Source organism: Micromonospora tulbaghiae (genome assembly GCF_900091605.1).
Lineage (GTDB): Bacteria > Actinomycetota > Actinomycetes > Mycobacteriales > Micromonosporaceae > Micromonospora > Micromonospora tulbaghiae.
Genome location: NZ_FMCQ01000002.1, coordinates 744342 through 856515, shown reverse-complemented (window position 1 = coordinate 856515; position 112174 = coordinate 744342). Strand labels below are relative to the sequence as shown.

General features: G+C 74.4%; 106 protein-coding genes and 1 riboswitch (2 of these 107 only partly in view). Of the genes, 55 read left to right on the top strand and 51 right to left on the bottom strand.

Annotated elements, in window-relative coordinates; translation table 11 throughout:
* Positions 1-863: the 5' portion of an ABC transporter substrate-binding protein gene (locus GA0070562_RS08955; protein ID WP_091418344.1), read on the bottom strand. It extends 883 nt beyond the left edge of the window; the window shows 863 of its 1746 coding nt (coding positions 1-863); it begins with the start codon at positions 861-863; the stop codon falls past the left edge of the window.
* 58 nt (positions 864-921) lie between these two features.
* Positions 922-1929 (bottom strand): ABC transporter permease, encoded by a 1008-nt coding sequence (locus GA0070562_RS08950; protein WP_091418342.1) that lies wholly within the window; start codon positions 1927-1929, stop codon positions 922-924.
* 408 nt (positions 1930-2337) lie between these two features.
* Here GA0070562_RS08950 and GA0070562_RS08945 point away from each other — a divergent pair, with 408 nt between their 5' ends.
* From GA0070562_RS08945 to GA0070562_RS08930, 4 genes are all read left to right on the top strand, one after another.
* Positions 2338-2739, top strand: a complete 402-nt coding sequence (locus GA0070562_RS08945; RefSeq protein WP_091418340.1) for an SSI family serine proteinase inhibitor — start codon at positions 2338-2340, stop codon at positions 2737-2739.
* 171 nt (positions 2740-2910) lie between these two features.
* Complete coding sequence (locus tag GA0070562_RS08940; RefSeq protein WP_091418502.1) at positions 2911-3771, top strand: pentapeptide repeat-containing protein; 861 nt, start codon at positions 2911-2913, stop codon at positions 3769-3771.
* Between the two features lie 229 nt (positions 3772-4000).
* The gene (locus GA0070562_RS08935) at positions 4001-4255 is read left to right on the top strand and encodes a preprotein translocase YidC (protein WP_091418337.1); all 255 of its coding nucleotides are present in this window, start codon (positions 4001-4003) and stop codon (positions 4253-4255) included.
* A 161-nt stretch (positions 4256-4416) separates the two neighbouring features.
* A complete protein-coding gene (locus GA0070562_RS08930) occupies positions 4417-4677 on the top strand; it encodes a hypothetical protein (protein WP_091418334.1) in 261 nt (86 codons plus the stop codon).
* Here GA0070562_RS08930 and rnhA read toward each other — a convergent pair.
* Positions 4596-5159 carry a ribonuclease HI gene (gene rnhA, locus GA0070562_RS08925; protein WP_091418332.1) on the bottom strand — a complete coding sequence of 188 codons (564 nt, stop codon included), beginning with the start codon at positions 5157-5159 and terminating at the stop codon, positions 4596-4598. The genes GA0070562_RS08930 and rnhA overlap by 82 nt on opposite strands.
* Before the next feature lie 70 nt (positions 5160-5229).
* Between rnhA and GA0070562_RS08920 the strand changes: the two genes are divergently transcribed.
* On the top strand, positions 5230-6015 hold the full coding sequence (locus GA0070562_RS08920) for a tyrosine-protein phosphatase (protein WP_091418329.1): 786 nt from the start codon (positions 5230-5232) through the stop codon (positions 6013-6015).
* 48 nt (positions 6016-6063) lie between these two features.
* Entirely contained in the window at positions 6064-7179 is a 1116-nt protein-coding gene (locus GA0070562_RS08915) for a serine hydrolase domain-containing protein (protein ID WP_175438673.1), read from the top strand.
* Between the two features lie 21 nt (positions 7180-7200).
* Here GA0070562_RS08915 and GA0070562_RS08910 read toward each other — a convergent pair whose 3' ends face one another.
* The 5 genes from GA0070562_RS08910 to GA0070562_RS08890 all read right to left on the bottom strand — a co-directional run bounded on the left by GA0070562_RS08910 (position 7201) and on the right by GA0070562_RS08890 (position 11901).
* The gene (locus GA0070562_RS08910) at positions 7201-8385 is read right to left on the bottom strand and encodes a lycopene cyclase family protein (RefSeq protein WP_091418324.1); all 1185 of its coding nucleotides are present in this window, start codon (positions 8383-8385) and stop codon (positions 7201-7203) included.
* Positions 8386-8433: 48 nt separating this feature from the next.
* Positions 8434-9681 (bottom strand): MFS transporter, encoded by a 1248-nt coding sequence (locus tag GA0070562_RS08905; RefSeq protein WP_091418321.1) that lies wholly within the window; start codon positions 9679-9681, stop codon positions 8434-8436.
* Positions 9682-9723: 42 nt separating this feature from the next.
* On the bottom strand, positions 9724-10869 hold the full coding sequence (locus tag GA0070562_RS08900) for an RNA polymerase sigma factor (RefSeq protein ID WP_091418500.1): 1146 nt from the start codon (positions 10867-10869) through the stop codon (positions 9724-9726).
* Positions 10870-10877: 8 nt separating this feature from the next.
* Positions 10878-11285, bottom strand: coding sequence for a YciI family protein (locus GA0070562_RS08895; RefSeq protein WP_091418318.1), 408 nt, complete (start codon positions 11283-11285; stop codon positions 10878-10880).
* 199 nt (positions 11286-11484) lie between these two features.
* Positions 11485-11901 carry a DUF6069 family protein gene (locus GA0070562_RS08890; protein ID WP_091418315.1) on the bottom strand — a complete coding sequence of 139 codons (417 nt, stop codon included), beginning with the start codon at positions 11899-11901 and terminating at the stop codon, positions 11485-11487.
* A 169-nt stretch (positions 11902-12070) separates the two neighbouring features.
* Here GA0070562_RS08890 and GA0070562_RS08885 point away from each other — a divergent pair, with 169 nt between their 5' ends.
* The 4 genes from GA0070562_RS08885 (at position 12071) to GA0070562_RS08870 (ending at position 15282) form a co-directional block, all read left to right on the top strand.
* Positions 12071-13174, top strand: a complete 1104-nt coding sequence (locus tag GA0070562_RS08885) for a sensor histidine kinase (RefSeq protein ID WP_091418313.1) — start codon at positions 12071-12073, stop codon at positions 13172-13174.
* Positions 13171-13842, top strand: a complete 672-nt coding sequence (locus GA0070562_RS08880; protein ID WP_091418311.1) for a response regulator — start codon at positions 13171-13173, stop codon at positions 13840-13842. Before GA0070562_RS08885 ends, GA0070562_RS08880 begins: the two co-directional genes overlap by 4 nt.
* Positions 13843-14084: 242 nt before the next feature.
* Positions 14085-14567: a hypothetical protein gene (locus tag GA0070562_RS08875; protein ID WP_091418309.1), complete on the top strand. Its 483-nt coding sequence runs from the start codon at positions 14085-14087 to the stop codon at positions 14565-14567.
* A gap of 73 nt (positions 14568-14640) precedes the next feature.
* Positions 14641-15282 carry a class F sortase gene (locus GA0070562_RS08870; RefSeq protein WP_091418498.1) on the top strand — a complete coding sequence of 214 codons (642 nt, stop codon included), beginning with the start codon at positions 14641-14643 and terminating at the stop codon, positions 15280-15282.
* 3 nt (positions 15283-15285) lie between these two features.
* Here GA0070562_RS08870 and GA0070562_RS08865 read toward each other — a convergent pair whose 3' ends face one another.
* A complete protein-coding gene (locus GA0070562_RS08865; protein WP_091418307.1) occupies positions 15286-16287 on the bottom strand; it encodes a phosphotransferase family protein in 1002 nt (333 codons plus the stop codon).
* An 85-nt stretch (positions 16288-16372) separates the two neighbouring features.
* The gene (locus GA0070562_RS08860; protein WP_091418304.1) at positions 16373-17053 is read right to left on the bottom strand and encodes a tyrosine-protein phosphatase; all 681 of its coding nucleotides are present in this window, start codon (positions 17051-17053) and stop codon (positions 16373-16375) included.
* 85 nt (positions 17054-17138) lie between these two features.
* Here GA0070562_RS08860 and GA0070562_RS08855 point away from each other — a divergent pair, with 85 nt between their 5' ends.
* Positions 17139-17555: a YchJ family protein gene (locus GA0070562_RS08855; RefSeq protein WP_091418302.1), complete on the top strand. Its 417-nt coding sequence runs from the start codon at positions 17139-17141 to the stop codon at positions 17553-17555.
* Between the two features lie 43 nt (positions 17556-17598).
* Here the strand turns inward: GA0070562_RS08855 and GA0070562_RS08850 are convergent, their stop codons facing one another.
* From GA0070562_RS08850 to GA0070562_RS08810, 9 genes are all read right to left on the bottom strand, one after another.
* A complete protein-coding gene (locus tag GA0070562_RS08850; RefSeq protein ID WP_091418301.1) occupies positions 17599-17988 on the bottom strand; it encodes a DUF2267 domain-containing protein in 390 nt (129 codons plus the stop codon).
* Positions 17989-18077: 89 nt separating this feature from the next.
* Positions 18078-19940, bottom strand: a complete 1863-nt coding sequence (locus GA0070562_RS08845) for a transketolase (RefSeq protein ID WP_091418299.1) — start codon at positions 19938-19940, stop codon at positions 18078-18080.
* Between the two features lie 79 nt (positions 19941-20019).
* Entirely contained in the window at positions 20020-21261 is a 1242-nt protein-coding gene (locus GA0070562_RS08840) for an MFS transporter (protein WP_091418297.1), read from the bottom strand.
* A 204-nt stretch (positions 21262-21465) separates the two neighbouring features.
* Positions 21466-22482 carry a mechanosensitive ion channel family protein gene (locus tag GA0070562_RS08835; protein WP_091418295.1) on the bottom strand — a complete coding sequence of 339 codons (1017 nt, stop codon included), beginning with the start codon at positions 22480-22482 and terminating at the stop codon, positions 21466-21468.
* 73 nt (positions 22483-22555) lie between these two features.
* Positions 22556-23671 (bottom strand): hypothetical protein, encoded by a 1116-nt coding sequence (locus tag GA0070562_RS08830; RefSeq protein ID WP_091418293.1) that lies wholly within the window; start codon positions 23669-23671, stop codon positions 22556-22558.
* A 54-nt stretch (positions 23672-23725) separates the two neighbouring features.
* Entirely contained in the window at positions 23726-25357 is a 1632-nt protein-coding gene (locus GA0070562_RS08825) for a serine/threonine-protein kinase (protein ID WP_091418291.1), read from the bottom strand.
* Between the two features lie 276 nt (positions 25358-25633).
* On the bottom strand, positions 25634-27421 hold the full coding sequence (locus tag GA0070562_RS08820; protein ID WP_091418289.1) for a CehA/McbA family metallohydrolase domain-containing protein: 1788 nt from the start codon (positions 27419-27421) through the stop codon (positions 25634-25636).
* 42 nt (positions 27422-27463) lie between these two features.
* Positions 27464-27904 carry a DUF4395 domain-containing protein gene (locus GA0070562_RS08815; RefSeq protein WP_091418287.1) on the bottom strand — a complete coding sequence of 147 codons (441 nt, stop codon included), beginning with the start codon at positions 27902-27904 and terminating at the stop codon, positions 27464-27466.
* Positions 27905-28018: 114 nt separating this feature from the next.
* Positions 28019-28465 (bottom strand): TlpA family protein disulfide reductase, encoded by a 447-nt coding sequence (locus GA0070562_RS08810; RefSeq protein ID WP_225853269.1) that lies wholly within the window; start codon positions 28463-28465, stop codon positions 28019-28021.
* A gap of 211 nt (positions 28466-28676) precedes the next feature.
* On the opposite strand from GA0070562_RS08810, the gene GA0070562_RS08805 reads away from it, so the two are divergent.
* From GA0070562_RS08805 to GA0070562_RS08780, 6 genes are all read left to right on the top strand, one after another.
* Positions 28677-29810, top strand: a complete 1134-nt coding sequence (locus GA0070562_RS08805) for a peptidoglycan recognition protein family protein (RefSeq protein WP_091418282.1) — start codon at positions 28677-28679, stop codon at positions 29808-29810.
* A 258-nt stretch (positions 29811-30068) separates the two neighbouring features.
* Positions 30069-33254, top strand: a complete 3186-nt coding sequence (locus tag GA0070562_RS08800) for a penicillin acylase family protein (RefSeq protein ID WP_091418279.1) — start codon at positions 30069-30071, stop codon at positions 33252-33254.
* Positions 33255-33351: 97 nt separating this feature from the next.
* On the top strand, positions 33352-34539 hold the full coding sequence (dinB, locus tag GA0070562_RS08795; RefSeq protein ID WP_091418277.1) for a DNA polymerase IV: 1188 nt from the start codon (positions 33352-33354) through the stop codon (positions 34537-34539).
* A gap of 105 nt (positions 34540-34644) precedes the next feature.
* Complete coding sequence (locus GA0070562_RS08790) at positions 34645-35577, top strand: hypothetical protein (RefSeq protein WP_091418274.1); 933 nt, start codon at positions 34645-34647, stop codon at positions 35575-35577.
* A 114-nt stretch (positions 35578-35691) separates the two neighbouring features.
* Entirely contained in the window at positions 35692-36909 is a 1218-nt protein-coding gene (locus GA0070562_RS08785; protein ID WP_091418272.1) for a sensor histidine kinase, read from the top strand.
* Entirely contained in the window at positions 36906-37532 is a 627-nt protein-coding gene (locus tag GA0070562_RS08780) for a response regulator (RefSeq protein ID WP_091418269.1), read from the top strand. Before GA0070562_RS08785 ends, GA0070562_RS08780 begins: the two co-directional genes overlap by 4 nt.
* Before the next feature lie 5 nt (positions 37533-37537).
* Here GA0070562_RS08780 and GA0070562_RS08775 read toward each other — a convergent pair whose 3' ends face one another.
* From GA0070562_RS08775 to GA0070562_RS08765, 3 genes are all read right to left on the bottom strand, one after another.
* Entirely contained in the window at positions 37538-38251 is a 714-nt protein-coding gene (locus GA0070562_RS08775) for an RraA family protein (protein ID WP_091418267.1), read from the bottom strand.
* A 125-nt stretch (positions 38252-38376) separates the two neighbouring features.
* Positions 38377-39669 (bottom strand): FUSC family protein, encoded by a 1293-nt coding sequence (locus tag GA0070562_RS08770; protein ID WP_091418264.1) that lies wholly within the window; start codon positions 39667-39669, stop codon positions 38377-38379.
* A gap of 64 nt (positions 39670-39733) precedes the next feature.
* A complete protein-coding gene (locus tag GA0070562_RS08765) occupies positions 39734-40486 on the bottom strand; it encodes a dienelactone hydrolase family protein (protein ID WP_091418262.1) in 753 nt (250 codons plus the stop codon).
* 136 nt (positions 40487-40622) lie between these two features.
* On the opposite strand from GA0070562_RS08765, the gene GA0070562_RS08760 reads away from it, so the two are divergent.
* Positions 40623-41021, top strand: a complete 399-nt coding sequence (locus GA0070562_RS08760) for a DUF2267 domain-containing protein (RefSeq protein ID WP_091418260.1) — start codon at positions 40623-40625, stop codon at positions 41019-41021.
* A gap of 10 nt (positions 41022-41031) precedes the next feature.
* Positions 41032-41292 carry a hypothetical protein gene (locus GA0070562_RS08755; RefSeq protein WP_091418258.1) on the top strand — a complete coding sequence of 87 codons (261 nt, stop codon included), beginning with the start codon at positions 41032-41034 and terminating at the stop codon, positions 41290-41292.
* Between the two features lie 4 nt (positions 41293-41296).
* Here the strand turns inward: GA0070562_RS08755 and GA0070562_RS08750 are convergent, their stop codons facing one another.
* Positions 41297-42226, bottom strand: a complete 930-nt coding sequence (locus GA0070562_RS08750) for a diacylglycerol/lipid kinase family protein (protein ID WP_091418256.1) — start codon at positions 42224-42226, stop codon at positions 41297-41299.
* Between the two features lie 113 nt (positions 42227-42339).
* Here GA0070562_RS08750 and GA0070562_RS08745 point away from each other — a divergent pair, with 113 nt between their 5' ends.
* Genes GA0070562_RS08745 through GA0070562_RS08725 form a run of 5 tightly spaced genes read left to right on the top strand, consistent with a single transcriptional unit; the run spans position 42340 to position 49427 of the window.
* Positions 42340-44046, top strand: a complete 1707-nt coding sequence (locus tag GA0070562_RS08745; RefSeq protein WP_091418253.1) for a sugar ABC transporter permease — start codon at positions 42340-42342, stop codon at positions 44044-44046.
* Between the two features lie 46 nt (positions 44047-44092).
* Complete coding sequence (locus GA0070562_RS08740; RefSeq protein ID WP_091418251.1) at positions 44093-44650, top strand: hypothetical protein; 558 nt, start codon at positions 44093-44095, stop codon at positions 44648-44650.
* A gap of 11 nt (positions 44651-44661) precedes the next feature.
* Entirely contained in the window at positions 44662-45204 is a 543-nt protein-coding gene (locus GA0070562_RS08735) for a hypothetical protein (RefSeq protein WP_091418249.1), read from the top strand.
* 8 nt (positions 45205-45212) lie between these two features.
* A complete protein-coding gene (locus GA0070562_RS08730) occupies positions 45213-46634 on the top strand; it encodes a hypothetical protein (RefSeq protein ID WP_091418246.1) in 1422 nt (473 codons plus the stop codon).
* 48 nt (positions 46635-46682) lie between these two features.
* Entirely contained in the window at positions 46683-49427 is a 2745-nt protein-coding gene (locus tag GA0070562_RS08725; RefSeq protein WP_091418244.1) for an ATP-binding protein, read from the top strand.
* Positions 49428-49452: 25 nt separating this feature from the next.
* Here the strand turns inward: GA0070562_RS08725 and GA0070562_RS08720 are convergent, their stop codons facing one another.
* Positions 49453-50031, bottom strand: coding sequence for a TetR/AcrR family transcriptional regulator (locus GA0070562_RS08720; protein ID WP_091418241.1), 579 nt, complete (start codon positions 50029-50031; stop codon positions 49453-49455).
* 70 nt (positions 50032-50101) lie between these two features.
* Between GA0070562_RS08720 and GA0070562_RS08715 the strand changes: the two genes are divergently transcribed.
* Positions 50102-50647, top strand: a complete 546-nt coding sequence (locus tag GA0070562_RS08715; protein WP_091418239.1) for a hypothetical protein — start codon at positions 50102-50104, stop codon at positions 50645-50647.
* Between the two features lie 3 nt (positions 50648-50650).
* Here the strand turns inward: GA0070562_RS08715 and GA0070562_RS08710 are convergent, their stop codons facing one another.
* The 7 genes from GA0070562_RS08710 to GA0070562_RS08680 form a co-directional block, all read right to left on the bottom strand.
* A complete protein-coding gene (locus tag GA0070562_RS08710) occupies positions 50651-51568 on the bottom strand; it encodes a carbohydrate ABC transporter permease (RefSeq protein WP_208576705.1) in 918 nt (305 codons plus the stop codon).
* Positions 51565-52518, bottom strand: a complete 954-nt coding sequence (locus tag GA0070562_RS08705) for a carbohydrate ABC transporter permease (protein WP_091418236.1) — start codon at positions 52516-52518, stop codon at positions 51565-51567. The genes GA0070562_RS08710 and GA0070562_RS08705 overlap by 4 nt, the downstream gene beginning before the upstream one ends.
* 6 nt (positions 52519-52524) lie before the next feature.
* The gene (locus tag GA0070562_RS08700) at positions 52525-53877 is read right to left on the bottom strand and encodes an extracellular solute-binding protein (RefSeq protein ID WP_091418233.1); all 1353 of its coding nucleotides are present in this window, start codon (positions 53875-53877) and stop codon (positions 52525-52527) included.
* A gap of 68 nt (positions 53878-53945) precedes the next feature.
* Entirely contained in the window at positions 53946-55172 is a 1227-nt protein-coding gene (locus GA0070562_RS08695; protein WP_091418231.1) for a low temperature requirement protein A, read from the bottom strand.
* A 160-nt stretch (positions 55173-55332) separates the two neighbouring features.
* A complete protein-coding gene (locus GA0070562_RS08690) occupies positions 55333-56157 on the bottom strand; it encodes an SIR2 family NAD-dependent protein deacylase (protein ID WP_091418228.1) in 825 nt (274 codons plus the stop codon).
* Complete coding sequence (locus tag GA0070562_RS08685; RefSeq protein WP_091418225.1) at positions 56154-56441, bottom strand: DUF1905 domain-containing protein; 288 nt, start codon at positions 56439-56441, stop codon at positions 56154-56156. Before GA0070562_RS08685 ends, GA0070562_RS08690 begins: the two co-directional genes overlap by 4 nt.
* A 4-nt stretch (positions 56442-56445) precedes the next feature.
* Positions 56446-57090: a DUF998 domain-containing protein gene (locus GA0070562_RS08680; protein WP_091418222.1), complete on the bottom strand. Its 645-nt coding sequence runs from the start codon at positions 57088-57090 to the stop codon at positions 56446-56448.
* Between the two features lie 133 nt (positions 57091-57223).
* Here GA0070562_RS08680 and GA0070562_RS08675 point away from each other — a divergent pair, with 133 nt between their 5' ends.
* Both GA0070562_RS08675 and GA0070562_RS08670 read left to right on the top strand, forming a co-directional pair.
* Positions 57224-58507, top strand: a complete 1284-nt coding sequence (locus tag GA0070562_RS08675; protein WP_091418220.1) for a sensor histidine kinase — start codon at positions 57224-57226, stop codon at positions 58505-58507.
* Positions 58495-59154 (top strand): response regulator transcription factor, encoded by a 660-nt coding sequence (locus GA0070562_RS08670; protein WP_091418218.1) that lies wholly within the window; start codon positions 58495-58497, stop codon positions 59152-59154. Before GA0070562_RS08675 ends, GA0070562_RS08670 begins: the two co-directional genes overlap by 13 nt.
* 7 nt (positions 59155-59161) lie before the next feature.
* On the opposite strand, the gene GA0070562_RS08665 is transcribed toward GA0070562_RS08670, so the two are convergent.
* The gene (locus GA0070562_RS08665) at positions 59162-59584 is read right to left on the bottom strand and encodes an acyl-CoA thioesterase (RefSeq protein ID WP_091418216.1); all 423 of its coding nucleotides are present in this window, start codon (positions 59582-59584) and stop codon (positions 59162-59164) included.
* A 71-nt stretch (positions 59585-59655) separates the two neighbouring features.
* Here GA0070562_RS08665 and GA0070562_RS08660 point away from each other — a divergent pair, with 71 nt between their 5' ends.
* Positions 59656-60399: an N-acetyltransferase gene (locus tag GA0070562_RS08660; protein WP_225853271.1), complete on the top strand. Its 744-nt coding sequence runs from the start codon at positions 59656-59658 to the stop codon at positions 60397-60399.
* A gap of 4 nt (positions 60400-60403) precedes the next feature.
* Here GA0070562_RS08660 and GA0070562_RS08655 read toward each other — a convergent pair whose 3' ends face one another.
* Positions 60404-60709, bottom strand: a complete 306-nt coding sequence (locus GA0070562_RS08655) for a DUF1330 domain-containing protein (protein WP_091418211.1) — start codon at positions 60707-60709, stop codon at positions 60404-60406.
* 165 nt (positions 60710-60874) lie between these two features.
* Between GA0070562_RS08655 and GA0070562_RS08650 the strand changes: the two genes are divergently transcribed.
* The 3 genes from GA0070562_RS08650 (at position 60875) to GA0070562_RS08640 (ending at position 62672) form a co-directional block, all read left to right on the top strand.
* On the top strand, positions 60875-61837 hold the full coding sequence (locus GA0070562_RS08650; protein WP_091418209.1) for a hypothetical protein: 963 nt from the start codon (positions 60875-60877) through the stop codon (positions 61835-61837).
* Between the two features lie 39 nt (positions 61838-61876).
* On the top strand, positions 61877-62215 hold the full coding sequence (locus tag GA0070562_RS08645) for a putative quinol monooxygenase (protein WP_091418206.1): 339 nt from the start codon (positions 61877-61879) through the stop codon (positions 62213-62215).
* A 97-nt stretch (positions 62216-62312) separates the two neighbouring features.
* Positions 62313-62672: a hypothetical protein gene (locus GA0070562_RS08640; protein ID WP_091418203.1), complete on the top strand. Its 360-nt coding sequence runs from the start codon at positions 62313-62315 to the stop codon at positions 62670-62672.
* Positions 62673-62716: 44 nt separating this feature from the next.
* Here GA0070562_RS08640 and GA0070562_RS08635 read toward each other — a convergent pair whose 3' ends face one another.
* Positions 62717-63562, bottom strand: coding sequence for a S1 family peptidase (locus GA0070562_RS08635; protein ID WP_091418201.1), 846 nt, complete (start codon positions 63560-63562; stop codon positions 62717-62719).
* Between the two features lie 384 nt (positions 63563-63946).
* Here GA0070562_RS08635 and GA0070562_RS08630 point away from each other — a divergent pair, with 384 nt between their 5' ends.
* Together GA0070562_RS08630 and GA0070562_RS08625 are read left to right on the top strand one after the other, a co-directional pair.
* Positions 63947-65392, top strand: a complete 1446-nt coding sequence (locus tag GA0070562_RS08630; protein WP_091418198.1) for a glycoside hydrolase family 10 protein — start codon at positions 63947-63949, stop codon at positions 65390-65392.
* A 115-nt stretch (positions 65393-65507) separates the two neighbouring features.
* On the top strand, positions 65508-66440 hold the full coding sequence (locus tag GA0070562_RS08625) for an NHL repeat-containing protein (protein ID WP_091418195.1): 933 nt from the start codon (positions 65508-65510) through the stop codon (positions 66438-66440).
* A gap of 41 nt (positions 66441-66481) precedes the next feature.
* Here GA0070562_RS08625 and GA0070562_RS08620 read toward each other — a convergent pair whose 3' ends face one another.
* Both GA0070562_RS08620 and GA0070562_RS08615 read right to left on the bottom strand, forming a co-directional pair.
* Positions 66482-68056, bottom strand: a complete 1575-nt coding sequence (locus GA0070562_RS08620) for a Na+/H+ antiporter (protein WP_175438672.1) — start codon at positions 68054-68056, stop codon at positions 66482-66484.
* A gap of 75 nt (positions 68057-68131) precedes the next feature.
* Positions 68132-68752, bottom strand: coding sequence for an L-threonylcarbamoyladenylate synthase (locus GA0070562_RS08615; RefSeq protein WP_091418190.1), 621 nt, complete (start codon positions 68750-68752; stop codon positions 68132-68134).
* A 96-nt stretch (positions 68753-68848) separates the two neighbouring features.
* On the opposite strand from GA0070562_RS08615, the gene GA0070562_RS08610 reads away from it, so the two are divergent.
* Positions 68849-69250 carry a hypothetical protein gene (locus GA0070562_RS08610; RefSeq protein ID WP_091418188.1) on the top strand — a complete coding sequence of 134 codons (402 nt, stop codon included), beginning with the start codon at positions 68849-68851 and terminating at the stop codon, positions 69248-69250.
* A 261-nt stretch (positions 69251-69511) separates the two neighbouring features.
* Positions 69512-72496 (top strand): glycosyl hydrolase, encoded by a 2985-nt coding sequence (locus GA0070562_RS30885; protein ID WP_091418186.1) that lies wholly within the window; start codon positions 69512-69514, stop codon positions 72494-72496.
* Positions 72497-72550: 54 nt separating this feature from the next.
* Here GA0070562_RS30885 and GA0070562_RS08600 read toward each other — a convergent pair whose 3' ends face one another.
* From GA0070562_RS08600 to GA0070562_RS08575, 6 genes are all read right to left on the bottom strand, one after another.
* Complete coding sequence (locus GA0070562_RS08600; protein WP_091418183.1) at positions 72551-72931, bottom strand: VOC family protein; 381 nt, start codon at positions 72929-72931, stop codon at positions 72551-72553.
* Between the two features lie 45 nt (positions 72932-72976).
* Positions 72977-73843, bottom strand: coding sequence for an SDR family NAD(P)-dependent oxidoreductase (locus GA0070562_RS08595; protein WP_091418180.1), 867 nt, complete (start codon positions 73841-73843; stop codon positions 72977-72979).
* Positions 73844-73952: 109 nt separating this feature from the next.
* The gene (locus tag GA0070562_RS08590) at positions 73953-74372 is read right to left on the bottom strand and encodes a glutaredoxin domain-containing protein (protein ID WP_091418177.1); all 420 of its coding nucleotides are present in this window, start codon (positions 74370-74372) and stop codon (positions 73953-73955) included.
* Complete coding sequence (locus tag GA0070562_RS08585; protein WP_091418494.1) at positions 74372-77164, bottom strand: FAD-binding and (Fe-S)-binding domain-containing protein; 2793 nt, start codon at positions 77162-77164, stop codon at positions 74372-74374. Before GA0070562_RS08585 ends, GA0070562_RS08590 begins: the two co-directional genes overlap by 1 nt.
* A gap of 46 nt (positions 77165-77210) precedes the next feature.
* Positions 77211-77981: a nucleotidyltransferase gene (locus GA0070562_RS08580; RefSeq protein WP_091418175.1), complete on the bottom strand. Its 771-nt coding sequence runs from the start codon at positions 77979-77981 to the stop codon at positions 77211-77213.
* Between the two features lie 29 nt (positions 77982-78010).
* Positions 78011-78952, bottom strand: a complete 942-nt coding sequence (locus tag GA0070562_RS08575) for a diacylglycerol/lipid kinase family protein (RefSeq protein ID WP_091418172.1) — start codon at positions 78950-78952, stop codon at positions 78011-78013.
* Between the two features lie 154 nt (positions 78953-79106).
* Between GA0070562_RS08575 and GA0070562_RS08570 the strand changes: the two genes are divergently transcribed.
* The 4 genes from GA0070562_RS08570 (at position 79107) to GA0070562_RS08555 (ending at position 85852) form a co-directional block, all read left to right on the top strand.
* On the top strand, positions 79107-80114 hold the full coding sequence (locus tag GA0070562_RS08570; protein WP_225853323.1) for a hypothetical protein: 1008 nt from the start codon (positions 79107-79109) through the stop codon (positions 80112-80114).
* 135 nt (positions 80115-80249) lie between these two features.
* Positions 80250-80912 (top strand): hypothetical protein, encoded by a 663-nt coding sequence (locus GA0070562_RS08565; RefSeq protein WP_091418166.1) that lies wholly within the window; start codon positions 80250-80252, stop codon positions 80910-80912.
* Positions 80913-81060: 148 nt separating this feature from the next.
* Positions 81061-83376, top strand: a complete 2316-nt coding sequence (locus GA0070562_RS08560; protein WP_091418164.1) for a transglycosylase domain-containing protein — start codon at positions 81061-81063, stop codon at positions 83374-83376.
* A gap of 412 nt (positions 83377-83788) precedes the next feature.
* Positions 83789-85852, top strand: coding sequence for a M4 family metallopeptidase (locus GA0070562_RS08555; protein WP_091418161.1), 2064 nt, complete (start codon positions 83789-83791; stop codon positions 85850-85852).
* Between the two features lie 97 nt (positions 85853-85949).
* Here GA0070562_RS08555 and GA0070562_RS08550 read toward each other — a convergent pair whose 3' ends face one another.
* Positions 85950-86399, bottom strand: a complete 450-nt coding sequence (locus tag GA0070562_RS08550) for a YbaB/EbfC family nucleoid-associated protein (protein WP_091418158.1) — start codon at positions 86397-86399, stop codon at positions 85950-85952.
* A gap of 184 nt (positions 86400-86583) precedes the next feature.
* The gene (locus GA0070562_RS08545) at positions 86584-87234 is read right to left on the bottom strand and encodes a LysM peptidoglycan-binding domain-containing protein (protein WP_091418155.1); all 651 of its coding nucleotides are present in this window, start codon (positions 87232-87234) and stop codon (positions 86584-86586) included.
* Positions 87233-87378: riboswitch (cyclic di-AMP (ydaO/yuaA leader) on the bottom strand. (Overlaps the previous gene by 2 nt.)
* 172 nt (positions 87379-87550) lie before the next feature.
* Here GA0070562_RS08545 and GA0070562_RS08540 point away from each other — a divergent pair.
* The 3 genes from GA0070562_RS08540 to GA0070562_RS08530 are packed head-to-tail and all read left to right on the top strand — an operon-like array spanning position 87551 to position 90368.
* Entirely contained in the window at positions 87551-89113 is a 1563-nt protein-coding gene (locus tag GA0070562_RS08540) for an LLM class flavin-dependent oxidoreductase (RefSeq protein ID WP_091418152.1), read from the top strand.
* 47 nt (positions 89114-89160) lie between these two features.
* Positions 89161-89637 carry a winged helix-turn-helix transcriptional regulator gene (locus GA0070562_RS08535; RefSeq protein ID WP_091418149.1) on the top strand — a complete coding sequence of 159 codons (477 nt, stop codon included), beginning with the start codon at positions 89161-89163 and terminating at the stop codon, positions 89635-89637.
* A 32-nt stretch (positions 89638-89669) separates the two neighbouring features.
* Positions 89670-90368, top strand: coding sequence for an SDR family oxidoreductase (locus tag GA0070562_RS08530; protein ID WP_091418147.1), 699 nt, complete (start codon positions 89670-89672; stop codon positions 90366-90368).
* 67 nt (positions 90369-90435) lie between these two features.
* Here GA0070562_RS08530 and htpG read toward each other — a convergent pair whose 3' ends face one another.
* Complete coding sequence (gene htpG, locus GA0070562_RS08525; RefSeq protein WP_091418144.1) at positions 90436-92328, bottom strand: molecular chaperone HtpG; 1893 nt, start codon at positions 92326-92328, stop codon at positions 90436-90438.
* 135 nt (positions 92329-92463) lie between these two features.
* Here htpG and GA0070562_RS08520 point away from each other — a divergent pair, with 135 nt between their 5' ends.
* The 9 genes from GA0070562_RS08520 to GA0070562_RS08480 all read left to right on the top strand — a co-directional run bounded on the left by GA0070562_RS08520 (position 92464) and on the right by GA0070562_RS08480 (position 99845).
* Positions 92464-93192 carry a FadR/GntR family transcriptional regulator gene (locus GA0070562_RS08520; protein WP_091418491.1) on the top strand — a complete coding sequence of 243 codons (729 nt, stop codon included), beginning with the start codon at positions 92464-92466 and terminating at the stop codon, positions 93190-93192.
* Positions 93189-94016 carry a sterol desaturase family protein gene (locus GA0070562_RS08515; protein WP_091418142.1) on the top strand — a complete coding sequence of 276 codons (828 nt, stop codon included), beginning with the start codon at positions 93189-93191 and terminating at the stop codon, positions 94014-94016. Before GA0070562_RS08520 ends, GA0070562_RS08515 begins: the two co-directional genes overlap by 4 nt.
* Positions 94013-94687 (top strand): lysoplasmalogenase, encoded by a 675-nt coding sequence (locus GA0070562_RS08510; RefSeq protein WP_091418139.1) that lies wholly within the window; start codon positions 94013-94015, stop codon positions 94685-94687. Before GA0070562_RS08515 ends, GA0070562_RS08510 begins: the two co-directional genes overlap by 4 nt.
* Complete coding sequence (gene smpB / locus GA0070562_RS08505; RefSeq protein WP_030500009.1) at positions 94660-95151, top strand: SsrA-binding protein SmpB; 492 nt, start codon at positions 94660-94662, stop codon at positions 95149-95151. The genes GA0070562_RS08510 and smpB overlap by 28 nt, the downstream gene beginning before the upstream one ends.
* A 109-nt stretch (positions 95152-95260) precedes the next feature.
* Positions 95261-95698: a VOC family protein gene (locus GA0070562_RS08500; protein ID WP_091418135.1), complete on the top strand. Its 438-nt coding sequence runs from the start codon at positions 95261-95263 to the stop codon at positions 95696-95698.
* A gap of 59 nt (positions 95699-95757) precedes the next feature.
* Entirely contained in the window at positions 95758-96333 is a 576-nt protein-coding gene (locus GA0070562_RS08495; protein WP_091418131.1) for a helix-turn-helix domain-containing protein, read from the top strand.
* Positions 96330-97610, top strand: a complete 1281-nt coding sequence (locus GA0070562_RS08490) for an MFS transporter (RefSeq protein WP_091418128.1) — start codon at positions 96330-96332, stop codon at positions 97608-97610. The genes GA0070562_RS08495 and GA0070562_RS08490 overlap by 4 nt, the downstream gene beginning before the upstream one ends.
* 115 nt (positions 97611-97725) lie before the next feature.
* On the top strand, positions 97726-98961 hold the full coding sequence (locus GA0070562_RS08485; protein ID WP_091418125.1) for a glycoside hydrolase family 16 protein: 1236 nt from the start codon (positions 97726-97728) through the stop codon (positions 98959-98961).
* A gap of 263 nt (positions 98962-99224) precedes the next feature.
* Positions 99225-99845 carry a GNAT family N-acetyltransferase gene (locus tag GA0070562_RS08480; protein ID WP_091418122.1) on the top strand — a complete coding sequence of 207 codons (621 nt, stop codon included), beginning with the start codon at positions 99225-99227 and terminating at the stop codon, positions 99843-99845.
* Positions 99846-99866: 21 nt separating this feature from the next.
* On the opposite strand, the gene GA0070562_RS08475 is transcribed toward GA0070562_RS08480, so the two are convergent.
* Positions 99867-105641 (bottom strand): WD40 domain-containing protein, encoded by a 5775-nt coding sequence (locus GA0070562_RS08475; protein WP_091418117.1) that lies wholly within the window; start codon positions 105639-105641, stop codon positions 99867-99869.
* Positions 105642-105748: 107 nt separating this feature from the next.
* Here GA0070562_RS08475 and GA0070562_RS08470 point away from each other — a divergent pair, with 107 nt between their 5' ends.
* Genes GA0070562_RS08470 through GA0070562_RS08460 form a run of 3 tightly spaced genes read left to right on the top strand, consistent with a single transcriptional unit; the run spans position 105749 to position 108268 of the window.
* Complete coding sequence (locus GA0070562_RS08470; protein WP_091418113.1) at positions 105749-106978, top strand: ArsB/NhaD family transporter; 1230 nt, start codon at positions 105749-105751, stop codon at positions 106976-106978.
* A gap of 10 nt (positions 106979-106988) precedes the next feature.
* Positions 106989-107312 carry a nuclear transport factor 2 family protein gene (locus tag GA0070562_RS08465; protein ID WP_091418109.1) on the top strand — a complete coding sequence of 108 codons (324 nt, stop codon included), beginning with the start codon at positions 106989-106991 and terminating at the stop codon, positions 107310-107312.
* Between the two features lie 56 nt (positions 107313-107368).
* Positions 107369-108268, top strand: coding sequence for a GNAT family N-acetyltransferase (locus GA0070562_RS08460; protein WP_091418105.1), 900 nt, complete (start codon positions 107369-107371; stop codon positions 108266-108268).
* Positions 108269-108287: 19 nt separating this feature from the next.
* Here the strand turns inward: GA0070562_RS08460 and sigJ are convergent, their stop codons facing one another.
* Complete coding sequence (gene sigJ, locus GA0070562_RS08455; RefSeq protein WP_091418102.1) at positions 108288-109154, bottom strand: RNA polymerase sigma factor SigJ; 867 nt, start codon at positions 109152-109154, stop codon at positions 108288-108290.
* A 137-nt stretch (positions 109155-109291) separates the two neighbouring features.
* Between sigJ and GA0070562_RS08450 the strand changes: the two genes are divergently transcribed.
* Positions 109292-110068, top strand: a complete 777-nt coding sequence (locus GA0070562_RS08450; RefSeq protein WP_091418099.1) for an SDR family oxidoreductase — start codon at positions 109292-109294, stop codon at positions 110066-110068.
* A gap of 26 nt (positions 110069-110094) precedes the next feature.
* On the opposite strand, the gene GA0070562_RS08445 is transcribed toward GA0070562_RS08450, so the two are convergent.
* The 4 genes in view from GA0070562_RS08445 to GA0070562_RS08430 are tightly spaced (at most 25 nt apart) and all read right to left on the bottom strand, a layout consistent with a single transcriptional unit that may run on beyond the window.
* A complete protein-coding gene (locus GA0070562_RS08445; RefSeq protein ID WP_091418095.1) occupies positions 110095-110502 on the bottom strand; it encodes a VOC family protein in 408 nt (135 codons plus the stop codon).
* A 25-nt stretch (positions 110503-110527) separates the two neighbouring features.
* Entirely contained in the window at positions 110528-111430 is a 903-nt protein-coding gene (locus GA0070562_RS08440; RefSeq protein ID WP_091418091.1) for an inositol monophosphatase family protein, read from the bottom strand.
* Between the two features lie 15 nt (positions 111431-111445).
* Positions 111446-112099: a sulfurtransferase TusA family protein gene (locus tag GA0070562_RS08435; RefSeq protein WP_091418087.1), complete on the bottom strand. Its 654-nt coding sequence runs from the start codon at positions 112097-112099 to the stop codon at positions 111446-111448.
* Positions 112096-112174 carry the end of a hypothetical protein gene (locus tag GA0070562_RS08430; RefSeq protein ID WP_091418084.1) on the bottom strand. 923 nt of this gene lie beyond the right edge of the window, so 79 of the gene's 1002 nt are visible here — the last part of the coding sequence; the start codon falls outside the window, past its right edge; it ends in the stop codon at positions 112096-112098. Before GA0070562_RS08430 ends, GA0070562_RS08435 begins: the two co-directional genes overlap by 4 nt.

The following is a 112174-nucleotide window of genomic DNA, read 5'->3' as shown; positions in this document are numbered from 1 at the left end:
CCGAACGTCATCCGGATCGCGTCCGGGTACGCGTTGCGGATCGGGTCGGTCGCCGGATCCCAGTTCGGGTTGCGCTCCAGCTCCAGCGACACGTCGCGCTGGTAGGACTTCACCCGGTACGGCCCGGACGAGAACGGCCGCAGGTCGTAGTTGGCGCGGGTGTCCTTGGCGGCGGGCACGGGCGCGCTGGTGGGCAGCGCCGCGGCGTACGGCAGGTCGCAGTGCGGCTGCGGGAAGGTGAACCGGATGGTCCGGTCGTCGGGGGTGGCGACGCCGTCGGGCACCGGCTTGCCACCGTCGTACGGGCCCTTGTAGGTGGCGTTGTACGCCCCGCCCGGGTAGAGCCACTGCTGGATGTAGTGCGGGCCCTCGTTGAGGTTCGCCGCGAACGACCGGGCGATGCCGTGGGCGACGTCCTTGCTGGACACGGGCGTGCCGTCCTCGTACTTCACGCCCTCGCGCAGGGTGAACTCCCAGACCTTGCAGTCGCCGTTCACGTCCTTGCCGGGGTTGGTGGCCAGGTCGCCGACGAGCAGCAGCTTGCCGGTGCCGTCCTCCTTGTAGCCGTTGAGCGCGCGGTAGAGCAGCCCGCCGGCGACCTGCTGCACGTTGACGTAGTTGCGGGCCGGGTCGAGGTGCTCGAAGTCGGCCGGCTGCATGACGGTGAGGGTGCCGCCGCGGGTCGCCCCGTCGACGTCCTTCGCCGGGCCCTGGTTGTCGGCGGCCTCGTACGAGATCGAGCCGCTCTGGGTCTTGGTCTTCTGGTCGTCGCCGCCGCCACCGTCGGTGGTGGGGCTGCAGCCGGCGGCGGCCAGCGCCGCCGCGGCGAGGACACCTGTCAGTGTCCGGGTTCGTGCGCGCACGGTGTGCTCCTTCCTGCCCGGCGGCCCCCGCCGGCCGGGCACTGATGGCCGTGGGGGACTACCGGGTGGAGCGGGGGTCCAGCGAGTCGCGCAGCGCGTCACCGAGCAGGTTGAACGCCAGGACCAGCAGGAAGACCGTCAACCCGGGGAACAGGGTGTACCAGGGGTCGCTCGCGACGTAGCCGATGCTGTTGAAGATCATGCGGCCCAGGTCGGGCGTGGGTTCGGTGACGCCGATGTTGACGAACGCCAGTGCCGCCTCGATGGCGATGAACTGCGGCACCATCAGCGAGACGGTGACCAGGATCGGCGCCCAGATGTTCGGCAGGAGCTGCCGCAGCAGGATGTGCGCGGTGCCGGCGCCGGCGGCCCGGGCCGCGTCGACGAACTCCCGCTCCCGCAGCGAGATCACCTGCCCGCGGACCAGCCGCGCCGTGTACGTCCAGCTGAACAGCCCGAAGGTGGCGACGATCAGGGCCACCCGGAAGGCCGGCGAGGGCGCCTCCCGGTCGGAGTAGAAGCGGTCCTGAAGGATCGGGATGACCGCGAGCGCGAAGATGAGGAACGGGAACGCCAGGGTCAGGTCGATCAGCCAGTTGACGGCGCTGTCCAGCCAGCCTCTTGCCCACCCGGCCAGCACACCCACCGCGACACCGATTCCGGTTGCCACCAGCGCCGAGGTGAACGCGATGAACAGGGACGTCCGCAGGCCGTAGACCAGTTGCATCAGGATGTCCCGGCCACTGCCGGGTTCGAGCCCCAGCCAATGGTCGGCGCTGATTCCGCCGGCGTACCCGATCGGCATTCCGAAATCGTTGAGCCGGTCGGCGAACTTGTCGGTCGGGTCGATTCCGGTGAGGCGTCCCAGCAGTGGCGCGCCGAGCGCGACCAGGGCGGCGACGGCGAGCGTGACGGCGCTGGCGCGGGCCGTGCGGTCGCGTTTGAGCCGCAGCCAGGCGAGCTGGCCGGGTGACCGGCCGACGAATTCTGCGGGCCGGCCGGCGGGGCCGGGGACGGCCTCGATGTCGGGGCCGGGAGCGGCCGGCGGGTGCGACAGTTCGCTCATGAGCAGTCCTCCCGATGGGGACGAAAACGCCCTGCCACCCGACGGTAATGCGCTTCCGGGCACCGAAAGGAATCGGTCCGGTAACGGCCGATCCGGTTGTCGCTCATTGACAACGATCCGGCGTACGGAATGCATCGGCGCAATAACGGCGCGATTCGGTTGTCAGCCTTTCAGGTAGCCGTTCGGCAAATTCGGAATGTGTTGCCGCAAGGCATTCAGGCGGTTGTCAGCCGTTCGGGCATTCCCGTACGCCGATGTCACACCGAGCGGACCGTGCGGCTGGTCTGTGTAACACTTCGTGACTCTTCGCGTTCACACCGTCCACCTAGGGTTCTCGGCGGTCCGGTTCGCACGACGTGCCGGGCCGTCCACCGGCCCTCACCCGGGGCCCCGACGGAAGGACCACCCATGCCCTTCGCCCGACGTACCGCCGCTCTGGCCCTGGCCGCCGCGCTCGGCGGCCTAGCCGCGCCGGCCTCCCCGGCGGACGCCGCGCCGCGCCCCGGCCCCGAGACCCCCTCGGTGCTGCTGCTGACCGTCGACGACGGCGCCGGCGTGCGCGCCACGGTGCTGACCTGCGGGCCCACCGGCGGCCTGCACCCCGACCCGATCACCGCCTGCCGGCTCGTCGCCCGCGTCGACGGCGACCTGGACGCGCTCGACGTGGACGGCGCGCCGTGCACCTCCCAGTACGCCCCGGTCGTCGCCCGTGCCGTGGGCTTCTGGCAGGACCGCCCGGTCTCCTACACCCGGACGTTCGCCAACCCCTGCCTGATGCAGCGCACCACCGCCACCCTCTTCACCTTCTGACCCCTCCCCCTCCCCCACCCCCCTTCTGGTTGATCATGAGGTTGGCGGTGTTTCCGGCCCGATTTGTCCCCGTCAACCTCATGATCGACGGGGTGGGGTGGGTGTGGGTGGGGTGGGTGCGGAGAATGGGGTGCAGTGTTCGGAGCGGAGACTGTGGGGGTGGACGGGCCGGTGGCGGGCGAGGGCGGGCGGGAGTTGCGGGCGGACTGTTCGCGCTGCGCCGGGGTGTGCTGCGTCGCGCCGGCGTTCACCGCGTCGTCCGACTTCGCCGTCGACAAGCCCGCCGGGCGGCCCTGCCCGAACCTGCGCGCCGACTTCCGCTGCGGCATCCACACCGAGCTGCGGCAACGCGGCTTCCCCGGGTGCACCGTCTTCGACTGCTTCGGCGCCGGTCAGCACCTCACCCAGCACACGTTCGCCGGCCGCGACTGGCGCGCCGACCCGGCCACCGCGCAGCGGATGTTCGGCACGTTCGCGGTGCTGCGACCGCTGCACGAGTTGCTGTGGTACCTGACCGAGGCGGTACGCCTGACCCCGCCCGGGCCGCTGCGCGACGAGCTGACCTCCGCGCTCGACGAGACCGGCCGGCTCACCGACGGCACCCCTGACGAACTGCTCGCCCTCGACGTCGACGCGCACCGGGAGCGCGCCAACCGCCTGCTGTCCCGCGCCGCCGAACAGGCCCGCGCCGGGCGGGCCGGCCCGGACCGCCGGGGCGCGATGCTGATCGGGGTGGACCTGCGCCGCACCCCGCTGACCGGGGCGAACCTGCGCGGCGCGTGCCTGATCGGCGCCGACCTTCGGGGCGTACGCCTCGGCGCCGCCGACCTGACCGGCGCGGACCTGCGCGGGGCCGACCTGCGCGGCGCGGACCTGGGCGAGTGCCTGTTCACGCACCAGTCGCAGCTCGACGCCGCACGCGGCGACCACCGCACGGTGCTGCCGCCAGGGCTACGTCACCCGGCCCACTGGTCCCTGACGCTGACCCCGGCCGGCCCTCCCTCCCGCCCGCGCCGTCGCCGCCCCAGCTGACGCCGCCCCAGCTCGGCGACCTGTCTCCGCACCCGGCACAGCGTTGATCAAGGAGTTTGTGTCCCGATCCAGCCCTGAACCTGACACAAACTCCTTGATCAACCACGAGGCCGGGCCCGAGGACGAGGGGCGGCGCGGGAGGGCGGGCGGATGCGGGACGGCGTGGGTTTGGTGGGGGTGGGGTCGGGTAGGCGGCGCGGACGACTGATGACCGACGGGAGGACCACCGGTGGGGTATCGGGCACGCGACGGTGAGGAGCCGGTCGACCCGGCGCACGCCGAGGACGAGGCCGGGCAGGTTCCGCTGGTGCAGACGGCCGCGGACACCGACGTGCCGGCGCCCGCTCCCGGCGCGCCGAAGCCGGACGAGGTGACCGAGGACGACGGATCCGGCATGGCGGGCGGGGCGTCCGGCAGCAGTTCGGGCGGCTCCTCGATGCCGACCCACCCGGACGCGGCCCGTGGACCGGACGCGGCCCGCTGAACGGGCGCGAGCCACGGAACGGACGCGAGCCACGGAACGGACGCGAGCACGGAACGGGCGCGAGCCACGGAACGGGCACAGGCCACCGAACCGACGCAGGTCACTGATCGGGCACAGGCCACCGAACGTTTGCCGTCACCCGCTGCGGGCAGGAGTGCGACATGACCAGTGAACAGTCCTTCGGCCGCGCGGCCGGCGACGAACCCGACGGCGCGACCGCGTACGAGGCGTCCCTGCGCCCGCCGGGCGAATCCCTGCACACCACCGACGACACCGGCGACGACTTCGCCGACCTGCCCGCCGAGGACCGGCGGTCGGCACGGGAGGTCAGCCGCGCCGGTTACGACGTGGCGGCCGTCTCCGGCACCGGTGACCCGTCAGAGGAGCCGGAGGAGATCGAGGAGGGCCGGCCGCTGCGCTGAGCCGTGCGCGGGGCGGCGGCTGCGCCGCTCCGCGCCTCGGTCATGCCCCGGTTCGCCAGCGCGTCGGCGCGCTCGTTCTCCGGGTGACCGTTGTGGCCCTTCACCCACAGCCACGTCACGTCGTGCCGGGCGCACGCCGCCTCCAGCGTCTGCCACAGGTCGGCGTTCTTCACCGGCTGCTTCGCGGCGGTCAGCCAGCCGTTGCGCTTCCACGCGTTCAGCCAGCCGGTGATGCCGTTGCGCACGTACGTGCTGTCGGTGTGCAGCCGTACCGTGACCGGGCGGGTCAGGCTCTCCAGCGCCCGGATCGCCGCGGTCAGCTCCATCCGGTTGTTGGTGGTCGGGGTGGCCTCGCCGCCGCACAATTCCCGCTCGTGCCCGCCCCAGCGCAGCACCGCGCCCCAGCCGCCGGGCCCGGGATTGCCGCTGCACGCGCCGTCGGTCCAGATCTCCACGACCCGGCCGGTCTCCGCCTCCACCATGCCCGGCAACCTACCGGGTACGCGAGCACGCGGGAGCACCCGACCCGCCGCGCCCGGCTAGCGTGCCGGCATGACCACTCCCCCGGACTTCGCCACGCTCTGCAACTTCCGTGACCTCGGCGGCTGGCGGACCGGCGACGGCCGCACCGTCGCCCGGGGCCGGCTCTACCGCTCCGACTCGCTGGCCAAGCTCGCCGGTGATGATCTGGAACGGTTCGCGGCGCTCGGCGTCCGCACCGTGATCGACCTGCGGTACCCGTGGGAGATCGCCGACCGCGGCCGGGCCCCGGAGAGTCTCGGCGTCACCTGGCACAACCTGAGCATCGAGCACCGCCCGTACGTGCAGGCCGACATCGACCCCGACGTGGACCCGTGGCGCCACCTGGCCGACCGGTACGCCGAGGTGGCCGAGGACGGCGTCGCCGAGCTGCGCCGGGCGCTCGAGGTGATCGCGGACGGCGAGCACCCGCTGGTGTTCCACTGCGCGTCCGGCAAGGACCGCACCGGGCTGCTCGCCGCGCTGGTGCTGTCCCTGCTCGGCGTGGACGACGACCAGATCGCGGCGGACTTCGCGCTCACCGAGCACGCCACCGACCGGCTGGTGGCCGAGTGGCGGGACCGCAACGGCGGGGCGACGCCGGGCTGGCCGGCGTACGGGCGGGCGCCGGCCGAGATCATCCGGCTGGTGCTGGCCGACCTGCGGGCCGCACACGGTTCCGTGCGCGGCTACGTGACCGGCCGGCTCGGCGTCGGCGAGGAGACGATCGACGCGCTGCGCGCCCGGCTGCTCACCGGCACGAACCCGCTGCCCACCCAGGGCACCACCGGCAGTACGCCGACGACACTCACCCGCTGAGCGAAAAGCGGACGACGGCGGCCCGGCGGTCTGGCACGCTGCGGGATCGTGGACACACGGTGGGACGGCCTGCGGGCCGAGGTGCGGGCGACGGTCGACGAGCTGGTCTCCTCCGGCCGGGAGGCCGGTGTGCAGGTGGCCGCGTACCTGGACGGAACCGCGATCGTCACCGAGCACGCCGGGCTGGCCGACACCGTCACCGGCCGGCCGATGACCGCCGACACGCCCGTGCACGCCGTCTCCACCGGCAAGGGCCTCACCGCCACCGTGGTGCACGTGCTGGCCGAGCGGGGACGGCTCGACTACGACCTGCCGCTCGCCGCGGTGTGGCCCGAGTTCGGCCGGCACGGCAAGGGCGGCATCACGCTGCGGCACGTGCTCACCCACACCGCCGGCCTGCCCGCGCTGCCGGCCGACGTGACGCCCGAGGACTTCACCGACTGGGCGCGCATGTGCGAGCTGCTCGCCGACGCGCGACCGCTGTGGGCACCGGGCGAGCGGCTGGCGTACCACGCCTGGACGTGGGGCTGGCTGCTCGGCGAGGTGGTCCGGCGGGTCACCGGGGAGCCGGTGTCGCGGGTGCTCGCCGAGGAGGTGGCCGGGCCGCTCGGCGTGGACCGGGAGCTGTTCCTCGGCGTACCGGAGGCGGACCTGCCCCGGCTGGCGCGGCTGGAGGACGCCGGCCTGTCCGCGCTGATGACCTGGGCCGGGGCCAACCTGCCGCACTTCGACGCGGTCGCCCCGCCCGCGGTGCGCCCGGACACTGTCATCGGTTCCCGCCCCGACGTGCTGCGCGCCGACGTGCCGTCGGTCGGCACGATGAGCGCCCGCGCGGTGGCCCGGATGTACGCGGCGCTGATCGGCCCGGTCGACGGGGTGCGACTGATCTCCGCCGAGCGGATGCGCGCGGTGTCCGCCCCGGCGGTACGCGCCCAGGAGTGGGTGTTCGGGCAGGAGAGCACGTTCGGGCTCGGGTACGCGGTCGAGGACGACGGGTCGTTCGGCACCGCCGGCAGCGGCGGCAGCCTCGCGTTCGCGTACCCGGAAATGGGGTTGACGGTGGCGGCGGTGCGCAACCGGCTCGGCGCCGGTGACGGCGACCCGATGGAGCAACTGCGGACGCTCGTACGCGACCGCGTCACCGAGGCGACCGGCCGCCGATAGCCACCGGACCGGCCGCGACAGCTAGCGGCGCAGGCGGGCGCGCAACCGGCCGGCCGCGTCGCCGAGCACCGCGCCGGTCATCGGCAGCAGCGGGCTGGACCGCATCACCGCCAGGTCCTCCGCCGGGCTGGTCACGCCGTCGAGGAACCGCAGCACCCGCTCCGGCGGGTTGCGGTCGAACAGCCGCTCGAAGAACTCCACCCCGCCGACGTGGCCCCGGTCCAGCGCGCGCAGCGCCACCGCGTCCATCCACAGGTGCCGGCCCGGATACGCGGGCGCCGGCGCCGGCGGGCGGCCCTCGGCGAGCGCCCGGGCCACCTGGTCGGCCTGGCGCAGCATCGCGGAGAACGTGAAGCCGGTGGACGGGCGGGTCGCCCCACCGGCGGTGCCCAGCCGCACCACACGCGGGCTCGGGCGGGACTCGAACGGGCCGTCGGTCATCGGGATCACGCCGTCCTCGACCTCCCGCACCCGCAGCGCGGCCAGGTCCAGCCCGAGCAGGTCGGCGTAGGCGCACAGCGCCGCGTCGTAGCCCGCGTCGTCGAGCAGCTCCGGCCCGAACTCGGTGTACTCGACGAGCGCGAACCGGTCGTCGACCGGCAGCACGTACCCGAAGGACACGCCGCGCTCCGGCTGCGGCGTGCGGAAGTCCATCAGCACCGCCCGCTGCCTGTCGAACGTCGGCCGGTCGGCGGCCAGCCACCAGCCCCGGAAGTGCTGCAACCAGCTGGTCCGTCCCGGCCGCTTCGGCCGCCGGGGCCGCGAGTCGAGCACCCAGCCGGCCCGCACCAGGTCCCGGCCGTCCGGGTCGCGGACGACGACCCGCTCACCGTCGTCGCGCAGCTCCCCCGCCGGGGCGCTGATCCGGACCGCGTCCAGCCGCCGCTCGGCCTCGGCAGCCCGGTCGTAGACCGGGGCGGAGCGCAGCATGCCGTACCGCAGGGGGTCGAGCGTGAGGACGCGGCGCCCGGCGGGCGTGACCACGTCGACCTGCGACCAGCTCGCGCTCAGCAGCGGGTCCAGGTCGTCGCCGGGCAGACCCCAGAACGCCCAGGTGCGGTCCTGGCCGCGTTTGTGCACCGGGTCGACCACCGCGACCCGCAGCCCGGTCACGCCGTGCCGGTCCAGCGCGGCCAGGACCAGGGACGCGGCGCCGCCGCCGCCGACCAGCGCGAGGTCGACGTCGACCGGGAAGGATGCGTGCATCCGGCCACGCTGTCACATCGGCGGGCGCGGTCCCCGGCCGACCCGCGCTCAGGCCACCGGGGCGGGCTCCTGCGGGGCCTGCTGGGCGTAGGCGGCGGCCACCGTCGCCCGGTCGAAGACCCGCCACGTCGCGGCGATCACCGCGACCGCCACGACGAAACCGGCCCAGTACGGGGCGGTGATGCCGAACCGGGCCGCCACCGCGCCACCGAGCAGCGCGCCGACGCAGTTGCCGCCCGCGGCGACGAACAACGTGGTGCTGCCGACCCGGCCCATCAACGCCGGTGGGGTGAGCCGCTGCCGCAGCGAGTTCACCACGATGTTCCACAGCGCGCTGTGCGCCCCGAACGCGAACAGCGCGAACCCGACCACGACCGCGCTGCGGGACGCGGCGAGCGCCAGGTGCAGTCCCGCCTCGACCAGCAGCCCGGTCCGCACCGTCCAGGTGGGCGTGATCGCGGCGATCAGCCGGTCCCCCACCACCGAGCCGAGCACCCCGCCGACCGCCATGCAGGTGAACAACGCGCCGTAGCCGACCGAGCCGAGACCCAGCCGTTCGGTGGCCAGCAGCACCAGCACCGCCACCGCCGCGGTGAGCGTGACGTTGAGCAGGCCGATCAGCATCGTCATGGTGCGCAGCAGCCGCTGACTCCACAGCCAGCGGAACCCCTCCGCGACCTCCGCCCGCACCGACCGCCGCTCCGGAAGCGCGGGCCCGGCACGGTACGTCCCGGCGAGCAACCCGACCAGCACGGCGCTCAGCGCGTACGTGCCGGCGTTGAGCGCGAACGGCAGCGACGCCGCCACCACGAACAGGAACCCGCCGAGCGGGCCGGCGATCATGTTCTGCATCACCTGGGTGCCGCCGCCGAGCCACCCGTTGGCGCGTTCCAGCATCGAGCGCGGCACCACCGCGGGCAGCACCGCCTGCGCGGCGGTACGGAACACCACCTCGCCGGTGTTCACCACGAACAGCACCGCGTAGAGCAGCGCGATCCCGGCCCGGTCGGCGAGCATCGCCACCGCCAGCGCGGCGAGCGCGACGACGCGTACCCAGTCGATGAGCACCATCAGCCGCCGCCGGTCGACCCGGTCCGCGAGCACGCCGCCGGGTAGCGCGAAGAGCAGCCACGGCAGCCACGACACCGCCGCCCCGGCCGACACCACCAGCGGATCGTCGGTGATCGACGCCACGTACAGCGGCGCGGCGACTGTCGCCGTCCCGCTGCCCAGCGCGGACAGCGTGCTCGCCGTCCACAGTCGGGCGAAGCGCCCGCCGAGCCGTTCCCCCGTCACGGCGAGGCAACCTACCAGCGGCGATGAACGCTGCCGACCGGTTTATCCGGGGCGGCGGGTGTTGAGGCGGGCGGCCTGCCGGTTCAGGTGGTCGCGTTCGGCCAGGCTGGACGCGCGGCGGGCCGCCTCCGCATAGAGCCGCGCCGCCCGGTCCGGGTCGCCGTCGCGTTCGTGCAGGTACGCGGCCACCGCCGCGTACCTGGGCAGCTTGTCGTCGAGCGCCGCGAGCGCCGCCAGCCCGGCGCGCGGGCCGTCCGCCTCGCCGACCGCGACCGCCCGGTTGAGCCGGGCGATCGGGCTGCCGGTCAGGCGGACGAGTTCGTCGTACCACTCGACGATCTGCACCCAGTCGGTCTCCGCAGCGGTACGCGCGTCCGCGTGCAGGGCCGCGACGGCGGCCTGGGTCTGGAACTCGCCCAGCCGGTCCCGGGACAGGGCGGTCTGCAGGATGCCCACACCCTCGGCGATCAGCGTGGTGTCCCACCGGCTGCGGTCCTGCTCGGCCAGCGGCACCAGGCTGCCGTCCGGCGCGGTCCGACCGGCCCGGCGGGCGTGGTGCAGCAGCATGAGCGCGAGCAGCCCGGCCACCTCGGGGTGGTCGATCGCGGCGGCGAGCTGCCGGGTGAGCCGGATCGCCTCGGCCGCCAGGTCCACGTCGCCGGAGTAGCCCTCGTTGAACACCAGGTACAGCACCCGCAGCACGGTGGCCACGTCGCCGGGCTGGTCGAAACGCACCCCGGACACGGTGCGCTTGGCCCGGCTGATCCGCTGCGCCATGGTGGCCTCCGGCACCAGGTACGCCTGCGCGATCTGCCGGGTGGTGAGCCCGCCGACGGCGCGCAGCGTCAACGCGACAGCCGACGACGGGCTCAGCGACGGATGCGCGCAGAGGAAGTAGAGCCGCAGCGTGTCGTCCACGGCGGACACCGGGCCGGTCGGCGGCTCCTCGTCCACGAGGTCCTCGCGCCGGCGCCGGGCGGCCTCGGCACGAGCCACGTCGAGGAACCGTCGCCACGCCACTGTCACCAGCCAGCCGCGCGGGTCGCGGGGCATGTCGTCCGGCCAGACACGCAGCGCCTCGATCAGCGCGTCCTGCACGGCGTCCTCGGCCGCCGCGAAGTCGGCTCCGCGGCGGACGAGGACACCGAGCACACCCGGGATGAGGCTGCGGAGCGCGACCTCGTCCATCGGACGGGTCACTCCGTGATGGTGGGCGGCTCGGTCAGGAACGGGCGCAGCTCCAGCCACTCGTGGATCGGCTTGCCGCCCTGCCCCGGCGCGGCCGACAGTTCGGCGGCCAGTTCGAGCGCGCGCTCGTAGCTGTCCACGTCGATCACCATCCAGCCGGCGATCAGGTCCTTCGTCTCGGCGAACGGGCCGTCGGTGACCGGCGGGCGTCCCTCGCCGTCGTAGCGGACGAAGGTGCCCTCCGGGGCGAGCGCCTGACCGTCGACGTACTCGCCGCTCTCCTGCAGCCGCGCCGCGAACTCCTGCATGTATCGGATGTGCGCGGAGATCTCCTCCGGCGTCCACTTGTCGATCATCGGCATGTCGGACACCGGGGTCGGGCCGCCGCGGTAGTGCTTCAGGAGCAGGTACTTCATCTGTGTCTCCTCGTGGAGGGTGCGACCCATTCTGGCCGCGTTCACTTCGGGGACGAAGCCGCCCTGGCGTTCTCGACATCGGTGGCGGAGGAATTTCGGGCGTCACGTCGCGTAAGGCATCCTAGGAGGCTAGTTCTAATGGTCCGGGCCGCCTGCCCCCGTCGCGGCGGCCCGGACCCGTCAGCGGATCGTCCGGCCGTCAGCGGGCGGCGGTCCGGCGCAGGCCGGTGATCAGCACCGCGCCCGCGACCAGGTGCAACGCCACGAGCGTCAGCGTCGCCGCACTCCCCACTCCCCCGCCCAGCGGCCCGAGCAGCGACACCAGCAGCACCAGCACCGCGACCACCGTCCAGGCCGTCCGGGCGCGGGCGGTGAGCCGTTCCAGCAGGGCCAGCAGCGCCCAGCCGGCCAGTCCGGCGAGCAACGTGCTCACCACCACTGCCACCGGCGTCACCCGCTGCTCGGTGGAGCCGCTCCGCGCGATCAGCTCCACCCCGACCAGTGGCGCTGCGACCAGCCAGCCCAGCAGCGCGACGGCGGTCGCCGCGAACACCGTCAGCAGGCGGTCCCGGCGGCGGTTCGGGCGGACGGCGACTGTCTGCAGCGTGTTCTCCATCGGTGACTCCTCCACATCGGGACGACTGCCGGAAACGCTAGGTCCGGCGGGCCGTCGCGCGGATCGGGCCGTGGAGCGGCTAGCGACTCCGTCGCCGGGACGACCACCGGCTCGGATCTCCGTCTGGCGACCGATGAGAAGCGGCGGCTCGGCGGCCTAGCATCCGGACATGAGGTGCGCGTCCCGGTCCCGGTTCCTGCTGCTGCTCGACGGCGGCATCGCCACCGTGAGCCTCGCCGTCTGCCTGCTCGCGCTACTGGCCTCCGACGCCCGCCCGGCCACGACCGGCGCGACCGCCGTCGCGGTCGGGCTCGCCGCGGCGCAGGCGAGCTGTCTGCTGTGGATCAGGCGCCACCCGGGGTACGCCCTCACCGTCGCCGCGCTGGCCGGCGTCGGCCTGGAGGCGCTCTGCCCGCAGCTCGGCTGGCTCGGCCTGGTCGCGGTGCCGATGGCGTACGTGGCCCGGCTGCGCCCGCCCCGGTACTCGCTCGTCGCGCTCGGGCTGCTGCTCGCGCCCACGCCGTGGAAGCTGGTCACCGGCGGCTGGCGGGACCTGCTGCTGGCGGTGACCGCGCTGGGCCTGAGCTGGACGCTGGGCGAGTTGCAGCGGGGCCAGGCGCAACGGCGCTGCGCCTGGGAACGGCACGTACTCGCGACCGAACGGGAACGCATCTCCCGGGAACTGCACGACGTGGTGGCGCACCACGTCGCGGTCATCGCCGTACAGGCCGCCGCGGCCGAGGACGTGTTCGACGAGCAGCCCGCGCAGGCCCGCGCCGCGCTCGCCGCGATCGACACCGCGGCCCGGTCGGCGCTCACCGAACTGCGGGCCATGCTGCACGCGCTCGCCGCCGACGACGGGTCCGATGCGGACGGGCCGCAGCCGGGACTGGCGCAGCTCGACGCGCTCGCCGACGCGGTACGGGCGGTCGGCCTGCCGGTGACGCTGCGGCGCGACGGCGACGGCGACGCGCTACCGGGCGGGGTGCAGCTGTCGGCGTACCGGATCGTGCAGGAGTCGCTGACCAACGCGCTGCGCCACGGGCACGCCACCCACGCCGACGTCGACGTGCGCTACCGCGACGGGGTGCTGCGGCTGGAGGTGGTCAACGACGGCCCGGCGCCCGCCCGCCGGCCCGGTACGAGCACCGGGCGCGGCATCGTCGGCATGCGGGAGCGGGCCCGGCTGCTCGGCGGCACGCTCGACGCCGGCCCACTGCCGGCCGGCGGGTTCCGGGTCCACGCACGACTGCCGGTCGGAGCGAGCCGGTGACCGTACGGGTGGTGGTCGCCGACGACCAGGAGCTGATCCGCGCCGGGCTGCGCACAGTCCTCGACGCGCGACCCGACCTGAGCGTGGTCGGCGAGGCCGGCGACGGCGTCGAGGCGGTCGCGGTGGCGACGCGTACGAGGCCGGACGTGGTGCTGATGGACGTGCGGATGCCCCGGCGCGACGGCATCGCCGCCACCCGCGACCTGGTGGCCGCCGGCAACCCGGCCCGGGTGGTCATGCTGACCACGTTCGACCTGGACGAGCACGTCTACGCCGCGCTACGCGCCGGGGCGAGCGCGTTCCTGCTCAAGGACACCCGCCCGGCCGACCTCGCCGAGGCGGTACGCGTGGTGGCCCGGGGCGAGGCCCTGCTCGCGCCCACTGTGACCCGGCGGCTGCTGGACCGGTACGCCGACCGGCTGCCCGCGCCCGCGCCCACCGGCGGCGACGCGCTCGCCGTGCTGACCGCCCGCGAGCGGGAGGTGCTGACGCTCACCGCACGGGCACTGTCCAATGCGGAGATCGCCGCCCGGCTGCACCTGAGCACCGCCACCGTGAAGACCCACGTCTCGGCGATCCTCACCAAGCTGGGCCTGCGCGACCGGATCCAGGCCGTGGTACTCGCGTACGACACCGGCCTGGTCCGGCCGGAGCCGCCGGTCCGGTAGGCGCCGAACCGGACACCGGACCCAGACGTGCCGAAGCTGGACGGTTCGCCGTCCGGCCTGGCCCGGCATGTCCGTCGTCTCGTGGCGGCAGGGAGCACACCGGACGGCAACGAAGATTTCTCAATTACCCCCAGTGACCGCCGCAACCCTCCTAGTGTTGGCCACACCGGTGCTCGTCACGGAGTTGGCCACCCGAACGACGTCCCACGCCTACAGCGGACGAAAAGTGAGGGAAGACGCGGATGAAGGCACAGTCATTTCTCGGATCGGCGGCGTTCGGCGTGGGCCTCGGCGCACTGCTGCTCCCGGCCGCCGCGCTGGCGGACACCAGAGTCTCACCCGCCACCACCCCGGTCGGCGGCACCGTCGTGCTGACCACCACGTGCAACCCGAACGCCGGTGACGCGATCTTCCGGGTCACCGGCCCGGACCGGGACCAGAACGTCCGGTCCACCACGGCCGCCGCGGGCGGCGGTCTGAGCGCCGAACTGTTCACCGCCGGGTTCACGCTCGGCACGTACACGGTGGCCACCACCTGCGGCGACGGCAGCGACGGCGGTAGCGCCACGTTCACCGTCACCCCGATCGGCGGCGCGCAGGCCGGTGGCGGCGGGCGGGACGGCGACACCGGGGTGCTGATCGCCGGTGGCGTGCTGGCCGCCGGGGCGCTCGCCGGTGGCGCGTACGCGGTCATCCGCCGGCGTCGCGCGGGCGCCGCCGCCTGACCGGCTCGTCGAGCGGTCCGCCCGCGCCGGTTGTTCCGGCGCGGGCGCCGCGTCCCTGTCGGACGGAGGCGGGATGCTGTCGGAGTCGCAGCGGCGGGCGCGCCTGCACGCCGTCGTCGTGGTCACCGCCGTCACCGTGGCCGCCGCCACGGGCGCCGGGCTGGTCTCGGCCGGGCTCGGCACCACGTCGGCGTCACCACCGCAGCCCGGCGCCTCCGCCGCGCCGGCGACCGAACGACCGGGTACGGCCGGCCCGGCACTCCCCCGCGCCACGCCGGTGCGGGTCACCATCCCCCGCATCGGCGTCGACGCCGAGATCGTCCCGGTCGCCACCGACGCCGACGGCGCGCTGGAGGTGCCGCCGCTGGAGCGCCCGGAGGTCACCGGCTGGTACCACCCCGGCCCCGCCCCTGGCCAGGCCGGGAATGCGGTGCTGGTCGGGCACGTCGACTCGCAGCACGGCCCGGCGGTCTTCTTCGACCTCGGGCGGCTGCGCAGCGGCGACACGATCCGGGTGCTGCGGGCCGACGGCCGGACCGCGACGTTCACGGTGGACGGCGTCGGGGCGTACCCGAAGGAGCGCTTCCCCACGGCGCGGGTCTACGGCGGCGACGCGGCGTCGCGCCTGCGGTTGATCACGTGTGGAGGGCGGTTCGACCCGCGTACCGGCAGCTACCCGGACAACATCGTCGTCTTCGCCACCGCGACCCGGTGACGCTCACCCGGCCAGGTCGGCCAGTTCCGCGTCGAGCAGCTCGGCCAGCAGCGCCACCCGGCCCGGGTCGTTGTCGGCGGTGATGTTCCGGCTGGGCATCTCGACAGTCATCAGCAGGTAGAGGTACAGCCGGTACAGCCCGAGCCGCCGCCGCGCCCCGGCGTCCAGCGGGAACGGCGCCGCCGCCCGGTAGGCGCGCACCAGCGGGTCGTCCGGCTCGTCCTCGGCTCGGCGGAACAGCAGCGGCGACACCAGGTCCATCAGCGGGTCGCCCCACAGGTACCGCTCGCCGTCGACCAGACCGGTGAGCCGGGGTGTGCCGTCCGGCCCGTCGACGGCCAGCACGTTCCCGGCCCAGCCGTCGAAGTGCAGCAGCGCCGGACGGCGTACCGCGTCGAGCACCGCCGCGTGCCGGGCCACCAGCTCCCGGATCCGCGACGCGGGCACCGGCAGCGGCACCGACCAGTCCGCAGCGTCGGCGAGCATGTCGTCCACCATGGCCGTGTAGGCGCCCCGCCAGGTCGCGCCGGAGGCCCGGTCGCCGTCGTAGCCGTACCGCTCGCCGGTGACCGTGTGCAGCGCGGCGAGCGCGCGGCCGAACTCCGCGCGCAGCGGCCCGACGTCCGCGCCGGCCTGGGTCAGGTCCCAGAGGGTACGACCTGGTAGCCGCGCCATCAGCAGCCAGTCACCGAGGCCGGGGTCGGCGCCGTGGTGCAGCAGCGCGGGCGTGGGCACCCCCGGTGCGCGGTCGGCCACCAGGCGCAGGTAGTGCGCCTCCGCGCCGATCATGTCGCGTTCGTAGCGCAGCAGCGGCACGTGCGGCGGCGGACCGACCTTGAGCACCACCTCGCGGCCGTCGGTGAGGCGTACCCACCAGACGGCGGCGAACCCGCCACCGGTCAGCGGGCCGCAGGCGGCCACCTCGGCGCCGGGTCCGAGCGAGGCGGTCAGGTAGCGGCGGACCTGATCCGGGTCGAGGACACGCTGAGTCGGACTCACGCTCATGGTGCGGGGATCGTACTGGCTGCGGCTGCGCTTGTGGGCGCACCGATTGCGAAGACGCGCGGCACCGGCCGGCGGCGCGACCGCTTCAGGCAAGAACCTCCCGCAGGGCCTCCAGCTCGGCCTCGGTGGCGCCGGCAGCCTGGAGATAGGCGGAGACCGAGCCGTGGTGGCTGCGGATCCAGACCATGGCATGAAGCAGGTGCGCTGCGGTCACCGGGCGGGTGCCGTGTCCGATCGTCGCGTCGGCCGGCGATCCGGTGAGGTCCAGCGCGGCGTTCGAACGCAGGAAGTCCTGGGTGACCTCCGCATCGGAGGCGTTCAGGAGGGTCTGGATGACGGCGACGACGACTCCGGTGCGGTCCTTGCCGGAGGCGCAGTGGACCAGGGCAGGTAGTGCGCCGGGGGTGACGAGCTGCCGGATGATCGCGACGGTGGCACGACCGGCCTGCTCAGCCATGTACGGGTACAGCGCCACCTGGTCGTCCGGCCAGCTCTGCTCGGTGAACACCGGAAAGTGCCGGTGCTCGACGTCGAGACCCGCACACCGGTCCGGCCGGTCGGCCACCTCTCGGATGCTGCGGAGGTCGATGACCGTGCGTAGCCCGAGATCCTCCAGCTCCCGGGCACCCTCGGGCGTCAGGAGATGCAGGGCGCCAGAGCGATACAGGACCCCACGGCGCAACGATCCGACGCCGCCTGCGTCGCGGAGGTTCCGGACGCCGGAACCGCCGGTGGTGGCGTCGGCCGTGGCCCCACGAGTGATCATGGAGGCGACTATACGACTGTCCCGTCCGGGATTCCCCCGGCCTACCGGCGGCGAGGGCGGTCGTGGTGTGGGAGAGAATCGCCGGGTGGCGAGACGGAAGGCGCGCGAGGGCGCGGGTGAACGTCCGGCGGCCTGCCCGTGCGGCACCGGCCGGCCGTACGCGGACTGCTGCGCCCCGGTACACCGGGGCGAGGCGACGGCGGCGACCGCGGAGGCGCTGATGCGGTCCCGGTTCAGCGCGTTCGCGCTCGGCGACGCCGCCTACCTGCGGCACAGCTGGCACTCCACCACCCGCCCGGAGCGGCTGGAGCTGGAACCGGGCACCCGCTGGACCCGGCTGGAGATCGTGGAGACCGCGCAGGGCGGCCTGTTCGACAGCGCCGGCACGGTCCGGTTCCGGGCGCACTACCGCGAGGACGGCCGGGCGGGCGTGCTGGCCGAGCACAGCCGCTTCGCCCGCGAGGACGGCCGCTGGGTCTACCTCGACGCGCTGCCCGAGTGACGGTCAGGCAGCGCGGCGCGGGCACGGTCAGGGCGGGCGTGGGTCAGGCCGGGCGCGGGGTGGGCTGGGCCAGCTCGGCGATCTCGCGCGGCAGCTGGGACAGCGCCCGGTTGAACTGGGCCGGCCCGACCACCCGGTGCAGCGCCTGCAACACCGCCCGGGCGCCGCGCTCGGCGTCGGACGGTGTCGCGCCGGAGCGCTCGGCGACCCGGCGCAGGAACTCGTCGTACCCGAAGACCTCGGGATCTTCGACCCGGGCGCGGGCCAGCAGCGGGCGCAACTCGTGCGCGACGTGCGCGGACAGGTCGTCGGCCTCGCCGCCGCTGACGCGTTCGGCGAGCGTGCGCAGCGTCGCCTCGGTCAGCGCGCGGGCCGTCTCCACCGGCACGCCGGCGCGGGCGGAGACCCGCGCGTAGAACTCCGGTTCGGCCATCGTCGGTCCTCCCGTCGCAACGGCAGCGTGGCTACCCGCCGCCGGCCGCGGCAAACACCGCCGCGCCACCGGCCCCGGCGGGTACGGGCTCAGGCCAGGGCCCGCGCCGCCGAGACGATCGCGCCCACACCGATGCCGGCCCGGTCGAGCTGCTGGGCGGGGGTGCCGGAGCCGGGCAGCCCGCGTACCGCCAGGTGGTTGACCCGGGCCGGTTCACCCAGGTCGGCGAGCGCCTCCAGCACGGCCGAGCCCAGCCCGCCCTCCGGGTAGTGGTCCTCTACCACGACCAGCCGCCCGCCGGTCTCCACGACGGCCTCGGCCAGGCGCTGCCGGTCCACCGGCTTGATCGAGTACAGGTCGATCACGCGGGCGTCGATGCCCTCGCGGGTCAGCTCCTCGGCGGCGGCGAGGCACAGGTGCACCGTCACGCCGGTGCCCAGCAGCGCCACGTCCCCGCCGTCGCGCACCATCCGGCTGCCGCCGATCGGGAACGGCTCGGCGTCGTCGTAGAGCACCGGGTACTTGCCGCGCGTGGTGCGCAGGTAGCTCACCCCCGGGTGGTCGGGCATCTGGGCGACGAGGGCCGCGCAGGAGACCGCGTCGGCCGGGCAGAGCACCGTGGAGCCGGGCACCGCGCGCAGCGCGGCGATGTCCTCCAGCCCCATCTGGGACGGACCGTCCGGGCCGATCTCCACCCCGGCGTGCGAGCCGACGAGCGCGATGTCGGCGCGCGACACGCCCGCCATCCGGATGAAGTCGTACGCACGGGACCAGAACGCGGCGAACGTCGCCGCGAAGGGCCGGTAACCGCGTACCGCCATGCCCACCGCCGCGGCGGCGAGCTGCTGCTCGGCGATGAACATCTGGAAGAACCGATCCGGGTACGCGGCGGCGAAGCGCTCCGCGCGGGTGGAGTCGCTGACTTCGCCGTCGAGCGCGACCACGTCGGGCCGGGCCGCGCCGAGGGCGTGCAGCGCGTCGCCGTACGCGTCCCGGGTGGCGACCTTCGCGCCGCGGGAGTACGTCGGCAGTTCCGGTTGCCGGATCTGCGGCGCGGGGGCCCGGGGCGCGGGTGGTGGTTTCGGTCCGGCGACCCGGATGCGCCGGGGGCCGCCGAGCGCCCGCACGGCGCGTTCGGCCAGCTCCGGGTCGAACGGCTTGCCGTGCCAGGCCGGGTCGTTCTCCACCTCGGGCACGCCCTTGCCCTTGACCGTGCGGGCCAGCACCACAGTGGGCCCGGTCGCCTCCCGCGCCTGCCCGTACGCCTCGTCGATCGCGCCCAGATCGTGGCCGTCGACGAGGATCGCGTGGCAGCCGAACGCCTCGACGCGCCGCCGGTAGGTGTCCAGGTCCCACTCCAGCTCGGTGGGGCCGCGCTGGCCGAACCGGTTGACGTCGACGATCGTGGTGAGGTTGCGCAGCCCGTAGTGGCCGGCCTTGTCCAGCGCCTCCCACACCGATCCCTCGGCGGTCTCGCTGTCGCCGCAGAGCACCCAGACGTGCGCGGGCGACCGGTCGAGGTACTGGGCGGCCAGCGCCACGCCGACGCCGACCGGCAGCCCCTGCCCGAGCGAGCCGGTGGCCACGTCCACCCAGGGAAGGACCGGCGTCGGGTGGCCCTGCAGCCGCGACCCGGACCGCCGGTACGTCTCCAGCAGCTCCTGCTCGCTGATCGCGCCGGTGGACCGGAACACCGCGTACAGCAGCGGGGAGGCGTGCCCCTTGGAGAAGATCAGGTGGTCGTTGCCCGGGTTGCCCGGGTAGGACCAGTCGTAGCGCAGGTGCCGGGCGACGAGCACGGCGAGCAGGTCGGCGGCGGAGAGGCTGGACGTGGGGTGCCCGGAGCCGGCCGCCGTGCTGCACCGGATCGCGTCCACACGCAGTTGGGCGGCCAGCTCCGCCAGCCCGGACAGCTCCTCGTCGCGCAGCGTGCGCTCTGCTTCCAACGTCACCGCGATCGTCTCCCGGGGTAGCCGATTTCCGGACCCACGCTAGGCGGCGAACGCGACCATTGGTCCCTTTTCTGCTGATTCACGCTCGACCGGTGAGCAGCCAGAGCGCCACCAGCAGGTACGGCAGCACCGCGACCGCGAAGGCCGCCGGATTGCCGACCGCCCCGGCGAGCAGCCCGTACCCGCCGTAGAAGGCGACGACGGTCAGGTCGGTGGCCATCCCGGCCATCGACGTGACGGTGGCCCGGGCCGACCCGGCGATCCGGGCCTGGAGCCGCACATCGGCGAGCACGGTGGCCAGCTGGAACGCCGCGAACGCCGCCGCCAGCAGCAGAAACCCGGCCGGGTGCCGCAGCAGCGCCCCGGCCGCCGTCGCTCCCGCCGCGAACACCAGCAGACCGGCGTACCCCCGGTGGGACAGCCGCTCGCCCAGCGGCGCGAGCAGCCCGCCCACAGTCATCCCGACCCACACCAGCAGGAGCAGCAGCGGTACGCCCGCCTCGGCCATGCCGGTGTCGGCGGCCAGCAGCCCGGTGTACTCGTCCAGCCCACCCCAGATCGCGGTCACGGCCGCGACCAGCAGCACGGCGGCGCGGACGCGGCGGTCGGCGCGCACCTCGCCGAGGCCCCGGCGCAGACTGTCCAGCCAGCCGGGCTCGTCGTCGTCCGGCCCCTCCCCCGGCGCGGCACCCGCGCGCGGCCCCTCCGGCGCGGCGCCCGGGAGCGGCGCGACCGGCGATGGGCGGTGTTCCGGGAAGCGGGCCGCGACGGCCGCCGCCAGCAGGCACGTCGCCACGCTCGCCGCGCCGACAGCGAGGTAGCCGCCGAGCGCGAACACCGGCCCGGCGAGCACCCCGGACCCGACCGCGCCGAGCACCTCGGCAGTGCGGGCCCGGCCGATCAGCCGGGCGTACCGGTCAGTCGCGTCGAGGCGTTCCAGCTCGGTGAAGACGAGCGCCTCCAGCGCGCCGGAGCGCAGCGCGCCACCGGCGCCCCAGAGCAGGAACCCCACGGCGAAAGCCGCGTACGACGGCAGCAGCACCCAGAGCGCGAACCCGCCCGCGGCCAGCAGCGGCGCCAGGCACAGCAGCAGGCGACGCGACACCGCGTCGGCCCACACGCCGGAGGGCACCTCCAGCACGATGCCGGCGACCGCCCAGAGCACGAACAGCGAGGAGATCTGCCCGACCGACAACCCCGTGTCGGCGAACAGCAGCACGTAGAGCGGGTAGAGCAGGACGAGGTCGGTGAGGAACGCGTACCCGTAGAGCGTCGCCGCCAGACGGCGGGTCGCGGGCACGCGGGCAGGAGCGACGAGCATGGAACCTTCCCACGGGACGTGACGGACACCGGTCGGTATGCACGGCGTCCGCGGCGGCCCGCGGCCTCGTCGTTCAGGAAGGCATCAACATCGCCAGGTCATGCCGGGATCCTATCCGCCGCGAGGCACCCGGATGGTCCCCCGGCGGGCACGCGATCGGGGCGGGACCGTGCGGTCCCGCCCCGATCCGTCACCGCTGTCGGGTCAGCGGCGGAGCTTGTCCACGTCGGCCTGCGGAATGACCATGGTGGCCTCGCTGTCCGCGGCCTGCTCGGCCGTCGGCTGGCGCGGCGTGGTCGGCTGCGTGCGCTCGGAGTCCGCGTACGCCGGGATGTGCTGCGTGGCCTCCACGCTCGCCTGCGACGGCACCGGCTCGGTGGCGTCCGCACCGGCGGCCGGCTGGGTGCCCGGGTACGCCGGGACCGGCTGCGTACGGTCCGCCTCAGCGTGGCGGCTCACCGGCTGGGTCAGCTCGGAATCCGCGTACGGGCCGCCGGCGGCCAGGCGGGCCTCGACGTCACGCCGGCCGGCCTGGTACGCGCGGGCGTGCGTGGCGATGGTGCGCGACTCCTCCTCGGCCCGGGTCAGCCAGTTCTCCCAGCGGCTCTGCATCGGCCGGACCAGCCCGCCGCCGACACCGACGACCAGGATGCCGCCGACGGTGGCGAGCACCGCGATCAGCACCGGGGTGGTGACGGTGGTGGCGACGCCGATCTGGTTGAGCGCAGCGATGACACCGAGGCCCAGGATGAACACCGAGGCGAGGTTGGCCAGCACCCGGCCGTACGAGAGGCCGCCGAGCGCGCTGGAGATGATGTCCTTCACCGCGCGGGCGATGGCTGCGGCGACCACCACGATGACGATGGCGACGAACGCCCGGGGCAGCCAGGCGATCACGCCGGCGATCAGGTCGGAGATGGGGTTCGGGCCCCAGATGCCGAACGCGAGCTGCAGCGTGACCAGCAGCACGCCGTAGTAGGCCAGCTTCGCGACGATGTCGCTGGCGTCGTACTTCGAGCGGGCCAGCGCGGTCTTGATCCCGCCGCGCTCGACGGCCCGGTCGAAGTGGACCCGCTCCAGGACCTTGTCCACGAGCTTCAGCACGGCCTTGGCGATCAGCCAGCCGACGATCAGGATCGCGACGAACGCGACAGCCTTGGGCAGGAACAGCATCACCGAACGGAACGCGTCGCCCACCGCGTCCCCGAAGTTGTCTCTCATCGAAGGGCCTCCACGTACGTGGTCCAGGTCTGTTCGGGTGGGGCTACCCGGACCCGCGCGCGGGGAAACGCGGTCAGCCGCCGGGGCAGCGGTAGACGACGCGCGTGCTGGCCTGCGCCGTCGACGGTTCGACGATGTTGACGGTGGCGATCCCGGTGGTCGTCCCGACCCCGGTGAACGTCCACTTCAGGGTGAGCGCCGCCGTGTGCTGCCCGCTGCCGACCCGCTCGGTGAGCACGGCGCCGGGCGGCGCGTCGGAGCGGAACCACTGGTATCTGATCGTCCCGCCGCGCCCGTTGGTGCGCACGGTGGCCACCACATCGACTGTCACGTCGCAGGCCACACCGGCCGGCCGGGGCACCGCCACGGCGACCCCCTCGACCTCCAGCGGACGCAGCCGCTGCCACAGGTAGAGGCCGACCGCCAGCAGCAGCACCACGGTGAGCAGCGTGGACAGCACCGAGACGACGCGACGCCAGACCGGACGCGGACGGATCGGCGGTGCGGTGGGCCAGGGCGGTGCGGGCGGCGGCGTGGCCGGCACGCCCGGCCCGAAGCGCAGCTCGCCCCCGGGGGCCGGCACGCCACTCACCGCCCGCGCGTCAGCGGTCCGATCCGGGTACGCCCCGGCGCCCGTCGCCGCCGTACCGGTGGCGTGGCCCCGAGGCGGTACGCCGGTGGGCTGCCACGACGCGGTGGGCTGCCATGATGCGGTCGGTTCCGCGCCGGGGCGCTGGGTCGGCCCCGCCGTCGGACGCGGGTAGACGGTGGCCTGCCCGGTCGTGTTTCCCGGGCGCAGGTGAACCGTCGCCTCATCCATCGGATTCGCCGGAGCCGGACGCAGACTCACAGTCGGCTCGCCGGCCGCGCTGTCCGGGGTCGCGCGAAAGTGAACCGTCGCCTCACCCGCGCCGTCGCCCGGGGCCGGACGCAGGCTCACGGTCGGCTCCGCGCGGTCGATGATCAGTGCCGTCGTCGGCTCGGTGCTCTCCGCAGCCGGTTCCGCCCGCGCGACGGCCAGCGGGACCGTCGGCTCCGCGCGCTCGACCGCAAGCGGCATCGTCGCGTCGGCGTCGGCGTCGGCTCGGGGCCGGGCGAGGTGGACCGTGGGGTCGGCGGCGTCCGCGTCCCGGGAGATCGGCAGGGCGCGGGTGGGCAGCGCCTCGGTGGGCTCGTCGGGGCGGGTCACGCCGACCGTCCCCGGGACGGGCTGCGGTGCGGGGCAGCGGGCACTGTCGTACTCCTAGCCGGGGGTGCAGTCGTGGTAGAGCGTCACGTACACCGGTGACGCCGAGATGGTCGCGTTGCCGGCGGCGTCGGCGGCGGTGACCCGGACGGGGATGCGGGCGCTGCGCCTGGGCGTGGACAGCGGGCCGAGCGTGCCGGTGAACACGCCGCGCCCGGCGGCGGACATCCGGATCGTGCCGGTGGCGCCGTCGAGGGTGTAGCCGAACGTGACAGTCAGCGCGGCGGGGCCGCTGCGGTCGTCGGTGACGGTGGCGATGACGGTGCTGCTCTTGGCGCCGTAGGGGCAGCCCTTCGGGTCCAGCTCGCCCGGGTCGGCGCGGACGCCGTCCACGACCGGCGCTGTCACGTCCGGTGGCGGCGGGCTGGTGGTCCGCGACGCGCTGGGGGTGGGCGTGTCGGTGCGGGTCGGCGTCCCTGTCGGATCGGGGGTGGCCGACGGCGCCGGAGGCGGCGGCGCGGCGGACGCGGTGGACGGGCCGGGCGTCGGCGACGGGCTCGGCGACTCGGCGCCGGTCGGATCCGGTGTGGGTGCGCCGGTGGTGGCGGGACCGGCGCTCGCCGGGCCGGCCGGGCCCGCGGCGGGCGTGCCGTCGTGGGCGGCGTAGCTGTAGCCGGCGCCCCCGGCCAGGACGGCGGCGACCAGGGCACCGGCGGCGAGCGCGGTACGGGTGCGGCCACCGCGGAACCGTCCGCCCCGGCCGGTGGTGGTGCCCAGCGCGGTCTGTGCCACCGCGGTGGCGCCCTCGGCCCGGTCCGGGAACGGCCACAGCGCGGCGAGCAGCACCGCACGCCGGGCCAGCTCACGCAGCCCTCGTTCCTCCCAGTCGCTGTCGTAGCCGCTACCGGCGACACGTTCCAGCAGATCCAGGAACGCCTCGGCGGACGGCGGGCGGTCGTCGGGGCGTTTGGCCATGCCGTGGCGCAGCAGCTCGTGCACCGGCGGGGGCGCCGCCTCGGTGGGGATCGGCGCGCTGGCATGCTGGTCGCGCAGGGAGAGCAGGTCCGGTCCCTGGTACGGTGGCCGGCCGGTGAGGCACTCGAAGAACGTGGCGGTGGCGGCGTAGACGTCGCACGCCGGGCTGGCCGGGGCGCCGGTCCACTGCTCGGGGGCCATGTAGCGGGGTGTGCCGGACACCGTGGTGTCGGAGCCCTGGCCGATCGGCATGGCAATGCCGAAGTCGGCGAGCTTGCTCAGCCCGGTGCCAGTGACCAGCACGTTCTCCGGTTTGTAGTCGCGGTGCACGACGCCGTGGGCATGCGCGGCGGCCAGGCCGGCGAGTGAGCCCTTGAGGACGCAGAGCGCGGCCTCGGGGGTGGTCGGGCCGTGCGCGCGCAGCATCTGGCGCAGCGAGACGCCGTCGACCAGTTCCATCACGATGGCCGCGCCGTCCGGGCTCTCCACGTACTCGTAGAGGCGGCTGACGTGCGGGTCGTCGATCTCGCCGAGCAGCCGGGCCTCGGTGCGGAACGCGGTCCGGAACGCCGAGTCCTCGCCCAGGTCGCGGACCAGGTACTTGATCGCGACCGGGGTGCCGGTCGGGTCGTGGGTGGCGAGCACGACGCTGCCCGACGCGCCCGCGCCGAGCCGGCGGACCGGCGTGTATCCGGACAGTTCCCAGCCGCTCATGCGACAGACTCCACGGCGTCCCACGGGCGGGTGTCGGACGCCGCCTCGCTCGTCATTCTGACCGTGGCGCAGCCGCCGGCCATCGCCGCAACGGCTGCTTCCGGACGCCGGTCGGCGCCCGGCAGGTGGTCGGTATCGGACACACCGCCACGAGTACCAGACCCCGGCAACCTCCTCCGTCCCGTCGATCATGAAGTTGACGGGGACAAAAGGGACTGATATTGCCGCCAACTTCATGATCGAGAAGGCGGAGGAGGGCGGGGAGAGGGCGCGGCGTCAGCGGCGGCGGGGTGGGGGGATTCCTGCCGGTGGAGGGGTGCGGAGCAGCCAGAGGGGGTTGCTCGCGCCTACTATCTCGCCGTCGCGGTCGCGGATCTGGGTGCGCACGTACGTGCCGGCGCCGACGCGCACCGGCAGGTCGTGCCAGCCCTGCCGCAACTGCCGCCACGGAACCTGCCCGACCCGGACCGCCGGTGTCGGGTCCGCGACACCGGCCCGGTCGACCTCGCCGGTGACCGTCTCCAGGGTGGCCCCGGCGGGCAGGTCGGTGGCGCGCAGCCGCACCGTGACGGTGTCCTCGGCGAGCACGGCGAGCGCGCCCATGGCGCTGCGCCCGCCGAGTTCCAGGTCCAGCGCGCCCCGGTAACCGGCCAGGTCGGCGAACCACGCCTGCCCGGCGCGCAGCGCCGCGACCAGGTCGGCCCGGCCGGTCGAGGCCGCCCACACGGAGGTGATGTTCCGGTCCCGGCCCGCGCGCCAGTCGGTGCCGTCGTGGTCGTCGGTGACCCCGACGGCGGTGAGCGGGATCGCGTTGCGGGCCGCCACGTCGTACGCCCAGAGGTGGTCCTCGACCGGCCGTCGTCCGATCTCGATCAGGTCGACGCCGAGCGCGTTGCGGCTCACCAGCAGGCGGGCCAGTGATTCGCGGCGTTCCACATCCAGCGGGTGGTTCCAGCACACCACCCCACCGTGCGAGTGCAGGAACCGCACCATCTCCTCGGTGGCGTCGACGCCGTTGTCCCGGTGCGGCGGGGACGGAAAGCGCGGCAGCGTGCCGTCGCCGCCGAACCAGTTGAGGTGCCGCACCATCGACACCTCGTACGCGCGGTGGTGGGTGACGCCCTCGTACGCCCCGGCGTAGCCGCGCAGCACCTCGGCGCGCAACTCCTCGCCCGCCTGGCCGGCTCGGCGGGCGCGGTCGAAGACGAGCCGGTCCACCAGGTACGCGCCGCGCGCGCCACCGGACACGGTCACGCCGAGGCGCAGCCCGCGCAGCGAGTTGTCCCCGGCGACCAGGCCGGGCCAGAGCCGCCGTACGTCGGCGAGCAGGTCGAACGTGTGCCGCCGCCAGACCCCGGCCGGGGCGGGCATCTCGACGGTGCCGTGACGGCCGTCCACTGTGTGCCGGACCGCGTCCACGCCGCCGAGGCGGTAGCGCAGCACGAGCTGTCCGGCGGGCCGGCCGGGCCCGGCCGGGTGGTGCGACAGCGCGACCTCAACGGTGAGCGTGGCGTCCCGGCCCGCCGCTTCGGGGCGTACGTCGAGGTGCAGTTTCGTGTCGGAGATGTTGGAGGTGTGCGTCCAGTTCCACGCCTTGCCCGCGTACCAGTGGGTGCCGGAACCGGTGGCGGTGAGACGCAGCGCGCGGCCCGGGCCGTCGAGGGCGTCCGGCGCTTGCACGAAGTCGGCGGCCGAGGCGCGCAGGCGCCCCTCGGTGGCCGGCTGCCAGGTCCAGGCCAGGCCACCCTCGCGTTCCTCCGGGCCGTCGAAGTGGACGACCCGGCGGTGGTCGTGTGCGGCGACCCGGAAGTCGTGGTCGGTCCACCAGAGCACGTCGACGCCGTTGCGGCGGGCCTGGTCGAGGTGGGCGGCGTAGCTGGCCACGCCCTCGCTGAACGAGGCGTGCAGGTGCATGGCCATGCTGACCGGCCGGCGGCCGCGCGGCGGGGGCGGCGGCCGGTCGTTCGTGGCGGCCAGCCCGACCGGCACGCCGATCCCCGCCACCGCCAGCCCGCCCGCGGCGACGAGCACGCTGCGCCGGTCCAGCCGCCCGCGACCCGCCATGCCACTCCCCCCGTCCGCCGGGGCCAGCGTACGGGCGGAACCTCAGCGCGGGGGCACCGCCACCCGGGCAGCGAGCGGGCGCCCGGCCAGCCGCCGGATCGTCAGGTACGCCTCGCAGCCGAGGCAGAGCCCGAACGCGGCGTTTCCGAAGGCGGCGGCGAGCGCGGCGCCGGTGGCGGCCAGGCCGAGCGCGGGTAGCCCGGCGAACCAGCCGGCCGCGCCGACGGCGCTGAAGGCCAGGCCGACGACCTGGGCGAAGCGCACCGGCGCGACCGGCTCCAGCTCCGCAGGCGGGTCCAGCCGGGGCGCCACCAGGGCGCGGAACAGCAGGCCGTACGGGCCGAGGCGCGGGTTGACGGCGGTGAGCGCGAACACCACGGCCTGGGCGAGCAGGAGCAGCCCGGAGCCGGTGACGAGGACGATCGCGAGGACGACTGTGGTGAGGACGGCGGCGAAGCGCGGTCCCCGGGGGTCGAGCAGCATGGGGTGGGTCCGTTCGTGCGGGGGCGGTCGGTCAGGCGGGACGCGCCGCCGCACAGAGGCTCGTGGCGAGCCGGCCGTGGTCCACCACCCGGCGGCGGGTCAGCCGTACGCCGCTCATCGCCCCGCCCCGGCCGTGAGCGCGGCGATGAGGTCGTCGCGGTCGGGCACGCCCGCGGCCCGGCGCACCACGCGGCCCGCCGCGTCCACCACCAGCACCGTCGGGGTACGCCACACGTCCAGTTCCCGGGCCGCGTCGAGGTGTTCGTCCACGCCCACCTCCCGCACCGCGACGCCGTCGAGGCGGGCGGCGACGTCGGCGAGCACCCGGCGGGCGGCCCGGCAGGGCGCACAGACCGGGGCGGAGAACTGCACCAGCGTGACCTCGCCGGGGCGTACCCCGAGGGCGGTGAGGGTGGCCCGGTGCGGCGCGTCGGCGGCCGATGGGCGCTTCCGGACGGCGCGCAGCCGCCCGTCGTGGCGGCGGCGCCACCAGCCGAACGCGGTGGCGGCCGCGAGCACCGCGACGAGCACGAGGATCCCGGTCAGGCTGGGCGACTGCACCGGCCCAGGCTGCCACGGCAGGTCGCGGAAGACCATGGTCCGTCCCGGTCAGCGGACGTGAGATCGCCTACTCCGGCGGTAGGAGCGGCCGACGAACGTCGCTTTTGTCCTCTGGCGCGACGCGCGAGCCTGGCAATATTCTCCACCAGGCGCGCAGTTTTTGCAGTTCCTTTACATCGCCCGGCGCCGGTCGGGCCATCGAGGAGGCGAGATGCACTTCGACCACCCCGAGCTGGACCGTCGTACGCTGCTGCGGGCCGGCCTCGGCGCCGCCGCGGTCGCGGTCGTCGGCAGCGAGCTCGCCCTGCCGGCCGCCGCGCACGCCGCACCGGGCGCGGACCTCGACTGGATCATCAGCTGCGACGAGTGGGCCGCCCGCCCGCCGGCCGACCCGCTGTCGGTCAGCGCGATCCCGACCAACAAGATCATCGTGCACCACATGGCGTTCCCGAACGTCACGGACTACTCCGAGGAGCACGCCAAGCAGCTGGCCCGCGACTGCCAGAACCTGCACATGGACGGCAACGGCTGGTCCGACACGGGGCAGCACTTCACGGTGAGCCGCGGCGGTCACGTACTGGAGGGACGCCACGGCAGCCTGGACCGGCTGCTCGCCGGCGACCGGCAGATGATCGCCGCGCACTGCCCGGGCGAGAACGGGCGGGCCATCGGCATCGAGAACGAGGGCACCTACGTCACCGAGACGCCACCGGAGGAGCTGCTCGACGGGCTGGTCCGGCTGTGCACCGCGGTCTGCCGGCAGTACGGGCTGCACGCCCACGACATCTTCGGCCACTGGGACTTCCGCGCCACGCTCTGCCCGGGCGCGATGTTCTACCGGGAGTTCCCGGCGCTGCGCCGGGCCGTGTTCGAGAACCTGGGCACCGACCTGGGCGACGTGCCGGCCCGTCGCTGGCCGGACATCTGGCGGTTCGTCGGCGGCCCGGTGGTCCGCGTCGCGCAGTACCTGCTGACGTTCCACGGCTACACCGTGCCGGTGACCGGCGTGTGCGACGCGGCCACAGTCGCGGCGGTGCAGGACTGGCAGGCGCGCAACGGCATCCCGGTCGACGTCGACGCCACGCTCACGGCGCCGACGTGGGAGACCCTGGCCCCGGAGCTGGACCAGAAGTCGTCCGGCGTCCCGGTGACGGCCGCGCAGTTCATGCTCGCCTCCAAGGGCTACGCCGAGGTCACCGCGACCGGTGAGTACGACCACGCCACCCGCACGGCGGTGAAGGACCTCCAGCGCCTGCACGGACTACCGCCCAACGGCAAGATCAGCACCACTACCTGGTGCGCGCTGGTGGGGGGTGTGGTGCGCCAGTCGTTCCACAAGCACTGACGGCGCACCGGCGGGGAGAGCGGTGGGGGTGGCAACGGCGCCACCCCCACCGCGTCGTTGCGGGACGGATCGCGGCGAAACGTCGGCATTGACGACTGGTGAACGACGGCTATCCCGGACGGCAGTGGTGCACCGATCATTGCCCGCAGATAGATATGAGTCATTCTCACCTCCGGGCAGGACGCCCGGGCGCGGAGGCCGAGACGCCGTCAGCCGGGCGTACCGAACGGCCCTGCTCCGCGTCCCCGGAGGATCGCCATGCCACGACCCGCCATCCGTGCCCGCCTCGCGGCGCTCACCGCCGTCGCCCTCACCGCGAGCGTCCTGACCGTCACCCCGCCGTCACCGGCGCTCGCCGCCACCACGTTCACCCCCGACGACTACTGCCTCGGCCAGTGCGCCGACATCCTGCCCCCCGGGCAGAACGGCAACGCCACGCTCGCCGGCATCCTGGCCCACCAGGCGCTCGGCACCCGCCCCGCGCACTCCAGCGACCAGCTCGACGAGTACGCCAACCTGGTCTACAACTACGCCGGGCTGACCGACGAGCAGATCGCCCACTTCTACAACGACGCCTCGTTCGGCGTCCCCGACGCGCAGGTCGAGAGCAGGATCTCGCCGCGTTCGGACGTCACCATCGTGCGGGACAAGGCCACCGGCGTCCCGCACGTCACCGGCACCACCCGCGCCGGCACCATGTTCGGCGCCGGGTACGCCGGCGCCCAGGACCGGCTCTGGGTGATGGACCTGCTGCGGCACGTCGGCCGCGGCAACGTCACCTCGTTCGCCGGCGGCGCCCCCGGCAACCGGGAACTGGAGCAGAGCGTCTGGGCCAACTCGCCCTACACCGAGGCGGACCTCCAGGCCCAGGTGGACGCGCTGCGCCTCAAGGGCACCCGGGGCCAGCAGCTCTACACCGACGTGGCCGACTACATCGCCGGCATCAACGCCTACATCGACAAGTCGATCGCCGACGACAACTACCCCGGCGAGTACGTGCTCACCGGCGCCGGCAAGCCGAGGCACTTCACCATGACCGACCTGATCGCCACCGCCGGTGTCATCGGCGGGCTGTTCGGCGGAGGCGGCGGCAGCGAGATGCAGTCCGCGCTGGTCCGGGTGGCCGCCCGGGCCAAGTACGGGCCGGCCGAGGGCGACCGGGTCTGGACGGCGTTCCGCTCGCAGAACGACCCGGAGACCGTGCTGACGCTGCACGACGGGCAGAGCTTCCCGTACGGCGCGACGCCGCCCGGCGCCACCAGCGCGGTGCTGCCGGACGCCGGCACCGTGGTCGCCGAGCCGCTCGCGTACGACGCCACCGGCGGGGCCGCCGCCCGCACCGGCAGCAGCGCCGCCACCAAGGACCTGCTCGGCGGCCTGTCCACCCTGCGGTCGCACGGCATGTCCAACGCGGTCGTGGTCTCCGGCCGGCACACCACCACCGGCAACCCGGTGGCCGTGTTCGGCCCGCAGACCGGCTACTTCGCCCCGCAGCTGCTCATGCTCCAGGAACTGCAGGGGCCGGGGATCAGCGCGCGCGGCGCCGCGTTCGCCGGGCTGAACCTCTACGTGCTGCTCGGCCGCGGCCAGGACTACGCGTGGAGCGCCACCTCCGCCTCCCAGGACCTGACCGACACGTACGCGGTGCCGCTGTGCACCACCGACGGCAGCACGCCGACGCTGCGCTCCAACCGCTACCTCTACCGCGGCCAGTGCCTGGCCATGGAGGTGCTGGAGAAGCGCAACTCCTGGTCGCCGACGCTCGCCGACTCCACCCCGGCCGGCGCGTACACGCTGCGCGCGCTGCGCACCAAGTACGGGCTGGTGACCTACCGGGGGCTGGTGAACGGGCAGCCCACCGCGTTCACCAAGTTGCGCTCCACCTACCGCCACGAGGCCGAATCGGCGATCGGCTTCCAGGCGTACAACGACCCGGCGGCGATGGGCAGCGCGGCGGCGTTCCAGGCGTCCGCGGCCAGCGTCGGGTACGCGTTCAACTGGTTCTACGTCAACTCGACCGAGGCGGCGTACTTCAACTCCGGCTCGAACCCGGTGCGCTCCTCCACCTCGGACCCGAACCTGCCGATGAAGGCGGAGCCGGTGTACGAGTGGGCCGGCTGGAACCCGGACACCAACGACGCCACGTACGCCCCGGCGTCGGCCCACCCGCAGTCGGTCAACCAGGACTACTACGTCAGCTGGAACAACAAGCAGGCGCGCGACTTCGGCGCGGCCGACGGCAACTTCAGCTACGGCGCGGTGCACCGGGGCCAACTGCTCGACGGTCCGGTGAAGGCGGCCATCGCCCAGCGCAAGGTCGGCCGCGCCGACATCGTCCGGATCACCGCCGAGGCGGCCGTGACCGACCTGCGCGGCCAGCAGGTGCTCGGCGAGCTGCTGCGGGTGCTCGACAGCACGCCCGTCACCGACCCGGCGCTCGCCGCCGCGGTGACCAAGCTGCGGGCCTGGCAGCAGGCCGGGTCGCGGCGGGTGGAGACGTCACCCGGGTCGAAGGTCTACCAGCACGCCGACGCCATCCGGATCTTCGACGCGTGGTGGCCGCTGCTGGCCTCGGCGCAGTTCCGCCCCGGCCTCGGCCCCGACCTGTACGGCGCGCTCGTCGACGCGCTCGAAGTCAACGAGGCGCCCTCCGGCGGCCAGAACGGCGCCCGCGACGGCACCGTCAACTGGGCGTCGCAGGGGCAGGCGCACAAGGGCTCGGCGTTCCAGTACGGCTGGTGGGGTTACGTCGACAAGGACCTGCGCGCCGTGCTCGGCGACCCGGTGGCCGGCGGGCTCGGGCGCACGTACTGCGGCAACGGCAACCTCGGCGCGTGCCGGCAGGCGCTGCTCGACACGCTCGGCCAGGCCGCGGCGGCGCCGGCGACCACCGTCTACCCGGGCGACTCGTCCTGCGGGGCCGGCGACCAGTGGTGCGCCGACTCGATCGCCCAGTCCGGGCTCGGCGGCATCACCCACCCGCTGATCGCCTGGCAGAACCGGCCCACCTACCAGCAGGTCGTCTCGTTCCCGGCGCGCCGGGGCGACACGGTGACCAACCTGGCGCAGGGCCGCACCGCCACCGCGTCCAGCACCCAGTTCCTGACCAGCAACACCCCGGCCAAGGCGGTCGACGGCAGTCTCGGCAGCCGGTGGGCCAGCAGCTACAACGACAACCAGTGGCTGCGGGTGGACCTCGGCTCGGCGCGGACGATCAGCCGGGCGGTGCTGCGGTGGGAGGCCGCGTACGCCACCGGCTACCGGATCGAGGTCTCCGGTGACGGCAACTCCTGGCAGCCGGTGTTCAGCACCACCACCGGCAACGGCGGCGTCGACAACGTGACGTTCGCCCCGGTCGGCGCACGATACGTGCGGATGTACGGCGTCACGCGGGCCACCTCGTACGGCTTCTCGCTCTACGAGTTCGAGGTCTACGGACGGTGACCGCACGCGACCGGCCGGCGGGTGCTCCCGTCGGCCGGTCGCCTGTGTCCGGGCAGGTCAATCACGTCTGTTCGAACATGTGTGCGAAGATGGCCGGGTGTCGAGTGAGGCCACCATCCTGCACGCCGACCTGGACGCGTTCTACGCCTCGGTCGAGCAGCGCGACGACCCCCGGCTGCGTGGCCGGCCGGTGATCGTCGGCGGCGGCGTGGTGCTCGCGTGCAGCTACGAGGCCAAGGCCCGGGGCGTGCGCAGCGCGATGGGCGGCCGGCAGGCGCGGCGGCTCTGCCCGGACGCGCTGGTGGTGCCGCCCCGGATGGCCGCGTACACGGCGGCCAGCCGGGCGGTGTTCGAGATCTTCCGGCACACCACCCCGCTCGTCGAAGGGCTCAGCATCGACGAGGCGTTCCTCGACGTGGGCGGGCTGCGACGGCTCGCCGGAGCGCCGGCCGCCGTCGCGGCCACGCTGCGGGAGCGGGTACGCCGTGAGGTCGGCCTGCCGATCACCGTCGGCGTGGCCCGGACGAAGTTCCTCGCGAAGGTGGCCAGCGGGGTGGCCAAACCGGACGGGCTGCTGGTGGTGGAGCCGGAGCGGGAACTGGCGTTCCTGCACCCGCTGCCCGTCGAGCGGCTGTGGGGCGTCGGCCCGGTCACCGCCACCCGGCTGCGCGAACGCGGCATCCGTACCGTCGGGCAGGTGGCCCGGCTGGACGAGCCGGCGCTGGTGTCGCTGCTCGGCGCGGTCGCCGGGCGGCACCTGCACGCCCTGGCCTGCAACCGTGACCCCCGGGCGGTGCAGGTGGGCCGCCGCCGTTCCTCGATGGGCGCGCAGCACGCGCTGGGACGCGGGCCGCACTCCCCCGCCGACCTCGACGCGGTGCTGGCCGGGCTGGTCGACCGGGTCACCGGGCGGATGCGCGCCGCCCGCCGCACCGGCCGCACGGTGACACTGCGGCTGCGCTTCGCCGACTACACCCGGGCCACCCGGTCGCACACGCTCGACGAGCCGACCGCGCAGACCGGGCCGCTGCGGGCCGCCGCCCGTGACCTGCTGCGGGCCGCGCTGCCGCAGATCGCGGAACGTGGCGTCACGCTGCTCGGCGTCTCGGTGGGCAACCTGGGCGGCGGGCACACGCAGCTCACCCTGCCGTTCACCGCCGAACCCGGCCCGGCGCTGGACGCCGCCGTCGACGCGGTACGGGACCGCTTCGGCTCCCGGGCGCTGACCCGCGGTGTGCTGCTCGGCCGCGACCCGGGCGTCGAGATGCCCCGGCTGCCGGACTGACCGGCCGGCCTCCTCCCCCGGTAGGAGACGAGCTCCGACCCGTGGCCGCGAGTGCGGCCCGCGGGCGGGCGCGACCGGCCCGGCCCGTCACGAGCATCTACAGGCATGACTACCCTGCGGAACCGGGCGGCCGGATGGCACCGCCCCCTGATGATCCTCGTTTCCGCGATGGCGGTGCTCACCGTCGTCGCCGCGGCCGGCGTCGTGGCCGACCCGCGCGTGCTGACCGGCGCGCCCATCTGGCTCAAGCCGCTGAAGTTCGCGATCTCGTTCGTGCTCTACGGCGTAACCCTGGCCTGGATGCTGTCCCTGCTGCCGCGCCGCAGCCGCGCGGCCGAGCGGGCGGCCACCGTGATCGTGGCCATGTCCGTGGTGGAGATGGTCGTCATCGTGGGTCAGGTGCTCCGCGGCACCACCAGCCACTTCAACGGCACCACCACGCTGGACGCGGTGCTGTTCGACGTCATGGGCGTGGCGATCACCGTGCTGTTCGCGGCCCAGTTCGTGCTGGCGGTCGTGCTGGCCCGCCGCTCTCTTCCGGACCGGGCCGGCGGATACGCGGTCCGGCTCGGTCTCGCCGTGTCCCTGCTCGGCATGCTCGTCGCGTTCCCGATGGTGGCGCAGAGCCCGGCCGGCGCGCCCGCCGGGATCAGCGGTGCGCACAGCGTCGGGGTGCCCGACGGCGGCCCGGGGCTGCCGCTGCTCGGCTGGAGCACCACCGGCGGCGACCTGCGCGTCGGGCACTTCGTCGGGATGCACGCGTTGCAGGCCCTGCCGCTGCTGGCGATCCTGCTCGACCGGTTCCTCGGCGCTCGGCTGGACGAACTGACCCGGGCCCGGCTGGTGCTCGTCGGCGGGGCCGCGTACGCCGGGCTCACGCTGCTGCTGACCGGGCAGGCGCTGCGCGGCCAGCCGCTGGCGGCCCCGGACGCGCTCACGCTCGGCGCGGCGGGAGTGCTGGTGGCGGCCACCGCGACGGCCACCGCGCTGGTGCTGGCCCGCCGGAACCGGCGTACCGGCGTGGTGCTGGTCGGATGAGCGCCACGGTCTTCGGCCCGCTCGGCCCGGCGGTCCACCTCGGACCGCCGGGCGGGTGGCGGCAGCCGGTGAACACGGTGGCCTCCGGCCCTACCGGTTGCCTAGGCTGACGCGGTGAGCTGGGTCGGTCGGCTGTTCGACGCGCGCGACACGCTCGCGCGGATCCTGCTGCTGGACCTCAGCGGCGTCGGCTACCTGGTCTTCGGCCCGCACGGAAGCTCGGCCGCCACCGGCACGCAGTGGGCGCTGGCGATCCCGGCGTTCCTGCTGGCGCTGCTGTGCCACCGCCGGCCGCTGCTCAACCTGCTGATCCAGTCGGCCCTGCTGGTCGCCGCGCTCGTCCTGGTCGACGACGTGGTGATCAACCAGGTCGGTGCGAGCTGGGCGCTGCTGGAGCTGACCATGCGGGCCACCCGGCCGCGCACGGTCTGGCTGGGCGCCGGGCTCCTCGCCGCCGTCGACCTGACCGACCTGATCGGCGTACCGGTCCGCGCGGCGTTCACCGGCCTGTTCGGGCTGGCCGTCACCGTCGGCCTGCCGCTGCTGCTCGGGCTGGTCGTGCGGACCACCCGGGAACTGGGGCGGCAGGCCGAGGAGCGGGCCGAGGCGGAGCGGCGCCGGCGCGAGTCGGAGACCCGGGCGGCCCGCGCCGACGAACGCGGCGCCATCGCCCGGGAGCTGCACGACGTACTCGCGCACCACGTCGCGTCGATGGTGCTGCGGGTCGGGGTGGCCCGGCACGTCCTGGCGGACCTCGACCCCCGGGTCGGCGAGGTGTTCGACGACGTGCACGCCACCGGCACGGCCGCGCTGACCGACCTGCGGCGGCTGGTGGCGGTGCTGCGTGACCCGGACGGCGTACGCGGCGACGCCGCCCTGACCGCCATCGAGCCGTCGGCGCTGCCGGCCGCGCTCGGCGCGGCGGTCGACCGGGCCCGGCAGGCGGGCGTCGTGGTGGAGGCCGACGTCGACCCGGCGGTCGGCACGCTCGACGCGGTACGCGGCCAGGCGGTGCTGCGACTGACCCAGGAGGCGTTGACGAACGTGGCGAAACACGCGGGCGCGGCGGCCCTGGCCCGGTTGACCGTGTCGGTCGACGACGGCGCGGTGCACTGGGCGGTGACCGATGACGGGCGGGGCGCCGCGCCGGCCGGGGTGCCCTCCGGCGGCGGCCACGGCCTCGTCGGGATGCGGGAACGGGTCGAGGTGCTCGGCGGGCGGCTGGAGGCCGGGCCCACCGGGTCCGGCTGGCGGGTCCGGACCGTGCTGCCCCCGCCCGGGCCCGCCCACCACACGCCCCGGCCCCGCGCGGGCACGCCGGAGCCGGCGTGATCCGGGTGCTGCTGGTCGACGACCAGCACCTCATCCGGGCCGGCCTGCGGATGCTCTGCGACGCCCAGCCCGACCTCGAGGTCGTCGGCGAGGCCGACAACGGCCGGGACGCGGTCACCCTCGCCGCCCGGCTACGCCCGGACGTGGTGGTGATGGACCTGCGGATGCCCGGCGTCGACGGGATCACCGCGACCAGCCGGATCCTCGCCGACCGGCCGGCCACCCGGATCATGGTGCTCACCACGTTCGGCGACGACGACCACCTCTACCCCGCGCTGACCGCCGGCGCCTGCGGGTTCCTGCTCAAGGACGCGCCCCCGGCCGACCTGCTCGACGGTGTCCGCCGCGCCGCCGCCGGCGACAGCCCGTTCAGCCCGGACGTCCTGCGCCGGCTCGTCGAACGCGCGGTGCACGCCCGCGCCGGCGCGCCCCGGCGTACGGCCGACCTGACCGCCCGCGAGCGGGACGTGCTGGACCTGGTCGCCGACGGGCTGTCGAACACCGAGATCGCCGACCGGCTGCACATCGGGGTGACCACCGTGAAGACGCACATCACCAGCCTGATGACCAAGACCGGCAGCGCCAACCGGGTACGCCTGGCGCTGTGGGCGCGCGGCGGCTGACCGGGTCACTCCTCGATCGCGCCGCCCACCGCCCGCAGGTGTGCCCGGAACGTCAGCGCCGGGTCCGCCTCCCGGGCCGCCAGGTAGGCGCCGAACCCGACCTGCGCGCGCAGCGACTCCCCGGCCCGGATCCGGTCGGCCTGCCGCCGCTCGGTGTCCCGGATGGACTCGGCCAGGCCGAACAGCTCACCGGCCCGGTCGGCGGGTACGAACAGCACGCCGTCGTCGTCGGCCAGCGCCAGATCCTGCGGGCCGACGGTGAACGGCCCGACCCGGGCGTGCTCCAGCGCTCCGGCCGGGCGCGGATCCAGCTCCAGCGGCCCGCTCGGGGTGGCGCCGAGGCTGAACACCGGCAGCCCGACCGCGACCAGGTCCGCGGTGTCGCGGTGCGCGCCCCACACCACCAGTCCGGCCAGGCCGGCGGCCCGCGCCTCCAGCACCACCAGGTCGCCGACGCACGCCCGGTCGGTGCGGCCGGCGTCGTCGACGACGAGCACGTCCCCGTCGGTGGCCTGCTCGATCGCCTCCAGGAAGACGTCCACGCTGCCGGCGTGCCGGGCCGGGCGGACCCGGCCGGCCAGGCGCCGCCCCGGCAGCACCGGGACGACGGCGGCCGGGGCGCAGCGGACGGGTACGCCCGCGCGCAGGCAGGCGTCGGCGACGTGGGCGGTGGTCAGCGCGGCGAAACGCGCGGCCGGCGCGTCGTGACGGATGTCCATGCGCCGACGCTAACCAGCCGGGCCGCTCCGGGCAGGTGCCAGTCGGCGCCCGGTGGCCTGCGGCCGGCGGCCGGGCCGGACGGAGAGGGCAGCCCGGCCGGACGGAGGCGGGCAGCCGGGCCGGGTCAGGCGACGCGGGTCGGCGGACGAATCATGTCCGGCCGTTGCCCCGGCGCGCCCCGCCCGGCGGGCCGGCGCGGGACCGGACGGCTCATCCGGGCCCGGACCGGCGGGCGCGCCTCCGCCTCCCCCGCACCGGCGGCCCGGCGCACGGTGCCGTTGGCGTCCTCGGGCCGGCAGCCGGTGGCCCGCAGCAGCTCGCTCTGCCCGGTCCGCAGGTCGCTGATCATCGCCTCGCCGTAGGCGCGCACCCCCTGCGACCACGCGCGCCCGGCCAGCTCGGCGCCCTGCCGTACCAGCTCCCGGGTGCGTTCCAGGTCCTCCCCCGACTTGCAGCCCCGTTTCAGCTCCCGCACCGCGTGGCCGAGGCGGGTCACCGCGTCGGGCAGGGCGGGCGGGATCGGCTCGTCGTACTGCAGCGCGGTGGCGGAGCGGCGGGCGATCGAGCGGGCGTACAGGACCACCCGTTCGAGGTGCTGGGTCGCGTCGGCGTACCTGCGGAACCGGGCCCGGCGGTGCCAGCGGGCGGGCGCGATGGTGACCACCTCCTCGGCCCCGCTGAGCGCGTCGTTGAGCCGCCCGATGTCCGGTTCGATCCCGCGCAGGTCATCCAGGGCACGCTGTGCCGCGTCGGCGTCACGCCGGGTCAGCGCGTGGGCGACGGCGTCGAGCTGCTCGGTGAGCCGGGTGACCACCGGCTCCACCGCCCGGTCCAGCACGCGGATCGGGTTGACCGGCAGCAGCAGCGCCACCACGAACAGGCCGACCAGGCCGCCGACCAGTGCGTCGAAGATGCGGGGCAGTTCCAGGCCGGGCTGCACCGGCGCGAGCGTGGCGATCAGCACCGCCGTACCGCCGGCCTGGCCGACGAGTGCGCCGCCGCGCCCGGCCACCAGCAGCGCGGTGGCGATGGCGAGCGTGACCACCAGGCCGGTCTGCCAGGACCCGCTGCCGAGCAGCGCGCGCAGCAGGTCACCGACCACGATGCCGAGGCCGACGCCGACGAGCAGCTCGAACGTGCGGCGGGCGCGCTGGCCGATGGCGGTGGCGATGGTGCCGACCGCGGCGGCGGGGGCGAAGACGTGCGCGCCGGGCCCGAGCAGCTCCTGGGCGAGCAGCGCGGCGAGCGCCGCGGCCAGCCCGGCCTGCGCGGAGATCACCACGGTGATCTCCAGCTGGCGCAGCCGGTTCCGGCCGGCCGCGCCACCCTGGTCGCGGACCCGGGAGAGCGCGAGACCGCCCCGCTCGACCGCCCGGTCCAGGGGCGAGCGGACGGTGTCGGCGCGGCGGTCGGTCATGACGGCGGTTACCCGGCTCCGGGCCGGTGAATCGTCGGCCGTGCCCCCGGCGCGCCCTTCGGAGTCAGCGGTGGTACGTGCGGTGGAGCAGGTCGAACAGCGCCGTCCAGTGCCGCTGCGTGGCCCGCTCGTCGTACATCGGGGTGTCCGACTGGGTGTAGCCGTGGCGGGCGCCGGCGTACACCTCGGAACGGTAGGTCACCCCGGCCGCGTCCAGCGTCTTCTCCAGCGTGGCGATCTGCTCGGCGGTCATCGACGGGTCGGCGTCGGCGTGCCCGAAGTAGAGCTCGCCGGTCACCGCGCCGAGGGCCAGATGAGGGCTGCCCGGGGCGTCGGTGACCACGCGCCCGGCGTGGAACGCGGCCACCGCGGCGATCCGGTCCGGGAGCGCCTCGATCGCGCGCAGCGCGTTCGTGCCGCCCATGCAGTAGCCGGTGATCGCCGCCGGGCCCGGCGCGACGTCCGGGCGGGCGGCGAGGAAGTCCAGGTAGGCGGCGGTGTCGCGGGCCACCGCGTCCGGCGTCAACGCGGCCATCATCGGGCCGATGCTCTCGAACAGTGCGGCCCGGCGGCTGTCGTCGGCGAGCGCGCCGAGGTCGATCAGCGGGGCGCGCCCGGCGCGGTGGAACAGGTTGGGGGCGAGCACCACGTACCCGCGGTCGGCGATCGTGGCGGCCATCTCCGCGACCCGGGGCCGCAGACCGAAGGCGTCCATGAACAGCAGGACGGCCGGGAAGGGCCCGCCGGTCTCCGGCGTGGCCAGGTAGGCGTCGGCCGTTCCCTCGGGGGTGGGCACGTCCACGATCGTCGGCTGCACTGTCGGGGCCTCCTCGCTGCGGGTTCCGGGCTGCACGCTACCCCCCGGTCCGGCGGCGCCGGCGCCTCGGGTTCGCGGCCCGTTTGCCGAGGTCCAGCGTGGGAATCCGGCAATCCCGGCGGAGGAAGGCGGCGAGATGGACCAGGATCAGTTCATCGGCGCGGTGGCCAAGCGGTGCGGCGCGTCCGCGGAGCAGGCCACCGCGATCACCCGGGCGACGTTGACCACGCTGGCCGAACGCATCGACGGCGGGGAGGCCCGAGACCTCGCCGACCGGCTGCCGGAGGCACTGCGGGCGTACGCGTTCGGCCCGGCCGAGGACGCCGAGCCGTTCGGGCTCGACGTGTTCGTGGAGCGGGTGAGCGGGCGCGCCGACGTGGACGTGGACGCCGCCCGGGACGGGATCACCGCGGTGTTCGACGTGCTGCGCGACGCGATCGACCCGGCCGCGTACGCGCAGGTCGCCGGGCAGCTCCCGGCCGAGTTCGGCGACGTGGCCGACCAGAGCGCGCCGTACGTGCGGCGCACGGCGTGACGGGGACGCGATGAGCGAGGACGCGCTGCGCCGCCCGCCCGAGGCCGACGCGCAGGAACAGCGGCAGGACGAGACACTCGTCGGGCCGCCCGACACGGTCGACACGGCAGTCCCCGAGGCGAGCGAGGGGGACCTGGCCGAGCAGGGCGTGCTGCGCCCGCCGAGCGACCGGGCGGGCCTGGGCGAGTCGGTGCGCGACGACCTCACCGCCGCCGACGCGGTGGAGCAGAACACGGAGATCCCGCTGCCCGACGAGGAGCACTGGGCCTGACCGGTCAGTGGTCCGGGCTGTCGGAGCGGGCCATCAGCCGCAACGCGTTCGGGTCCAGGCCGATCCGGACCGGCGTCTGCCCGTACGGCTCGCCGTCGACCTCGATGCGGGCCGGCCGGTCGGTGTCCAGCCACAGCTGGCGTACCGCCAGGAACGGTTCGTCGCCGAGCGTGCGGCGGTGGCCGGCCGCCGCGTTGCGCGCCGTCTCGCGCAGCAGCCCGCGCCGGGTCGGCCCACCCACCGGGTACGCGACCAGCAGCCGGTCGTCGGCGGTGGCGTCGGCGGTGATCGGCCGGCCGGCGTGGAAGCCGCCGTTGGCCACGTACACCTGATGCGTGGTGAACGTGTGCTCGCGGCCCTCGGCGCGGACCGTCACGGCCAGCGGCCGGTGCCGGGCCAGCAGCCCCAGCCCGGTCATCGGGTACGCGAGCCGCCCGACGACCCGCTTCAGCCCCGGCGGCGCGGACTGCATGATGTCGGCGGACAACCCGATCCCGACGTGGTTGGTGAACCGGGTGTCGCCGATCAGGCCCAGGTCGACGTCGATGACCTTGCCGTCGGTGAGCACCGCGATGGCGGCGTCCAGGTCGAGCGGGACGCCGACGGTGCGGGCGAAGTTGTTCGTGGTGCCCAGCGGCAGCAGACCCATCGCGATGTCCCGGTGGGCGAGCAGCCGGGCCGCCGCCCCGACGGTCCCGTCGCCGCCGCCGGTGACCAGCAGGTCCGGCCCGAGGTCGGCGGCCTCGGCGAGCACCCGGTCCAGCTCGCCGGGCCGGTCCACCGGGTACGCGCCGAGCAGCGCGAAACCGGCTGCCCGCAGGCGTGCGTGGACGGTGTCGTAGAGCCGCCGGCCCCGGCGGGAGTGAGCGTTGACCACGAGCGCCGCCCGCCGTCGTTCCCGGATCGCCGTCGACAGCTCCTGCTTCGTCCGCACGGTTGCGACCCTAGCCGCCCCCGCAGCCGTGGGCCGGTGGCGCTGCCGGTATTGACCGGGTCGGTTATCGTCGCGGCGGCCGTGATCGTCGATCTTCGAGGGTGGATGTCCCGATGAACCAGCCGGCAGCACCGCAGGCGACAGCGTCAGTGCCCCCGCTCACGCCGCCGAACCGTCCGGGGAGGGCCCTGATCGGGCTGGCACTGATCGTCCCGGCGGCGATCGCCTGGATCTGGTCGTACGTCCTGCCGACGCTGTCCACAGTGGCTCGCAGCTTCCAGGGTGACGGGCCGCGCGGCTCGGGCGAGTCGGTCGGCACGGCGAACTACGAGGCCGCCTTCACCTCCGGGTTCGTCGGACAGGTCGGGCTCGCGGTGCTGCTCAGCCTGATCCCGCTGGCGGTGGCGCTGCTCGCCGCGCCGCTGCTCGCCGTCCTCGCCGACCGGGCCGGCCGGGTGGCCCGCCTGGTCACCCGGGGCGTGCTGGCGCTGCCGCTCGCCGCGTACGCGCCGGTCGCGGTGTTCCTCGGCCGGCGCGCCGAGCACATCGAGAACGGCACCTTCACCCAGGAACTGCAGTCTCCCCGGACGCTCCTCGTCTCGGCGCTGGCACAGGTGACGTTCGGGCTGGTCGTCGCGGTGGCCGCGACGCTGTACCTGAGCGCCCTGCGCCGCCGCGAGCCCGACCAGCGGCCCGCGCCCGCCATGCTGGCCGTCGGTGGGCTGCTCGGCCTGAGCGTTCTCGCCGCCGCCCTGCAGACCTACACCGCCCCGTACATCCTGACCGGCGGCGGGCCGCGCGGCGACGACACGGCGACGCCGGTGCTCACCGCCGCGCAGACCTCGTTCCGGACGATGCGCCTGGGCGCCGGATCGGCCACGTCGACGCTGCTGCTGGTGCTGCTCGGGCTGCTCGGACTGGCCGCGGTGGCGCTCATCCTGGCCACCCGGCTGCGCATCGAGTTCGACGGCTGGCGGGACGGCCCGGCCGTGCGGGAGGCGGAGTCCTACTCCGGCCGCCGGCCGCTGCTCGTCGGGCTGACCGCTGTCGCGCTCGTCGTCGTCCTCGGCGTGACCGTATGGGCGTCGCTGCCGTGGCTGCGGAACCTCTCCTCCGACACCGGGACCCTGCCCCGGGGGGTCGAGACGGCGAACCTGTTCGCCAACACCTGGGTGCCGCCGCTGCTGTCCACACTCGTCGCGGTGGCGCTCGCCGCGCTGGCCGGGTTCGGGATCGGCGCGCTGCGCCCGCTCGGGCGCTACAGCGAACTGCTGCTGGTGCCGTTCGCGCCGTGGTTGTTCGTCGGCATCGGCCCGCTGGCCATCGCCGGTTTCGAGCGCACCATGGAACTCGGCCAGCTCGGCCTGTTCCTCGGCCTGGTGCCGCCGACCTGGCTGTCGGTGCCCGCGCTGTTCGTGTTCACGCTGCTGTTCCGGGGTCAGCACGAGCGGTGGCGCTCCGGCGGCGGCGTCGGCCGTACGCTGCTACTGCCGGCGCTGCCGATGCTGGCCGTGACCGCGTCGGTGACCTGGCTGGCGCACGCCCAGTCGCCACTGTGGTCAATGCTGGTGAGCCGGGGCCCGGACAGCCTGACCGCTCCCGCGCTGGTGAACATGATCGCCAGCCGCGCCTTCGGCGCCGGGGGCGAGCTTCCGCTGGGCCTGATCCTGCCGCTGCCCATGCTGATCCTTTTCGTGCTGCTGTTCGTCGCGCTCATGGTCGGCTACGTGGATCGGCTCGCCATCCGGGTGGGGCGGCGCAGCGACGCGGACGCGCCGCCGGCCGGGGCCGGCGAGCCCGTCGGCAAGGTCACCGCATAGGGAAACCCCCGATTACGGCCGGTGACGGCGCGCCTAGCGTCGGGCCATGGCAACTGACGCGCTCACCCCGGCCCGGACCGCCCGTCTCCACCGCGCCCGCCTGGCGCTGCCCCTGTTGCTGCTCGCCCTGCTCACTCCGGCTGGGTGCGACTCCGGCGGCGACGTGTTCGACGGCGGCTCGGCCGACTCCGCGGCGGCCGAGGACGGCGGCGAACCGGACGCGGGCGCGGTGGGCGACGTGCGGCCACCGTGCCCGTTCACCGCCGCGCAGGTGTCCGAGATCGTCGGACAGACCATGCGCGACGACGGCAACTGCCTGTTCGGCGACGGCAAGGGCGTGGCCAGCCTGGCCGTCACCACCGCCTCGGCGGACGCCGGCAAGATGACCTACGAATATCAGTACGACCAGGCCGGCAAGCAGTACGAGAAGGTCGTCGACCTGGATCGGGGTGAGCGGGGCTACCTCGCGGTCAAGGACATCCGCGGTGAGGCGGTGCTGATCGAGGGCAAGGGCACGTACACGGTGACCATCAGCAGCTTCGGCGGCGGCACCGCGGGCAACGAGCAGATCCTGCGCCGTACCCTCGACGCGATCCCGGCCTGAGCGGGGCCGGCATGCGAAGCCGCCGACTGGTCGCGCTCGCGCTGACCGCGACCCTGCTCACCGCGTCCGCCGGCTGCGGCGACGACGAACCGCCGGCCGCCGGCGGCGCTCCGCCCGGTGGGGGCGCGCCGGTCGCGGAGCCGACCGGGGAGGCGCCGGCCGAACCGAGCGCCGGACCGGTGGACGACGCCGCCCCACAGGCGTGCACGCTGGTGTCGAAGGCCGACGCGGAACGCCTCGCCGGCACGGCGCTGGACGAACCGGTGGTGGCCGGGCAGTCGTGCACCTACACCGGACCGGTGACCGGGCCGACCGCCCAGGTCGAGGTGTTCGTGGGCGACGGCGCCAAGAAGTACCTCGACATCGAACGGCAGCTCGGGCACGAGATCCGTGAGCTGGCCGGTACGGCCGACGAGGCGCTGCTCACCGCGGAGGCGTTCTTCCTGCGCAAGGGCGAGCTGTGGGTAGCGGTGCGGCTGGTGCGGCTCAACGACCCGCAGGAGAATCGGGCGCCGCTGGAACGGCTCGCCCGTACCGTCGCCGGCCGGATGTGAGGCGGCCGGTGCGCGGCCGGCGGCTGCTCGCGGCCGGCCTGGCGGCGCTGCTCCTGGTGACCGGCTGCGGCGGGCCCACGCCCGGCCCGGCGGACGGGGGCGACGGCGGGCAGCCCCGGTACGGGCAGGCCCCGGCGCCGGGGAAGGACGTCACGCTGCAACCGGACGTGGTGCTGGTCGGCGGCGGCAGCCGGACCGTGCGGTCGGTGAGCCCGGACGGGCTGACCTGGCGGCTCGACCCCGGCGCGCGCGACGCGGACCGGCTCGCGCCCGGCCGGGTCATGTTCCTCACCGGACGCGGCGTGGGCCGGGTGCTCGACCTGGCCGAGTCCGGCGGTGACCTGGTCGTCACGATCGGACCGGTCACGCTCACCGAGGTGATCCGCGACGGCACGTTCGGCGGGGACGACGTCGCCCTCGACCACCCGACCGTCTACGTGGCGGGTGAACCCTCGTGGACCCGGGAGGCCGCGGCGGCCGGCGGCACGCTGGGCCGGTCGCGTCCGCTCGCCGTCGCGCCCGCGCAGCCGCCACCGGCGCCGGGCGGGCAGGCGGGCGCCACCGCCCACGGCTACCGGGTGCGGACGTTCTGCTGCGCCGGTGGCGTCGGCACCCACTTCACGTACGACGACGGCGGCGTTCGGCTGGCCGGGACCGTGACGCTGACCGTCGGGCGCCCGGCCGCGTCGTTCCACCTGGCGGTCGGCGCGGGCAAGGTGACCCGGGCCGAGCTGGAGATCGGTGGCGGCTTCGGCATCAAGGTGGACTTCTCCGCCGGCATCGACGGTGGGCAGAACCACCGCAAGGCGTTCCCGATCCCGGTCGACATCGCGTTCCCGATCGGGCTGGTCGCCGGCCTTCCACTGTCGTTCACGGTCAGTCAGACGCTGGAGGTGGCCACCGCGTTCGGCGCGCGCCGGGGCACGTTCCGCGGTGCCGGTGAGTACGCGCTGGCCGGCAAGCTCGGGTTCGGCTACGCGGGCGGCCAGGTGGGCTCGCGCGTGACCGAGGGGTTCGCGCGCCGGGTGAGCCTGCTCGACTCGCTCACCGGCGTGCCGGTCGGCGTGATGGGCCTTGTGGTCCGGCACGGCGTGCGGTTCACCATGGGGATCAGCGCGTTCCTGTTCACCGCCGGCATCTGGTTCGAGCTGGTCACCTCGTACGGGGCCACCATCGGATCAGCGCTCGGCGCCCCGTACGCGCTGTGCCGGGGCGTCGGGCTCGGTGTGCATGCGCGGTTCGGGATCGGCTACCGGATCCTGGAACCCGTCGTCCAGGTGATCAACAAGTTCCTCAGCCTGCTCAGTCCGTCCCGGGCGCCCCGGATCCCGCCGATCGTGACGTCGGGCGGGCCGAGCTGGAGCGCCCCCGTCTACCGCAACCAGGAGGTGATCCCGCCCGTCTCGATATGCGGACAGCTTCCGGGCTAGGCCGCGCCGACGTTGGGTTCGCGGGCGCGGCTGTGCCACCATCCCGCCATGGACGCCGCACTGGTCGGCCGCGACGCGGTCGTCGAGCGGGTGTGGCGTGCCCTGACCTCCGGTGCGCCGGTGCTGCTCGACGGTCCCAGCGGCATCGGCAAGACCGCGCTCTGGCGGGCCGTGGTCGCCCACGCCGGGCGGACCGGCTGGCGGGTGCTGTCCGCCGCGCCCACCGAGGCCGAGACCGCGCTGCCGTACGCCGCTCTGGCCGATGTGCTCCGCCCGCTGGCCGACGCGCTGCCCGGGCTGCCCGCGCCGCAACGGGTGGCCGCCGACATGGTGCTGCTGACCGGCGGTGAGCACGACGGCGCGGTGGACGAGCGGGCGGTGGGCGCGGCCACCCGTACGCTGCTCGACGCGGCGGTCACCGGCGCGCCCCGGGTCCTGCTCGCGGTCGACGATCCGCAGTGGCTGGACCCACCGAGCGCCCGGGCGCTGCGGTTCGCGCTGCGCCGGCTGACCCGGTGGCCCGCCGTCCTGGCCACCCACCGCACCGGGGACAACCCGCCGGCGCCGGTGCCGCTGGGGCTGGACGACGACCCGACCGGCCGGCATCCGCTGCTGCGCGCCGACGTACCCCCGCTCACCCCGCCGGACCTGCACCGCGTCCTGGCGGCCCGGCTCGGCGGCACGCTCAGCCGTCCGCTCACCGACCGGCTGGCCCGCGACGCCGACGGCAATCCGCTGCTCGCGATCGAACTGGCCCGGGCGGTGCTGCGGCTGCCCCGCCCGCCCGCGCACGACGAGGACCTGCCCGTACCGTCGTCGCTGCGCCTGCTGCTCGCGGAGACGCTGCGGGCGCTGCCCGGCCCGAGCCGGGACGCGGTGCGGCTGGCCGCGCTGCTGACCGTGCCGGCGCTGCGGGACCTGGCGGCGGCGGGCGTGCCGGCCGGGGCACTGGACGCGGCCGAGGACGCCGGGCTGGTCGTGGTCACCCCGAGCCGGGTCGACTTCGCGCACCCCCGGTACGCGGCGGCGGTGCGCGAGAGCATCCCGCCGGGGGCCCGGCGGCGGCTGCACGCGCTGCTGGCCGGCACGGTCGCCGACCCGGACGAGCGGGCCCGGCACCTGTCCCGGTGCATCGTGGCGCCGGACGCCGCCGTCGCCGCAGACCTGGCCGCCGCGGCGGCCCGGCAGCGGATGCGCGGCGCCTCAGCGCTCGCCGCCGACTGGTACGCCCGGGCGGCCGAGCTGACCCCGTCGTCCGCCGCCGCCGACCGGAACCGGCGTCGCCTCGACGCGGTGCAGTGCCGCATCGACGGCGGGGACTACGCGGCGGCCGGGCGGGCCGCCGAGGCGGCGGCCGGGGAGCTGACCGGCGCCGAGCGGGGCGAGGCGCTGCTGTTGCGCGCGCTCGTCGCGTGGTGCGCCGACGACCTGGTCACGGCCGTCCGCGTCGCCGAGCAGGCCCTCGCCGCCGCCGGGCCGGACGGGGGTCTGGCCGGGCGGATACACACCCACCTGACCATGTTCCACGACCAGCCGGGGCCCGCCCGCCGGCACGCGCGGGCCGCGATCGCCCGCCTGTCCGATCGGGACGAGCACCGCCCGCTGCTCACCGCCGCGCTGCTGCTGCTGTTCTTCCACGAGGTACGCGCCGGCGGCCCGGCGCCCACCGATCTGCTGGACCGGGCCCTGTCGCTGGAGGCGGGTGAACCGTCCTTCCTGGCCGGTTCGGTGCCGGCGATCTGGTGGAAGTCGGTCGACGATCACGACCGGGCGCGGTCCCGGCTGCACCTGATGCTGGACCTGGCGGTGGCGCGCGGCGACGACCCGCTGCGGCACGAGGTGCTGACCCACCTCGGCGAGACGGAACTGCTGGCGGGGCGCTTCGCCGAGGCCGGTACGCACATCGCCGCCGCCCGTGACCTGGGTGAGCAGCTGGGCACCGGGCTGGTGGGCGAAAGCTGGCTGGCCGGTGTGCTCGACGCGCACCGGGGGCGGCTGGCGCGGGCGGGCGCCGCGGCCGCCGCGCTGCGCCGCGACGACGACCTCGGCGACGCGTGGAGCCGGCGACTGCACCACCAGCTCACCGGGCTGGTGGCGCTGGCCTCCGGGGAGTGGGTCACCGCCGCGGCGGCGTACGGCGCGCTCGCCGCCGACCTGGACGGGTCGGGCATCGCCGAACCGCTGGGGCAGCGCTTCGAGCCGGACTGGATCGAGGCGTGCGTGGGCGCCGGCGACCTGGACACCGCGCACGCCGCGCTGGACCGGCTGGCCGGGCGCCACCGCAGGCTGCCGCGCCCGTGGACGACGCTCGGGCTGGCCCGCAGCCGGGTGCTGCTGGCCGGCGCGACCGGGGCGGATCCGGGCGCGGCGCTGGACGCGCTGACGCAGGCCCGGGCCGCGGTACCGGAGGCGGTGCTGCCACTGGACCGGGCCCGCTGCCTGCTCGCCGCCGGCCGCACGTACCGGCGGGTGCGGCGACGCCGGGAGGCGCGGGCGGCGCTCGACGCGGCGGCGGCCGAGTTCGACGCGCTCGGCGCGTCCGCGTTCGCCGACCGGGCGCGCGCGGAGCTGGGCCGCATCGGCGCCCGCACCCCGGCCCCGACGACGCTCACCGCCACCGAGGAGCGGGTCGCCCGGCTCGCCGCCCGGGGTCAGACCAACCGGCTCATCGCCGACGCGCTCTACATCAGCCCGAAGACGGTGGAGGCCAACCTGGCCCGGGTCTACCGCAAGCTGGGCATCGCCAGCCGCGCCGAGCTGGGCGCGGCAATGGGCCGGCCGCCGGGCGACTGAGTCGCTCAGGCCGCGGCCAGGGCGCTCAGGACGCGACCAGCGTGTCCAGATGCGCGCCGAGCAGCTCCCGGGCGCGCGCAGGCGGCATCCGCTCGGGGTACAGCAGCGCGTGCAGCGCGAGCCCGTCGAGCAGGGCGTGCAACCGGGCGACCGCCTCGGGGTCGGCGGCCGGTTGCCCGGTGAGCAGCGCGACGGCGAACTCGGCGGCGCGGCGGATGCCGTCGTCCGCGTCGGCCATCCGGGTTCGCGCCGCGGGGTCGGTCTGGGCGCGCGCGGCGAGCAGCAGCCACACCTCGGCCTCGCGGACGCGCTGGCGGTCCAGCGGCAGCAGTTGTTCCAGGATTCGTTGGGCGACCTCGCGCGGGCCGCCGGTGCGGTCGTCGGCGGCGATCCGCTCGGCCGCCTCGGCCTGCACGTGCTCCATGGCGAACACCAGCAGCTCGGTCTGGGTGGCGAAGTAGTGCCGCAGCGCGCTCGGTGACCAGCCTGCCTCGGCCGCGATGCTGCGGACGGTGGCGGCGCCGACGCCGTCGCGGTAGACGACCCGCCACATCGCCCGCGCCAGCTCGGCACGGCGCGCGCCGTGGTCGACGATCTTGGGCACGGGCCCCTCCGGAACCTGGTTGACGGCCGCTGTTACGGTTATCGCACAGCGTACTAAAAAAGGAGTCCGCATGCTCGTGGCAGTGATCATCGGATGCGAGGTGGCGTTCTGGGTGGTGCTGCTCGCCGGGCTGATCGCCCGCTACCCGCTGCGGCGGCCCCGCCTCGGCGCCGCCCTGCTGATCGCCGTTCCGGTCGTCGACCTGGTGCTGCTCGCCGCCACGATGATCGACCTGCGCCGGGGCGCGACCGCCACGTTCGCCCACGGCCTCGCCGCCGCGTACCTCGGGTTCTCGGTGGCGTTCGGGCACAGCATGGTGCGCTGGGCCGACGAGCGGTTCGCGCACCGGTTCGCCGGCGGCCCGCCCCCGCGCCGGGCCCCCCGGTACGGGATGGCGCGGGCCCGGCACGAGTGGCGCGAGTGGGGCAAGGGCATGATCGGCTGGGCGGTCGCCTGCGCCGTGCTGCTCGCCGGCATCGCCCTGGTCGGCGACGGCGAGCGCACCGCCGAGCTGTGGGCGTGGACCGGCCGGCTCACTGTGGTGATGGCGGGCTGGCTGGTGTTCTGGCCGGTCGCGTACACCGTCTTCCCGAAGCGGGCGCCGCGCGGCGCGTGAGGCTCACCCCTTGCGCCCGCCCGTCGCGATCCCCTCCACGAAGTGCCGCTGGGCCAGGAAGAACAGGATGATCATCGGTACGGTGGCGATCACGCTGGCGGCGAGGACGACCTCCCACTGCTGCTCGCCGCCGTAGCCGAACCGGTCCAGGATCACCTTCAGCCCCCGGGGCAGCGTGTAGAGCTGCTCGTTGCGCAGATAGATCAGCGGCTTCACCAGGTCCGTCCAGCTCGCCTTGAACTCGAACACGAACGCCACCAGCAGGGCCGGACGGACAAGCGGGAACGCCATCCGCCAGAACAGCTGCGGATAGCCGGCCCCGTCGACCCGGGCCGCCTCGAAGTACTCCCGGGGCAGCGACAGGAAGAACTGGCGCAGCAGGAAGATGTAGAACGCCGAGCCGAACAGGTTGCCGGCCCAGAGCGGCACCTGCGTGTCGACCAGGCCGAGCCGGTTCCAGATCAGGTACGTCGGGATCATGGTGACCGCGAACGGCAGCATCATGGTGGCCAGCACCAGACCGAACAGCAGGTTGCGGCCGGGGAACCGGAAGTACGCGAACCCGAACGCGACCCAGGCGCTGGACAGCGTGGCCGCGGCCGCCGCCGCCACCCCCACCACCACGCTGTTGAACAGCCAGGTGAACAGCGGCATCGCGTCCCACGCCCGGGCGTAGTTGTCCGGCGCGAACGGCGTGGGCAGCAGGCCCGGCGCGAAGACGTACTCCCGGGGTCGCAGCGACGCGCCGACCAGCCAGACGAACGGCAGCAGGAAGACCACGGCGGCGGCCACCAGCGCGAGCACGAACAGCACGCGCTGCCAGCGGGGCCGGCGGCCGTCGTCGTCCTGCCGCACCGGTCCGGGCGCGGTCACCGGCGCGACGACGGCGCCGGCGGCCGGCGGCTGACTCGTGGTGGTCACCGGTCCTCCCCCTCGTAGTAGACGAACCGGTTGCCCAGCTTCACCTGCACCAGCGTGATCACCAGGATGATCAGGAAGAGCAGCCAGGCCATCGCCGACGCGAAGCCCATGTGCAGGAACTGGAACGCCTCCCGGAAGAGGTGGATCACGTAGAACGACGCCGCGTCGCTGCTGAACGAACCGGCGGTCTGCCGGTTGCCGAAGTACATGGTGTAGACCTCGGTGAACATCTGCAGCGACGCGATGGTGTTGACGATCAGCGTGAAGAACAGCGCGCCGGAGATCATCGGCAGCGTGACGTGCCGGAACCGCGCCCAGGCGCCGGCGCCGTCGAGCTGGGCCGCCTCGTACAGGTCGCGGGGCACGCCCTGCAGCGCGGCCAGATAGATGATCACTGTGGAGCCCAGGCTCCACAGGCTCATCAGCACGATGCCGGGCATCACCCAGTCCGGGTCCGTGGTCCAGCTCGGACCGTCGATCCCGACCAGCGCCAGACCGCGGTTGATCAGGCCGTCCTGCGTGTTGAGCAGCAGCAGGAACAGGATGCCGACCGCCACCGCCGGCGTCATCACCGGCAGGTAGAACACGGTACGGAAGAAGCCGGAGAGCCGGCCGACGCGCTTGAGCAGCAGGGCCAGCCCGAGCGAGATCGCCATCACCAGCGGCACGTGCAGCGCGGTGTAGTAGACGGTGTTGCCGAGGCTTCGCGCCACCTGCGGGTCCGACATCAGTTGCCGGTAGTTGTCCAGCCCGGTGAAGCGCGGTGAGTTGATCACGTCGTACTCGGTGAAGCTGAGCCACAGGCTGGCGATCATCGGCCCGGCGGTGAACGCCAGGAACCCGACGATCCACGGCGCCAGGAACAGGTACGCCCAGCGGGCCTCCCGCCGGGCCAGCGACGCGCGGCGCCGCCGGCCCGGTACGGCAGGGGTGACGGTGGTGGTGGCCATGGCGGGCTAGTCCGCGGCCTTGTCCAGCGCGGCGGTCGCCTCCCGCTGGGCCCGGTCGAGCGCCTGCGCGGGCTGCTCCTGACCGGACAGCACCCGGTTGACCGCGTCCGTCCACGCCTTGTCGAACTCGGCGCCGGCGGGCGAGGCGGGCATCGCGAACGCGGCGTCCTGCGCCTGGCGGATGGTCTGCACCGCGTCGTCGAAGCGCTTGTTGCCGGTGGGCTTGTACACCTCGTCGAAGATCTTCTTGTCGGCTGTGGTGTTGCCGGTCCAGAGGCCGGTGAAGGGCAGGTTCGCGGCCTTGCGCGCCTCGGCGCGCGCCCGGGCGGCGGCCAGCCACGTGTCGGTGGCGGTCATCTGCTTGACGAACGCGCAGGCGGCCTCCGGATTCTTCGCCCCCTTGGTGACCACCCACGCCTGCCCGGAGGACAGGCTCAGCGGCTTGCCCTGCCGGTCCACGAACGGCTTGACCACCAGCTCGGCGTCCGGGCTGTTCTTCGCGGCCTGGTTGAGGAACCACTCCTCCATCGGCCACGCGGCGATCTGGTTCTTCGCCAGCGGGTTCTGCGCGCCGAAGAAGTCGAACGTGTCCCGGAACGACTTGAACTTCCCCCAGCCGCCCTGGGCCTGGATGAGCCCGACGCCGGTGGTGAGCGCCTCGACCACCTTCGGGTCGGTGAGGTTGGCCCGGGTGCCGTCGGCGGAGATCATGTCGGCGCCGTTGGCCTTGGCCCACATTGGCAGGAACTCCGGGATCTTCGGGTCGATGCCGATGCGGCTGAGCCGGCCCCCGGAGACGGCGGCGAGCCTGGCGTTGAGCGCGGGCAGGCCCGCCCAGTCGGCCAGGTTCACGTCGTCGGCGCCCAGCCCGGCCCGCTTGAGCAGCGCCTCGTTCAGGTAGAGCACGCGGACCTGGGAGAACTCGGGGATGCCGTACACCGTGCCGTCGAGCGTCACCTGCTCCCGCGCGGACTGCCGGTACTCCGCCATGTCGACCCGCTGCTTCTCGACGCAGTCGGTGAGCGGCTGGATCGAGCCGCGCTCGGCGTACGTGCCGATGAGCTTGCGGTCCATGTAGACCAGATCCGGTGGGTTGCCCGAGGCAACCGCCGACAGGAACTGCTGCTCGTCGAACGCGCCCTCGGTGATCGTCAGCCGGACGTCGCCGTGGTCGCGCTTGAAAGCGTCCACCCGGGTGGTGGCGATCTCGTCGGACAGGCTGAAGCCCATGGTGCTCAGCGCGCCGCTGCCCTCGGCGCCACCGCCGCCGGAGTCCCCTCCCCCGCCGACGCCGCCGCAGCCGCTGATCGCCAGGGTCAGCACCCCGGCCAACGCGGTCGCCCGCAGTTTCCGTGACATCGCCACCTCCCGTGATCGCGCCGGCCACTCTGCCGGGCGCGACCTGCACTTCTCCTGTGGTTCGGCTTTCAAACCGGTTGATGCGCATCGGTTACCGTCGACCGCCCGGCGGCGGACGGCTCACCGCGCCGATCGACGGCGATCGCGGCCAGCAGCAGCCCGGCCAGCGCCGCCAGCGCCAGCGGTGGCGGCAGCACCGTCCCGAGCACGGCCAACGGCAGCGCCGCCCCGGCGACGGCCAGCCGGACCGGTCCGACCGGCTGCCCGGTCAGCCGGCGGAACAGCAGCCGTCCGGCCAGGTAGACGGCCGCGCCGCCGAACAGCGCCACCGCCGCCGAGGGGTTCAGCCGGGGCCCGGCCTGCGGGTCGGCGACGTGCTCCAGCACCTGTTCGACGCCGAGCGCCAGGTAGATGACGCCGGCGACGAGCAGCAGATGGGTCTGGCTGTAGGCGTCCGCGGCCATCCGGGCCCGCTGCGCCGCCGGTGCGGCGGCGAGCGCAAGGGCCGCCGCCGGGTACGTGCGGTGAAAGTAGAGCCACCAGAGGCTGACGGTCACCACGAAGGCGACGAGCGCCACGGCGAGGACCGGCGGCTCGGTGACCGCCGAGGCTGCGCCCACCCCCGCGGCCACCACCGACTCCCCCAGCGAGATGATCAGCACCAGGCCGTACCGCTCGGCGAAGTGCGTCGGGCTGCGCAGTGGCCAGGCGCCCCGACGGGCGTACGACAGCCGTTGACCGGCCACCTCGACGGCGAAGCCCAGCACCCACAGCGCCGCGTGCGCGGCACCGTCCAGCAGCGCGCCGAGCAGCAGCGGCACCCAGCCGACGGCGCTGACGAACGCGAAGAACCGGATCCGGGCGCGCAGTGCCGGGTCACCCGTCGCGGCCCAGTGGAACAGCGTCAGGTGCACCACGCGCAGCACCACGTAGGCCAGCACCACGATCAGCGGCCCGTCCAGCCCCGGGCCCGGCGTCCACGCCTGCGGCATGGCGAGGGCGGCCAGGAACAACGCGGCCATCGCGACCAGGAACCCGCCGCGCACCACCCCGACGTCGGCGGGCGTGTGGTTGCCCAACCAGGTGTACGACAGCCACGCCACCCAGAGCAGCACGAGCAGGAGGAGGCCCTTGGCCATCCCGGCCGGGGTCGGATGCGGCTCGATCAGCGCCATGATCCGGGTGAGCGCGAAGACGAAGACCAGGTCGAAGAAGATCTCGAACGGGGTGACCCGGCGCTGGTCCGGCCCCGGCCGGGGCGCGCGCAGCCTCCGTCGCACCCGTTCGCGTCCCACGTCCGCCGCCCTCCGCCGGTCCACCTCCTGCGCCGACGGTAGGCGGCCCCGGACGGTTGAACCGGGTGATTCCGGCGATCACGCCCGGCCCGGTCCGCCGCACCGGTGCCCGCCGGGCAGCACGACGGGCGGCGCGGCGGGCGGCGCGGCGGCGGTCGGTTCAGCCGGCGTCGGCGTCCGGCCATGCGGCGCGGACCAGCGCGGGCAGCACCTCGCCGGCCGGGCCGCGCATGTTCACCGTGCAGATCGCGTCCAGCGGCGTCGGCACCGGGTTCACCTGCACCACGGGCGCGCCGAGGCGAGCCGCGACGAGCGGGATCTCGGCGGCCGGGTGCACCAGCGCCGAGGTGCCGACAGTCAGCAGCAGGTCGCAGCCGGACGCCGCCTCGACCGCCGCGTCGAGCGCGGCCGACGGCAGCGCCTCGCCGAACCACACCACGCCCGGCCGCACCGGCGCACCGCATCCGGCGCACGCGGGCGGGGTCAGCGGCCCGTCGTGCGGTTCCGGCGCGTGCGGTTCCGGACCGTCGTGCGGCACCGGACCGTCGTGCGGCACCGGCGGATCGGACGGCACCGGCGCGGGCCGGGCGCAGGCCGAGCAACGGGGTGCGAACAGGCTGCCGTGCAGGCGTACCGGGGCGGGGACGCCGCCGCGCTCGTGCAGGTCGTCGACGTTCTGCGTGATCACCACCGTCTCCGTCAGACGCGCCTGGATCGCGGCGACCGCCCGGTGCCCCGGATTCGGCAGCGCCCGCCGCACCCCGCGCCGGCGTGCCTCGTACCAGCCCCAGACCAGCGCCGGGTCGGCCCGGAACGCCGCCGGGGTCGCCAGCTCCTGCGGGTCGTACCGCTGCCAGAGTCCAATCTGGGCGTCGCGGAACGTCGGCACGCCGCTCTCGGCCGACATGCCCGCCCCGGTGAAGACGACCGGCCGCCGCGCGGCGGCGAGCAGCCGGCCCGCCTCGGCCAGCTCCGGCCCGGTCACACGTCCACCGTCAGCCGCACGTCGACCCGGTCGCCCAGCTCGATGCCCTCCGCCCGGCGCGCCGCGACCCGCAGCGGCACCACGTACCGGCCGTCCTTGGGCCACAGCGACGTCCGCCAGTCGGTGTCACCGATGCGGACCGTCACCGGGATCATGCCCCAGCCGTAGGTGACCGACGCCGAGGCGGCCTCGATCGCCGCGCTCTGCTCGGCGGGCACTGTGACGAAGTGGTACGGCGCCGGGCCGCGCCAGAACCACACCTCGCCGCTGAACGCCAGCTCCATCCGGTCAGGATAGGGGCCGGGACCGACGTGACCGCAGCAGCCGGAGCCCGGCCGCCGTCACCCAGGCGAACAGCGGGAACACGGCGACGCGTTCCATGCCGCCCACGCCGATGCCGGCGTCCACCCGGGACAGGAACAGCACGGTGCCGGCCAGCCCGAGCAGGCCCAGGAGCGCGCTGACGGTCCGCAGCTCGCGCAGCAGCGGCGACCGGCCGGCGAGCGCGGCGGCGAGCATCGCCGCGTTGCCGGGCGCGAAGACCAGCAGCGCACCGAGCACGTGCAGGTTCTCGTCCACGTCCGCCGGGTAGAGACCGGCCAGCACGTACCCGGACCCGGCGGCCACGATCGACGCGACGGCGACGGCCGCGGCGCGGCCCGGGCGCAGCGCCCGGTGTGCGAGCAGCGCGCCGAACGCGAGCAGCAGCCCGGCACCGACGAACACGGCGTTCATGGCCGGGTGCCACGGCGAGCAGACCGGGCGGGGCCGGCTGGTGTCCCACACGCCGCACGTCACGTTGCCGAGGTCGCTGATGTTGTGCTCGGCCCAGCTGAACCCGGGTTGCTCCCAGGCCAGGCCGACGATGACATTGGCGACCACGAACGACGCGGTGGCGAGCAGCCAGCATGCGCCGGCGAGGCGGTTTCTCATCCGTCGAGTGCACCGCCTCGGGGCGGCCGGGCGCACGGGGCGTGGCGGGGCGGTGCGGGGTAGGGCCAGACCTACCCGGAGAGCGGGGTCCAACCGGCTGGGCCGGGCGGCGTGGCCTGGCTAGCGTCGGGCCATGACCGTTGATCAAGGGCTGGCCGCCGCGTTGCGCCACCGCCGCTACCTGCTCTCCGCATGGCCGTGGCGGGCCCTGGCGTACGCCGTCACGACCCTGCCCCTGGCCGGCGCGGCGGCGCTCGGCGCGACGGTCGTCGCCGCGCCGCTGCTGCTGGTGGCCGCCGCGCTGCGGCGGGGCCGCCCCGTCGACGCCGGGGCGCTGGCGGCGCTGGCCGTGGTGGCGCTGGCGGTGGTGGCGCTCGCCCCGCTGGCCGGCGCGCCGGTGGCGGCGGTCGAGCGGTGGCGCCTCGGCCTGGTCGACGACCGCCCGGTGACGGCGCCGGGGTGGCGAGGGCTCGCCGCCCGTTTCACCACCGCCACCGGGTGGCGGGAGGGCGCCTACCTGGCCGTGCTGGGTGCGGCGGTGCCGCTGGCGTACGGGACGTTCGGCCTGCTCGTGCTGCTGGACGCGGCGCTCGTCGCCGGTCCGTGGCTGGCCGGCGGCGAGGACCGGATCGTGCTGCTCTGGGCCACTGTCGACTCCCCCGCCGAGGCGGTGCCGTACGCGCTCGCCGGCCTGCTGGCGGTCCCGGCGCTGGTCTACCTGGCCGGGCTGCTCGTCGCGGTCCAGGCGGCGGTGACCCGCCTGCTGCTCGACGACGCGCCCGCCGGGACGGCCCTGCGCGAGGTGACCCGGTCCCGTGCCCGCCTGGTGAGCGCCTACGAGGCGGAGCGACGCCGCATCGAGCGGGACGTGCACGACGGCGTGCAGCCGCGCCTGACCAGTCTCACCCTCCAGCTCGGGCTGGCCCGCCTGGACGTGCCGGACGACTCCCCTGTGGCGAAGCCGCTCGCGGCGGCGCACGAGCAGGCCAAGGAGCTGATGGGGACGTTGCGCGGCATCGTCCAGGGCATCCGCCCGCCACAGCTCACCGAACTCGGCCTGGCCGCCGCCGTCGGTGACCTGGCCGCGCGGTCGGTCGTCCCGGTCACCGTGCACGCCGACCTGACCCGCCCGGTGCCCGACCTGGTGGAGACCACCGCCTGGTACGTGGTCTCGGAGACGCTCGGCAACGTCACCCGGCACGCCGGGGCCGGCCGGGCGCAGGTACGGCTGACCCGTACCGACCGCCTGCTGGTGGTCGAGGTACGCGACGACGGCCGGGGCGGCGCCGACCCGGCGCGCGGCACCGGCCTGACCGGGCTCGCGGACCGGGTGGCCGCGGCGGACGGGCGGCTGCTGCTGTCCAGCCCGCCCGGTGGGCCTACCCTCGTGCGGGTGGAGCTGCCGTGCCGTCCGTGACCCGGGTCGTCCTGGCCGAGGACGAGGTGCTGCTCCGGGAGGGCCTGGTAGGCCTGCTGACCCGGTTCGGCTTCGCGGTGGACGCCGCCGTCGGCTCCGCCCCCGAGCTGCTCGACGCGGTCCGCACGCACCGGCCCGACCTCCTGGTGACCGACATCCGGATGCCGCCGCAGCACCGCGACGACGGCCTGCGCGCGGCCGTCACGCTGCGCGCCGAACGCCCGGACCTCGCCGTGGTGGTGCTCAGCCAGCACGTGCAGAGCGGGTACGCGGCCGCGCTGCTCGACAGCGGCGACGGCAACCGGGTCGGCTACCTGCTCAAGGACCGGGTGGCCGACGTCGCGGAGTTCGCCGCGACGCTGCGCCGGGTGGTGGCCGGCGGCACCGCCGTCGACCCGGACGTGGTGCGGCACCTGCTGCGGCGTCCGCGCGACCCGCTCGACGCGCTGTCCCCCCGTGAGCGGGAGGTGCTGGGTTTGATCGCCGAGGGCCACTCCAACGCGGCCATCGCGGGCCGGCTGTACGTCACCGAGGCGGCGGTCGGCAAGCACGTGGGCAACATCCTGGCCAAACTCGGCCTGCCGCCGGACGAGGACACCAACCGGCGGGTGCTCGCCGTGCTCGCCTACCTGCGCGCGGCGGGCTGACCGGGCGTCACAGGCTCATCGGCACGGGATCGGTGGCCAGCGCCCGGAACCGCTCGCGCGGGTCGGCCACGAGCCGCCGCTCGGTGAGGTCGAGCAGGCCGCCGACGCCGCTGACCGAGGCGACCGGGGTGCCGTCGGCGCGGGTGAACTCCTGGCCGATCCGGAACGTCTTGCCCTCGCCCCAGTGGAACTCGCAGGTCACGTCGACCTCGTCGCCGCCGCGCAGCTCACGCAGGTAGCGCACCGTCACCTCCAGCGCGACCGGCCCGACGCCGCCGGCGAGCAGCCGGTCCTGGCCGATGCCGGACGCGCGCAGGCACTCCCAGCGGGCGTGCTCGGCGTACTGGAGGTAGACCGCCTGGTTGAGGTGCCCCTGCGTGTCGAGTTCGTAGCCGCGCACTGTGACGCGTACCCGGAACGGATCTGCCATGCCGGCAGCCTAACCAGCGGCGCGGACAAAACGGCGTGCGGTCCGGGCCGCGCGGCTCTAGCCTGCCCGGCGTGACAGTGGAGATCGTGACCCTGGCGCAGCGGCCCGACCTGGCGCCGCTGCTCGACGCCGACTTCGACGGCGCCTGGCCGCCGTTCATGCTCTGGGATCCGATGGGCGCGCTCTACTACGGCGTCGCGCACGAGACGTACCCCGAGTTCGTCTTCGCGGCCGTCGATCCGGCCGAGCCGGGCCGGGCCGTGGCCCGGGGGTACGCGGTGCCGCTGCGCTGGACCGAGGACGAGCTGCCCGACGGCGGCTGGGACCGGGTGATCCAGCGGGCCACGCTGGGCCGGCTCACCGGGTCCACTCCGAACCTGGTGTCGGCGCTAGAGATCTGCGTGCGCCCGGACCGGCGCGGCGGCGGGGTGTCCGGGCTGATGCTCGCGGCCATGCGCGCGGCGGTGGCCCGGGCGGGCTTCGGCACGCTGGTGGCGCCGGTGCGCCCGAACGGCAAGGCCGCCGTCCCGGACGTGCCGATGACCGAGTACGTGGCCCGGCGCGGCCCGGACGGGCTGCCGGCCGACCCGTGGCTGCGGGTGCACGTCCGCGCGGGCGGGGTGATCGAGCGGATCGCGCCCCGGTCGATGACGGTGACCGGCACGCTCGCCGACTGGCGGCGCTGGACCGGGTTGCCGTTCGACACCTCCGGCCCGGTACGCGTGCCGGGCGCGCTGACGCCGGTGCTCGTCGACGTCGACCACGACCACGCCGCGTACGTCGAGCCCAACGTGTGGGTGCGCCACCGGCTCTGACGGCTCAGGCCGGCCAGGCGTGGCCGATCCCGTCGAGCAGCAGGACCACGCCCTCGGTGGCCGCCTCCCGGTCCCGGGAGATCTCCCGGTACTCCGGCGAGGTGGACCAGCGCTCGAAGTCCTCGCGGTTGTCGAACGACAGCAGTACCGCCTTCTGGTGCGGCCAGTCGCCCTCGACCACGCGGGGGGCGGTGTCGGCGGCGAGCAGCTTTCCGCCGTAGCGGGCCAGCACCGGCGGGAAGGCGGCGGCATACCTGTCGTAGCGCGCCCGGTCGTGGATGGTGATCTGTGCGAGGGCGTAGACGGTCACCGGCTCAGGCTACCGACCGCCCGAGCGCTCCGGCCTCGTCCGTCGGGCCGGATCCCGCGCCTTCGCGAGCCGTGTCAACTGTCCGGTGTGCGCTAGCCATCATGGCCCTGACCTGGGAATAGTGATAGCAGGTCCGCGCGGCGGGGGGAAAAGAGGTGGGGCGCCATGATCGAGCAGGAGACCCAGCCCGAGGCCTTACCCGGGCCCCGGAACGCACCGGAGGGCCTGCCGGTCCCGCCCGCCACGTCGGTTCCCCGCGCGGTGTGGCAGGTCCGCGTCCGCACCAAGCTCGACGACCTGTATCAGCAGCTCGCGGTGCTGGCCACGCGCGACCTCGAACAGGCCGCGGCACTGCGCGCGCAGCTGTCCGGGGTGGAGGCGGTGCTCGGGCGCAGCGGCGTCATCGAGTGGCTGCGCGGCGGCAACCTGGAGTACGCGTGGCAGACGATCCACTCGGTGGAGCGGGGGATGGTGGCGCTGCGCAGCCCGGACGAGCTGACCGGGCTGCTGCCGGCGTACCGGAGCGCGGCGGCGCAGGTGCTGCCGGCCGACGACAAAGTGCTCACCGATCTCGACCCGTCGGCCGGCACCCCGTCCGACGCGCTGCTGCGCGCCCGGGTGCAGGCACTGCTGCTGCGCTACCACTCCGCGTCCGACGAGTTCCACGAGTCGGCGCGCCGGCTACGCAACCGGATGCTGGGGCTGTCGGTGTTCGCGCTGGTGGCGGAGGTCCTGGTGGTGCTGGTGCAGTGGCGCAGCCACGACGTACGGCTGCTGGAGGCGCCGACCGACGCCGGTGCCGTGCCGGCCTGGCGGCTGCTGTTCTTCGTGCTGATCGCCGGTGCGCTCGGGGCGTTCCTCAGCGCGCTGCCCTCGATGATCACCTCACGGTCCGGCGGGCTGCCCTACAAGCTGCCGTTCCAGCAGGGGCTGCTGAAGCTCGCCATCGGTCCGCTGGTCGCGGTGGTCGGCATCATGCTGGTCATCGGCGGCCTGGTGGAGACCAGCGTGAGCAGCACGGCCGCGCTGCTCGGCCTGGCGATCGTGTTCGGCGCCGGGCAGCAGGCGGTCACCGCGTTCGCCGACCGGCGGGCCGCCGAACTGCTCGGCCCGGCCGCCAAGAGCTGATGCCGCACGGCGGCCATCCGGCCTGGGTAGCCTGATCCCATGATCTTCATTACCGCGAAGTTCCGGGTCCGTGCGGAGGACGCCGACAACTGGCCGCAGATCGCCGCCGACTTCACCGCCGCGACCCGAGCCGAGCCCGGCTGCCTGTGGTTCGACTGGTCCCGCAGCCTGGACGACCCGACCGAGTACGTGCTGGTCGAAGCGTTCCGCGACGACGAGGCGGGCGCGGCGCACGTGCAGTCGGAGCACTTCCGGACCGCCCAGCGCACGCTGCCGCCGCATCTGGCCGAGACGCCCAGGATCGTCAACGTGACGGTGCCGGAGCAGGACTGGTCGCGCCTGGGCGAGATGGCCGTGCCCGGCGACGCCGCGAGCTGAAGATTTCCCACGTTTATCGCTCAGGCATTGAAGCTTGTTTTCACCTTTCGCTACCCTCGGCGGAAAGATCCACCATCCACCGTGGAGGAGCTGAAGCATGCGCAAGCTGATGGCGGCGCTCGGCGCCGGGGCGATGACTGCCGCGGGCCTGCTCGCGGTCGCGACACCGGCCCAGGCCGCGGCCTGCACCCTGGTGCAGTCGGAGATCTACAACGGGGCGAACCTGATCGCCTGGTCGCGCGGCCTGGACGGCTGCTCGGGCGACGTCTACTGGGAGATCCAGTCCGGTGACGGCGGCACGTGGCAGGTGACCGACAGCGGCACCACGCACTACGACGACCAGGTCGTCAGCTACTACGGCGACGTGGACCTGCCGTGCTACCTGCGGGTTTACGCGGCGTTCGGGGACCAGGAGCGGCTGACCCGGCCGGTGCGCAACAACAACTGCGCGGGCTGACCACCGGCCGGGGCGCGCGTGACGCGCCCCGGCCGCACCGCCGGTCAGGGGATGGTCAGGCCGTACGCGGCGAGGATCTCCAGGATCGGCTGGTAGTAGCTGGTTCCGCCGGTCGTGCAGTTGCCGCTGCCGCCGGAGAGGACGCCGATGACGGTGCCGGTCGCGGCCACGTAGAGCGGGCCGCCGCTGTCGCCCGGCTCGGCGCAGATGTTCGTGCGGACGAGTCCGGTGACGCTGCCCTCGGCGTAGTTGACAGTCGCGTTCAGCCCGGTGACGGTGCCGCACCGCACGCCCGTGGTGGCGCCGCTGCGGCAGACCGCCTGTCCGACGTACGCGCTGCCGGCGGCGGTGACGGTGACCTGCCCGGGGTAGGTGTGGACCGCGCTCGGATGGGCGACGGCGCCGGTGTAGCGGACCACGCCGTAGTCGTTGCCGGGGAAGCTGCTGCCGGTCCGGCTGCCCAGCACGGTGGTGCGGGCGCTGTCGGCGTACCAGGTGGCGGCGAGGCGCGTGCAGTGCCCGGCGGTCACGAAGTACCAGGTGGTGCCGCTGCGCACGTTCGCGCCCAGGGAGCAGCGCCCACCGCCGCCGTAGATCGCCTGGCCGCCGGCGATGAGTGTGCGCAGCCGCCCGGGTTCGTGGCGCAGCACCGCGCCGCCCCGGTCGGCGGTGCGCCGCAACGCGGCCAGCTCGCGCCCGCGTACCGTGTCGTCGGCGGTGACCGTGAGCCGGCCGGTGAACGGGTCGTGCCCCCAGGCGATGCCGGGCGTGCGGAGCCCGGCGAGCGCGGCGGGGTCGGGCGGCGGTGCGGCGGCGCCGGCCCGGGCGACCGCCGGGGTGCCGGCGAGCAGGGCGGCGAGGACGAGTACGACGAGCGCGGGTCGGCGCATGCTCCGGGACCCCTTCCATCGTCTACGGTCGATTCACCAAGCATCGGCCCGCAGGCGCGATCGACTCAACCGGCAGAACCGGCGGCCCCCCGAAACTTCCGGAGCCACGGCGGGCGGCACGGGCACGCCCGCAGGCCGTGCCCGCACGCGGATCCCGCCCGTCCACCCGGCACCGCGTGCCCCGATGTCGACATATCGAGGTGATTAAGTTTTCGGAACGCTTCCGGTAAGCTCCGGGCAGAGATTCGCTTCGATCCACTCACGATGTGCCGGGGAGTCACTCCCCCACCTGGCGCGGCCACCGGGCGGCCGCGCGGAGCCGACGTCGTGGCGGGCGGTGGCCGAGGCGAACCGATCCCATTGACAGGCTAGAGAGGCGTTCAGATGGACAAGGTGCTCGCCCGCGGCAGCGGGAGCGCGGCAGCCCGGTCACGCCCGCGGACCGCTGTGGTCGCGATGGTGGCGGGGGCCGCGATGGTCGCCGCCACGATAGCGGTGGCGACCAGTGCCAGCGCCGGCACGACGCTCGGCGCGTCGGCGGCGGAGCAGGGCCGGTACTTCGGCACGGCGGTGGCGGTGAACAAGTTGTCCGACAGCACGTACGTCGGCATCCTGAACCGCGAGTTCAACATGGTCACCGCCGAGAACGAGATGAAGTGGGACGCCACCGAGCCGTCCCGGAACCAGTTCAACTTCAGCGCCGGCGACCGGCTCGTCGCGCACGCTCAGGCCAACGGCATGCGGGTGCGCGGCCACGCGCTGCTCTGGCACCAGCAGCAGCCCGGGTGGACGGGAAGCCTGTCCGGCAGCGCGCTGCGCGAGGCGATGATCAACCACGTCACCCAGGTCGCCACCCATTACCGGGGCAAGATCCACTCCTGGGACGTGGTGAACGAGGCGTTCGACGACGGCAACAGCGGCGCCCGCCGCAACTCGAACCTCCAGCAGACCGGCAACGACTGGATCGAGGCCGCGTTCCGGGCCGCCCGCGCCGCCGACCCGGGCGCCAAGCTCTGCTACAACGACTACAACACCGACAACTGGTCGTGGGCCAAGACCCAGGGCGTCTACAACATGGTCCGGGACTTCAAGGCCCGGGGCGTGCCGATCGACTGCGTCGGCTTCCAGTCGCACTTCAACAGCGGGTCGCCGTACCCGAGCAACTACCGCACCACGCTGCAGAACTTCGCCGCGCTCGGCGTCGACGTGCAGATCACCGAGCTGGACATCGAGGGCTCGGGCAGCAGCCAGGCCACGTCGTACGGCAACGTGACCCGGGACTGCCTGGCCGTGGCGCGGTGCAACGGCATCACCGTCTGGGGCATCCGGGACACCGACTCCTGGCGGGCCAGCGGCACCCCGCTGCTGTTCGACGGCAGCGGCAACAAGAAGCAGGCGTACACCGCCGTGCTGAACGCGCTCAACGAGGGCGGCACCCCGCCGCCGACCACCGCGCCGCCGACCAGCACTCCGCCCACCTCGACCCCGCCCACCTCGACGCCGCCGACCAGCGAGCCGCCGACGACTCCCCCGCCGACCGGCGCCTGCACCGCCACGTTCACCACCAACCAGTGGCCGGGCGGCTTCGTCACCAACGTCCGGATCACCGCGGGCTCCAGTGGGCTCAACGGGTGGACCGTGTCGCTCACGGTGCCCTCGGGCTCGGCGATCACGAACACCTGGAGCGCCCAGGCCAGCGGCACCACCGGTGCGGTGACCTTCCGCAACGTGGACTACAACCGCCAGGTCGGTGCCGGTGGCACCACCGAGTTCGGATTCCAGGGCACGGGTACCGCCCCCTCCGGCACGCCGGCCTGCGCGGCCGGCTGACCGTCGGCGCGACCCGGCACGGGGCCACCGTGCCGGGTCGCGTCCCCGGCGGGCACCGGCCCGCGACCGTACAGTGGGGTAGGTCCTGTTCCACCGTTTCGCCGGAAGGACCACAGTGAACCGACGCATCAGGACCGCCCTCGGCGTCGCCCTGACCGCCGCCCTCGTCACCACCGCCGCCCCGGCCCCCGCCACCGCCCACGACCGCCGCCCGAGCGTCATCGCGCTGCCGGACGGCTTCCAGCCGGAGGGCGTCGCCGCCGCCGGCCGGTACGCCTGGTTCGGGTCGCGGGCCACCGGCGAGATCTACCGCGCCGACCTGATCACCGGAGCGGGCAAGCAGGTCAGCCCCGCCACCGGCACCCCCTCACTCGGTCTGAAGATCGACCCGCGGGGCCGGCTCTTCGTGGCCGGCGGCACCGCCGGTGACGCCCGGGTCATCGACACCCGCACCGGTGCCGTGCTCGCCAGCTACCGGTTCGCCGACGCGCCGACGTTCGTCAACGACGTGACGCTCACCCGCGACGCCGCCTGGTTCACCGACTCGAACCGGCCGGTGCTCTACCGCCTGCCGCTGGGACGCGGCGGCAAGCTGCCGCCCGCCGGCGGCTTCACCACGCTGCCGCTGACCGGCGACTTCCAGCAGACCGGCACCGGCGTCAACCTCAACGGGATCGTGCCCACCCCGGACGGGCGGGCGCTGATCGTCGTGCAGTCGAACACCGGCACGCTGTTCCGGGTGGACCCGGCCACCGGCGTCACCACCGCCGTCGACGTGCCGGGCGCGACGTTCCTCAACGGTGACGGCCTGCTGCTGCTCGGCCGCACGCTGTACGTGGTGCAGAATTTCCTCAACCAGGTCGCCGTGGTCGACCTGAACCGCTCCGGCACGGCCGGCGTCGCGCGCGGCGTCATCACCGACCCGGGCTTCGACGTGCCGACCACCGTGGCCGCCGCGCTCGGCCGGCTCTACCTGCCGAACGGCCGGTTCACCACCCCGCCGACGCCGACCACCCCGTACACGGTGGTCGCTGTCGACGCGCGCTGAGCCACGCCGGCCGCCACCCGTCCGGTGGCGGCCGGCCCGGCTCAGTCCTCCATCTCCGGCCCGAGCAGCCGGATCTCCTCGATGTCGATGGCCGCCTGGAGCTGCCGCAGCACCACGTCGTCGATCTGTCTGGTGTTGCGCAGCCGGGTGATCTCCTGCCGCTTGTGGTCGAGCACCCGCAACCGCAGCCGCCGGGCCATCTCCCGCTCCCCCTCCGCGTCCTCACCGCCCGGGTCGCGGGCGTCGGCCAGATGATCCTCGTAGTCGGCGCGCAGCCGGTCCACCGTGTCCTGCGTGGCGCCCACGTCGCTGGCGGCCCGGGGCAGCGCCTCCAGGGCGGCCTCGGTGGCCCGGATCCGGGCCCAGCGCACCTCGTCGTCGCGTTCCCGGTCGCCCACCAGGCCCGCCCAGCTCACGACAGCCGGCAGCGTGGTGCCCTGCACCAGCATGATCAGCACGATCACCACGACGGTCACGAAGATGATCAGGTCGCGCTCGCGCACCGTGCTCCCGTCGTGCATGGCGACCGGCACGGCGAGCGCGGCGGCGAGCGAGACGGCGCCGCGGAACCCGGCCCAGCCCACCGCGGTACGCATCCGGCCGTCGAAGTGCCGCGACCGGCTCGACTCGCGCCGGTCCACGCGTTGCAGCACCGAGATCGACAGGTGCACCCAGGCCAGCCGGATCACCACCACGACCAACGCCACGAGCGCCGCGATGCCGAGCGACGCGGCCGGCGAGTGGCTGGTGATGCTGCGCAGCGAACGCGGCACCTGCGTGCCGAGCAGCACGAAGAGACCACCGTTGACCATGAATGTGGACAGGTCCCAGAACGCGAACGCGGTGACCCGGGAACGGGCCCGGATGACCCGGGGCGCGGCGTAGGACAGCAGCAGCCCGGACACGACCACCGCGAGCACGCCGCTGGCGTGCACCGCGTCGGCGAGCAGGAACGCGACGAACGGGGTGAGGATGCTCAGCCCGCCCTCGCGCATCGGGTCGTCGACGTGCTTGCGGATCAGCACCACGACCGCGCCGACGAGCAGGCCGGCGGCCACCCCGCCGAGCGACTTGCCGACGAACTCGCCGGTGAGCGTCAGCGCGTTCGGCACCGTCCCGCCCGCGACCACGCCGGCCGCCACGGCGAACAGCACGAGCGCCGTACCGTCGTTGACCAGGCTCTCCGCGCGCAGCGTGGTGAGGATGCCGCGCGGCATCCGCTTGGCCAGGCCGGCCACGGCCGCGGCGTCGGTCGGGGCCAGGACCGCGCCGAGCACCCACGCGGCGGCCGGCTGCACGCCGAGGGCCTGCGCGGTGTACGCGACGGCGACCATCGTGACGATCACCAGCACGACGGCGAGCCCGACGATCACCGTGAGGTTGGCCCGGATCTCGCGGAGGCTGATGACCAGGCTCTCCCGGTAGAGGATCGCCGGGAGGAACAGCACCAGCACGACCTCGGGTTCGAGGATCAGGTTGTCGAACGGCGGCAGCAGGCCGATCAGCGCGCCCATGGCGATCAGCAGGACCGGCGGCGCGACGCTGTAGCGGCCGCCGATCGTGGTGCCGACGAGCACCGTGGCGCCCAGCACGGTGATCAGCACGAGTGCTTCCACGCCGTACCCCCGTCACCGTCCGCCGGTCCTACCGTGCCCTACGGCGGCGGCCGGGCGGGGCGGATTGGGTGATCGTTACTCGAAGCGGGACGGGTCTCCGGCCCCGCGGCGCAGGATCTCCGGCTCGGGGCCGGACAGGTCGACCACTGTGGTGGGCTCCAGCCCGCAGTCCCCGGCGTCGACCACGGCGTCGACGAGATGGTCGAGCCGTTCCTTGATCTCCCAGCCCTGGGTCATCGGCTCGTCCTCGCCGGGCAGCAGCAGCGTGCTGGTCAGCAGCGGCTCGCCGAGTTCGGCGAGCAGCGCCTGGGTCACCGTGTGCCGGGGCACGCGTGCCCCGACCACCCGCCGGCGCGGGTCCTGCAACCGGCGGGGCACCTCGGCGGTGGCCGGCAGCAGGAACGTGTAGCTGCCCGGGATGACGGACTTCACCTGCCGGAAGACCGCGTTGCTGAGCTTGACGAACTGGCCGAGCTGGGCGAAGTCGGCGCACATCAGCGTGAACGGGTGCCGGTCGTCGAGCCGCCGGATCTCCCGGATCCGCTCCACGCCGTCGCGGTTGCCGATCCGGCAGCCGAGCGCGTAGCAGGAGTCGGTCGGGTAGGCGATCACCCCGTCGGCGCGCAGCAGGTCCACCACCTGCCGGATCACTCGGGGCTGGGGGTTGTCCGGATGCAGGTCGTAGTACCTCGCCACGCCGGTCAGCCTATGTCCACGCCCCGGCGGGCGCAGGTTTGGGCGGGGCGGTTTCCGGAAACAGGTGGGGGCCGTTCACGACAGGGGGACCGAATCATGTCCGAAGCCAGCACAGACCGCGTCGCCGACCGCCCCGCGGAGGTGACCGATCCGCTGCTGTGGGACCTGGCCGCCGCGGTGGCCGACGCGCACCAGCCGGACGCGGAGCGCGTCTGCGCCAGCCCGAGCTGCGCCGGGGCGGCGTGGCCGTGCGCCGCCTGGAACAACGCGCAGGCGGGGCTGAGCGCCGCCCGGACGCCGCGGCAGTCCGCCGCGCCCCGGCAGCCGGCCACCTCGACGCAGCCCGCCTCGCCGCAGCCCGCCTCGCCGCGGCCGGTCGCCGCCGCCGGGCAGCCGGGCGACGGGCAGCCGGGTGCCGGTCAGGCCGGTGTCGCGGGTGAGCCGGGCGCCGTCGCGGCACGGACCGCGGCGCGGAGCCTGGCCGCCACCGCCGCCTGACTCAGCGTAGGCACACAGCTCCTCGCGCCGCCTCCGGCCGCCTCGGCCGGGGGCGGCGCTGTCGCGTGCCGTCGAGGCTGGTCAGCGCGTTTTCTGAGGCGACCGGAGAGTCCGTGCCGAGCGTTGGAGAGCGCTCTCTTTGGTAACAAGACATTGACGGATCCGTAACCCGAACCTTAATGTCCCTTATCAAGAGAGCGCTCTCACGAATGCCGGACCACCACTCCGTACCCCCGCCTTCTCCTCATGAAGGGGACCTCCATGACCCACCTGCGGGACTTCTCCCCCGACCCCGTACCCCCGACCGCGCCCGCCCCGTCCCCGGCCCGTCGGCGCGGCCTGCGGGCGACCGCCCTCGTCGCCGCCTCAGTGCTCGCCGCCGGCCTGCTGGGCGTTGTGGTCGCCGGTGGCGGCACGGCCACCGCCGGCGCAGTCGGCGCGGGCAGTTACACCGAGACGCGGCCGGCCGGCGCCCTGCTGCCCAAGGGCTGCGGCGCGATCAGCACCAACCCGCGCGTCTTCACCACCGCCGACGCGCCCGCCGGCGCCATCCCCACCAACGACTGGTGGTCGTCGCTGATCTGGAAGCGCAACAACTGCACGGGCAGCGAGGTCCTGCACGCCCACCCGCTGGCGGCCAAGGCCGAGAACAACGGGCTCGGGCTGTCGTACACCACCACGCCGGCGATCAGCGGCACCGCGACCGGCGTCGGCGAGTTCCACTACCCGTACACCGAGGACGTCCGCGTCGGCATGCCCGGACTGTCCGCGCCGGTGGTCAAGGCCGCCGGGTGGACCGACTGGACGGTCACCGCCGACTGGAGCGACGGCAGCCGCACCATGCGTGCCACCATCGGCCACGGCCTGCCGTTCAGCTATTACACGGTCAGCGGCGGCACCGCGCAGCTCACCACCGCCGGGACGCCCACCGTCTGGCGCAACTCCGGCGCCACCATCGGCTTCACCGTCCGCGGCCACGACTACGTCGCGTACGCACCGACCGGCGCGACCTGGACCGTCAACGGCACCGGCATCAGCTCGACGCTGGCCGGCAAGGGGTACTTCTCGGTCGCGGCGCTGCCCGGCGGCGGCGACCGGGCCGCCCTGGCCGACACCTACGCCCGGTACGCCCACGCCCACGTCACCGGCACCCGGATGAGCTACACCTACGACCCGTCCGCCGGCACGGTGCGCACCACGTACGCGTTCACCACCACGCCCCGCGAGGGCAGCGAGACGAAGACCGTGGTGGCCCTCTACCCGCACCAGTGGCGCAGCCTCACCGGCGCCACCCCGATCTCCCCGACGTACGTCTCCGCGCGCGGCGCCATGCGGGTGCTCACCGGCGTGCCGTCGTTCACCACCACGATGCGCTTCACCGGCCTGCTGCCCGAGGTGCCCGCCGTCGGAGACTCCAGCGGCGCGGACCTGTCCACCGTCACCGGCTACCTGAACGCCGAGCAGGGCAACCCGGAGGGCCTCAGCGGGCCGGACACCTACTGGGCCGGCAAGGGACTCGGCCGGGCCGCCCGCCTCGCTGAGATCGCCGACCAGCTCGGGCAGACCTCGGTCCGCGACGCGGCGCTGAACGCGATGCGGAACCGGCTGACCAACTGGCTCACCGCCGGCTCCGGCGAGGCCGGCCAGCTGTTCTACTACGACCGCAACTGGGGCACGCTGATCGGCTACCCGGCGTCGTACGGCGCCGACGAGGACCTCAACGACCACCACTTCCACTACGGCTACTTCATCGCCGCCGCCGCCACGCTGGCCAAGTTCGACCCGGGCTGGGCCGACGACAGCCGCTACGGCGGCATGGTCGACCTGCTCATCCGCGACGCCAACAACTACGACCGCGCCGACAGCCGCTTCCCCTACCTGCGGGACTTCGACATCTACGCCGGGCACGACTGGGCCTCCGGCCTGGCGCCGTTCTTCGCCGGCAACAACCAGGAGTCCTCCTCGGAGGGGATGAACTTCGCCAACGCGCTGATCCAGTGGGGCCAGGCCACCGGCGACACCGCCGTCCGCGACGCCGGGGTCTACCTGTGGACCACCCAGTCCGCGGCCATCTCCGAGTACTGGTTCGACGTGTACGACCAGAACTTCCCGGCCGCGTTCGGGCACAAGACGGTCGGCATGGTGTGGGGCGACGGCGGGTCGTACTCGACCTGGTTCTCCGCGGCCCCGGAGATGATCCAGGGCATCAACATGCTGCCGATCACCGGCGGTCACCTCTACCTGGGCGACTTCCCGGAGTACGTCAAGGCCAACTACGCCGAGCTGGTCACCAACAAGGGCGGCCCGCCGACGGTGTGGCAGGACATCGTCTGGGAGTTCCTGGCGCTCGGCGACGGCGAGCAGGCGCTGCGCAACTTCCGGGCCAACAGCGGATTCACCAGCGAGGAGGGCGAGAGCAAGGCGCACACGTTCCACTGGATCCGCAACCTGGCCGCGCTCGGCACCGTCGACACCACAGTCACCGCGAACCACCCGCTGGCGAAGGTGTTCGTCAAGAACGGCGCCCGCACCTACGTGGCGTCGAACATCACGGCCCGGCCGCTGACGGTCACGTTCTCCAACGGCGTCACGCTCGCCGTGCCGGCCGGGAAGACGGCGACCTCCGGGGCGTACACGTGGAGCGGCGGCAACGCCACCGGCGGCGGAACCGTACCGACCGGTCCCCCGCCCACCGTGACGCCCACCCCGACGCCGACCACCGCCAGCCCGACGCCGACCACCGCGAGCCCCGGTCCGACCAGTACGGGCACCCCGCTGAAGCCGGTCCGGTACCTGCGCTCCGGCGGCGGGCTGGACGGCACCGCCGGCACCTCCGGCACGGTGAACGTGGCGGCGGCGAACGGCAACCACGACGGCACGCCGACCAACCCGCAGGTGTTCACCGCCACCGGGCTGACCGGCACGTACACCGGCGGGGCGACCGCGTTCGACCTGGCCGTCGACGCGGGCACCGCGGTCGGCAACGGCGTGCAGATCCGGGTCTCCTACGACCTGACCGGCAACGGCAGCGTCGAGCGGGTGGAGACCTACCGGTACTTCGCCACCGATCCGGTCCCGGGTGCGGAGCGCTACCGGCAGACCCAGGGTCTGCTCTCGTCCACCGGCACGCTGGGCAACCTGTCCGGCGGCACGGTACGCGTCGAGGTGTGGAACGCCATCGGCGGCGCGCCCACGATCCTCGGCGTCGGCAACAGCTCCACTGTCACCCTGCCGTACGGCTCCTGACCCGAAATTACGGCGCCCCGGCCCCAGTGGCCGGGGCGCCGGTTCGCGGCCGGGTCACGGCCAGCGGGTGGCGGTGGTCTCGAACAGCTCGCTGTCGCTCGCCACCGGGATGACGCAGAGCAGGTGCCCGCCCGGCGCGCGCAGCACGTGGCAGTCGAGCCAGCGGGAGACGGGCGTGGCGCCCAGTGCGCAGAGCCGCTCGACCTCGGCGGCCACGTCGTCGGTCTCGATGTCGAGGTGGTAGCGGGGCGCGTCGTCGACCGACTGCACGGCGGTGACCAGCCCGGGCATCACGTCGGCCAGGCCGGTGAACTCCGGTTCGGCCGGCTCGGTGCGCAGTTCCGCGCCGAGCGCGGCGGACCAGAACGCGGCCGCCTCCCCCGCCTCGTCCCGCGGCGCGTCGATGATCAGGGCGTACAACCGCGATCGATGCATCGCCCGAGCCTAGCCAGGACCGCCCTCACCGGCAGCCCGGCCCGGTCAGGCGGTCACGTGCGCGCTGTCGCCCGCCGTCGCGGCGAAGGACGTGCCGCTGACCATCCGCGCGGCGTCGGAGGCGAGGAACACCACCAGCGGCGCGACGTCCTCCGGCTCCACCCACGGCACGCCCAGCGGTGTCTTCGACCGCAGCGCCGCCACCGCCGCCTGCTCCACCTGGGCCAGGTCACCGGAGGCCGGCTTCCCCGCCTCGACGAGCGCCTGCACGTAGCGGTCCCGGTGCCGGGTCAGCGCGGTGTCGACCAGGCCCGGGATCACCGCGTTCACCGTCACGCCGTGCGGCCCGAGTTCCAGCGCGGCGGACTTGACCAGGCCGATGAGTCCCCACTTGGACGCCGAGTACGCGGACCCGTTCGTGGTGCCGTGCTGCCCCTGGGTGGACGACGTGACCACGATCCGGCCGCCGCCGCGGCGTACCAGCAGCGGTGCGAAGACCCGCAGCACGTTGGCGGCGCCGGTGAGGTTCACGTCGATCTGGTCGTGCCAGTGCTGGTCGGTCATCTCCAGCAGCGGCGCGAACGCCTGGATGCCGGCGTTGGCGAACAGCACGTCCACGCCGCCGTGCTCCCGTTGCACCGCCTCGGCCACCGCGCGTACCGCGCCGATGTCGCGCTGGTCGGCCACGTGCGCCGACCAGCGGGCACCCGCCGCCGTCACCCGCCGGCCGGTCTCGGCCAGGTCCTCCGGCGTGGCGGGCGGGAGGTCCAGGATCGGGCTGACCGGTCCGGCGGCGTCCATCCCGGCCACGTCCGCGCCGGCCTCGGCCAGCGCCACCGCCGCGGCCCGGCCGATCCCCCGCGCGGCGCCGGTGACCACAGCGACCCGCCCCGACAACGTCCCGGCCGACATCGTTCCCCCTCCGCGGGCACCGTCCGTGACGCCCTCTTCGCACGGTATGCCCGCCGGGCCGTCCCGTGCCGGGGTTCGCCCGGTCAGGCCCCGAGCCGGGGTTCGCCGGTCAGGCTCCGAGCCGCGCCCGCAACCACGCCGGGTCGGGATTGACCACCGCCCCGTCCGGCAGCACCACCGTGGGGACCGTCTCGTCGCCGCCGGTCACCGCCCGGACGGCGGCGGCGGCCTCCGGGTCGCGCCAGATGTCCACCCAGTACGCGCGTCGGGCCCGCCCGCCCAGCCGGAGACGCAGCCGCAGGCAGTACGTGCAGCCGGGCCGCCAGTAGATGACCGGCCGGCCGTCGTCCGCGCTGCGCAGACGCGCCTGCGCCGAGGTCAGCGACCGGGGGAAGGCCAGCGGCGAGAAGAGCGCCGCCACCGCGGCGAACGCGAGGAAGCCCACCACCGACGACACCCGCGTGTCCTGGCCGGCGCCCACCGCCACGCCGACGACCAGCATCAGCGCGGCCAGCCGCCAGCTGCGCATCACGCGGTCACCTCAGCCAGCAGCTCCAGCAGGTGCCGGTACGGCTGCCCGGTGGCCCGTGCCAACCCGATCTCGCAGGTGCGGTTCACCGAGGCGTACCCGTCGAAGGGCCGGGCCGTGACGGCGGCGGCCTCGGCCCGGGCGGCCGACGCGGTCAGCTCCGGGTGCAGCAGCCCTCGGTCACCGGCGAAGCCACAGCACTGCCAGCCCTCCGGGACCACCACCTCGTCGGCGACCGCGCGGGCCACTGTGAGCAGCGCGTCGTCCAGGCCGAGCCGGACCGACGAGCAGGTCGGGTGCAGCGCGAGCGAACCGATCCGGCGGCGCACGGTCAGCCGGGGCAGCAACGTGCCGGCGGTGTACGCGACCGCGTCGACGACCCGCAGGTCCCCGGCGCCGTCGAGCAGCCGCTCGAAGCCCTCGGTGCAGGACGCGGCGTCGCTGACCACCGGCAGCGCGCCGTCACGGCTGGCCGCGCGCAGCACCGGCGGGACGCGGTCACGCACCGCCCGGTAGCCGTCGGTGAGGCCCTTCGACGACCAGGGGGTGCCGCAGCACAGGTCGCCGATGCCGTCCGGCACGAGCAGGCGTACGCCGGCCCGCTCGGCGAGCGTGAGCAGCGCGGCGGCCACGCCCGTGCCGCCCCGCGCCGGGGCGAACAGCGTGCCCAGGCAGGACGGGACGAACACCGCGTCCGGGTCGGCGGCCGGGTGGGGGCGGCGCGGGGTGCCGCCGCGCGGCAGGTCCCGCTGCCACTGCGGTACCCGGTCGGCGCCGAGCACCGCGCGGGCGGCCCGGGTGGCGGCCTCGGGCAGCGCGGGCGGCAGCGCCCCGGCCAGGTCGAGCCCGCGGGCCATGCCCCGGGTGGTGGCGCTCCAGCGGCGGGCCGCGCCGCGCCAGGCGGTCCCCGCCGCCCGGCCGTGCTCCTGCGCGCGCAGCCGCTTGACCAGGTCGCCAGTGTTGATCAACACCGGGCAGGCGGTGGCGCACATGCCGTCGACCGCGCAGGTCTGCACCGCGTCGTAGTCGTAGTCGTCCGTCAGCTCCCGGACCAGCGCGGTGTCACCGGCGGCCTGCGCGACGGCGATCTCCCGGCGCAGCACGATGCGTTGCCGGGGCGTGGTGGTGAGGTCGCGGCTGGGGCAGACCGGCTCGCAGTAGCCGCACTCGACGCAGCGGTCCACCTCCTCCTCCACCGTCGGCACGGTCTTGAGGTGCCGCATGTGGATCTCCGGGTCGTCGCTGAGCAGCACACCCGGGTTGAGCACACCGTCGGGGTCGCAGAGCGTCTTCAGCTCGCGCATCACCTCGTACAGCTCGTCGCCGAACTGGCGGCGCACGTACGGGGCCATCACCCGGCCGGTGCCGTGCTCGGCCTTGAGCGTGCCGCCGTGGCCGAGCACCAGGTCGACCATCTCCTCGGTGAAGTCGGCGTAGCGCGCCGGGGCCTCGCCGCCGTCGAAGCGCTCGTTGAGCATGAAGTGCAGGTTGCCGTCCTTGGCGTGGCCGAAGATGACGCTGTCGGCGTACCGGTGCCGGTCGAACAGGCCGGCGAGCGCCGCGCACGTGCCGGCCAGCGCCTCGACCGGCACGGCGATGTCCTCCAGCAGCGCCGTGGTGCCGGACGGGCGGGCGCCGGCCACCGCCGCGTACAGGCCCTTGCGGATGTGCCACAGCGCGGCGCGGGCGGCGGGCTCGCCGCTGAGCCGGGCCGGTGCGCTCAACGGCAGGCCGGCCAGCACCGGCCCGGCGCCGCCGACCCGGTCCGCGAGCGCCTCCGGGTCGGACTCCTGCCACTCGGCGAGCAGCGCGGCGTGCCCGCGCACGGCCAGGCCGCGCAGCGCGGCGTCCGCCTTCGGGTCACGCTGGGCCACCCGCAGGGCTGCGGCGTCGAGCAACTCGACCGCCGCCGGCCCGGCGGCCACCAGCGCCGGCATGGCGGCCATCGCCGCGCCCAGGGAGTCGAAGACCAGCAGGCCCGTCGCGGCGTGCCGGTGCACGGGTACGGTGCGGAACGTCGCCGAGGCGACGAACGCGAGCGTGCCCTCGCTGCCCACCACGAGCCGGGTGAGCAGGCCGGCCGGGTCGTCGTGGTCGAGGAACGCGTTCACGCCGTAGCCCATGGTGTTCTTCATGGCGTACTGGGCGCGGATGCGGCGCACCGACTCGGGGTTGCCGCGTACCCGGTCGCGCAGCCGCAGCAGCCCGGCGTGCAGCTCCGGTTCGGCGGCGCGCAGCCGGGCGTCGGCGTCCGGGGCGCCGGTGTCCAGCACGGTGCCGCTGGGCAGGGCGAGGACCAGCGACTCCAGCGTCCGGTACGTGTTGAACTCGGTTCCGCAGGTCATGCCGCTGGAGTTGTTGGCGACCACGCCGCCGACCGTGCAGGCGGACTCGCTGGCCGGGTCGGGACCGAGCTTGCGGCCGTACGGCGCGAGCCGCGCGTTGACCTGCCGCAGCACCACCCCCGGCTGCACCCGTACCCGCCGCCCGTCGTCGAGCACCGTGAGGTCGCGGAAGTGCCGCCGCACGTCGACCAGCAGCCGGTCGGTGACCGCCTGGCCGCTGAGGCTGGTGCCGCCGGAGCGGAACGTCAGCGCGGTGCCGGTGCGGCGGCCGTAGGCCAGCAGCGCGGCGACCTGACCGGCGTCGGACGGTGTGACCACCGCGCCGGGGTGCAGCAGGTAGTGCGAGGCGTCGTGGGCCATCCGCAGCCGGTCCGCGGCCCGGGTCGCCACGCCGCCGGGCACCACCGACTCCAGCCCGGCCCGCGCGGACGCGCTCAGCTTCGTCATGATCACCGCACCTCCCCCGGCCCACAGTAGTCACGCACGCCGGGGCTCAGTCCGCGGTGATCCGGTCCAGCACCCGCCGCTGGAACGCGCGGGCAGCCGGACCGGACGGCGGCGTACCGCCCCGGCGGGCCTCGATCGAGGCTCGGATCAGCGCGGCGTCCGGGTCGTCGGCGGCGATCCGCAGCCCGGCGTCGACCTTGCCCAGCCAGACACCGTCGCGGTAGCGCACCAGCGTCCGGCAGGCCCCGAGCACCGCGTCCTCCGCACCGGGGGCCGGTTCGTCACCGGGCGGCGTGGGCAGCGCCAGCCACCAGCGCAGCGCGTCGGCCAGCAGCGCCCGCAGCGCCTCGGGTGACGGGTCGGCGAACACGTCGGCGGCGGGCGGGCCGAGCAGCGTCCGGCCGGACTGGCGCAGGATGCTGCGGTCCAGCGCGTACCAGAACCGTCCGTCGGCGGCGGGCCGGTCGGCCGGGTCGTAGGTGGCCCGGAACGGCATGGTCGCGCCGGTGTTCAGCTCGACCTCGAAGCCCGGCTCGGGGGTGCCGCAGGCGGCCACGTCGCGGCGGTAGACGACGAGTTCCAGACCGCGCGCCGGGCAGGGCAGCGACTCGTGCCGCAACCGGTCCACGAGCGTCCGCTTCGCCGTCTCCGGCAGCGGCCCGGCGACCAGCAGCGCCACGTCCACGTCGCTGCGCCCCGGCTGGTACGCGCCCAGCCCGACCGACCCGGCCGCGTACGCGCCGACGAGGTCGTCACCGAGCACGTCCCGGGATCGGCGGACCAGTTCGGCCAGGTAGTCGCGGATGTCGTCGCGCATTCCGGCATCCTGCCCCGGCCCGGTCGCGGTCAGTCCGCCGGGTCGGGACAGCACACGGTCAGCGCGCCCGGAACCACCTTGACCTTGAGCCGTTTCGCCTTGCCCCGGGCGCCGCCGTCCAGCTCGTACGTCTTCGGCGCGTCGAACCGCACCTTGATCTTGCGGCCCCGGGTGATCCGGACGAACGGCGACTCGTCGGAGCGCCCGGCGGCCATCCGGCCCAGCGTGCGCGCCCAGTCCACGGCGCCGCTGGCGGTGGACACGCCGACCTCCAGCGCCCCGTCGTCGGGGCGGGCGTCGTCGAAGGCCGGGATGCCGCCGGTGATGGTGCCGACGTTGCCGAACAGCACGCAGCTCGCCTCGTCGTCGAACCAGTCGGCGCCGTCGACCCGGATCCGGGTCCGCACGCACTCGCCGCGTACGTGCCGCAGCCCGGTCCAGACGTACGCGATCCGGCCGAACCGGCCCTTGAGCTGCCGGTCCGCGTCGCGGATCAGGTCGCCGTCGAACCCGGCGCCCGCCATCACCGCGAAGTGCTCCCCGTTGATCCGGCCCAGGTCCAGTTCGCGCCGGCGGCCGTGCAGCGCGATCCGTACCGCCTCGGGCAGGTCGACCGGGATGCCGAGGTTCACCGCGAACAGGTTGGCGGTGCCGGCGGGCAGGATGCCCATCGGCACGCCGCTGCCGGCCAGCGCGTCGGCGCACCGCTGCACCATGCCGTCGCCGCCCCACACCAGCACCAGCTCGGCGCCGGAGTCCAGCGCCGCACGGACCCGCTTGGGTGCCTTGCGGCTCTTGGGCACCTCGTACCAGAGCAGCCGCCCGACCCCGGCGGCCACGAGCCGGGAGCGCAGCTCGTCGAGCCCACCCCCGAACGTCTTCTTCCGGTGGGCGACGACAGCGACCACACCGGCCGGGGGCGCGGCGGGAGCGGGGGCGATGTCCGGGCGTTCGGCAGTGCGCGTGTCCATGGCCCGGCTGGTACCCGGACACCGCGGATCCCACGCCTGCGCCCGGCGCGACGCGCCCGATTCGGATCAACGGCGTACTGTGCCCGGGCCGACACGTTCGGTACAGTGCGGGGCGTCGATCCGTGCCGCCGGGCACGGTTCCGAAGGGTGCGGGATGTCGGTACGGACGGGGTTGGTGGCGCGCGGCACGCTGCGCCTCGGCCTGCTGCTCGGCGCCGTGGCCGTCGTCTGGGGCGCCCACGAGGCCGCATCCGGCTCGGCCGCCCACGCCGCCGAACGGGAGCCGTCCGGTCCGCTCACCGCCACCGTCGGGGTGCTCACCCACACGCTCGGGACGGTGCTCGGCCTGCCCGTGTCCGGAACCGACGACGGCGACGCGGCCCCTTCCGGGCCCGGCGACGCCGCGGCGTCGCCGGGCCGCCCACACACCCCGCCGGTCGTCGAGGCGGTGGTGACGCCGGTCCAGGACCGTGTGCTCACGCCCGTCACGGACGGCCTGCGTCCGGTCACCGACCCGCTGCGCGACCACCTGCTCGCGCCCGTCGCCGACGGTCTGCGCCCGGTTACCGACCCGGTGACGGTGGGCGTGCTCGACCCGGTGGCGGACCTGCTGTCCCCGGTCGTGGAACCGTTGCGCCCAATCCTCGGCCCGGCCTGGCGGGGCCTGGAACCGGTGCTCGACCCGCTCAGCCCGGTGACCGATCTGCTCGATCCGCCGGCCACGCCGGACCCCGGATCGCCGGCGCCCGGCGAGCCCGTGCCCGAGCCGTCCGATCCGGTCGTCCCGGTCGTTCCGGCCGACCCGGCCGCGACGCCGGCTCCGGCTCCCGGGCGTGCGCACGACGCGCCGCCCCGCGCGGCCGGGCCGGTCCTCGCCGCACCGGCGGCGCGCACCCTCACCGCCGTCGGCACGCGGTGGGTGGACCCCGTACGCAGCCGGGCACCGGCTGCCGTCGGCCCGGCGGCGCACGTCACCACCAGGCCCGCACTGCCGCTGCCGCTCGACGGCGTCACCCACGGCGGCGGCGCCGTGCACAGCGAGCCGGCCGACGCGGACGCGAACCGCTGGCGGCTGCCGGCGCTCACCCACGGCTACGCGCGACCGGCGGCCGACCCGCTGCCGCCGTCCCGCACGTCGCGCCCCGGCACCAGACCTGCCTGAGCGGACTCCACAGGCACCACCTCCGATCCGGAGCACGGGCGTGCCGCCCGACTGCCGCAAGCCGCGGCGGCGCCGCCGACCGTCGTCCGGCGCCCGCAACCGACCCGATAACGCCTGGAAAACAGGAGTTCGTTCATGAGCACAGCTCTGCCCGTCGTCCGCGCCCGGTGGTGCGACATCGGCCGGATCGCCGATCTCGTCGCCGAGGCCCTCGCGCCCACCGCGCTGGCCGCCTGGCTCGTCCCCGACACGTCCCGCCGCCTGCCGGTCCTCGCCGCCGTGGCGCGGATCTGGACCGAACACGCGTTGCTGTTCGGCGACGCGTTCCTGCTGCCCGACGGCAGCGCCACCACCGTGTGGTTCCACCGCTACCGCCCGATCCCCTCCCCCCACCGGTACGCCGACCGGCTCGCCGGCGCCGCCGGGCCGGACGAGGACCGGTTCCGCCGCCTCGGCGCGGAACTGGCGGCACGCCGCCCGGCCGAGCCGCACAACCATCTGGCGCTGCTGGCCGCACCCCGGGGCGGCGCGACGCAGGCGCTGTCCGCGGCGCAGTGCCGGATGGACACGTTGAGCCTGCCCACGTACGCGCACCCGTGCGCCGGTGCGCAGGAGGAGGAGCTGCTGCGGCGGCTCGGCTACGCCGAACAGGAGACGTTCGCCGCCCCGGACGGCACGCCGGTGCGGGCGTTGTGGCGGTCGGCGCCGTTCCACGCGGGCGGCAACGACAGGTGGCGGACCCGCCGGGCCGCCCGCCGGGAACGCGACCACCGGGCCGTCGGCTGGGCGGCGCGCTGACCGGGTGAGCCCTCCGGGCCGGGGCGGCAGCCGTCCGCCCCGGCCCGGACCCGCGCCACACCGTCCGGGTTCGTCGGCCGGTGCCATCGGCGCAGCTCGGTTAGCCTGCGAGCCGGGCACGACTCAGCCGAGCAGTCGGAGGTAACGCGTGCGGAACAGCGGATCCACCCCGGAACCGGGCGGCGCGGCCCAGGTGCGCCCCAGGCGCAAGCGGCGGCGTCTGCTGGTCGTCCTCGCGGTCTGCACGCTGCTGGCCGGCTGCGGGCTGGTCGCCGGCGGCTACTACTTCGACAGCGTGCCGACGCCCAGCGACCTGAAGCTGCCCGAGTCCACCACCGTCTACTACGCCGACGGGCGCACGCCGATGGCGAAGCTGGGCGCGCAGAACCGCACGATCGTGCCGTACGACCAGATGAACGACTCGGCGAAGCAGGCGATCGTGGCGGCCGAGGACCGTACGTTCTGGACGAACCAGGGCATCGACTTCAAGGGCGTGCTGCGTGCGGCCTGGGCCAACGTGAGCGGCGGGCAGCGGCAGGGCGCGTCCACGCTCACCCAGCAGTACGCGCGCATCGCCGCGGACCTGCGCGGGGTCACCTACTCCCGCAAGCTGCGCGAGGCGGTGATCGCGTGGAAGCTCGACGACGCGTACTCCAAGGAGGAGATCCTCGGTTTCTACCTGAACACCGTGCCGTTCGGGCGGGGCGCGTACGGCATCGAGGCGGCCGCGCAGACGTACTTCGGCAAGACGGTACGCCGGGACGCGCCCGCCGCGCGGCAGCTCACGCCGGCCGAGGCGATGGTGCTCTGCGCGATGGTGAAGCAGCCGGAGGCGGACCCGGCCGACCCCGAGGGCTCGCCCGGCTACGACCCGCGCCGCAACGCGCTTGCTCGGCAGAACTCGATCGACAGGTGGAACTACATCCGCGACGGCATGGTCAAGCTCGGCTACCTGACGCCGCAGCAGGCGGCGGATCTCGCGTACCCGGACACGGTCCGGCCGATCGACAAGGACGCGGGCCGGTCCGACCTGGACCGGCCGACCGGCCTGGTGGTCAACCACGTGCTCGCCGAGCTGCGCCAGACCGAGCCGTTCCGCGGCAAGCCCGACGAGGTGATCCGCGACGGCGGCTACCGGATCGTCACCACCGTCGACAAGCGCGTGCAGGACGCGGCCGAGGCGGCGGCGGACATCCGCCGCGACACCGCGCCGCAGGCGGTACGCGGCCAGCCGCGCAACTGGCAGGCGGCGCTGGTGGCGGTGGAGCCGGGCACCGGCCGGGTGCTCGGCTACTACGGCGGCGACAAGGGCTCGGGCGCGGACTACGCCGGCTGGTACTACGACGAGAACGGCGAGACCCGCGGGTTCGGCCAGCATCCGCCGGGGTCGTCGTTCAAGGTGTACGACCTGGCCGCGGCCGTACGCGACGGGATCTCGGTGAAGCAGCGGTTCGACTCGCCGGACACCAAGGAGTTCCCCGCCTCGGGGCGCACCAGGGGGAGCTCGGCCGGGCCGATCCGCAACGCCGAGCGCGCGTCCTGCCAGCCGGACTGCGCGCTCTGGGAGGCCACCGTCGCCTCGCTGAACGTGACCTACTTCGAGCTGACCGAGAAGCTGGGCACCGACAAGGTGATCGAGATGGCCCGGCAGGCGGGCGTGGAGTCGATGTGGGAGACGGTCCGGGGCAATCCTCGGCCGCAGCGCGTCGACCTGCGCAGCGATCCGGCTGACGAGGTGGCGAAGCGGTTCTCCACCGAGGTCGGGATCGGGCAGTACGGGATCACCGTGCAGGACCACGCGAACGGGATGGCGACGTTCGCGGCCGGCGGCAAGCGTGCCGACGCGCACTTCGTCCGGTCGGTGACCAAGGACGACGAGGAGGTGTGGGCCGAGCAGCTGCGGACGACGGACCTGGGCCTGGACCGGGAGGCGACCGACCAGCTCGACTGGACGCTGCGCCGGGTGCGGGCCGCCGAGCTGGGCAACGGCTGGGACTCCGCCGGCAAGACCGGCACGTGGCAGGCCGGTCAGAGCACCACGCAGAACGTGCACACCTGGATGGTCGGCTGGACCGGCGCGCTCGCCTCGGCGGTCTGGCTGGGCACCACCGACGGCAAGCCGCTGCGGACGAGGGGCGGCAGCTACGAGGTGTACGGCTCGACCGGCGCCGCGCCGATCTGGCGGCAGTTCATGACCCGGGCCACCGCGGCGATGAAGCTCGACCCGGGCAAGTACCGCTTCGGCGAGCCGAAGTTCCCCGGCGAGACGCCGGAGCCGACCCGGTCGGCGCCACCGCCGCCGACCACCGCCGCGCCGACGCCGTCGCAGACGCCGAGCCCGAGCCCTTCCTCGTCGAGCCCGAGCCCGGGCCCGACCGGTCGGCCGACGTCGCGGCCGACGCTGACGCCGTCGCTGCCACCGCTGCCCACCGTGTCACCGACGCGTACCCGCGGCCCGCGCTGACCCGGCCGGGTGGCGGCCGAGCCGCCGCCCGGTCGCGCGCACGGCGACCTCGCGTCTATGCGCGCCATTCGCGCACAGCGGCAACGTCCGCAATTTGCACCGGCGTCCATCCACCACCGACGATATTCGCCCTGATCAGGGCCTATTGAAGATCATGGTTGCCTGAATCGACGCGTGCGGCGACACGCCCGACTGTCAGTCGTTGCCCAGGTCACCCATTGCTCCGGGCTCGGGAGACGTGTGATTGTGCACCAGCGAGCCGCCGACCCCCGGCGAATCGCGACGGTCGATCTGTCGACCCGGAGCCACGCCGGCAGCTCCGGTGACCGGCCGTCACCCTGCCTCGCACCACCGCGCCGCCCGTCCTCACCGGGCTCCGTGCGGCGCGCCTGTAGAACAGGAGCAATCCCCTGTGAAACTCTCACCTCGCCTCGCCGCGCTCACCGGCGCAGCTGCGGCCGGCCTGCTCGCCGCAGGCACCGCCGCCGCCGTGCAGGCCGCGCCACCCGGACCCGCCTCCCCCAACCCGGCGCAGGCCCGCGCGACCGCCGCCGACTCGGCCCGCGCGCTGGTCGCGAACCGCCCCGCCTACCTGCAGGCCGGCTCCGACGACGCGTTCGTCCAGAAGCCGGTCATCTCCTCCGAGGGCACCCAGTACGTGCCCTACGAGCGCACCTACAAGGGCCTGCCGGTGGTCGGCGGCGACTTCGTGCTCGCCACGGACCCGGCCGGCAACCTGAAGTACGCCTCGGTCGCCCAGCAGCGGCCCATCGGCGCCCTCGCAACCACGCCCGCGCTGACTCCGGCCGCCGCCGCGAAGACGGCGCGCGCCCAGCTCAAGACCGTGAACGCGGTCGAGGGCACCACGCTCGTGGTCTACACGCTCGGCGCCGCACCGGCGCTGGCCTGGGAGACCACGGTACGTGGCACCAGCGCGGACGGTCCGAGCCGGCTCACCGTCGACGTCGACGCGCGCACCGGCGCGGTCCTGCGCAAGCAGGAGCACGTGGTGCGCGGCACCGGCACCGGCGCCTGGAACGGGCCCAGCCCGCTCACCCTCAACACCACCCAGTCGGGCTCCACGTACACCATGAAGGACCCGACGGTCACGAACCTGAGCTGCCAGGACGCGGCGAACAACACCACGTTCAGCGGCTCCGACGACGTGTGGGGCAACGGCACCGCCACGAACAAGGAGACCGGCTGCGTGGACGCGCTGTTCTCCGCGCAGACCGAGCACAAGATGCTCGCCCAGTGGCTGGGCCGCAACGGCGCCAACGGCAACGGCGGCTACTGGCCGATCCGGGTGGGCCTCAACGACCAGAACGCCTACTACGACGGCAGCCAGGTGCAGATCGGCAAGAACACCGCCGGTCAGTGGATCGGGTCGCTGGACGTGGTGGCGCACGAGATCGGCCACGGCATCGACGACAACACCCCCGGCGGCATCTCCGGCGGCGGCACGCAGGAGTTCGTGGCTGATACGTTCGGCGCGGCCACCGAGTGGTTCGCCAACGAGCCGTCCAGCTACGACGCGCCGGACTTCCTGGTCGGCGAGAAGATCAACCTGGTCGGCTCCGGCCCGATCCGCAACATGTACAACCCGTCGGCGCTCGGCGACCCGAACTGCTACTCCAGCAGCATCCCGTCGACCGAGGTGCACGCCGCGGCCGGGCCCGGCAACCACTGGTTCTACCTGCTGGCCAACGGCAGCAGCCCGACCAACGGGCAGCCGTCCAGCTCGACCTGCAACAGCAGCAGCGTGAGCGGCCTGGGCATCCAGAAGGCCATCAAGATCATGTACAACGCCATGCTGCTGAAGACGTCGTCCTCGTCCTACCTGAAGTACCGCGTCTGGACGTTGCAGGCGGCGAAGAACCTCTACCCGAGCAGCTGCACCGAGTTCAACGCGGTCAAGGCGGCCTGGGCCGCGGTCAGCGTACCGGCCCAGTCGGGTGAGCCGACGTGCGCCGGCGGCACCCCGACGCCCACGCCGACCGCCACCACCACCCCGCCGTCGGGCGGCTGCTCCGGCAACAAGCTCGCCAACCCCGGCTTCGAGTCGGGCAACGTGAGCTGGAGCGCCTCGTCCGGCGTCATCACCACCGACAGCAGCCAGGCCGCACACGGCGGCTCGTACAAGGCGTGGCTGAACGGGTACGGCTCGTCGCACACCGACACGCTCAGCCAGTCGGTGACGATCCCGGCCGGATGCCGGGCGACGTTGAGCTTCTGGCTGCACATCGACAGCGCGGAGTCGACCACCAGCACCGCGTACGACAAGCTCACCGTCAAGGCGGGCAGCACCACGCTGGCCACCTACTCCAACCTGAACAAGGCCACCGGCTACGTGCAGCGGTCCTTCGACATCTCGTCGCTGGCGGGCACCACGGCGACCATCTCGTTCAGCGGCGTGGAGGACAGCTCGTTGCAGACGTCCTTCGTCGTCGACGACACCGCGGTCACCCTGAGCTGACCGTGGCGTAGCGCGGCCGGTCGTCGTCCTCCCGGCGGCCGGCCGCCTCGTCGTGTCGGGCCGCTCCGGGCGTCGCGGTGTCGCGCCCGCCGTCGGGTCAGGCCGGGCGCCCGGCCCGGGACGCGGTGCCGCGGTCGCGGTGGATCCGCGCGGCCGCCTCGTGCATCGCGCGGCCGAACAGCTCGGCCTGGTCGCCCATGCTGCCGAGCCGGGCGGCGAGGGCGTCGGCGTCGGCCCGCGCCGACGCGCTGACCTGGGCGTCCAGCTCGGACAGCGCGGCGTTGGCAGCGGTGACGAGGTGTCCGCAGAGGACCTCGAAGGGCTCGCCGGCCAGCTCCGGGTCGATCGTCACGGAATCCAGCCGGCCACCCTGGACTGCGACCGCGCGGACCCGGCCGCCGGCGGCCGCGCCCTCGGCGCGCAGCAGGTCGCCCGGCTCGCCGTCGGCGTGGGCCGAGGCCCGGGAGCGCATCGCGGTGAGCGCCTGCTGCGTACGGGTCAGCAGCTCGTCGAGGCTCGCGGCCGCCGAGAACGGGTCGTTGGTCATATCCGCACTTTCTTCACGTCTTAGCCGAGCATCGTGACCCTAGCAACCGGCTCCGACGAATCGCGGTCACCGGCCGCTGCGGTCCGCGTCTCGGCGCCGCGAGCAGGGCGGACGCCGACGGCGCGGCGTGTCGCGGACGGCCGAGCGCCCGGCCGGACGGGCCGGCCGGGCGCTCGAGGGCCGCTCAGCGCAGGTGCAGCCGCTGACCGGGGAAGATCAGCCCGGGGTCGTCGCCGACCACTGCCCGGTTGCGCTCGTGCAGGGCACGCCAGCCGCCGTCGACGCGCTGCGCCACGGCGATCTCCGACAGCGTGTCCCCGCGCCGGACCACGTACGTCCCGGCGCCGGGAGCGGGCTGCGGCGCGGCCTTCGTCGCGGGCCGCTCCGGCGCGGCCCCGCGCGTGGCCGCCCGCTTCGGGGCGGCCTCGCGCGGGGCGGCCTTCGTGGTGGCCCGCTCGCCGGCCGCGGCCGACCCGGAGCTTGCCGAGCCGCCCTTCCTGCCGCAGACCGGCCACGCGCCGATGCCCTGACCGCGCAGCACCCTCTCGGCGACGGCGATCTGCTCGGACCGGCTGGCCAGGTCGGCGCGGGCGGCGTACTTCTGCCCGCCGTAGCCGTTCCAGGTGGCACGGGAGAACTGCAGCCCGCCGTAGTAGCCGTTACCAGTGTTGATCTTCCAGTTGCCGCCTGACTCGCAGCGCGCGACCGCGTCCCAGTTGACGCCCGCGCTGGCCGGAGCGGCCGGGCCGAACAGGGCCGCGGCACCGACGGCGGCGCCGGCCAGAACCGCCCCGAGAGCGGCACGGCGGCTTCGGGTCGAGTATTCAGTTGCCATGTGGATTCCTCCACGCCGACGAGGTGAGCTGTCGGGTTCGGGCCGAGGAGCCCGGCCGCCGGTGGCGGCTTCACCCCGAGGTGACGATGCACCGTGGAACGTGTGGTTCCCCCGCTCCCGCGCGAGGTTCGGTTACCGGGGACGGCGGCGGGATTTGGCGTTTCCGGCCCGCGGTGTCCGCGTCTGCGAACGAAACCGACGCTAGGGACGATTTGCGACGATCGTCCACTTCTTGTGATGCTCTTCACCCGGCCGGGCTACCGGCGGCGGCGCTACGGTGGCAGGGCCAGGCAAGATCACGGGAGGGGCGGGACGGATGACCGATCACGGACACGAGCTGACCTTCGGCGGCTTCCTCACCCCCGCCGCCGGGCAGCCCGACCAGGTGGTGGCGCTCGCCCGGCTCTGCGAACAGGTCGGGCTGGACCTGGTCACGTTCCAGGACCACCCGTACCAGCCGGGCTTCCTGGACACCTGGACACTGATGTCCTACGTGGGAGCCGCCACCGAGCGCATCCGCCTGGCCGGCAACGTGCTCAACCTGCCGCTGCGCCAGCCGGTGGTGCTGGCCCGCAGCATCGCCAGCCTGGACCTGCTCACCGGAGGCCGGGTCGAGCTGGGGCTCGGTGCGGGCGCGTTCTGGGACGCGATCGAGGCCGCCGGCGGGCGGCGCCTGTCCCCCGGCGCCGCCGTCGAAGCCCTCGACGAGGCGATCCGGGTGATCCGCGAGGTCTGGGACACCGACCGGCGCGGCATGATCCGGGTCGACGGCGAGCACTACCGCGTGGTCGGCGCCAAGCGCGGGCCGGCGCCCGCGCACCCGGTCGGCATCTGGGTCGGCGCGTACAAGCCGCGCATGCTGCGCCTGGTGGGCCGCGCCGCGGACGGCTGGCTGCCGTCCCTGTCGTACCTGCCGAAGGGCCCCGACGAGCTGCCCGCCCTGAACGCGCTCGTGGACGAGGGCGCCCGCGCCGCCGGGCGCGACCCGGCCGCGATCCGCCGCATGCTGAACGTGACCGGCACGTTCGCCCGCTCGTCGGCCGGCTTCCTGGCCGGGCCGCCGGAGCAGTGGGTGGAGGAACTGGCCGGGCTCACGCTGGAGCACGGCATCACCACGTTCATCCTCGGCAGCGACGAGCCGCGCGCGATCCAGATCTTCGGCCAGGAGGTCGCGCCCGCCGTGCGGGAGCTGGTCGCGGCCGAGCGCACCGCGCCCGGCGGCGGCGACCGCGCCGCCTCCGACGAGCAGACCGCCGCGGGCGGCCCGAGCGCGCTCGGCGTCACCCCCACCCCCGACCCGGGGGTACGCCTGAGCGCGCGCCGCCCCTGGGACGAGTCCACCCGGCCGAGCGCACCGCCGCCACCGGCCGGACAGGTCTACCCGGCCCGGGGACAGGCCGCCGGGCAGCACCTGGTGGACGTGCACGACCACCTGCGCCAGGAGCTGGCCCAGGTGCGCGACCTGCTGGAACAGGTCAAGCAGGGCTCGGTCACGCCGGGCCGGGCGCGGGCCGCGCTGAACGAGATGACCATGCGGCAGAACAACTGGACGCTCGGGGCGTACTGCGCGGCGTACTGCACGATGGTCACCCAGCACCACGGGCTGGAGGACGCCTCGATCTTCCCGCATCTGCGCCGCTCCGAGACCGGGCTGGCCGCCGTGCTGGACCGCCTGGAGGAGGAGCACGTGGTGATCCACGGCGTGGTGGAGAGCGTCGACCGGGCGCTCGTGGAGCTGGTCCGCCGGCCCGGCGACTTCACCGGACTCCAGGAGGCGGTGGACCTGCTCACCGACACGCTGCTGTCGCACCTGTCGTACGAGGAGCACCAGATCGTCGAGCCGCTGGCCCGGCACGGTTTCTTCCCCGGCCAGCTGTGAGGTAGCTGGCTTTTGCTTTCCTAAGTCAGGGGGGTACCGTCGACGCCATGACGGACCTCCTCGCCCAGCGTGACTCCTGGTCCACCGCCAACTGCTCGATCGCCCGGGCGTTGGAGGTGGTCGGCAACCGCACCACGCTGCTCCTGCTGCGGGAGGCGTCGTTCGGCACCCGCCGGTTCGACGACTTCGCCCGGCGGGTCGGCGTCAGCGAGCCGGTGGCCGCCGCACGCCTCAAGCAGCTCGTCGCCGACGGGCTGCTCGACCGGCGTCCCTACCGCGAGCCCGGGCAGCGCACCCGCGACGAGTACGTGCTCACCGCGAAGGGAAGCGACCTGATCCCGGTGCTGGTCGCGCTGCGGCAGTGGGGCGACGCGTACGCCGCCGACGAGGCCGGCCCGGCGGTCCGGGTGGCCCACGACGAGTGCGGCGCGCCGGTGCACGCCCGGCTGCGCTGCGACGCCGGGCACGACGTACCGCCCGGCGAGCTGGCCGTCCTGCCCGGTCCGGGCCTGCTGTCCGCCTGAACCCCTTCCTTCCCCACATCTCGGAGCGAGACATGAAGATCGCTGGAAGCACCGCCCTGGTCACCGGCGCCAACCGCGGCTTCGGCCGGCACCTGGCCGCCGAACTCGTCGCGCGCGGCGCCACCGTCTGGGCCGGCGCGCGCAACCCCGACACCGTGGACCTGCCCGGCGTCACCCCGGTACGCGTGGACATCACCGACCCCGAGTCGGTGGCCGCCGCCGCGGAGCGGGCCGGCGACGTGACGCTGCTCGTCAACAACGCCGGCGTGAGCACCGGCACCGACCTGCTCGACGGCGACCTCGCGCAGATCCGGCTGGAGCTGGAGACGCACTACCTCGGCACGCTGTCGGTGGTACGGGCGTTCGCGCCCCGGATCGCGGCGAACGGCGGCGGGACGATCCTGAACGTGCTGTCGGCGCTGTCCTGGTTCACGTTTCCCGGCGTCGGCGCGTACGGCGCCGCGAAGGCCGCGGAGTGGTCGATGACGAACGCCCTGCGCGTGGAGCTGGCCGGCCGGGGTGTCCGCGTCGCGGGGCTGCACGTCGGCTACATGGACACCGAGATGGCCGCCGCCGTCCCCGGCCCGAAGGCCCACCCGGCCGACGTCGCCCGGCTAACCGCGGACGGCATCGAGTCCGACAGCTACGAGATCCTGGCCGACGACGTCGCCCGCCGGGTCCAGGCCGGCCTGTCCGGTGGAGTGGCCGCGCTCTACCCCGCGCTCCCCTGACCGAACGCCCCGAGATCCCGGTACGCGGACGTGCGTACCGGGATCCCGGTGTCTGTCCGGAGCGGAGCTACAGCCCGCGGGCCAGGCGGTCGGCGAGGATCCGGGTGAACCGGGCCGGGTCGGCCAGCTCGCCGCCCTCGGCGAGCAACGCCATGCCGTACAGCAGCTCGGCGGTCTCGGTCAGCGCGGCGGTGTCACCGCCCTCCCCGTGCGCCTTGCGCAGCCCGGTGACCAGCGGGTGGGCCGGGTTCAGCTCCAGGATCCGCTTGACCTGCGGCACCTCCTGGCCCATCGCCCGGTACATCTTCTCCAGCGTCGGCGTCATGTCGTGCGCGTCGCCGACCACGCAGGCCGGTGACGTGGTCAGCCGGGTGGACAGGCGCACCTCCTTGACGCTGTCGGCGAGCGCGCCGCCGAGGAACGTGAGCAGGTCGGCGTACTCCTGCCGGTCGGCCTCGGCCTTCTCCTTCTCCTCGTCGGTCTCCAGGTCCACCTGACCCTTGGCGACCGAGCGCAGCGTCCTGCCGTCGTACGCGCCGACACGCTCGACCCACACCTCGTCCACCGGGTCGGTGAGGATCAGCACCTCGTAGCCCTTGGCGCGGAACGCCTCCAGGTGCGGCGAGTTCTCGATGGTGGCCCGGTTCTCGCCGGTGGCGTAGTAGATCTCGGTCTGGCCGTCCTTCATCCGCTCCACGTAATCGCGCAGCGTGGTGGGCTCGACCGGGTCGTGGGTGCTGGCGGCGCGGACCAGCTCCAGCAGCGCCTCGGTGTTGTCCGGGTCCTCCAGCAGACCCTCCTTGACCACCGTGCCGAACTCGGTCCAGAACGTGCGGTACGACTCGGCGGACATGTCCTTGAGCGTGGCGAGCACCTTCTTGACCAGCCGGCGGCGCACCGCGCGGATCTGCCGGTCCTGCTGGAGGATCTCCCGGGAGATGTTCAGCGACAGGTCGTGCGCGTCCACGACGCCCTTGACGAAGCGCAGGTAGTTGGGCATCAGCGCGTCGCAGTCGTCCATGATGAACACGCGCTTGACGTAGAGCTGCACACCGCGGCGGCCCTGCGGAGAGAACAGGTCGAGCGGGGCGTGCGACGGCAGGAACAGCAGCGCCTCGTACTCGAACGTGCCCTCACCGCGCATGTGGATGGTTTCCAGCGGGTCGGCCCAGTCGTGCGCGACGTGCCGGTAGAACTCCTTGTACTCGGCCTCGTCGACCTCGTCCCGCGAGCGCGCCCAGAGCGCCTTCATCGAGTTGAGCGTCTGCTCCTCGCGGGTGGTGGCGCCGTCCTCGCCGGGCTTGTCGACAGTCATCCGGATCGGCCACGAGATGAAGTCGGAGTAGCGCTTGACGATCTCGCGGATCGTCCACTCGGCGGTGTAGTCGTGCAGGTTGTCCTCGGTGTCGACCGGCTTGAGGTGCAGCGTGACCGAGGTGCCCTGGGGCGCGTCCTCCACCTCCTCGATCGAGTAGGTGCCCTCGCCGGTGGACTCCCAGCGGGTGCCGCCGGACTGCCCGGCGCGGCGGGTCAGCAGCGTCACCCTGTCGGCGACCATGAACGTGGCGTAGAAGCCGACGCCGAACTGGCCGATCAGCTCCTGGGACGCGGCGGCGTCGGAGGACTCGCGCAGCTTGCGCAGCAGTTCGGCGGTGCCGGACTTGGCGATGGTGCCGATCAGGGCGACCACCTCGTCGCGGGTCATGCCGATGCCGTTGTCCCGCACGGTGAGCGTACGGGCGTCCTTGTCGGCCTCGATCTCGATGTGCAGGTCGGAGGTGTCGGCCGACAGTTCCTTGTCGACGAGCGACTCCAGCCGCAGCTTGTCCAGCGCGTCGGACGCGTTCGAGATCAGTTCGCGCAGGAAGACGTCCTTGTTCGAGTAGATCGAGTGCACCATCAGCTGCAACAGCTGACGGGCCTCGGCCTGGAACTCCAACGTCTCGACCCGGTCGCTCACACCGACTCCCTTCCCCACTGGCGGCCTACGGCGGAAAGGATACGAGGGGTGACCAAGGCGGCACGCACCGGCCGCCTCGAATCTACTGGTACAACCAGTTGACGAGTTGATGTGTTCGGGGCCACACTGCTGCGCATGACCTTCGATCCCGCGCCTCGCGTGTCGGTCTCCGACCACGTCTTCGGCCGGCTCCGCGACGCGATCGTGTCCGGTCGCTACGCGCCGGACGAGACGTTGCCCGGCGAGCGGGAGCTGGCCGGCGCGTTCGCCGTCAACCGGCACGCGGTCCGGGAGGCGCTGCGCCGCCTGCAACAGCTCGGCCTGGTCCGGGTCAGCCAGGGCGGCGCGACCCGAGTGCTGGACTGGCGGGTCCACGCCGGGCTGGACCTGGCGCTGTCCCTGGCCCGCTCCGGCGACGTACTCCCGGTCGAGACGCTGGTGCGCGACATGCTGGAGATGCGGGCCTGCGTCGGGATCGACGCGGCCCGGCTCTGCGCCGAGCGCGCGGACCCGGCGGTCGTCGCGGCCCTGGTCCGGGCCGCCGAGGAGTACGGCGACCTGGCCCCCGACCTGGACCTGATGAACAAGGCGAACATCGCCATCTGGCGGCTGGTCGTGCGCGGCAGCGGCAACACCGCCTACCAGCTCGCGTTCAACAGCCTGGTGGCCGGCACGTTCGCGGTCGGCGACGTCCCGCCGGACGCCCGCGCGGCCGAGCTGCTGGACGTCGCCGGGCACCGCTGCCTCGCCGCGTCGGTCGCCTCCGGTCAGGGCGCGGCGGCGGCCCGGCACGCCCGGGAGCTGCTGACCGCGCCGGTCACCACCCCCACCTCCCCCACTTCCGGAAGGGAAGCGCGCGCATGATCCCCGCCGTGCTGTACGCCGTCCCGGCGTTCCTGCTCCTGATCGTCGTCGAGGCGGTCTCCTACCGCTTCCTGCCCGACGACGACGAACGCGGCTACGAGCTGCGCGACACCTCCACCAGCCTGTCGATGGGACTGGGCAGTCAGATCATCGGCTTCCCGTGGAAGCTGCTCACGGTCGGCCTGTTCGCGGCGCTGTGGACTGTGGCGCCGGTTCACCTGTCCCCCGGCGACTGGTGGACCTGGGTGATCCTGTTCTTCGCCGACGACCTGGCGTACTACTGGTTCCACCGCTCGCACCACGAGGTACGCGTGCTCTGGGCGAGCCACGTCGTGCACCACAGCAGCGTCTACTACAACTTCTCGACCGCGTTGCGGCAGAGCTGGACGCCGATGACCTCGCTGCCGTTCTGGCTGGCGCTGGCCCTGCTCGGCATCCCGCCGTGGATGATCTTCCTCCAGCAGTCGGTCAGCCTGCTGTACCAGTTCTTCCTGCACACCGAGCGGATCAAGGTGCTGCCCCGGCCGATCGAGTGGATTTTCAACACGCCGTCGCACCACCGGGTGCACCACGGCTCGAACACCGAATACCTGGACCGCAACTACGGCGGCATCCTGATCATCTGGGACCGGCTGTTCGGCACGTTCGAGCCCGAGCGGGCCACCGCGCGCTACGGGCTGACCAAGAACATCGGCACCTACAACCCGCTGCGGGTGGCCACCCACGAGTTCGCCGCGATCTGGTCCGACGTACGCCGGGCCAGTTCCTGGCGGCACCGCCTGGGCTACCTGTTCGGCCGTCCCGGCTGGCAGCCGGTCCGATGAGGCGCTCCTGGCTGCTGCCCCTGTTCGGGCTGGTCGCCGCCGTCGAACTCGTCGGGGTCGCACTGGACTCCTCTGTGCTCCAGTGGCTGGCCAAGCCGCTGCTCGCGCCGGTGCTGCTGGCGTACCTCTGGGCGCACCGGCGCCGGGTGGACGCGGTGGCGGTCGGCCTGGTCGCCGCCACCGCGGGCGACATCGCCCTGCTCCTGCCGGGCGACACCGCGTTCCTGGCCGGCATGGGCTGCTTCCTGGTCACCCAGCTCGCGTTCATCACCGCCTTCGTGCGGCACCGGCGCGCGCGGGCCGTGGCGTGGGCCGGTTACCTGCTGGCCTGGGCGGGTGCGAACGCGCTGCTGTGGGGCATGCTCGGGCCGCTGCGGCTGCCGGTGCTCGGCTACAGCCTGGCGCTGTGCCTGATGGCCGCCGCCGCGACCGGGGTGTCCGCGCGGGTCGCCGCAGGCGGGGCGCTCTTCCTCGTCTCCGACCTGCTCATCGGCGTGGGCGCGGCCGGTGTGGAGCTGCCCGGCAGGGGCCTGCTGGTGATGATCACCTACTGTGCCGCGCTGCTGCTGATCAGCACCGGCTGGGTGGCCGCGGCGCGCCCGGCGACCGGCCCGCAGCCGTCGCCGGCGGGTACCCTGCTGGCGTGGCCAGGGAGAACGGGCGCAAGCTGATCGCCTCGAACAAGAAGGCGCGGCACGACTACGACATCCTCAAGACGTACGAGGCGGGCATCGTGCTGGCCGGCACCGAGGTCAAGTCGCTGCGCGAGGGGCGGGTGTCGCTGGTCGACGCGTTCGCCCAGGAGCGCGACGGCGAGATCATGCTGTACGGCCTGCACATCGCCGAGTACGGCTTCGGCACCTGGACCAACCACGCGCCCCGGCGCACCCGCAAACTGCTGTTGCACCGGGTGGAGATCGCCCGGATCCTGGAGAAGCTGCGCGACGGCGGCGTGACGCTGGTGCCGCTGTCGATGTACTTCGCCGACGGCTGGGCCAAGGTGGAGCTGGGCCTGGCCCGGGGCCGCCGGTCGTACGACAAGCGCCAGGCGCTCGCCGAGCGGGACGCCAAGCGGGAGATCGCCCGGGAGATGGGCCGCCGGCTCAAGGGCCGCACCACCGGCCGCCGAACCTGATCCGTCTCGTGTTGAGGACAGTTTCTGTCCGCTGGCTCCGGCAGGCTGGACGGCGACCGATCACACGCGCCGCCGGTTCGCCGGCGGACCGGATGGAAGGTGAGCCGAGATGGCCCGCGACGTACAAATCACCATCGACTGCGCCGACCCGGCGAAGCTGGCGGCGTTCTGGGCCGAGGTCCTCGACTATCGGGTCCAGGGCCCGCCGGAGGGCTTCGACTCGTGGGAGCAGGCGCTGAACGCGATGGGCGTTCCGCCGGAGCGGCACAACGACGCCTCGGCCGTGGTCGACCCGGAGGGCGCGGGTCCGCGACTGTTCTTCCAGCGGGTGCCGGAGTCCAAGCGGGTCAAGAACCGGGTGCATCTGGACGTCCGGGCAGCGCCCGGGCTGACCGGCGAGGCCCGGATGTCGGCGCTGGAGGCGGCGGCCGACCTGCTCGTCCCGCTCGGTGCGACGCGCGTCGGGCGCTACGAGCCCGCTCCACCGCTGGAGGCGGGGCACGTGCTGATGACCGATCCGGAGGGCAACGAGTTCTGCCTCGACTGAGCCCGGGGTCATTAACAAGACTCCTTGTACATCACTTCTTGTCGGTCTAGCCTGGCCGCATGACGGACGGAACCGGCAACCGGCGCGTGAGCGACCCGCGAGCCATGCGGGCGCTGGCCCACCCCACCCGGCTGCGACTGCTCGGCGAGCTGCGCCTGCGCGGCCCGCAGACGGTCGGCATGCTGAGCGAGCGGACCGGCGAGGCGGTCGGTTCGGTCAGCTACCACGTCGGCAAGCTGGCCGAGCACGGCTTCGTGGCCGAGGCCCCCGACCTGGCCCGGGACCGGCGCGAGCGGTGGTGGCGGGCCGCGCACGCCACCACCGACTGGGATCCGCTCGAACTGCTCGACGACCCGGAGCGCCGGCTCGCCGGCAACCTGCTGCGCCAGGCCGCCATGCAGCGCTACGTCGACCGCTACCAGGCGTACCTGGATTCCGAGGCGAGCCTCGACCCGGCCTGGGTACGCGGTACCACCAGCAGTGACATCGTGCTGCGCCTGACGCCTGAGGAACTGGTCGAGCTGCGCGACGAACTGTCCGCGCTGGGCCGGCGCTGGCGGGAGCGCGGCGCACCCGGCCGCCCCGGCGCCGAGATGGTCACGCTGATCTGGCAGGCGTACCGGGGGCCGCAGTGAACCGCGACCGCCGGCCCCTGACCGGACTGCTGATCGGGCACGCCGTCTCGCTGACCGGTAACGTGCTCACGCTGATCGCGCTGCCGCTCTACGTGCTGGCCGAGACCGGCTCACCGGCGGCCACCGGGCTGGCCGGCGCGTTCGCCACCGCACCGGTGGTGCTCGGCGGCGCGTTCGGTGGCGTGCTCGTCGACCGGATCGGCTACCGGCGGTCCAGCGTGCTCGCCGACGTGGTCTCCGGCGTGACCATCGCCGCCGTACCCCTGTTGCACGCCACCGTCGGGCTGCCGTTCCCGGCGCTGCTGGCCCTGGTCTTCGTCAGCGGGCTGCTGGACACACCCGGGCAGACCGCGCGCACCGCGTTGCTGCCGGAGGCGGCGGAGGCGGCCGGGGTGCCGATCGAGCGGGCGGTCGGCTGGGCGGAGGCGACCTCGCGCGGCGCCCGGATGATCGGCGCACCGGTGGCCGGTCTGCTGGTCGGCGTGTTCGGCGCGCTGCCGGTGCTGGCGGTGGACGCGGTGACGTTCGCGGTGTCGGCGCTCGTGGTGGCGCTGCTGGTTCCGCGCCGCCTGAGCCCGTCCGGCGACGAGAGCGAGCCGGAGACCGGCGGCTACTGGCGGCAGTTCGCCGCCGGGTTGCGCTTCCTGGTCCGCGAGCCGCTGCTGCGCGCCATGGTCCTGCTGGTGCTCGTGACCAACCTGTTCGACGCGGCCAAGGGCCAGGTGCTGCTGCCGGTGGTCGCCGACCGGGAACTCGGCGGACCGGCGGCGTTCGGCCTGCTGGTCGGCGTCATGGGTGGTGGGGCGCTGGTCGGATCGCTGGTGTTCAGCGCGATCGGGCACCGGCTGCCCCGCCGGGCCACGTTCGTCACCGCGTATGCGCTGTGCGGCGCGCCGCCACTGTGGGCGCTCGCCGCCGCGCCGCCGCTGCCGGTCGTGGTCGCCGTGGTCGCGGTGGCCGGGCTGGCCGCCGGCTCGCTCAACCCGCTGATGGGCGCCGTCGAGCTGGAACGGGTGCCACCTGCCATGCGGGCCCGGGTGTACGGCGTGATCGGCGCGGGCGCGTGGGCGGCCATGCCGGCCGGCGCGGTCGGCGCGGGATTCGCCGCGGACCGGTTCGGCCCCACGTCCACGCTCGTCGTGATGGGCGCCTGCTACCTGCTGGTGGTGCTGACGCCGCTGCTGGGCGGCCCGTGGCGGGACATGCGCCGGCCCACTGTGGTGCGGCCGCGGGAGCCGGAGCCCACGTCGGAGCGTCAGCGGGAAACGCTCTCTTGACATCGACCGACTTCGTTCATACCTTCATCGAAGTCTATTTGTATGGTTTGTTAACCGTTGGGCGGGGCCGGCCGCCGTGACGGAGAACGGCCACCACCCCCGCAGGAGGCGCCCCGTGCGCACTATCCGTACCCTCGCCGCGCTGGCGGCGACCGCGGTCGGCCTCACCGCCGCCCTCGCCCTCGTCCCACACTCCCCCGCGGTCGCCGCCCCCGGCGCGGTCACCTGGTCCGACGACTTCAACGGCCCGGCCGGCGCCGCCCCCGACGCCAGCAAGTGGCGCTACGACATCGGTGGCGGCGGCTGGGGCAACAACGAACTGCAGTACTACACCAACAGCACCCGCAACGCCGCGCTCGACGGCAACGGCAACCTGGTCATCACCGCCCGCAAGGAGAACCCGTCCGGTTACTCCTGCTGGTACGGCAGTTGCCAGTACACCTCGGCCCGGCTGCTCACCAACGGCACGTTCGCGCAGGCGTACGGGCGGTTCGAGGCGCGCATCAAGGTCCCCCGCGGCCAAGGGCTGTGGCCGGCGTTCTGGATGCTCGGCAACGACATCGGCACGAACCCGTGGCCCGGCAGCGGCGAGATCGACATCATGGAGAACGTCGGCTACGCGCCGTCGACGGTCTGGGGCACGCTGCACGGCCCCGGCTACTCCGGCGGCAGCGGCGTCGGCGCGTCCACCTCGCTGCCGGGCGGCCAGGCGCTCGCCGACGCCTTCCACACGTTCACCGTGGACTGGGCGCCGGACTCGATCACCTGGTACCTCGACGGCGTGGCGTACTCGCGCAAGACGCCCGCCGACATCGGCGGCAACCGCTGGGTCTTCGACCACCCGTTCTTCATGATCATGAACGTCGCGGTCGGCGGCAACTGGCCCGGCTCGCCGGACGGCAGCACCACGTTCCCGCAGACCATGACGATCGACTACGTCCGGGTCCAGTCCTGGGACAACGGCGGCGGGGGCACCGGCGGGCAGATCGTCGGGTACGGCAACAAGTGCGTCGACGTGGCCAGCGCCAACACCGCGAACGGCACCGCCGTACAGCTCTGGACCTGCAACGGCACGGCCGCCCAGCGCTGGAGCTGGAACGCCGACGGCTCGGTCCGCGCGCTCGGCAAGTGTCTCGACGTGGCCGCCGGATCCACCGCGAGCGGCGCCAAGGTGCAGCTCTACGACTGCAACGGCACCGGCGCGCAGAAGTGGGTGTTCAGCGCGGCCGGTGACATCGTGAACCCCCAGGCGAACAAGTGCCTGGACGCCACCGGTTCCAGCTCGGCCGACGGCACCCGGCTGCAGATCTGGGACTGCACCGGCGCCGCGAACCAGAAGTGGCGCCGCTGACCGCCACCCCCGAGACCGGGGCGGGCGGCACACCCCCGCCCGCCCCGCCCCGCCCCCGCCGCCCCCCTCCCCCGCGATCTTGCACTTTCGGCCCGGGCGGTGACGCGAATGTCCCATCTGCCCGGGCACAGACTGCAAGATCAGCGCGGCTGGCCGCCCTGGCGTGGCACGAATGGCGTTGCGTTCCTCGGGGCGGTCCGGGATACCGTGAGGTCCGTTTCGCTCCCGCGAGACCAGGCCATCGATCTCCTGGAAGCGCGATCATGGATGAACCGACCGGCGCGCTGACGTCGACGAGCGGGTTCACGCCGGAACCCGTCCCCACCGCACGGCTGATCCTGCTGCCCCTGGCCGTCGAGCACGCCCAGGAGATGGCCGCCGTCCTCGCCGACCCGGCGCTGCACACGTTCATCGGCGGCGAGCCCGCTTCCCCGGCGGCGTTGCGGGCCCGCTACGAACGGCTGGTCGCCGGCTCGCCCGACCCGGCCGAGTCGTGGTGCAACTGGGTGATCCAGCTCCGGGACGACGGCCGGCTGGCCGGCTTCGTCCAGGCCACTGTCACCGAGCCACACGAACCGGTGGCGGACACCGCCACGGCGGGTGCGCGCGCGGTCGGGCACCGGCACCTCGACGAGGCGACACCGGCCGCCGCGGGACCGGTCGCGGAGATCGCCTGGGTGCTGGGAACACAGTGGCAGGGGCGCGGGATCGCCACCGAGGCCGCCCGTGGAATGGCCGGCTGGCTGGGGCGACGCGGTGTGCGTACCCTCATGGCCCACATCCATCCCGACCACCGCGTGTCGGCGGCGGTGGCCACGGCCTGCGGCCTGGCCCCCACCGACGTGTGGCAGGACGGCGAGGTCCGCTGGACCGGGGCCCCTTGATCACCCGGAAAGGCGTGCGGGTTAGAAGGGGGCGTCCACGGACAGGCGGCGGACCTGGGTGAGATAGGGGTCCAGTTCGCCCACCTCGAAGCGGCACGTGCCGATGACGTGCCAGAACTGGCCGCCCGGGTCGCCGTCCAGCTTGTACCGGCCGTCCGGGCTGACCGCCGCCCAGCCGTCCGGCAGGCCGATGAGCGTGGTCCGCAACTGGGCGTGCTCCGGGTCGGCCACGTCCCACAGCCGTACCGTGCCGTCGTCGCCGGCGCTGGCGAGCAGGCTGCTGTCCGGGCTGAAGTGCACCGACCAGACGCGCCGGGTGTGCGCGGCCAAGGTGCCGTGCAGTCGGCCGGTGACCGGATCCCACAGCCGGATCACCAGGTCGTCCCCGGCGGTGGCGAGCAGGTTGCCGTCCGGGCTGAACGCGCAGGACCAGAGCCGGCCGTCGTGTTCGGTGAGCACCAGGCGCCGCTCGCCGGTGACCGCGTCCCAGACCACCGCCGTGCCGTCGTTGCCGGCGCTGGCGAGCAGCGTGCCCTCGCTGTTGAAGCCGACCGAGTAGACCCGGTCGGTGTGGTGTTCCAGGGTCATGCGGCAGGTGGCGGTGGCGGCGTCCCAGAGCCGTACCGTCTGGTCGTCGCAGCCGGTGGCGATGGTCTCGCCGTCGGGGCTGAACGCGACGGTGCGCACGCGCCCCCGGTGCGGGGTGAGCGTGGCGAAGTGCCGGCCGGTACGGCGGTACCACAGGCGTACCGTGTCGTCGTCGTTCGCGGTGGCCAGGGCGTCGCCGTCAGGGCTGAACGCGACCGCCCAGACGTGGTCGGTGTCCACGTTGAGTTCACGCTCGTCGGCGCCCGTGTCGGTGTTCCACAGGTGCACGCCGCCGTCGCCGCTGGGGGTGGCGACCAGCGGTTCCTCCGGGCAGAACACCACCGACAGCAGCCGGTCGGCCGGGCTGGCGAGCTGCCGCAGCAGGCGGCCGGTGCGCGGCTCCCAGAGCCGGATCACGCCGTCGTTGCCGCAGGCGGCCAACACCTCGCCGTCGTCGCGGAAGGACAGCGCGGTGACGCGGCGGCCGTGCCCGCGCAGCGTGTGCTGGAGCTGCCCGCTACGGACGTCCCACAGCCGGGTGGTGCCGTCGTTGCTGCTGGTCGCCACCTGGTTCTGGTCCGGCCGCCAGACCACCGGCCAGACCGAGCCGCGGTGCCGGGTCAGCTCGTGCCGTACCTGCCCATCGTCGGTGTCCCAGAGCTGGATCGCGCCGTCGCTGGCGGCGGTGGCGAGCAGGCTGCCGTCGCCGTTGAACCGGACGCTGTAGATCGCGCCGCGCTGCCGGCCGAGCACCCGCACCGGCCGGCCCGTCTCGGTCTCCCACAGCCGCAGCGCGCCGTGCGTGTCGCCGGTGGCCATGAGCGTGCCGTCGGGGTGGATGTCGAGGGCGTACACGTCGGCCTCGTGGCCGCGCGGCGCGCGCAGCAGCTCGCCGTCGGTGGCCCGGCGGATCCAGATCCGGCCGTGCTGCCCGACGGCGGCCAGCAGCCGGCCGTCCGGCGAGTGCACCACCCGGTAGACCACCTCCGGCTCCTGCACCTCGAACGCCAGCTTGCCGGTGGGGATGTCCCAGCCGCGGACCGTGCCGGCGCTGTCGGCCACCACGACCCGCCGCCCGTCCGGGCTGAACGAGGTGCCCCAGATCGGCGCGGAGTGGCCGGGCCACTCGTGGCGCAGCCGGGCGCCGCGGGTGTCGTACAGCCGCACCACGCCCGCGGCGTCGCCGACCACCAGGCGGCCCCGGCGGCCGTCGGTGAGCAGCGGCCAGACCCAGCCGGAGAAGACGTCCTCGATGACGTGCCGCACGTCGCCGTGGTCGGCGTCCCACAGCCGTACGGTGAGGTCGGCCGAGCCGGTGACGAGCTGGTGGGAGGCGGCGTCGTAGCGGACCGCGTACACCCGGGACCGGTGCCCCTGGAGCGTGCGCACCGGCAGCCCGGTGGCCGTGTCGCAGAGCAGCACACCGCCGTCGTCGCTGCCGACGGCCAGCACCGAGCCGTCCGGGCTGTACGCCACCGGCACCGGCAGCCGGCCCGTCTCGAAGCCGTAGCCGACGCCCACCGCCGGCGGGGCCAGGCCCGGCGCGACCGGCCGGCCCGGCGCGACGACGGCGCCGCGCAGTTCCGGGGCGCGCAGCAGCGCCGGGTCGGCGCTGGCGTCGATGAGCGCGGTGCGGTGCCAGCTGCTGCCCGCGACGCGCGCGCCGCGCAGGTCGGTACGGAACAGGCGTGCGCCGGCCATCTCCGCGTCGCGCAGGTCCGCCCCGGCGAGGCGGGCCTGGTCCAGGCGGGCGCCGCGCAGGCGGGCGTGTTCCAGCCGTGCCTCGGTCAGGTTGGTGGCGACCAGCCGCGCGTCGGTCAGGTCCGCGCCGGTCAGGTCGGCCCCGGCCAGTTCGCGGTGCGACAGGTCCTCGCCGCGCAGCACCGCGCCGCGCAGGTCGGCCCGGTCGGGCAGGCGCAGCCGGGCGGACAGCCGCAGCGCGTTGGCGCGCAGCGTCTCGCCCGCCGACTCGTCGCCGAGCACCCGCGCGGTCCACGCGGTGCAGCGGGCCGGGTCGGCGAGATCGCCGAGGAACTCCACCGCGAGCGCGGACAGCGACCGTACCGCCAGCGCGCCCGGCTCCTCGCCCCTGTTGATCTGCTCGGCCACCCCCTCGGCCACCAGCCACTCCATCACCGAGGTGTGGATGAACCCGAACAGCCCGTCGTCGGTGCGGACCAGCAGGCTGCCCGCGCCGACCGCGTGCGCCGCCTGCGGGCCGGACAGCCGCGAGTCGGCCCGCCCGGCGAGCCGGCCGGTGGACTCGGCCAGCTCGGCCAGTCGCAGGTACGCCTCGCCGCTCTCCCAGAGCTGGAACGCCAGCCGGCTCACCGCCTGCCACAGCTCGGGGCGGCGCAGGCTCACCGGCGCGCCCGGGATGCCCTGGGTGCGGCGCTCCTCGAAGTCCAGCCAGGACTCCAGGATCTCCCGGTACAGCGCGGCGGCGCTGAACGTGCCTCCCGCCCCGGCCACCGCGGCGAGCCGCCCCTCGTCGAGGTTGGCGATGAAGCCGAGCATGCGCGGGTTGCGGGAGAGCCCGAGCAGGTCCTTCACGCCGGCGAGCAGGTCCATCCGCTCGCGGGCGGCCCGCTCGTCGCCGCCGTACCGGTTGCGCAGGAACGCCTCGATCTGCCCGGGGGTGAAGTCCTCCACCGCGAGTACGCGCCGGTGCGGCAGCAGCCCGACCCGCTCGCCGAGCGCGGTCAGCACCTGCGAGTTGGTCTTGAAGTGCTGGGTACGGCTGCTCACCACGATCTTCGCGTTGCCCTCGGCGGCCTGGAGCAGCGTCTCCAGGTGGTCGGCCGCCCGGTCGTAGGTGACCCGGGCGACCAGCTCGTCGAACCCGTCGAACAGCAGCACGATGCGGCCCTGGCGCAGCATGTAGCGGAACGCCTTGAGGTCGATCACCTGCTCGCCGTGGTTGGCCAGGTGCGCGGCGACCAGGCCGTCCACGGAGTGCGCCTTGTCCAGCGCGCGCAGCTCGACCAGGATCGGGATCAGGTCGGGCGCGGCGGTGGGCAGCCGGCGGGCCACCTCCCGCAACGCGAACGTCTTGCCCCGGCCGAAGTCGCCGAGCACCAGCACGAACCGGCCGTCCGGCGCGGAGACGGTCTCCAGCAGCTCGTCCACCACGTCGTCGCGGACGCGCTGGTCGGCGCCGACGAGGTGACGGTAGCGCTGCGGCACGTACTGCCCGGGCGGATAGAGCCGGTCGGCCTGGAGCCGGGCGGTCTGCGCGGCGACGTACTCGCGCAGGTCGAGCAGGCCCTGGAACTCGGTCAGGTGCAGCACGCGTACGCCGCGGCGCTGCGCCTCCTCGGCCAGCCCCCGCGGCACCCGGTCGCCGTCGTACACCAGCTCGGAGGCGATGTCCGGGTCGGTGGCGTGCACCCGGCGGGCGAAGACGTCCACGTCGGCGGCGGTGGGGCTGCCCACGTGCGCGCCGACGCGCTGCTGGCGGACCACCCCGTCGGAGCGGTAGCTGATGTACAGGTGCGGCGGGTCGGTGCCGACGCGGCGCACCACCACCCGGTCGTAGCGGGCCTCGCAGACCTCGGCGAGCCGGTCCAGCAGCCGCTGCACCGGGGCGACCGGAGCGGCGGCCGCCGCCGCGCCCTGGGTGGCCCCCTCGACAGCGACCGGGCGGCGCGGGTCCGGCACCTGGGCCGGGCCGGACGCGCCGAAGGTGGCCTCCGCGTGCGGCCAGGACACGGCGGTGACCGCGCCGCCGTCGAGCCGGTCGTCGCGGCCGAGCACCCAGCGGGTCATCCCGTCGGCGCCGAGCCGCAGCACCTGCGCCCGGCCGTCGCGGGGCGCGGCGGCCAGCGGCACCACCGGGTCGACCCGGGCCGACGGCGCGGCGTCGGCCAGCAGCAGGTTGAGCATCGGGCCGACCAGCCGGTTGACCGAGCCGCGGTCGCGCAGCGACACCGGGTCCGGCGGCACCTCGTCGGCGTACGGGCTGCGCGCCCCCGGGGCGTGCGCCATCGCGCCCAGCCGCAGCCAGCCGGACTGCTGGTAGTGGCGCAGCCGCTGGGCGAACCAGCTGGACTGCGCCTCGCCGAGGAAGCCGTACCGGTCCTCCTCGCGGTGGGTGATGGCGATGGTGGAGTTCAGCCCGGCCACCACCACCCGCAGGTCGGGTACCGGGAACAGCGTCCAGGGTTGCTCGCTGTCGAAGATCCGGTCGTCGAGGCCCTGGTAGAGGTCGTCGAACAGGCGCGCGTAGTGCCGCCACTTCGGCCAGTACGGCGGCTGCGGGTCGACGTCGTCGGCCTCGCAGGTGGCGAAGTACGCGCGGCAGGCGGCCATCGTCACGTCGCGTGGGCCGGGCACCACGACCAGCCGGTGCGGTTCCAGCCCGAGCAGCACCCGCAGGCCGGTGAGGAAGCTCAGCGCGTCGGAGAACTCGCGCGGGCTGCCCGACTCGGTGAGGTTGCCGGCGACGACGAGCAGGTCCGGCCGGGGCACGCCGTCGTTCATCAGCAGCGTGAGGTCGCCCATCAGGTGTTCCTGCACCTCGCCGGGGGTGACCGGCGCGCCGGGGGTGATCACGCCCCGGCCGAAGCGCGGCCCGGCGACCTGGAGCACGGTGACGGTGTCCCGGGCGGTCGGTGGCGCCGCCGCGGCCGGCGGGAACGGCGGCGGGTTGATCGGGGTACGCCGGGCGCGGCGGGGCGCGGGCGCTCCGGCGGCGGGAGCGGCGAGCACCCCGTGCGGGTCGGCCGGGTGGTGCGGGAAGGCCGGCTGCCGCATCGGCTTGGCCCGGCCGTCGAGCGCCTCCCGGATGCGGTCGAGCACCCGGTTGCGGGCCTGCACCGGGTCGTCCACGCCGACCAGGTCCACATAGGTGATGGTGGCGAGCAGGCCGTCGATCGGGCAGTCCTCGACGCGTACCGTGACGAGCTTGTTGCCGGTGCCGTCCGGGTCGGCGCGCAGCGCGGCCTGCCACTCCAGCTTGCCGTACGTCGAGTGCAGGTAGCGCTCCGACAGCACCGCCACCACCACCTCGGCCTCACGGACGCCGCGGTCCATGAAGTCGATGAAGTTGGTGCCTGCCACGAAGTCCCACGCCTGCAACAGCGTGCGATAGCCCGCCGCCTCGAACTCCCACGCCAGCCACGTGGCCCAGCGTTCGTCCGCGGGCGAGTAGCTGATGAAGAAATCGATGGGGCGGTCGGACCGGGTGGGGTGCGCGCCTACAACCACATGGTCATTATGGCCACCGACGGTCAACAGATCGACACCCTCGGCAGCTCGGATCCGCCCGCGTCGGGCTCCTCCGCCCGCCTGGGCATGTGCGAGGATCATCCCTCGTGGAGACCCCCGGCGATCCGCCGAACGCCGTGCCCGACCGTTCCCGCTGGGGCCGCCTGCACGTGCTGGACTGGATCGCCATCGGGCTCGCAGTGCTCGGGGTGGTGTGTGTGCTCACCGGGCTGCTGCCCCGCGCCGACGCCGAGGGCACGATGCGGCGGATCATCCCGATCCTGATCTTCCTCGGCACGGTGGTGGTGCTGGCCGAGCTGACCGCTGTGGCCGGGGTGTTCGACGCGCTGGCCACACGGGTGGCGGTGACCGCGCGGGGCAGCTTCCGTGCCCTGTTCTGGCTCTGCGTCGGCTTCGCCTCGATCACCACGATCGCGCTCAACCTCGACACCACGGCGGTGCTGCTCACGCCGGTGATGATCGCGCTGGCCCGGGCGCTGAACGTGCCGCCGACTCCGCTGGCCATGACCACCGTGTGGCTGGCGAACACGGCCAGCCTGCTGCTGCCGGTGTCCAACCTGACGAACATCCTGGCCAGCGACCGGGTCGACCTGGACCCGGTGCCGTGGGCGGCCCGGATGTGGTGGCCGCAGCTGGTCGCCGTCGCGGTGACCGCGCTGCTGCTGTGGTGGTGGTACTGGCGGCCGGCGCGGGCCGGGGCCGACCCGTTCGTCCCGCCGCCGTACGTGCCGCCGGACCGGGTGCTCTACCGCACCGCGCTCGCCGCCTGCCTGCTGTTCGTCGCCGGGATCCTCGCCGGGGTGGAGATCGGCATCGCCTCCGGGGTGGCCGCCGCGATCCTGGTCGCAGGCTTCGCGGTGCGCGCCCGGCACCGGCTGCGGCCGGCGCTGGTGCCGTGGCGGCTGCTGGTGTTCGTGACCGGGTTGTTCCTGGTCGTGCAGACCATCGGCCGGTACGGCCTGGACACGGTGATGGGCACGCTCATCGGCGCCGACCCGGGCGCGGAGGGCGCACTGCGGGCGGGCGCGGTCGGCGCGCTGTTCAGCAACGTGGTCAACAACCTGCCCGCGTACCTGGCCGGCGAGGCGGTGATCGCGGCCGACCGGCACACCCAGTTGCTGGCGCTGCTGATCGGCACGAACGTCGGCCCGCTGGCCACGCCGTGGGCGTCGCTGGCCACACTGATCTGGTACGAGCGCTGCCGGGCCGCCGGGGTGGCCGTGCCGCTGGGCCGGTTCGTGGCCACCAGCGCCGCGCTCGCCGTGCTCGCCACCACCGCCACCGTCACGGCGCTCCTTGTCGGTCCCGGCGCCTAGCATCGCGACCATGAGCAGCACGCCAGAGATCGTCCGCCGCTACTTCGCGCTCGCCGGCCAGGCCGACAAGGAGCCCTACCTCGCGCTGTTCGCCGACGACGCGGTGGTCGAGGACGAGGGACGCACCCACCGCGGGATCGACGAGATCCGCGCCTGGCGCAGCGGCACGCCGCTGGTGTCGTACGAGATCACCGACGTCGAGCAGACCCCGGCCGGGACGGTGGTGACCGCCACGATCAGCGGCGACTTCCCCGGCAGCCCGTTCGCCGGGCTGCGGTTCCGGTTCGAGGAGTACGACGACACGCACATCCGCCGGCTGCGCATCGCCCCCTGAGCCGCGGCGGGAAAACCGCTACGGCGCGGTCCCGGCCGCTGGCTACCGTGGCCCGCATGACCGCCGTGCCGACGTTGCACTTCTGCACCGACCCGGGCGAGTTCCTCGCCGCCGCCGAGGCGTACCTGGCCGCCGATCCGGTGGTCAACACCGTCGTCGCCACCGTCACGCGCCGGATGGCGGCCCGCCGCGCCGAGGGCGTCGCGCTGCCCGAGGACGACTGGTGGCTCGTGGTCCGGGACGCCTCCGGGGCGGTGGTGGGCGCCGCGATGCGTACCGCGCCGTTCCCGCCTCGACCGCCGTTCCTGCTGCCCATGCCACCGGAGGCCGCCGTGGCGCTGGCCCGGGAGTGGCACCGGCGCGGTGAGCGGGTCCGCGCGGTGAACGGCGCGCTGCCCGCCGTGCGCGCCTGCGCCGACGAGGTGGCCCGCCTCGACGGCGGGCGGGTCGAGGTCGCCCAGCACACCCGGCTGCACCTGCTCGGCCACCTCACGCCGCCCGCGCCGGTGCCCGGCGCGTTGCGGGCGGCCACCGCGGGCGACGTCGGCCTGGTCGCCGCGTGGTTCGGCGCGTTCATGGCCGACGCCGACGAGCAGGCGGGCCGCCCGCGCGGGACGAGCGCCCACGAGACGCCCGACCGCGCCGAACTGCTGCGCCGGATCCGAGACGGGCGGGTCTGGTTCTGGACCGACGGGTCGGGTGCTCCGGTGCACCTGACCGCCGCCAACCCGACGTCGTTCGGCGTGGCCCGCGTCGGACCGGTCTACACCCCACCCGGGCAGCGCGGACGCGGCTGGGCCGGAAACGCGGTCGCCGAGGTGTGCCGGCTGCTCACCGCCGAGGGCGCGCGGGTGTGCCTGTTCACCGACCAGGCCAACCCGGTGTCGAACCGGCTCTACGCCCGGCTCGGTTTCCGCCCGGTGGTCGACATGGCCAACCTGACTCTGGGCGACTGAGACGAGTCCGCGGCTCCGGTCAGCCGGCGAGGCCGAGCGCGGCCAGCCGGTGCGGGTCGGCGATCACGTCCACGGCGGCGATCCGGCCGCCGGTGACGGTGAACGCCATCACCGACAGCGGGCGGTCGCCGGCGGTCACCAGCACCCCGGCGGCGCCGTTGACGAGCACCGGCCGGGCGTGCGGGAACAGCCGGCCGAACGTGGTGGCCTGCGCCGCCACGGTCGCCGCGCCGGTCAGCACGACCGTGTGGCGGGCGTGGGCGCTCCCGGCGTCGGAGCGCAGCACCACGTCCGGGTGCAGCACGGCGATCAGCGCGTCGAGGTCGCCGTCGCGGGCGGCGGCGAGGAAGGCGTCGACCACCGCTCGCTGCCGGGTCAGGTCGGGATCGGGCGTGGGTGCCTGTCCGCGTACCCGGCGGCGGGCCCGGCTGGCGAGCTGCCGGGCTGCCGCCGGTGAGCGGTCGACGAGCGGGCCGATCTCGTCGAACGGCACGCCGAACATGTCGTGCAGCACGAACGCGAGCCGCTCGGCCGGGGTCAGCGTGTCCAGCACCACGAGCAGCGCCAGGCCCACCGAGTCGGCGAGCACCGCGGCCTGCGCCGGGTCGCCCGCGCCGGCGTCCACCACCGGGTCGGGCAGGCGTACGTCCAGCGGGTCCTCCCGGCGGGCGGCGCGGGACCGCAGCGTGTTGAGGCTGACCCGGGCGACCACTGTGGTGAGCCAGGCGTCCAGGTTGTCCACCGAGGCCGCGTCGGCGCGGGACAACCGCAGCCAGGTCTCCTGCACCGCGTCCTCGGCGTCGGTGAGCGACCCGAGCAGCCGGTACGCCACCGCTCGCAGCCGTGGCCGCTCCCGCTCGAACCGCTCCGCCAGCCCGGTGTCCATCACCTGAGACTCCCTCCCGCACACCGTCTCGACCCGCCGGGGGCCGCCGACGTGACCGGAGGTGACGGCGCTCACACCTGTCACATCGGCGGACCGCCGCGGGTCGATGTGGCAGCACCGACAACGGGAGGACGACGATGAACGCACCCATTCTGGTCACCGGCGGCACCGGCACGATCGGCCGGCACGTCGTACCGCTGCTGCGCGCCGCCGGGCACCCGGTGCGCGTGCTCACCCGGCGCGGCGGACTTCCCGGCGACGGCGTCACCCACGTGACCGCCGACCTGCTCACCGGCGCGGACCTCGACCGCGCCCTGCGCGGGGTGTCCACGGTGCTGCACCTGGCCGGCGGCGCGAAGGGCGACGACCGCGCCGCCGCCAACCTGACCCGGGCCGCGCGCCGGGCCGCTGTGACGCACCTGGTGCACATCTCGGTGACCGGCGCCGACCGGGTGCCGCTGGCCTGGACGCGGTCCAAGCTCGACGCCGAACGCGCGGTGGCGGACTCCGGCGTCCCGTGGACGGTGCTGCGTGCCGCGCAGGTGCACGACCTGGTGCTGTCCATGCTGGCGGCGATGACGAGGCTGCCGGTGGTGCCGGTGCCGGGTGGGCTGCGGTTGCAGCCGGTCGACGCGGCCGAGGTGGCGGCCCGGCTGGCCGAACTGACGCTGGGCGCGCCGGCCGGGCTGGTCCCGGACCTGGCCGGGCCTGATACGTACGGCATCGGCGATCTGCTGACCGGATACCTGGCGGCGACCGGGAAGCGCCGGGCGCGGCTCCCGGTGCGCATTCCCGGACGGGCCGGCCGGGCGTACCGGGACGGCGCGAACCTGGCCCGGCCGGGTGCCGCGAGGGGCGTGCGGACCTGGGCCGGCTTCCTGGCCGAGCGGGCGCCGTCGGGGCGGGCAGCCTGACCCGCCGCGGCGACCCTCGCCGCCGGTCAGGCGCCGGCGCGCGCAGTCGGGTGGAACTGCTCGAACATGACCTCGTAGCCGTCCGGGTCGAGCCCGTAGAAGATCCGCGCCCAGCCCACGTCCTCCGGCTCCAGCGTCACCGGCAGCCCCTCGTCGCGCCACAGCGCGTACGTGGCGTCCAGGTCCGCGGTGGGCACGGTGAGCACGACACCGAGCCCCGGCGGCCCGGCCTTGACCTCGCGTTCCCGCTCCGCGTTGTGGTGCCCGTGGCGGTGCAGGTCGGACAGGATCAGCCAGGTGTGGCCGAACGTGAGGTAGCGCAGGTTCGCCTGGTCGGTCTGCGGGATCTCCTTGAAGCCGAGTCGCAGGTAGAGCCGGTGGGAACGGTCCAGGTCACGGACCCGGAGCCCGAGCTTGAGCTGTCTGGCGGCCATCCGGCCGAGGCTAGCGGACTCCGGCTCACCAGCCGACCGAGCCGAGGCCGACCGGGGTGAGCCGGCGCACCTGCGGCTCGATCCACTGTGCCGCGGTGACCAGTTTGACCAGCCGGTCGATGGTCTCCGGTGGCCCGGCCACGAAGCTGCGCCGGTCCGCCGGGCAGCCGTACCGGTCGTCGAACGTGCCGCCGTCGAGCGCGCGCACCGCCATGCCGGCCTCGACGGCGAGCAGCATCCCGGCGGGCAGGTCGACCGCCTCGGGGCGGTAGCCGACGATGCCGTCGATGTCGCCGCGGGCCAGCATCACCCAGGACAGCAGCGGCGCCCACAGTTGCAGCACCCGGCGCGCGCTGGTGTCCAGCACCACCTTCAGCGCCCGGGCGGTGCTGTCGTCCCGGCGTACCTCGTGCCCCTGGGTCCAGGCCAGCACGGGCGCGGACGGCACCGGGCGGTGCGCGGCCCGCAGCGGCCGCGCGGCCGGGCCGGACGCGTGCACGAACGCGCCCCGGCCGCGCACCGCCGACCAGGTACGGCCCGCGACCGGGTCGTGCACCACGCCGAGCACCGGCGAGCCGCGGTCGCACAGGGCGATCCCCACCACGTACGCGGGCAGCCCGATCGCCACGTTGTTGGTGCCGTCGAGCGGGTCGACGAGCCACGCCCAGGTGGTGTCCGGGGCGTACTCGCCGCCCTCCTCGGCGATCACGCCGTGCTCCGGCCAGCGCGCCCGGATCCGGTCGACGATCAGCCGCTCGGCGGCCAGGTCGAGGTCGGTCACCAGGTCACCGGTGTCGTTCTTGGCCCGGGCGTGCACCTCCCCCCGGGTGCCCCGGCGCAGCAGGCGGCCCGCCGCCTGCGCGGCCTCCACCGCGAACCGGTGCGCGTCGCGCAGGTCGGGCCCGCCTCTGCTCGGCTCCACATCCATGGCTCCTCCAGCCAGTCAGCCCCGTGCCACCAGTCGCGCGATCTGTCGCGCCATCCGCGCGGTCTCCGCCGCGTCGCAGCGGTCCCGGCGTACCCGGTGGCTGCGCCCGTCCACCGCGCCGAGGCTCAGGTCGCACGTGCCGGGAGTGGTCCGGCCGAGCGCCACTGTCACAGCCGGCTCACCGGCGTCGACCTCCGAGGTGTGGAAACCACCGGCGCGCAGCGCGTACGAGTCGCCTGCGGAGTGCGTCTCCACCGCCGCGGTCATCGCGGTGACCAGCCGGTCGGTGGCGGCCATCTCGTCCACCTCACCGAGGCTGTGCACCTCGTAGATCCGCCAGGACGGGTCGGCCGGCGCGTCGTCGACCTCGATCAGCTCGTTGCGGACGGTGCCGTGCAGCACGTGGCTGAGCAGGTCCCAGCTGTGCGAGTGCATCGTGGAGGTGGTCGGGCGCACCGGCGGCGGGTCGGCCGGCCAGGCGTGCACGCAGATGCCGTCCGGGCCGTCGCGTTCCACTGGTAGGCAGGTGAAGCCGAGCGGGTGCCGGACCGCGCGCAGCGGCCGCCGCCCGTCGGCCACGTCGCCGAGCACGTCCAGCACCCAGCCGCGCAGCATCTCCGGCCGGGTGCCCCGGTCGATCTCCCGTTCGAGGTCGGCGTAACTGGTCATGAGTAGGGGTTCCTCGCCTGGACGGCCTTGCCGATGATGTCGGCGACCTCGCGGTCGCCGAAGGACCGGGGCAGC

What these genes read in the sequence shown, in the direction of transcription:
- GA0070562_RS08805 (WP_091418282.1), top strand. Translation starts at nt 28,677, where the DNA reads ATGCACTTCGACCACCCCGAGCTGGACCGTCGTACGCTGCTGCGGGCC.
- GA0070562_RS08570 (WP_225853323.1), top strand. Translation starts at nt 79,107, where the DNA reads ATGTCGGTACGGACGGGGTTGGTGGCGCGCGGCACGCTGCGCCTCGGC.
- GA0070562_RS08585 (WP_091418494.1), bottom strand. Translation starts at nt 77,164, where the DNA reads ATGACGAAGCTGAGCGCGTCCGCGCGGGCCGGGCTGGAGTCGGTGGTG.
- GA0070562_RS08860 (WP_091418304.1), bottom strand. Translation starts at nt 17,053, where the DNA reads ATGATCACTCGTGGGGCCACGGCCGACGCCACCACCGGCGGTTCCGGC.
- GA0070562_RS08545 (WP_091418155.1), bottom strand. Translation starts at nt 87,234, where the DNA reads ATGGCAACTGAATACTCGACCCGAAGCCGCCGTGCCGCTCTCGGGGCG.
- GA0070562_RS08875 (WP_091418309.1), top strand. Translation starts at nt 14,085, where the DNA reads ATGAAGGCACAGTCATTTCTCGGATCGGCGGCGTTCGGCGTGGGCCTC.
- GA0070562_RS08685 (WP_091418225.1), bottom strand. Translation starts at nt 56,441, where the DNA reads ATGGAGCTGGCGTTCAGCGGCGAGGTGTGGTTCTGGCGCGGCCCGGCG.
- GA0070562_RS08440 (WP_091418091.1), bottom strand. Translation starts at nt 111,430, where the DNA reads ATGGATGTGGAGCCGAGCAGAGGCGGGCCCGACCTGCGCGACGCGCAC.
- GA0070562_RS08945 (WP_091418340.1), top strand. Translation starts at nt 2,338, where the DNA reads ATGCCCTTCGCCCGACGTACCGCCGCTCTGGCCCTGGCCGCCGCGCTC.
- GA0070562_RS08760 (WP_091418260.1), top strand. Translation starts at nt 40,623, where the DNA reads ATGGACCAGGATCAGTTCATCGGCGCGGTGGCCAAGCGGTGCGGCGCG.
- GA0070562_RS08650 (WP_091418209.1), top strand. Translation starts at nt 60,875, where the DNA reads ATGATCGAGCAGGAGACCCAGCCCGAGGCCTTACCCGGGCCCCGGAAC.
- rnhA (WP_091418332.1), bottom strand. Translation starts at nt 5,159, where the DNA reads ATGGTGGAGGCGGAGACCGGCCGGGTCGTGGAGATCTGGACCGACGGC.
- GA0070562_RS08515 (WP_091418142.1), top strand. Translation starts at nt 93,189, where the DNA reads ATGATCCCCGCCGTGCTGTACGCCGTCCCGGCGTTCCTGCTCCTGATC.
- GA0070562_RS08715 (WP_091418239.1), top strand. Translation starts at nt 50,102, where the DNA reads ATGCTCGTGGCAGTGATCATCGGATGCGAGGTGGCGTTCTGGGTGGTG.
- GA0070562_RS08885 (WP_091418313.1), top strand. Translation starts at nt 12,071, where the DNA reads ATGAGGTGCGCGTCCCGGTCCCGGTTCCTGCTGCTGCTCGACGGCGGC.
- GA0070562_RS08835 (WP_091418295.1), bottom strand. Translation starts at nt 22,482, where the DNA reads ATGAGAGACAACTTCGGGGACGCGGTGGGCGACGCGTTCCGTTCGGTG.
- GA0070562_RS08530 (WP_091418147.1), top strand. Translation starts at nt 89,670, where the DNA reads ATGAAGATCGCTGGAAGCACCGCCCTGGTCACCGGCGCCAACCGCGGC.
- GA0070562_RS08890 (WP_091418315.1), bottom strand. Translation starts at nt 11,901, where the DNA reads ATGGAGAACACGCTGCAGACAGTCGCCGTCCGCCCGAACCGCCGCCGG.
- GA0070562_RS08815 (WP_091418287.1), bottom strand. Translation starts at nt 27,904, where the DNA reads ATGCTGCTCGACCCCCGGGGACCGCGCTTCGCCGCCGTCCTCACCACA.
- GA0070562_RS08930 (WP_091418334.1), top strand. Translation starts at nt 4,417, where the DNA reads ATGACCAGTGAACAGTCCTTCGGCCGCGCGGCCGGCGACGAACCCGAC.
- GA0070562_RS08510 (WP_091418139.1), top strand. Translation starts at nt 94,013, where the DNA reads ATGAGGCGCTCCTGGCTGCTGCCCCTGTTCGGGCTGGTCGCCGCCGTC.
- GA0070562_RS08535 (WP_091418149.1), top strand. Translation starts at nt 89,161, where the DNA reads ATGACGGACCTCCTCGCCCAGCGTGACTCCTGGTCCACCGCCAACTGC.
- GA0070562_RS08920 (WP_091418329.1), top strand. Translation starts at nt 5,230, where the DNA reads ATGACCACTCCCCCGGACTTCGCCACGCTCTGCAACTTCCGTGACCTC.
- GA0070562_RS08850 (WP_091418301.1), bottom strand. Translation starts at nt 17,988, where the DNA reads ATGGCCGAACCGGAGTTCTACGCGCGGGTCTCCGCCCGCGCCGGCGTG.
- GA0070562_RS08820 (WP_091418289.1), bottom strand. Translation starts at nt 27,421, where the DNA reads ATGGCGGGTCGCGGGCGGCTGGACCGGCGCAGCGTGCTCGTCGCCGCG.
- GA0070562_RS08435 (WP_091418087.1), bottom strand. Translation starts at nt 112,099, where the DNA reads ATGACCAGTTACGCCGACCTCGAACGGGAGATCGACCGGGGCACCCGG.
- GA0070562_RS08825 (WP_091418291.1), bottom strand. Translation starts at nt 25,357, where the DNA reads ATGAGCGGCTGGGAACTGTCCGGATACACGCCGGTCCGCCGGCTCGGC.
- GA0070562_RS08870 (WP_091418498.1), top strand. Translation starts at nt 14,641, where the DNA reads ATGCTGTCGGAGTCGCAGCGGCGGGCGCGCCTGCACGCCGTCGTCGTG.
- GA0070562_RS08590 (WP_091418177.1), bottom strand. Translation starts at nt 74,372, where the DNA reads ATGCGCAGCTGGCGGCTGGCCGCGCTGATGCTGGTCGTCGGCGTGGCG.
- GA0070562_RS08540 (WP_091418152.1), top strand. Translation starts at nt 87,551, where the DNA reads ATGACCGATCACGGACACGAGCTGACCTTCGGCGGCTTCCTCACCCCC.
- GA0070562_RS08790 (WP_091418274.1), top strand. Translation starts at nt 34,645, where the DNA reads ATGACTACCCTGCGGAACCGGGCGGCCGGATGGCACCGCCCCCTGATG.
- GA0070562_RS08775 (WP_091418267.1), bottom strand. Translation starts at nt 38,251, where the DNA reads ATGGACATCCGTCACGACGCGCCGGCCGCGCGTTTCGCCGCGCTGACC.
- GA0070562_RS08630 (WP_091418198.1), top strand. Translation starts at nt 63,947, where the DNA reads ATGGACAAGGTGCTCGCCCGCGGCAGCGGGAGCGCGGCAGCCCGGTCA.
- GA0070562_RS08735 (WP_091418249.1), top strand. Translation starts at nt 44,662, where the DNA reads ATGCGAAGCCGCCGACTGGTCGCGCTCGCGCTGACCGCGACCCTGCTC.
- GA0070562_RS08755 (WP_091418258.1), top strand. Translation starts at nt 41,032, where the DNA reads ATGAGCGAGGACGCGCTGCGCCGCCCGCCCGAGGCCGACGCGCAGGAA.
- GA0070562_RS08675 (WP_091418220.1), top strand. Translation starts at nt 57,224, where the DNA reads ATGACCGTTGATCAAGGGCTGGCCGCCGCGTTGCGCCACCGCCGCTAC.
- GA0070562_RS08840 (WP_091418297.1), bottom strand. Translation starts at nt 21,261, where the DNA reads ATGCTCGTCGCTCCTGCCCGCGTGCCCGCGACCCGCCGTCTGGCGGCG.
- GA0070562_RS08565 (WP_091418166.1), top strand. Translation starts at nt 80,250, where the DNA reads ATGAGCACAGCTCTGCCCGTCGTCCGCGCCCGGTGGTGCGACATCGGC.
- GA0070562_RS08740 (WP_091418251.1), top strand. Translation starts at nt 44,093, where the DNA reads ATGGCAACTGACGCGCTCACCCCGGCCCGGACCGCCCGTCTCCACCGC.
- GA0070562_RS08580 (WP_091418175.1), bottom strand. Translation starts at nt 77,981, where the DNA reads ATGCGCGACGACATCCGCGACTACCTGGCCGAACTGGTCCGCCGATCC.
- GA0070562_RS08665 (WP_091418216.1), bottom strand. Translation starts at nt 59,584, where the DNA reads ATGGCAGATCCGTTCCGGGTACGCGTCACAGTGCGCGGCTACGAACTC.
- GA0070562_RS08600 (WP_091418183.1), bottom strand. Translation starts at nt 72,931, where the DNA reads ATGCATCGATCGCGGTTGTACGCCCTGATCATCGACGCGCCGCGGGAC.
- GA0070562_RS08645 (WP_091418206.1), top strand. Translation starts at nt 61,877, where the DNA reads ATGATCTTCATTACCGCGAAGTTCCGGGTCCGTGCGGAGGACGCCGAC.
- GA0070562_RS08550 (WP_091418158.1), bottom strand. Translation starts at nt 86,399, where the DNA reads ATGACCAACGACCCGTTCTCGGCGGCCGCGAGCCTCGACGAGCTGCTG.
- GA0070562_RS08595 (WP_091418180.1), bottom strand. Translation starts at nt 73,843, where the DNA reads ATGTCGGCCGGGACGTTGTCGGGGCGGGTCGCTGTGGTCACCGGCGCC.
- GA0070562_RS08910 (WP_091418324.1), bottom strand. Translation starts at nt 8,385, where the DNA reads ATGCACGCATCCTTCCCGGTCGACGTCGACCTCGCGCTGGTCGGCGGC.
- GA0070562_RS08865 (WP_091418307.1), bottom strand. Translation starts at nt 16,287, where the DNA reads ATGAGCGTGAGTCCGACTCAGCGTGTCCTCGACCCGGATCAGGTCCGC.
- GA0070562_RS08495 (WP_091418131.1), top strand. Translation starts at nt 95,758, where the DNA reads ATGACGGACGGAACCGGCAACCGGCGCGTGAGCGACCCGCGAGCCATG.
- GA0070562_RS08895 (WP_091418318.1), bottom strand. Translation starts at nt 11,285, where the DNA reads ATGAAGTACCTGCTCCTGAAGCACTACCGCGGCGGCCCGACCCCGGTG.
- GA0070562_RS08480 (WP_091418122.1), top strand. Translation starts at nt 99,225, where the DNA reads ATGGATGAACCGACCGGCGCGCTGACGTCGACGAGCGGGTTCACGCCG.
- GA0070562_RS08745 (WP_091418253.1), top strand. Translation starts at nt 42,340, where the DNA reads ATGAACCAGCCGGCAGCACCGCAGGCGACAGCGTCAGTGCCCCCGCTC.
- GA0070562_RS08500 (WP_091418135.1), top strand. Translation starts at nt 95,261, where the DNA reads ATGGCCCGCGACGTACAAATCACCATCGACTGCGCCGACCCGGCGAAG.
- GA0070562_RS08610 (WP_091418188.1), top strand. Translation starts at nt 68,849, where the DNA reads ATGTCCGAAGCCAGCACAGACCGCGTCGCCGACCGCCCCGCGGAGGTG.
- GA0070562_RS08640 (WP_091418203.1), top strand. Translation starts at nt 62,313, where the DNA reads ATGCGCAAGCTGATGGCGGCGCTCGGCGCCGGGGCGATGACTGCCGCG.
- GA0070562_RS08635 (WP_091418201.1), bottom strand. Translation starts at nt 63,562, where the DNA reads ATGCGCCGACCCGCGCTCGTCGTACTCGTCCTCGCCGCCCTGCTCGCC.
- GA0070562_RS08700 (WP_091418233.1), bottom strand. Translation starts at nt 53,877, where the DNA reads ATGTCACGGAAACTGCGGGCGACCGCGTTGGCCGGGGTGCTGACCCTG.
- GA0070562_RS08900 (WP_091418500.1), bottom strand. Translation starts at nt 10,869, where the DNA reads ATGGACGAGGTCGCGCTCCGCAGCCTCATCCCGGGTGTGCTCGGTGTC.
- GA0070562_RS08705 (WP_091418236.1), bottom strand. Translation starts at nt 52,518, where the DNA reads ATGGCCACCACCACCGTCACCCCTGCCGTACCGGGCCGGCGGCGCCGC.
- GA0070562_RS08950 (WP_091418342.1), bottom strand. Translation starts at nt 1,929, where the DNA reads ATGAGCGAACTGTCGCACCCGCCGGCCGCTCCCGGCCCCGACATCGAG.
- GA0070562_RS08460 (WP_091418105.1), top strand. Translation starts at nt 107,369, where the DNA reads ATGACCGCCGTGCCGACGTTGCACTTCTGCACCGACCCGGGCGAGTTC.
- GA0070562_RS08465 (WP_091418109.1), top strand. Translation starts at nt 106,989, where the DNA reads ATGAGCAGCACGCCAGAGATCGTCCGCCGCTACTTCGCGCTCGCCGGC.
- GA0070562_RS08520 (WP_091418491.1), top strand. Translation starts at nt 92,464, where the DNA reads ATGACCTTCGATCCCGCGCCTCGCGTGTCGGTCTCCGACCACGTCTTC.
- GA0070562_RS30885 (WP_091418186.1), top strand. Translation starts at nt 69,512, where the DNA reads ATGACCCACCTGCGGGACTTCTCCCCCGACCCCGTACCCCCGACCGCG.
- GA0070562_RS08575 (WP_091418172.1), bottom strand. Translation starts at nt 78,952, where the DNA reads ATGGACACGCGCACTGCCGAACGCCCGGACATCGCCCCCGCTCCCGCC.
- GA0070562_RS08680 (WP_091418222.1), bottom strand. Translation starts at nt 57,090, where the DNA reads ATGAGAAACCGCCTCGCCGGCGCATGCTGGCTGCTCGCCACCGCGTCG.
- GA0070562_RS08450 (WP_091418099.1), top strand. Translation starts at nt 109,292, where the DNA reads ATGAACGCACCCATTCTGGTCACCGGCGGCACCGGCACGATCGGCCGG.
- GA0070562_RS08445 (WP_091418095.1), bottom strand. Translation starts at nt 110,502, where the DNA reads ATGGCCGCCAGACAGCTCAAGCTCGGGCTCCGGGTCCGTGACCTGGAC.
- GA0070562_RS08800 (WP_091418279.1), top strand. Translation starts at nt 30,069, where the DNA reads ATGCCACGACCCGCCATCCGTGCCCGCCTCGCGGCGCTCACCGCCGTC.
- sigJ (WP_091418102.1), bottom strand. Translation starts at nt 109,154, where the DNA reads ATGGACACCGGGCTGGCGGAGCGGTTCGAGCGGGAGCGGCCACGGCTG.
- GA0070562_RS08770 (WP_091418264.1), bottom strand. Translation starts at nt 39,669, where the DNA reads ATGACCGACCGCCGCGCCGACACCGTCCGCTCGCCCCTGGACCGGGCG.
- GA0070562_RS08725 (WP_091418244.1), top strand. Translation starts at nt 46,683, where the DNA reads ATGGACGCCGCACTGGTCGGCCGCGACGCGGTCGTCGAGCGGGTGTGG.